98 protein-coding genes and 4 pseudogenes (1 of these 102 cut by a window edge) are annotated in these 105,744 nt (G+C 45.4%); 50 read left to right on the forward strand and 52 right to left on the reverse strand.

The genetic code is table 11. The features are described from left to right. The 4 genes from acnD to ACTRWF_RS11985 form a co-directional block, all read right to left on the reverse strand. Positions 1 to 141 carry the start of a Fe/S-dependent 2-methylisocitrate dehydratase AcnD gene (gene acnD / locus ACTRWF_RS11970; RefSeq protein ID WP_012519566.1) on the reverse strand. The gene continues 2,451 nt to the left of window position 1, outside the view, so the window shows 141 of its 2,592 coding nt (coding positions 1–141); the start codon lies at positions 139 to 141; its stop codon lies beyond the left edge, outside the window. Positions 142 to 156: 15 nt separating this feature from the next. Beyond that, positions 157 to 1,278, reverse strand: a complete 1,122-nt coding sequence (prpC, locus tag ACTRWF_RS11975; RefSeq protein WP_020744175.1) for a bifunctional 2-methylcitrate synthase/citrate synthase — start codon at positions 1,276 to 1,278, stop codon at positions 157 to 159. Between the two features lie 296 nt (positions 1,279 to 1,574). Further along, a complete protein-coding gene (prpB, locus tag ACTRWF_RS11980; RefSeq protein WP_020744174.1) occupies positions 1,575 to 2,450 on the reverse strand; it encodes a methylisocitrate lyase in 876 nt (291 codons plus the stop codon). A 65-nt stretch (positions 2,451 to 2,515) separates the two neighbouring features. Further along, the gene (locus ACTRWF_RS11985) at positions 2,516 to 3,178 is read right to left on the reverse strand and encodes a GntR family transcriptional regulator (RefSeq protein ID WP_020744173.1); all 663 of its coding nucleotides are present in this window, start codon (positions 3,176 to 3,178) and stop codon (positions 2,516 to 2,518) included. Positions 3,179 to 3,975: 797 nt separating this feature from the next. Here ACTRWF_RS11985 and ACTRWF_RS11990 point away from each other — a divergent pair. The 3 genes from ACTRWF_RS11990 to ACTRWF_RS12000 all read left to right on the forward strand — a co-directional run bounded on the left by ACTRWF_RS11990 (position 3,976) and on the right by ACTRWF_RS12000 (position 7,020). Next, complete coding sequence (locus ACTRWF_RS11990) at positions 3,976 to 6,240, forward strand: TonB-dependent receptor domain-containing protein (RefSeq protein WP_462835612.1); 2,265 nt, start codon at positions 3,976 to 3,978, stop codon at positions 6,238 to 6,240. A gap of 126 nt (positions 6,241 to 6,366) precedes the next feature. Further along, positions 6,367 to 6,642 carry a hypothetical protein gene (locus ACTRWF_RS11995; protein WP_462835613.1) on the forward strand — a complete coding sequence of 92 codons (276 nt, stop codon included), beginning with the start codon at positions 6,367 to 6,369 and terminating at the stop codon, positions 6,640 to 6,642. A 45-nt stretch (positions 6,643 to 6,687) separates the two neighbouring features. Continuing rightward, complete coding sequence (locus ACTRWF_RS12000; protein ID WP_015067883.1) at positions 6,688 to 7,020, forward strand: hypothetical protein; 333 nt, start codon at positions 6,688 to 6,690, stop codon at positions 7,018 to 7,020. Positions 7,021 to 7,041: 21 nt separating this feature from the next. On the opposite strand, the gene ACTRWF_RS12005 is transcribed toward ACTRWF_RS12000, so the two are convergent. The 10 genes from ACTRWF_RS12005 to ACTRWF_RS12050 form a co-directional block, all read right to left on the reverse strand. Next, positions 7,042 to 7,659: a response regulator transcription factor gene (locus ACTRWF_RS12005; RefSeq protein WP_012519558.1), complete on the reverse strand. Its 618-nt coding sequence runs from the start codon at positions 7,657 to 7,659 to the stop codon at positions 7,042 to 7,044. Then, positions 7,656 to 8,894 (reverse strand): histidine kinase, encoded by a 1,239-nt coding sequence (locus ACTRWF_RS12010; RefSeq protein ID WP_462835614.1) that lies wholly within the window; start codon positions 8,892 to 8,894, stop codon positions 7,656 to 7,658. The genes ACTRWF_RS12005 and ACTRWF_RS12010 overlap by 4 nt, the downstream gene beginning before the upstream one ends. Positions 8,895 to 8,910: 16 nt before the next feature. Then, positions 8,911 to 9,240 (reverse strand): DMT family transporter, encoded by a 330-nt coding sequence (locus ACTRWF_RS12015; protein ID WP_012519556.1) that lies wholly within the window; start codon positions 9,238 to 9,240, stop codon positions 8,911 to 8,913. A 57-nt stretch (positions 9,241 to 9,297) separates the two neighbouring features. Next, complete coding sequence (locus ACTRWF_RS12020) at positions 9,298 to 9,921, reverse strand: DUF7010 family protein (RefSeq protein WP_015067880.1); 624 nt, start codon at positions 9,919 to 9,921, stop codon at positions 9,298 to 9,300. Positions 9,922 to 10,110: 189 nt separating this feature from the next. Further along, on the reverse strand, positions 10,111 to 11,475 hold the full coding sequence (locus ACTRWF_RS12025; RefSeq protein ID WP_462835642.1) for an MFS transporter: 1,365 nt from the start codon (positions 11,473 to 11,475) through the stop codon (positions 10,111 to 10,113). 40 nt (positions 11,476 to 11,515) lie between these two features. Next, positions 11,516 to 12,091, reverse strand: a complete 576-nt coding sequence (locus ACTRWF_RS12030; RefSeq protein WP_015067878.1) for a BON domain-containing protein — start codon at positions 12,089 to 12,091, stop codon at positions 11,516 to 11,518. A 23-nt stretch (positions 12,092 to 12,114) separates the two neighbouring features. Further along, entirely contained in the window at positions 12,115 to 12,711 is a 597-nt protein-coding gene (locus tag ACTRWF_RS12035; protein ID WP_015067877.1) for a phosphoheptose isomerase, read from the reverse strand. A 178-nt stretch (positions 12,712 to 12,889) separates the two neighbouring features. Then, positions 12,890 to 13,978, reverse strand: coding sequence for a glycosyltransferase family 4 protein (locus ACTRWF_RS12040; RefSeq protein ID WP_012519551.1), 1,089 nt, complete (start codon positions 13,976 to 13,978; stop codon positions 12,890 to 12,892). A 181-nt stretch (positions 13,979 to 14,159) separates the two neighbouring features. Further along, positions 14,160 to 14,501, reverse strand: a complete 342-nt coding sequence (locus ACTRWF_RS12045; protein WP_012519549.1) for a YraN family protein — start codon at positions 14,499 to 14,501, stop codon at positions 14,160 to 14,162. 4 nt (positions 14,502 to 14,505) lie between these two features. Then, the gene (locus tag ACTRWF_RS12050) at positions 14,506 to 16,506 is read right to left on the reverse strand and encodes a penicillin-binding protein activator (RefSeq protein WP_462835615.1); all 2,001 of its coding nucleotides are present in this window, start codon (positions 16,504 to 16,506) and stop codon (positions 14,506 to 14,508) included. Positions 16,507 to 16,647: 141 nt separating this feature from the next. On the opposite strand from ACTRWF_RS12050, the gene rsmI reads away from it, so the two are divergent. Together rsmI and ACTRWF_RS12060 are read left to right on the forward strand one after the other, a co-directional pair. Next, positions 16,648 to 17,484: a 16S rRNA (cytidine(1402)-2'-O)-methyltransferase gene (gene rsmI, locus ACTRWF_RS12055; protein ID WP_041703509.1), complete on the forward strand. Its 837-nt coding sequence runs from the start codon at positions 16,648 to 16,650 to the stop codon at positions 17,482 to 17,484. 106 nt (positions 17,485 to 17,590) lie between these two features. Next, positions 17,591 to 17,854 carry a hypothetical protein gene (locus ACTRWF_RS12060; protein ID WP_278384446.1) on the forward strand — a complete coding sequence of 88 codons (264 nt, stop codon included), beginning with the start codon at positions 17,591 to 17,593 and terminating at the stop codon, positions 17,852 to 17,854. 58 nt (positions 17,855 to 17,912) lie between these two features. Here the strand turns inward: ACTRWF_RS12060 and nspC are convergent, their stop codons facing one another. From nspC to ACTRWF_RS12080, 4 genes are all read right to left on the reverse strand, one after another. Continuing rightward, complete coding sequence (gene nspC / locus ACTRWF_RS12065) at positions 17,913 to 19,043, reverse strand: carboxynorspermidine decarboxylase (RefSeq protein WP_348680613.1); 1,131 nt, start codon at positions 19,041 to 19,043, stop codon at positions 17,913 to 17,915. A 152-nt stretch (positions 19,044 to 19,195) separates the two neighbouring features. After that, a complete protein-coding gene (locus ACTRWF_RS12070) occupies positions 19,196 to 20,398 on the reverse strand; it encodes a saccharopine dehydrogenase family protein (RefSeq protein ID WP_012519544.1) in 1,203 nt (400 codons plus the stop codon). A gap of 140 nt (positions 20,399 to 20,538) precedes the next feature. Further along, positions 20,539 to 20,949, reverse strand: a complete 411-nt coding sequence (locus tag ACTRWF_RS12075; RefSeq protein ID WP_015067873.1) for a hypothetical protein — start codon at positions 20,947 to 20,949, stop codon at positions 20,539 to 20,541. A gap of 248 nt (positions 20,950 to 21,197) precedes the next feature. Then, complete coding sequence (locus tag ACTRWF_RS12080) at positions 21,198 to 22,214, reverse strand: AraC family transcriptional regulator ligand-binding domain-containing protein (protein ID WP_348680612.1); 1,017 nt, start codon at positions 22,212 to 22,214, stop codon at positions 21,198 to 21,200. Between the two features lie 65 nt (positions 22,215 to 22,279). Between ACTRWF_RS12080 and ACTRWF_RS12085 the strand changes: the two genes are divergently transcribed. From ACTRWF_RS12085 to add, 3 genes are all read left to right on the forward strand, one after another. After that, on the forward strand, positions 22,280 to 22,756 hold the full coding sequence (locus tag ACTRWF_RS12085; protein ID WP_462835616.1) for an SRPBCC family protein: 477 nt from the start codon (positions 22,280 to 22,282) through the stop codon (positions 22,754 to 22,756). Beyond that, positions 22,743 to 23,555, forward strand: coding sequence for a sterol desaturase family protein (locus tag ACTRWF_RS12090; RefSeq protein ID WP_015067871.1), 813 nt, complete (start codon positions 22,743 to 22,745; stop codon positions 23,553 to 23,555). Before ACTRWF_RS12085 ends, ACTRWF_RS12090 begins: the two co-directional genes overlap by 14 nt. Before the next feature lie 287 nt (positions 23,556 to 23,842). Next, positions 23,843 to 24,856 (forward strand): adenosine deaminase, encoded by a 1,014-nt coding sequence (add, locus tag ACTRWF_RS12095; RefSeq protein ID WP_012519538.1) that lies wholly within the window; start codon positions 23,843 to 23,845, stop codon positions 24,854 to 24,856. Between the two features lie 69 nt (positions 24,857 to 24,925). On the opposite strand, the gene ACTRWF_RS12100 is transcribed toward add, so the two are convergent. Beyond that, positions 24,926 to 25,171, reverse strand: coding sequence for a DUF4282 domain-containing protein (locus tag ACTRWF_RS12100; protein WP_012519537.1), 246 nt, complete (start codon positions 25,169 to 25,171; stop codon positions 24,926 to 24,928). Positions 25,172 to 25,344: 173 nt separating this feature from the next. Further along, on the reverse strand, positions 25,345 to 26,268 hold the full coding sequence (locus tag ACTRWF_RS12105) for a 1-aminocyclopropane-1-carboxylate deaminase/D-cysteine desulfhydrase (protein WP_348680610.1): 924 nt from the start codon (positions 26,266 to 26,268) through the stop codon (positions 25,345 to 25,347). Between the two features lie 107 nt (positions 26,269 to 26,375). Here ACTRWF_RS12105 and ACTRWF_RS12110 point away from each other — a divergent pair, with 107 nt between their 5' ends. Next, positions 26,376 to 26,936: a chalcone isomerase family protein gene (locus tag ACTRWF_RS12110; RefSeq protein ID WP_023559871.1), complete on the forward strand. Its 561-nt coding sequence runs from the start codon at positions 26,376 to 26,378 to the stop codon at positions 26,934 to 26,936. A 57-nt stretch (positions 26,937 to 26,993) separates the two neighbouring features. Beyond that, positions 26,994 to 27,551, forward strand: coding sequence for a DUF3833 family protein (locus ACTRWF_RS12115; RefSeq protein ID WP_462835617.1), 558 nt, complete (start codon positions 26,994 to 26,996; stop codon positions 27,549 to 27,551). A 13-nt stretch (positions 27,552 to 27,564) separates the two neighbouring features. Here ACTRWF_RS12115 and ACTRWF_RS12120 read toward each other — a convergent pair whose 3' ends face one another. The 3 genes from ACTRWF_RS12120 to aceK all read right to left on the reverse strand — a co-directional run bounded on the left by ACTRWF_RS12120 (position 27,565) and on the right by aceK (position 31,602). Beyond that, positions 27,565 to 28,971: an ATP-binding protein gene (locus ACTRWF_RS12120; RefSeq protein ID WP_462835618.1), complete on the reverse strand. Its 1,407-nt coding sequence runs from the start codon at positions 28,969 to 28,971 to the stop codon at positions 27,565 to 27,567. Beyond that, positions 28,968 to 29,648 carry a response regulator transcription factor gene (locus ACTRWF_RS12125; protein ID WP_012519531.1) on the reverse strand — a complete coding sequence of 227 codons (681 nt, stop codon included), beginning with the start codon at positions 29,646 to 29,648 and terminating at the stop codon, positions 28,968 to 28,970. Before ACTRWF_RS12125 ends, ACTRWF_RS12120 begins: the two co-directional genes overlap by 4 nt. Before the next feature lie 220 nt (positions 29,649 to 29,868). Beyond that, on the reverse strand, positions 29,869 to 31,602 hold the full coding sequence (aceK, locus tag ACTRWF_RS12130; RefSeq protein ID WP_462835619.1) for a bifunctional isocitrate dehydrogenase kinase/phosphatase: 1,734 nt from the start codon (positions 31,600 to 31,602) through the stop codon (positions 29,869 to 29,871). A 178-nt stretch (positions 31,603 to 31,780) separates the two neighbouring features. Between aceK and ACTRWF_RS12135 the strand changes: the two genes are divergently transcribed. Further along, on the forward strand, positions 31,781 to 32,179 hold the full coding sequence (locus ACTRWF_RS12135; RefSeq protein ID WP_012519529.1) for a response regulator: 399 nt from the start codon (positions 31,781 to 31,783) through the stop codon (positions 32,177 to 32,179). Between the two features lie 146 nt (positions 32,180 to 32,325). On the opposite strand, the gene arsB is transcribed toward ACTRWF_RS12135, so the two are convergent. The 6 genes and pseudogenes from arsB to ACTRWF_RS12165 all read right to left on the reverse strand — a co-directional run bounded on the left by arsB (position 32,326) and on the right by ACTRWF_RS12165 (position 37,260). Then, positions 32,326 to 33,381 (reverse strand): ACR3 family arsenite efflux transporter, encoded by a 1,056-nt coding sequence (gene arsB, locus ACTRWF_RS12140; RefSeq protein WP_012519528.1) that lies wholly within the window; start codon positions 33,379 to 33,381, stop codon positions 32,326 to 32,328. 12 nt (positions 33,382 to 33,393) lie between these two features. Next, positions 33,394 to 34,076: pseudogene (gene arsH / locus ACTRWF_RS12145) on the reverse strand (arsenical resistance protein ArsH). Positions 34,077 to 34,138: 62 nt separating this feature from the next. Continuing rightward, entirely contained in the window at positions 34,139 to 34,606 is a 468-nt protein-coding gene (locus ACTRWF_RS12150; protein ID WP_023559869.1) for an arsenate reductase ArsC, read from the reverse strand. A 115-nt stretch (positions 34,607 to 34,721) separates the two neighbouring features. Continuing rightward, entirely contained in the window at positions 34,722 to 35,054 is a 333-nt protein-coding gene (locus ACTRWF_RS12155) for a metalloregulator ArsR/SmtB family transcription factor (protein WP_012519525.1), read from the reverse strand. Positions 35,055 to 35,192: 138 nt separating this feature from the next. Then, entirely contained in the window at positions 35,193 to 35,879 is a 687-nt protein-coding gene (locus tag ACTRWF_RS12160) for a protein-tyrosine phosphatase family protein (RefSeq protein WP_012519524.1), read from the reverse strand. A 223-nt stretch (positions 35,880 to 36,102) separates the two neighbouring features. Further along, complete coding sequence (locus tag ACTRWF_RS12165) at positions 36,103 to 37,260, reverse strand: S-(hydroxymethyl)glutathione dehydrogenase/class III alcohol dehydrogenase (protein WP_012519523.1); 1,158 nt, start codon at positions 37,258 to 37,260, stop codon at positions 36,103 to 36,105. Between the two features lie 191 nt (positions 37,261 to 37,451). Here ACTRWF_RS12165 and ACTRWF_RS12170 point away from each other — a divergent pair, with 191 nt between their 5' ends. The 6 genes from ACTRWF_RS12170 (at position 37,452) to ung (ending at position 47,017) form a co-directional block, all read left to right on the forward strand. After that, positions 37,452 to 38,330: a LysR substrate-binding domain-containing protein gene (locus ACTRWF_RS12170; RefSeq protein ID WP_015067863.1), complete on the forward strand. Its 879-nt coding sequence runs from the start codon at positions 37,452 to 37,454 to the stop codon at positions 38,328 to 38,330. 121 nt (positions 38,331 to 38,451) lie between these two features. Further along, positions 38,452 to 40,956: an excinuclease ABC subunit UvrA gene (locus tag ACTRWF_RS12175; protein ID WP_462835620.1), complete on the forward strand. Its 2,505-nt coding sequence runs from the start codon at positions 38,452 to 38,454 to the stop codon at positions 40,954 to 40,956. 412 nt (positions 40,957 to 41,368) lie between these two features. Next, positions 41,369 to 43,834: a bifunctional aspartate kinase/homoserine dehydrogenase I gene (gene thrA, locus ACTRWF_RS12180; RefSeq protein ID WP_462835621.1), complete on the forward strand. Its 2,466-nt coding sequence runs from the start codon at positions 41,369 to 41,371 to the stop codon at positions 43,832 to 43,834. A 125-nt stretch (positions 43,835 to 43,959) separates the two neighbouring features. Beyond that, complete coding sequence (gene thrB, locus ACTRWF_RS12185) at positions 43,960 to 44,907, forward strand: homoserine kinase (protein ID WP_462835622.1); 948 nt, start codon at positions 43,960 to 43,962, stop codon at positions 44,905 to 44,907. 161 nt (positions 44,908 to 45,068) lie between these two features. Further along, a complete protein-coding gene (gene thrC / locus ACTRWF_RS12190; RefSeq protein ID WP_012519518.1) occupies positions 45,069 to 46,352 on the forward strand; it encodes a threonine synthase in 1,284 nt (427 codons plus the stop codon). Next, entirely contained in the window at positions 46,352 to 47,017 is a 666-nt protein-coding gene (ung, locus tag ACTRWF_RS12195; RefSeq protein WP_024016805.1) for a uracil-DNA glycosylase, read from the forward strand. Before thrC ends, ung begins: the two co-directional genes overlap by 1 nt. A gap of 254 nt (positions 47,018 to 47,271) precedes the next feature. On the opposite strand, the gene ACTRWF_RS12200 is transcribed toward ung, so the two are convergent. The 3 genes from ACTRWF_RS12200 to tal form a co-directional block, all read right to left on the reverse strand. Then, positions 47,272 to 47,448: a DUF3545 family protein gene (locus tag ACTRWF_RS12200; RefSeq protein WP_012519516.1), complete on the reverse strand. Its 177-nt coding sequence runs from the start codon at positions 47,446 to 47,448 to the stop codon at positions 47,272 to 47,274. Between the two features lie 364 nt (positions 47,449 to 47,812). Further along, a complete protein-coding gene (gene pgi / locus ACTRWF_RS12205) occupies positions 47,813 to 49,462 on the reverse strand; it encodes a glucose-6-phosphate isomerase (RefSeq protein WP_287148428.1) in 1,650 nt (549 codons plus the stop codon). Positions 49,463 to 49,476: 14 nt separating this feature from the next. Further along, positions 49,477 to 50,436 carry a transaldolase gene (tal, locus tag ACTRWF_RS12210; RefSeq protein ID WP_012519514.1) on the reverse strand — a complete coding sequence of 320 codons (960 nt, stop codon included), beginning with the start codon at positions 50,434 to 50,436 and terminating at the stop codon, positions 49,477 to 49,479. A gap of 650 nt (positions 50,437 to 51,086) precedes the next feature. Here tal and yaaA point away from each other — a divergent pair. Together yaaA and ACTRWF_RS12220 are read left to right on the forward strand one after the other, a co-directional pair. Continuing rightward, entirely contained in the window at positions 51,087 to 51,866 is a 780-nt protein-coding gene (gene yaaA / locus ACTRWF_RS12215) for a peroxide stress protein YaaA (protein WP_012519511.1), read from the forward strand. A gap of 283 nt (positions 51,867 to 52,149) precedes the next feature. After that, positions 52,150 to 52,503, forward strand: a complete 354-nt coding sequence (locus ACTRWF_RS12220; protein ID WP_012519510.1) for an RNA recognition motif domain-containing protein — start codon at positions 52,150 to 52,152, stop codon at positions 52,501 to 52,503. 61 nt (positions 52,504 to 52,564) lie between these two features. Here ACTRWF_RS12220 and ACTRWF_RS12225 read toward each other — a convergent pair whose 3' ends face one another. Then, entirely contained in the window at positions 52,565 to 53,824 is a 1,260-nt protein-coding gene (locus tag ACTRWF_RS12225) for an MFS transporter (RefSeq protein WP_462835623.1), read from the reverse strand. A gap of 542 nt (positions 53,825 to 54,366) precedes the next feature. On the opposite strand from ACTRWF_RS12225, the gene ACTRWF_RS12230 reads away from it, so the two are divergent. From ACTRWF_RS12230 to ACTRWF_RS12240, 3 genes are read left to right on the forward strand one after another with little or no spacing between them, the layout of a single operon-like run. Further along, positions 54,367 to 54,894, forward strand: a complete 528-nt coding sequence (locus ACTRWF_RS12230; RefSeq protein ID WP_462835624.1) for a helix-turn-helix domain-containing protein — start codon at positions 54,367 to 54,369, stop codon at positions 54,892 to 54,894. Next, a complete protein-coding gene (locus ACTRWF_RS12235; protein WP_012519507.1) occupies positions 54,891 to 55,613 on the forward strand; it encodes an AzlC family ABC transporter permease in 723 nt (240 codons plus the stop codon). The genes ACTRWF_RS12230 and ACTRWF_RS12235 overlap by 4 nt, the downstream gene beginning before the upstream one ends. Beyond that, positions 55,603 to 55,950 (forward strand): AzlD domain-containing protein, encoded by a 348-nt coding sequence (locus ACTRWF_RS12240; RefSeq protein WP_012519506.1) that lies wholly within the window; start codon positions 55,603 to 55,605, stop codon positions 55,948 to 55,950. Before ACTRWF_RS12235 ends, ACTRWF_RS12240 begins: the two co-directional genes overlap by 11 nt. A 31-nt stretch (positions 55,951 to 55,981) precedes the next feature. Here the strand turns inward: ACTRWF_RS12240 and ACTRWF_RS12245 are convergent, their stop codons facing one another. Further along, the gene (locus tag ACTRWF_RS12245; protein WP_015067851.1) at positions 55,982 to 56,503 is read right to left on the reverse strand and encodes a DUF421 domain-containing protein; all 522 of its coding nucleotides are present in this window, start codon (positions 56,501 to 56,503) and stop codon (positions 55,982 to 55,984) included. 110 nt (positions 56,504 to 56,613) lie between these two features. Continuing rightward, positions 56,614 to 56,928 (reverse strand): annotated as a pseudogene (locus ACTRWF_RS12250) (peptide-methionine (S)-S-oxide reductase); the annotation flags it as partial. Positions 56,929 to 57,381: 453 nt separating this feature from the next. Between ACTRWF_RS12250 and ACTRWF_RS12255 the strand changes: the two are divergent. Beyond that, complete coding sequence (locus ACTRWF_RS12255; RefSeq protein ID WP_462835625.1) at positions 57,382 to 57,816, forward strand: OsmC family peroxiredoxin; 435 nt, start codon at positions 57,382 to 57,384, stop codon at positions 57,814 to 57,816. A gap of 218 nt (positions 57,817 to 58,034) precedes the next feature. Here ACTRWF_RS12255 and sodC read toward each other — a convergent pair whose 3' ends face one another. Beyond that, positions 58,035 to 58,580 carry a superoxide dismutase family protein gene (gene sodC / locus ACTRWF_RS12260; RefSeq protein WP_012519502.1) on the reverse strand — a complete coding sequence of 182 codons (546 nt, stop codon included), beginning with the start codon at positions 58,578 to 58,580 and terminating at the stop codon, positions 58,035 to 58,037. 355 nt (positions 58,581 to 58,935) lie between these two features. Between sodC and ACTRWF_RS12265 the strand changes: the two genes are divergently transcribed. From ACTRWF_RS12265 to ACTRWF_RS12275, 3 genes are all read left to right on the forward strand, one after another. Further along, positions 58,936 to 59,568, forward strand: a complete 633-nt coding sequence (locus ACTRWF_RS12265) for a glutathione S-transferase family protein (RefSeq protein WP_020744141.1) — start codon at positions 58,936 to 58,938, stop codon at positions 59,566 to 59,568. A 77-nt stretch (positions 59,569 to 59,645) separates the two neighbouring features. After that, a complete protein-coding gene (locus ACTRWF_RS12270; RefSeq protein ID WP_015067848.1) occupies positions 59,646 to 61,481 on the forward strand; it encodes a DUF885 domain-containing protein in 1,836 nt (611 codons plus the stop codon). Positions 61,482 to 61,639: 158 nt separating this feature from the next. Beyond that, positions 61,640 to 61,975, forward strand: a complete 336-nt coding sequence (locus ACTRWF_RS12275; RefSeq protein WP_024016798.1) for a VOC family protein — start codon at positions 61,640 to 61,642, stop codon at positions 61,973 to 61,975. Here the strand turns inward: ACTRWF_RS12275 and ACTRWF_RS12280 are convergent. The 5 genes from ACTRWF_RS12280 to ACTRWF_RS12300 all read right to left on the reverse strand — a co-directional run bounded on the left by ACTRWF_RS12280 (position 61,972) and on the right by ACTRWF_RS12300 (position 66,966). Continuing rightward, complete coding sequence (locus tag ACTRWF_RS12280) at positions 61,972 to 64,014, reverse strand: NADPH-dependent 2,4-dienoyl-CoA reductase (protein ID WP_015067846.1); 2,043 nt, start codon at positions 64,012 to 64,014, stop codon at positions 61,972 to 61,974. The genes ACTRWF_RS12275 and ACTRWF_RS12280 overlap by 4 nt on opposite strands. Before the next feature lie 299 nt (positions 64,015 to 64,313). Then, positions 64,314 to 64,754, reverse strand: coding sequence for a DUF4426 domain-containing protein (locus tag ACTRWF_RS12285; RefSeq protein WP_015067845.1), 441 nt, complete (start codon positions 64,752 to 64,754; stop codon positions 64,314 to 64,316). A gap of 83 nt (positions 64,755 to 64,837) precedes the next feature. Beyond that, entirely contained in the window at positions 64,838 to 65,374 is a 537-nt protein-coding gene (locus ACTRWF_RS12290) for a YggT family protein (protein WP_012519496.1), read from the reverse strand. 20 nt (positions 65,375 to 65,394) lie between these two features. Beyond that, complete coding sequence (gene proC / locus ACTRWF_RS12295; RefSeq protein WP_462835626.1) at positions 65,395 to 66,216, reverse strand: pyrroline-5-carboxylate reductase; 822 nt, start codon at positions 66,214 to 66,216, stop codon at positions 65,395 to 65,397. Between the two features lie 51 nt (positions 66,217 to 66,267). Then, positions 66,268 to 66,966 (reverse strand): YggS family pyridoxal phosphate-dependent enzyme, encoded by a 699-nt coding sequence (locus ACTRWF_RS12300; RefSeq protein ID WP_278384226.1) that lies wholly within the window; start codon positions 66,964 to 66,966, stop codon positions 66,268 to 66,270. A 27-nt stretch (positions 66,967 to 66,993) separates the two neighbouring features. On the opposite strand from ACTRWF_RS12300, the gene ACTRWF_RS12305 reads away from it, so the two are divergent. The 3 genes from ACTRWF_RS12305 to ACTRWF_RS12315 are packed head-to-tail and all read left to right on the forward strand — an operon-like array spanning position 66,994 to position 69,510. Further along, positions 66,994 to 68,037: a type IV pilus twitching motility protein PilT gene (locus tag ACTRWF_RS12305; RefSeq protein WP_012519493.1), complete on the forward strand. Its 1,044-nt coding sequence runs from the start codon at positions 66,994 to 66,996 to the stop codon at positions 68,035 to 68,037. An 8-nt stretch (positions 68,038 to 68,045) separates the two neighbouring features. Beyond that, entirely contained in the window at positions 68,046 to 69,158 is a 1,113-nt protein-coding gene (locus ACTRWF_RS12310; RefSeq protein WP_012519492.1) for a PilT/PilU family type 4a pilus ATPase, read from the forward strand. A 25-nt stretch (positions 69,159 to 69,183) separates the two neighbouring features. After that, a complete protein-coding gene (locus tag ACTRWF_RS12315; RefSeq protein ID WP_462835627.1) occupies positions 69,184 to 69,510 on the forward strand; it encodes a putative signal transducing protein in 327 nt (108 codons plus the stop codon). A 90-nt stretch (positions 69,511 to 69,600) separates the two neighbouring features. Here the strand turns inward: ACTRWF_RS12315 and ruvX are convergent, their stop codons facing one another. From ruvX to ACTRWF_RS12335, 4 genes are all read right to left on the reverse strand, one after another. Further along, positions 69,601 to 70,032 carry a Holliday junction resolvase RuvX gene (gene ruvX / locus ACTRWF_RS12320; protein ID WP_012519490.1) on the reverse strand — a complete coding sequence of 144 codons (432 nt, stop codon included), beginning with the start codon at positions 70,030 to 70,032 and terminating at the stop codon, positions 69,601 to 69,603. Beyond that, complete coding sequence (locus ACTRWF_RS12325; protein ID WP_041912945.1) at positions 70,025 to 70,591, reverse strand: YqgE/AlgH family protein; 567 nt, start codon at positions 70,589 to 70,591, stop codon at positions 70,025 to 70,027. Before ACTRWF_RS12325 ends, ruvX begins: the two co-directional genes overlap by 8 nt. A gap of 111 nt (positions 70,592 to 70,702) precedes the next feature. Next, positions 70,703 to 71,653: a glutathione synthase gene (gene gshB / locus ACTRWF_RS12330; RefSeq protein WP_462835628.1), complete on the reverse strand. Its 951-nt coding sequence runs from the start codon at positions 71,651 to 71,653 to the stop codon at positions 70,703 to 70,705. Positions 71,654 to 71,872: 219 nt separating this feature from the next. Next, positions 71,873 to 72,601 (reverse strand): 16S rRNA (uracil(1498)-N(3))-methyltransferase, encoded by a 729-nt coding sequence (locus tag ACTRWF_RS12335; RefSeq protein WP_012519487.1) that lies wholly within the window; start codon positions 72,599 to 72,601, stop codon positions 71,873 to 71,875. Positions 72,602 to 73,384: 783 nt separating this feature from the next. Here ACTRWF_RS12335 and ACTRWF_RS12340 point away from each other — a divergent pair. After that, positions 73,385 to 74,227, forward strand: coding sequence for a mechanosensitive ion channel family protein (locus ACTRWF_RS12340; protein WP_024016794.1), 843 nt, complete (start codon positions 73,385 to 73,387; stop codon positions 74,225 to 74,227). Positions 74,228 to 74,327: 100 nt separating this feature from the next. On the opposite strand, the gene ACTRWF_RS12345 is transcribed toward ACTRWF_RS12340, so the two are convergent. Beyond that, positions 74,328 to 75,125, reverse strand: a complete 798-nt coding sequence (locus ACTRWF_RS12345; protein WP_012519485.1) for a M48 family metallopeptidase — start codon at positions 75,123 to 75,125, stop codon at positions 74,328 to 74,330. A 451-nt stretch (positions 75,126 to 75,576) separates the two neighbouring features. Between ACTRWF_RS12345 and ACTRWF_RS12350 the strand changes: the two genes are divergently transcribed. After that, the gene (locus ACTRWF_RS12350; protein ID WP_462835629.1) at positions 75,577 to 77,379 is read left to right on the forward strand and encodes a choice-of-anchor I family protein; all 1,803 of its coding nucleotides are present in this window, start codon (positions 75,577 to 75,579) and stop codon (positions 77,377 to 77,379) included. A gap of 118 nt (positions 77,380 to 77,497) precedes the next feature. On the opposite strand, the pseudogene ACTRWF_RS12355 reads toward ACTRWF_RS12350, so the two are convergent. Next, a pseudogene (locus ACTRWF_RS12355) lies at positions 77,498 to 77,875 on the reverse strand (TonB-dependent receptor); the annotation flags it as partial. A gap of 646 nt (positions 77,876 to 78,521) precedes the next feature. Here ACTRWF_RS12355 and ACTRWF_RS12360 point away from each other — a divergent pair. The 3 genes from ACTRWF_RS12360 to prsR all read left to right on the forward strand — a co-directional run bounded on the left by ACTRWF_RS12360 (position 78,522) and on the right by prsR (position 83,232). Further along, the gene (locus ACTRWF_RS12360) at positions 78,522 to 79,646 is read left to right on the forward strand and encodes a beta-ketoacyl-ACP synthase III (protein ID WP_024016793.1); all 1,125 of its coding nucleotides are present in this window, start codon (positions 78,522 to 78,524) and stop codon (positions 79,644 to 79,646) included. A 114-nt stretch (positions 79,647 to 79,760) separates the two neighbouring features. After that, positions 79,761 to 81,788, forward strand: coding sequence for an XrtA/PEP-CTERM system histidine kinase PrsK (gene prsK, locus ACTRWF_RS12365; protein ID WP_462835630.1), 2,028 nt, complete (start codon positions 79,761 to 79,763; stop codon positions 81,786 to 81,788). 82 nt (positions 81,789 to 81,870) lie between these two features. Beyond that, positions 81,871 to 83,232: a PEP-CTERM-box response regulator transcription factor gene (gene prsR / locus ACTRWF_RS12370; RefSeq protein WP_012519479.1), complete on the forward strand. Its 1,362-nt coding sequence runs from the start codon at positions 81,871 to 81,873 to the stop codon at positions 83,230 to 83,232. A gap of 67 nt (positions 83,233 to 83,299) precedes the next feature. On the opposite strand, the gene ACTRWF_RS12375 is transcribed toward prsR, so the two are convergent. The 4 genes from ACTRWF_RS12375 to ACTRWF_RS12390 form a co-directional block, all read right to left on the reverse strand. Next, positions 83,300 to 83,617, reverse strand: a complete 318-nt coding sequence (locus ACTRWF_RS12375) for a GFA family protein (protein WP_015067839.1) — start codon at positions 83,615 to 83,617, stop codon at positions 83,300 to 83,302. A 12-nt stretch (positions 83,618 to 83,629) separates the two neighbouring features. Continuing rightward, positions 83,630 to 85,768 carry a diguanylate cyclase gene (locus tag ACTRWF_RS12380; protein ID WP_462835631.1) on the reverse strand — a complete coding sequence of 713 codons (2,139 nt, stop codon included), beginning with the start codon at positions 85,766 to 85,768 and terminating at the stop codon, positions 83,630 to 83,632. Between the two features lie 123 nt (positions 85,769 to 85,891). Beyond that, the gene (locus tag ACTRWF_RS12385; protein WP_012519476.1) at positions 85,892 to 86,221 is read right to left on the reverse strand and encodes a hypothetical protein; all 330 of its coding nucleotides are present in this window, start codon (positions 86,219 to 86,221) and stop codon (positions 85,892 to 85,894) included. Further along, complete coding sequence (locus ACTRWF_RS12390; RefSeq protein WP_012519475.1) at positions 86,181 to 86,876, reverse strand: AAA family ATPase; 696 nt, start codon at positions 86,874 to 86,876, stop codon at positions 86,181 to 86,183. The genes ACTRWF_RS12385 and ACTRWF_RS12390 overlap by 41 nt, the downstream gene beginning before the upstream one ends. Positions 86,877 to 87,112: 236 nt before the next feature. On the opposite strand from ACTRWF_RS12390, the gene ACTRWF_RS12395 reads away from it, so the two are divergent. The 6 genes and pseudogenes from ACTRWF_RS12395 to ACTRWF_RS12420 all read left to right on the forward strand — a co-directional run bounded on the left by ACTRWF_RS12395 (position 87,113) and on the right by ACTRWF_RS12420 (position 93,636). Further along, on the forward strand, positions 87,113 to 87,853 hold the full coding sequence (locus ACTRWF_RS12395) for a glutathione peroxidase (RefSeq protein ID WP_012519474.1): 741 nt from the start codon (positions 87,113 to 87,115) through the stop codon (positions 87,851 to 87,853). Positions 87,854 to 87,936: 83 nt separating this feature from the next. Then, positions 87,937 to 88,977, forward strand: coding sequence for an alpha/beta hydrolase (locus ACTRWF_RS12400; protein WP_015067837.1), 1,041 nt, complete (start codon positions 87,937 to 87,939; stop codon positions 88,975 to 88,977). A 145-nt stretch (positions 88,978 to 89,122) separates the two neighbouring features. Then, positions 89,123 to 89,617 (forward strand): hypothetical protein, encoded by a 495-nt coding sequence (locus tag ACTRWF_RS12405; protein WP_462835632.1) that lies wholly within the window; start codon positions 89,123 to 89,125, stop codon positions 89,615 to 89,617. A 191-nt stretch (positions 89,618 to 89,808) separates the two neighbouring features. Beyond that, positions 89,809 to 90,252: a cation transporter gene (locus ACTRWF_RS12410; RefSeq protein WP_462835633.1), complete on the forward strand. Its 444-nt coding sequence runs from the start codon at positions 89,809 to 89,811 to the stop codon at positions 90,250 to 90,252. Continuing rightward, positions 90,242 to 90,385: a hypothetical protein gene (locus ACTRWF_RS12415; RefSeq protein WP_015067835.1), complete on the forward strand. Its 144-nt coding sequence runs from the start codon at positions 90,242 to 90,244 to the stop codon at positions 90,383 to 90,385. Before ACTRWF_RS12410 ends, ACTRWF_RS12415 begins: the two co-directional genes overlap by 11 nt. Then, positions 90,378 to 93,636 (forward strand): annotated as a pseudogene (locus ACTRWF_RS12420) (efflux RND transporter permease subunit). Before ACTRWF_RS12415 ends, ACTRWF_RS12420 begins: the two are co-directional and overlap by 8 nt. Before the next feature lie 73 nt (positions 93,637 to 93,709). Here ACTRWF_RS12420 and ACTRWF_RS12425 read toward each other — a convergent pair. After that, positions 93,710 to 94,924 carry a membrane dipeptidase gene (locus ACTRWF_RS12425; protein ID WP_462835634.1) on the reverse strand — a complete coding sequence of 405 codons (1,215 nt, stop codon included), beginning with the start codon at positions 94,922 to 94,924 and terminating at the stop codon, positions 93,710 to 93,712. Positions 94,925 to 95,306: 382 nt separating this feature from the next. On the opposite strand from ACTRWF_RS12425, the gene ACTRWF_RS12430 reads away from it, so the two are divergent. The 10 genes from ACTRWF_RS12430 to ACTRWF_RS12475 all read left to right on the forward strand — a co-directional run. Next, positions 95,307 to 96,077, forward strand: a complete 771-nt coding sequence (locus tag ACTRWF_RS12430) for a SapC family protein (RefSeq protein ID WP_015067833.1) — start codon at positions 95,307 to 95,309, stop codon at positions 96,075 to 96,077. A 173-nt stretch (positions 96,078 to 96,250) separates the two neighbouring features. Continuing rightward, a complete protein-coding gene (locus ACTRWF_RS12435; RefSeq protein WP_287150063.1) occupies positions 96,251 to 97,075 on the forward strand; it encodes a hypothetical protein in 825 nt (274 codons plus the stop codon). A gap of 491 nt (positions 97,076 to 97,566) precedes the next feature. After that, positions 97,567 to 98,025: a division/cell wall cluster transcriptional repressor MraZ gene (gene mraZ, locus ACTRWF_RS12440; protein WP_012519465.1), complete on the forward strand. Its 459-nt coding sequence runs from the start codon at positions 97,567 to 97,569 to the stop codon at positions 98,023 to 98,025. Further along, a complete protein-coding gene (gene rsmH / locus ACTRWF_RS12445) occupies positions 98,022 to 98,963 on the forward strand; it encodes a 16S rRNA (cytosine(1402)-N(4))-methyltransferase RsmH (RefSeq protein WP_462835635.1) in 942 nt (313 codons plus the stop codon). Before mraZ ends, rsmH begins: the two co-directional genes overlap by 4 nt. Further along, positions 98,960 to 99,295 carry a cell division protein FtsL gene (ftsL, locus tag ACTRWF_RS12450; protein WP_012519463.1) on the forward strand — a complete coding sequence of 112 codons (336 nt, stop codon included), beginning with the start codon at positions 98,960 to 98,962 and terminating at the stop codon, positions 99,293 to 99,295. The genes rsmH and ftsL overlap by 4 nt, the downstream gene beginning before the upstream one ends. Beyond that, complete coding sequence (locus ACTRWF_RS12455; RefSeq protein ID WP_462835636.1) at positions 99,292 to 101,064, forward strand: penicillin-binding transpeptidase domain-containing protein; 1,773 nt, start codon at positions 99,292 to 99,294, stop codon at positions 101,062 to 101,064. Before ftsL ends, ACTRWF_RS12455 begins: the two co-directional genes overlap by 4 nt. Next, a complete protein-coding gene (locus ACTRWF_RS12460; RefSeq protein WP_462835637.1) occupies positions 101,054 to 102,604 on the forward strand; it encodes a UDP-N-acetylmuramoyl-L-alanyl-D-glutamate--2,6-diaminopimelate ligase in 1,551 nt (516 codons plus the stop codon). Before ACTRWF_RS12455 ends, ACTRWF_RS12460 begins: the two co-directional genes overlap by 11 nt. Continuing rightward, positions 102,601 to 104,010, forward strand: coding sequence for a UDP-N-acetylmuramoyl-tripeptide--D-alanyl-D-alanine ligase (locus tag ACTRWF_RS12465; protein ID WP_462835638.1), 1,410 nt, complete (start codon positions 102,601 to 102,603; stop codon positions 104,008 to 104,010). Before ACTRWF_RS12460 ends, ACTRWF_RS12465 begins: the two co-directional genes overlap by 4 nt. Beyond that, complete coding sequence (mraY, locus tag ACTRWF_RS12470; RefSeq protein WP_462835639.1) at positions 104,004 to 105,086, forward strand: phospho-N-acetylmuramoyl-pentapeptide-transferase; 1,083 nt, start codon at positions 104,004 to 104,006, stop codon at positions 105,084 to 105,086. The genes ACTRWF_RS12465 and mraY overlap by 7 nt, the downstream gene beginning before the upstream one ends. A 21-nt stretch (positions 105,087 to 105,107) precedes the next feature. Then, on the forward strand, positions 105,108 to 105,744 hold a 637-nt coding region (locus tag ACTRWF_RS12475; protein ID WP_462835640.1), incomplete at its 3' end, for a Mur ligase family protein.

Genomic DNA, 105,744 nt, shown 5'->3' on the forward strand with positions numbered 1-105,744 from the left:
ACGTACCAAGTTTTCAGCCAATACACGTGACGTGTAAGGCAGCTTGGCGTATGCACCTGGCTCTATGGCATCAACCGCTTCACGGGTATCGAAAAAATCGATACCCGCATTTGGAAGCGGTTTACGGTAATCAATATTCATAAACCACCTATTCTCTTAGCGTTCGCTGATTGCAGGAACAGGGCGTAATTCTTCGCCTGTGTATTCTGCCGATGGACGAATAATACGGTTATCAGCGCGCTGTTCCATTACATGTGCAGCCCAGCCTGTAAGGCGAGACATAACGAATATTGGGGTAAACAGCGGCGTAGGGATTCCCATGAAGTTATAGGCAGAGGCGTGGAAAAAGTCTGCATTACAGAAAAGCTTCTTCTCGCGCCACATGACTTCTTCACAGCGCACAGATACAGGGTAAAGCACCTCATCGCCTACATCGGTCGCTAGCTTTTTAGACCATTGCTTAATAATTTCGTTACGTGGGTCAGAGTCTGAATAAATCGCGTGACCAAAGCCCATGATTTTCTCTTTGCGCTCTAGCATGCCCATCATTTTTTCTTCTGCGTCATCGGCTGACGTGAAGCCTTCTATCATTTCCATTGCGGCTTCGTTTGCACCGCCGTGAAGGGGCCCGCGAAGAGAGCCAATCGCGCCGGTTACACATGAATGCATATCAGAAAGGGTAGAGGCACATACGCGGGCTGTGAATGTAGACGCATTGAACTCGTGCTCGGCATAAAGAATGAGAGACACATGCATCACTTGTTCGTGAAGCTCACGTGGCTTTTCGCCGTGAAGCATGTGAAGGAAGTGACCGCCAATGGAGTCGTCATCGGTTTCCACATCAATGCGCACACCATCGTGTGAGAAGCGATACCAGTAACAAATAATACTTGGGAAGCACGCTAACATGCGATCCGTCACATCTTGCTGCTCATCAAAGCTAGTTTCCATTTCAAGGTTACCTAGCATTGAACAGCCAGTGCGAAGCACGTCCATAGGGTGGGCGTTTTTAGGAATGCGTTCAAGCACGTCTTTCAGTGCGTCAGGAAGGCCGCGCATACCGCGAAGTTTGGTTTTATAGTCATCAAGCTCAGCTTGATTTGGCAAGTTACCCTTTAAGATAAGATAAGCGACTTCTTCAAACTGACACTTTTCTGCTAAATCTTTCACGTCGTAGCCGCGATAGGTTAAACCTGAACCTGATTTACCTACCGTTGATAAAGCTGTTTTACCTGCAACTTGGCCGCGTAAACCCGCGCCACTTAACTGTTTAGCCATCTTGTTGTCTCCGGTCTTGTATAAAATGTAAGGTACTTATTAAAAATGTTTCTGATTAAAACGGTTAAAACTCAACTTAAATTGGGTGCGAGGCTCCGAAATAGCGGGGGCAGTGCACAGTGGCGCTTGAAGTTGCGGGCACATTGGCTGCAGGAGCAAAGCACAGTTCCCTGCCACGCCGTAAACCCATCCATGGGGGCTCCGCTTCGGCATCCATGCCTTAAGAGGGGCAGGGAACTGTACTTCACCCCTGCATCCTCGTGCTCGCCAACTTCAAGCTGCAATCGTTTATTTATTTAGTTTTTGCCGTCGGCAAATAGCGCATCTAGCTTTTGCTCGTATTCGTGGTAGCCAAGGTAATCGTATAGCTCCATGCGTGTTTGCATGGTGTCGACAACGGCTTTTTGATCGCCATTTTCAAGTATAGATTTGTACACCATTTCTGCTGCTTTATTCATGGCGCGGAACGCACTTAGTGGGTAAAGCACCATATCAGCACCCCATTCACCAAGTTCTTCTTTGTTCCATAGTTCGGTTTTGCCGAACTCAGTGATATTGGCAAGAATCGGTACATCTAAGGCTTCTGCAAATGCGCGATAGTGTTCTTCGGTCTGCACTGCTTCTGCAAAAATACCGTCTGCGCCCGCTTCAACGTAGGCTTTTGCGCGTTCAATGGCTTTTTCTAAGCCTTCTTGCGCGAATGCGTCGGTGCGCGCCATAATGAAAAAGTCAGGGTCGGTTCTGGCATCAACGGCAGCTTTAATGCGATCTACCATTTCCGCTGTACTCACAATTTCTTTATTAGGGCGGTGACCACAGCGCTTTTGTGCGACTTGGTCTTCCATATGTACCGCGGCCGCGCCTGCTTTTTCCATATCGCGAATGGTTTTGGCGATGTTAAAAGCTCCGCCCCAGCCTGTGTCGATATCCACCATAAGCGGTAGGTCACATGCACTGGTGATGCGCTGAACATCAGCAATCACGTCATTGAGCGAGGTCATGCCTAAATCTGGCAAGCCATACGAGGCGTTAGCTACGCCGCCACCTGAAAGATAAATGGCTTGATGGCCTATGGCCTTCGCCATCATGGCCGTGTAGGCATTAATAGTGCCTACGATTTGAAGAGGTTTGTTATTCTCTAACGCGGTTCTGAATTTCTTTCCTGCACTCATGATAGTCACTCGCTTAATTGAAAGTAGGGTAGAGGTGTAATAGGTAAGCAGAAGCCTTATGGGTATTAGTCATTGTTGAGCTTCTTCTCGATATTATTTTTTGAATAAAGAATGTGGCGACGCATGAGCATTTCTGCTAACTCTTCGTCACGATTGGCAATGGCGTTAACAATGTGTCTGTGCTCATCAAACGCCGTGCTTACCCGAGGTCCTGCCATACCAAGCTGTACGCGGTACATACGAACTAAATGGTAGAGCCCATCAATAAGCACGCTGATAAGGTGATCGTTTTTGCTGCCAGTGACAATTCGGTAGTGAAAGTCGACATCACCGGCTTCTTGATAATAACTGTGGCTGTCTTTCACTTTGTCGAAATGGCTATCAAGCAGCGCTTGCATGTCGGCAATTTCATCATCACTCATATAACGAGCGGCTAAGCGCGCTGCCATACCCTCTAGCGCTTCGCGCACTTGATATAGTTGGATAAGCCCTTCAGGCGAAAGCTCTACCACCCGCGCGCCTACATTCGCTTTGCGTTCGACAAGATGGCAGGTGGCTAAGCGATTAATTGCCTCGCGAATAACTGCACGGCTGACTTCGTACTTTGTCGACAATTCCATTTCACTCAGCTTACTGCCTGCTGGAATGATGCCCTCAACGATATCCTTCCTTAATTGAAAGAAGGTACGGTCGGCATTGGTGATGGCTTGTTCGCTTTTTACTAACACTGTATAGAATCTTTAAATGACTAATGTCGACAATATATGCCCATTTTGGCGTTTTTTCAACCTTAAAAAGGTTTGGATTGTCGACAACGAGAGTAAGATATTAGTCTGATAGTCTTGTTTAGCGGCCTGTGTTGACAGTTGTGCAATGGTTTAATGGCATACGCAAACAGAGCCATGTGTCAGCTTACGTCTATTAGGCGAACCTTGCGCAACCATATTGATAGCTACTGCCCGGACGGAGGAGGGAATTTGGTAACGAAAGTTACATACAGAGGTTCTGAGCTAACGAATGATTCAAGTTAGTGGTAATTTGTTTGAAGTTTGTCCATCTGGTCTAGGTCTTCTTTACTTTATTCGCTTAAGTGTTGTGAAGAGATAGAGTAAATTATCTTTATGATATCTATTTGTTTTTATGAAATTTATACATACTTTGTGTTTGATGCTTAACCTAACCAATTAGTCTAATTTTGAAGTCTTATTTTAGTAAAAGTGTAATATTTTACTTTGCAAGATCGTAATCTAACGGTAACATATCGTTCCAGTCTTCAAGCCTAAATTCTTCTACTGAATTTTAGAGGGCTGGAAAAGTAAGTTCTACTTTTAAAGCAGAGTTTCATTGAAAGTAAGTTTGTAATGTTTTATTGCGACTTACTTTTTTATTGCCTGTAATCCAGTATAAGCACAAGGTTATGTGCGCCTCTCAAATTAGTGAGTTTAGTCTTTCAAAGTTCCAAAGAAGAACTTGAAGCGGCCTAAAAATATTATTACACCTAACACTCACGCAAAGGGGTTACACCATGAAAACCAATACTGACGTGTCTAAGACACTCGCCAGTAAGCTTTCACCTGTCGCACTAGCAGTAGCGATGACCGTTCCAGCTCTTTCAAACATTGCGGTTGCTCAAGAAGCCGAAGCAACAGAAGAACAACAGTTTGAAGCCATTACCGTTACCGCAACAAAACGCCCTCAAGTTATTTATGAAGTTCCTATCGCTATCAGTGCTTTTGATGGTGACAAGCTAGCTGCCCAAGGTATTACAGACCTAACCGACGTTGGTAAGTTCGTTCCAAACCTTAACGTTACGGGTTTCTCTGCGGGCCACACGTCTTCTGTAAACCCTTTCATTCGTGGTATCGGTCTTCAAGATCACCTTATCACTACCGACCCTGGTGTTAGTGTTTACGTTGATGGCGTTTACCTAGGCCGTCAAGTAGGTCAAAACTGGAGCTTAAACAATATTGAGCGTATTGAGGTACTTCGTGGTCCTCAAGGTACCCTTTATGGTCGTAACTCAATTGGTGGTGCAATTAACATCATTACTAAAGAGCCAGATCAAGGTGATGTAACTAAAGTAAACACCGAGTTCGGCACGCGCGGCCGTGTTAAAGCAGATATTTTTGTTAACCATGGTCTATCTGAAACTGTTGCGTTTAACATGAATCTAGCGTTCAACAAACGCGACGGCCTTGGTGAGTTCATTAACGTACCAAATGCTGAATACGATGTAGGTGAGACCGAAGATATTTCTGGTCGTGTATCACTTAAGTGGGAGCCTTCAAACGATTTCCGCATGGTGCTAACCGCAGATGCTAACAACGGTGACGGTGGTTTACGTCCTTACACTGTGCTTATTGATGAAGTGGGTTCTGCGCGCTATTTTGGTGGTGGTAACGGCTTAGATGTTGAGTTGCGTAATACTGACGTAACGCCTGAAGGTGCAGACATTTATGATAACGCAACAGGTACTGAAGCAGTCACTGGCGTGTCTAATGAAGCGCGCGGCCTTTCACTAACGACTGAGTGGGATATCAATGACGACTATACGGCGAAGGTTGTTGCTAGCCAGCGTACATCTAAATATAAAGCAGGCCTTGATGATGACGGTACAGTATTCTCACTAGACCAGTTCCCGGAGCGTGGCGAAGCAGACCAAACGTCAATCGAACTTCAGCTTAATGGTTATATTAACGAATATACTGACTTCGTAACGGGCCTTTACTACTTCAATGAAGAAGGGAGCAACCGCCAAGGCGATGATTCTAACTTCGACGGCGGCCCAAACTTACTTGAGCTAGACCAAGAAACCACGTCGAAAGCGGTATACGTGAACGTGCGTCATGACTTAACTGATGAGCTAAGTGTGTCAGGTGGTATTCGTTACACCGAAGACGAGAAAGAAGCCTCTGCGAACGTATTCTCAGCACTTGGAACAATCTTCGACTCAAACGAATGGGATGAAGTAACCTGGGAGCTTGCTACTAACTATACTTTTGATAATGGCATGACAGGATATGCGACTATTCAGTCGGGCTACCAGTCTGGTCAGTTCCCAGCGCGTCCTTACTGTCTAATCGGCCAGTTTTTCGGTGCGGGTGGCTTCGATGATATCGAAGGCGCACAAGCAGCCGTTCGCGCAAATAACTGCTTTACGGCATCTGACAACATTACCGCTACTAACTATGAAGTAGGTATTAAAGGTCGCGTTAACGATTACTTCGATATCAGTGTTGCCGTATTTAACACAGAGTTTGAAGATTTGCCTTACCAAGTAAGTACTGTGAGTGAAGGCGGTTTTGACACAGCAAACCTTGTTGTTGAACAAACTTCTCGTGGTATTGAAGCAGATGCAACGTTTAGCTATGGCAACTTTAGCATGATGACCAGCATTGGTTATATGGATGTTGATGTGGAAGAGCAAAACGGGATTAGCCCAGTAGCGCCACTTACGCCTGATCTCACGTTAGCGATTGGCCCACAGTATACCTTTGAACTAGATGGTGGCGATTCAATTCGCGTACGTGCCGATTACTCGTACCGCGCAGAAATGTATGGCGAGCCAACTTCAGCTCCTGAACGCATGACGAAGCTAGACAGCCGTGAGCTGGTAAACTTCGACATTGCTTACACACCGGCTAATGATGCTTACACCGTAGCACTTTACGGTCGCAACATTTTCGATGAGCGTTACGACAACGCGCGCTTGAATACAGGTGACTACATCCTGCAAATTCTAAGCAACGATGCGAGTGAGTTTGGTGTTAGATTCTCAACTGAATTTTAATATCAACAACGAGTTATAATAATAAAGCCAGTCTTGTGACTGGCTTTTTTTTGCTTATTTTTTCTTGTTTTATCTTCATTATTAGCTTAGCTTTAAGGCTGTTCTAAAAATGCACAATAAGTAATTATGAGTTTAAAAGTACTTTCCCGCATCGGCGTAATGCTAGCGACATCGCTTCTTTTTAGCTGCACTTACACTGTGTATTTACCTGACGATGAAGAGGATAACACCACTAGGGATAAAAAAGTCGCGACTGCTAAACCAGAGTTTGGTAATCAATGTCGCTATAGTGGTGATGGCGAATACGGCGTATGCCCTACGTCAAATGGTGAAATGGTAGGAACCTCGTGTTCGTGCCCCACACCGTCAGGGCAAATTATGGGAACGGTGTCGAAATACTAAAGGCGCTTATAGTCGTGAGACCTATCAATCATACGGAGTTGAAGCGTGGGGTTGTTTACTAATTTTAAAAAATCGCGGTTAGAAAAAAAGTTTAAGAAAAATGAATGGGTGGTTATTCAGCCTATTCCGTTCGCTCAATTTGAACAACTTATTGTCGACCATGTTGACAGTGGCTGGGAAATTAAAGACGACTATGAAAGGCTGGCAGAAAATACGTCAAAGTGGCAATGCGAATTACGCAAAGGAACCAGTATTCTCACCTGCATTTGGACAGCTAACCACCAAGGTATTGTATATGGGCCTGAACGGGTGCTTACAGGACTATCTGAAAAGCTAAAAGTCTCTACATCTAAAACTATCACGACACCTTGGTTTTAAACTAGCATTTTTGGCCATCGATTAGAGCCAGCCTTTTTGTTTCGCTATGCGGGCAGCGTCTACTCGGTTTGTGGCGTCTAGTTTAGATATTGCTTCTGACAAGTAGTTTCTTACGGTTCCTTCAGATAAAAACAGCGACCGGGCTATATCTTGAGTTTTCAGCCCTTCTGATGCCAGCTTAAGAGCCGACATTTCTTTTTTTGACAGCGGGTTGTTGTCATCTAATGCCATGATCGCAAGCTCGGTGGAAATTACCTTTTTCCCGGCAGATACATCGTGAATTGCCTTTATTAGATAGTCGCTATCCGATTCTTTTAAAATAAACCCTTTAACCCCTAAACTTAACGCCCGCTTGATATAACCTGGTTTTGAAAACGTGGTCATAAGGACCATCTTGGTACTGAGGCTTCCATTGGCGATATGAGCCGCTAAATCTAGTCCAGATACCAGCGGCATTTCTATATCGCTTAAAATGATATCGGGCGCAGGGTGTTCATTTAAGTAATTAATCGCTTCTTGTCCATTGCTGTACTTATCGACAACAGTTAGGTCGTCTTCTAATGACAAAAGCATGGCTATGGCATCGCGAACCAAAGACTGATCTTCAACAATCAAAATAGTAGTGACTTTTGAATTCATAGCGCAGCCTTCCTCGACGAAATTTGATCAACATTGAGTTGGAGAATCACAATAGGGTGGGGAGCAAAGGAAATGTCCACATTGGCATGGATAGATGAGGCGCGCTCTCTAATTCCCATTAGGCCGTTCCCTTCTTTTATCGACCCATTGCTCTCAATAATGCCATGGTCTTTATAAGTCACTTTCACTGTCTGCTCGTTAACTTCAACATTGAGTGACACCGTATTTCCTGTTGAGTAGCGCAGTGTATTTGTCGTCAGTTCCTTGATAATAAGAGAGAGCTGACTTTCTTGTTTTGCACTTAAACGTGCGTCTACTTTGTCTTCAATATTGGTAATAACGGTAAAGCCATTTTCTTCTAAAAGCGCCTTATCTTTGGCTATTTCATCGCAAAGCGAAAGCTGCTTAATATCTGATACTGCTTGGCGAATATCGCTTAACAAAGACTGCGAAAGCTGGGCTAATGCTCTCACTTCACGATGAGCCTCTTCAATTTTGTCTTTACTTATCAGTTTATCGGCCAACTGTGCCTTCAAGGAAATGGAGCTGAGAGCGTGTCCTGCTACATCATGTAAATCTCGACCTATACGCTCACGCTCGGCTATCGCTGATAGAACCCGAAGGGCTTCCGCCTGCTGACTTTCTTTTAAGCCGTGAAGCGTTTCTTTTCGCTCCATAACGCCAAAGCCAAATAGAACGATGCTGTTCAACAAGGAGGCAAGAAGGAGGAAACCAGCACCGTCAAATACGGAAAAGTTTAACGATGTAAGTAGTACCATCATGGTGCTGATGGTAAGTATGCCCGTTCTCAGCGAGTTATAGTACCCGACGATGAAAGCAATAAAACCTACAATTGTTGCAGCTCCTGGATTTTGGAAGCTGCAAGCCACTGATAATAAAAACATCAGAAGCAAATAGCTCGGCAGTGTTTTAGCGGGTTGTTTTATAGCTTTAATGTAAAGAGTAACGAAGCAAATATATCCTGCTGATTGAAATATCCATGTTTCAACAGGTAGTGGGCGTGAAATAATTAGTGGGACAAAGAAAAACAGCGAAAAAAACAAACTGCCGTGCGACCAGCGTTTTTTGCGTCCACTTCCCAAAAGCGGCATGACCGGCGCCATTTCGTTCTTGTCTACATGGCTTATAGATTCACCCATTTTCGCAGTGCCTTCACCTACATGAGCGGTAGGCACTGCGCTGGTGTTATTTATTATGTGGTTTTGGCTGCGCATTGCGAGTATTTCGTCCTTACTGAAATACAACGGCTGACTTGCTAGTGATAAGCAAGGTGCCCGAGATAATTAACATAATACCTAGCACGGCATAAATGTCGAAAGTTTGTTTCCAAAATACCACTGATGCAGCGGTGATTAGCGCGATACCCATACCTGACCAAATCGCATAGGCAACGCCAATTCCCATATTCTTTAGTACCATCGCAAAGAGCATCCCTGAGACGGTGTAGAAAAAGATAGCGCCGTAGCCGAACGCCCACTTTTCCCAGCCATTAGACATTTTAAGTAGCAGGGTAGCGGTAACTTCCGTAACGATAGCAATGGCTAATAATAAGTAAGTCATGATGAATTCCTTTTGGTTGTTTTGTTGTAGAGCGTATTCTATTGCGGTAAATCGTGCTTAAATTGATATCTGAGCATTTGCTCTTTTCTTCTCACTGCAGGTTTGAAAGCGACGTTCGAGTGCAATTAAAGAGACGATATAAACTGAAACTATGACCGCAGATATGGCTTCGACACGAGCATCCGGGAACAGATACCAAGCGCCAACAATGCCAAAGGTTCTTGCGATAGTGTGGAAATAACCTACCCAGTGTTCAATAGCCCAAGATAATGGCATCCACATCAGTCCAGCTAAAATTCCTATGCTAAGAGAAACCGTTGTATGGTCTATCGCCGCAACCGGAAGTGCGATGGCAAACACCAAAAGGCTCATTAGCATGCCAACGAAAAAAAGGCGATCGAAGCTATTTGATGTGGCCTTTTTAGCAAAAAATTGCTCGCCAGTGAGGTATGAAAGACCAGCACCTAAGTAAAAAATAGCGCCAGTACCGATATACAGCATCCACGTGATTGTTAATTCTGATACAAAGGGAGCGCTCGCGCCTAATATTGCCCAAACAATAGTACCGGCCAGCGGCATTGCGATGAACCTGTTCTGTTTGAAGCTTTCGCGTTGCTGTTCAAGTGTTGGCTGAGTTCTTTTTAAGCTGACAGCTGTGCGAGATGACGATACCTGTTCCATTTCTTTCTTACCTTTCTTGGTTATTTCGATAGGGCAAGTATGCGTGAGTGTCGTGCTTTGGGTTAGTCACAAAAATCATCAATAGTATGTGACATTTGTCACCAAATGCGCAGAACAGGCTAATTGAAAAAGGTCGAATGGCGAGAATAAATAATTGCTTAGTTTAAGTTACTGCAAGTACTTTAAAGATTATTGCGTTTGCTGCTTTTTCTTTGCTTTGCGTTTATTTAACACAGACACACCGTCTTCTTTTGACAATAATAGGCTGTCATAAATACTGACAAGGGCTATCGCTCCCATAAACATCATGGCAATAGAGAATGTCTGCAAGTTAGGTGTATCAGGGCTTTGTTCCAAAATAAGCGCTGCAACAGCGATGGCAAGGGCTGAAAGCGTGATGCCTAAGCCGCGATTCATTTGCATTAGAATAGCGCCTAGCGTATTCGCATCTCGCATTTTATTAGGCGGTACGTCGGCAAAAGCAATAGTGTTTATTAACGTTAAGTGCATTGAGCGAGTCACGCCGTTAGCAAACAAAATAGCGGCAATAGTAAACGACGACGTAGTGTGATTTATCATAGCTAGCGCGACAAAGCCAAGAGCAATCAGTACGCCGTTTACTACAAGTACGCGTTTGAATCCGAAGGTATTCATGATCCACGTTGTCGCTGGCTTTATTGCTAGGTTTCCAGCAAAAAGCCACAGTAACAAAGAGCCAGCCTCTACAGGCGAGTAGCCTAGCCCTAGCTGTAGCATTAGCGGTACAAGAAACGGGGCGCTGCCAAGTGCTACACGCACAATAGAACCACCGTAAACAGAAAGCCTGAACGTTTTGTGCTGCATGGCATCAAATGAAAATAGCGGGTTTTTGGCTTTTTTGACATGCCGTATTGCAAATACCATGAGCACTAGGCCAATGGCGATGATGCCTAGCGATTGAAGAAGTTTATCGCTGGTGCTGGCAAGAAATTCAATACCTGCCATAAACAGCGCGAAGCCGACGCCGGTAAGTAGAAAACCTTTAACGTCGAATTTACCCACATCGCCTTTGGTATTTCTAAGCAGATAGAGAGACGCGATGATGGCAATGATACCCAGTGGAATATTCATATAAAAAATCCACTGCCAGCTAAAGTGAGTCGCTATATAGCCGCCTAACACGGGGCCTAATAGCGGTGCACTCAAGGCGGGCCATGTGATAATGGCTACGGTTTTTACTAGTTTTTCTTTGGGCAAATCCCGCAGAACCACTAACCTGCCCACGGGGACCATCATGGCGCCGCCTAAGCCCTGCAGAATTCGAGATAGGGTAAATTCGAATAAGGTTGTGCTTAAGCCACACAGCACCGACGCCAAAGTAAAAATGGCTATCGCCGCTATAAATATTGTGCGAGCACCAAATTTGTCAGCAGCGTAGCCGCTTAAAGGAATGAAGAGCGTAACGGCCACTAAATAGGCCGACACGCCAATAGAAAGGTGGGCTGCCGGCACATTAAAGTCAGCAGCAATAACAGGGAGCGCCGTTGTAATTACCGTGGCGTCCAGAATTTCCATAAAGAGTGCCCCTGCAACCAGAAGGGCAGTGGCTAACTCTCTATTGAACAATTTCAAAGGCTCTAACGACGCGAGCTACACCCGTGATATTGCGAGCAATATCTACAGCGGCAGTGGCTTCAAGATTAGTTAAACGACCCATTAAAAAGACTTCTGAATCTTGCACAACCACTTTAATTTGAAGAGCAGGAACGCGCTCATCTGCCACAATTTTAGTACGCACCTTTGATGCAAGCCAAATATCGTTAGCTTGTGTTCCCGCGCCGATGGGGTCGCCTATGCGAATTTGATTGTGTATCTTCTTAATATAACTTACTTCCTGAGCGCGCCTAACGGCTTCATCGATGAGACTTTGACTTGGCGCTTGCCCAGTTAACAGCGCTACGCCGTTATATAAGTCCACTTGAAGATTGGCTTGCTCTTTCAGTGCGTCGCTTTTAGACCATTGATAGGATACCGCTGCATCGGCGTTTTGATCGTCAAGCTGCGTACCCACAGTACGTCTGTCATTAGCCACTTTTGCAGCCATGGCACCGGCAGCGCCTACGGCCACAACGCACCCTTGTAATGTAAGAATCAGGGCTAATAAAGAACCCAGTAGTCCTAATTTTTTCACATGCTTCCTCATAGTCTACTTATTTACTCATCGCCGTGATCGGCAGGGAATAAACTGTCATCAATACATTCACATAAGTTGTGAATGACCAACAAATGCACTTCTTGTATACGCGCGGTACGGTTAGAAGGAACGCGAATTTCCACATCGTGTTCGCTTAAAAAGCCCGCCATTTCACCGCCGTCTTTACCGGTAAGCGCAACAATTGTCATATCACGGGAAAGGGCAGCTTCCATTGCCGCAATAACGTTACGCGAATTACCGCTAGTTGAGATAGCTAGAAGGATATCGCCAGGCTGACCAAGCGCGCGAACTTGCTTAGCAAAAATCTCGTCGTAGCTGTAATCGTTGGCGATAGATGTAATTGTCGAAGTATCTGTGCTTAACGCAATGGCCGGTAGGCTCGGTCGGTCGCGCTCGTAGCGGTTCAACATTTCAGAAGAGAAGTGCTGTGCGTCGCCTGCAGAGCCGCCATTACCACAGCTCAATACTTTATTCCCTCTAATTAAGGCTTCAACGATCATGTACGCCGCTTTCTCAATATGCTCTGGCAATATTTCCGATGCCGCTATTTTGGTTTGTATGCTCTCGGTAAAATTCGCTTTTATCTGTTCAATCATGTGTCATCTCTTTGTTTTCACCAAACGGCAGACCATTTAGTGAAATTTTTTGCGCTGCATTACAGCGTCTTGATTTTTGTAATGGCCAGTATCTGAAAGTCAGAGGTTTAAACTGTGGCCTCAGCGCGAGAGAGAAACGGCCTAACGTTTATCACTCGCGATAATCAACCCGCATTTACTATTGAAGCGTGCGAAAAAACTCAACCAGGTTTCTTGCTTCATCTTCAACTTTAAAATTTTTCACAACGTGTTCGCGTCCGGCTTTGCCCATTTCTGCAAGTTTGTCCATATCTGAAAGCAGTAAATCCATCTTTTCTGTGACAGCTTGCTGATCTTTGGTCGGTACAATATACCCATCAACGCCTGGCCTAATGATGTCTTCCCATGCGCCCGCCTGAGTAGCTAATACCGCAGCTCCAGCACTCATGGCTTCAGGTACAGTTAATCCAAACCCTTCGTTATAGCTAAGTGCACTTACTAATGACAGTGCACTGAAGATTTTAGGAATTTGCTCAAACGGCAACTCACCGGTGAAAACAATTCGGTCAGTTAACCCGGCTTTAGAAATTTTTTCTTTAAGCTCGTTTACAAATTCTTGGTTACTCGAGGATATGGCACCTACAACTACCGCGTTCACGTCAGGGTATTTGGGCAATACTTTGATACACGCGTCAACAAATAGGTGAACGCCTTTTTGCTCTCTAACTCTGCCCAGAATACCAATGCCGTACTTGCCGCCGTACCCTAATGCTTGCCATGCTTCTTGCTTGTTTTCTGCTGGCGTGTAGTTGTCTATTTGCACACCGTGGAGATTTATCTTGGCGGGGGGCTTATTTAGATATTTTGCAGAGCGATTACTCATTGCAATAACCGCATCCATTTTATTGCTTAACCACACCGTAGAAGCCGAACGCTTTCGCTGAGCGGCAGAGCTAAATACAAGCTTTATCTTGGCGCGAAACACGTATTTGAGGATCACACCCTGAATCATCTCGTCAACGCGACGCGCATGAAAAATTCGCCACTTACCATTACTAAGCGGGCGTCGACACATCTTGGCGACCTCCCAAAAAGTAATAGTCATTGATGGGTCTGGAACAAAATGCTTGCCCATTATTCGCAAATTAATCATGTGTTTTTGAAGCGATGTCACTTGCAGCATGGTAGACGTTACACCAGAAAAGTTGGCGCTGGAGTTGCCGACTATCAATTCAATTTCTTGGTTATCAACGCTGCTTAGCGAAGTCTTGTTATTGGGATGACTCATTATTTGTGGGAACCTAAGACACTTTCATCAAACAGACAAAAGGGTGCAAATCATAAGATAAAAAAACGAAATATTACTAGCATAAAGACGTTTTCATTGATTCTCGAACGCGATTACCTTTGGCATACGCATTCAGTTCGCTTTCGGCAACGTCAGCCATAGTGCTTTATGTTGTCAGTCTTTAGCCTACGCTCTTCAGCCATTCGAGGTTGTCTCCGTCTATGGCAATAACGTCTATCCTTAAGGGGGTAGACGCTGGATTTAGACCATTATCTAACAAATAGAAACCAAACGCAGCCTGAATTCGCTGAAGTTTTTTGGCCGTGACAAATTCCACTGCACTGCCAAAGCGATTTTGCTTTCGATATTTCACTTCAATACACACTATGGTATTCCCGTCTTGCATTACAATATCGAGTTCACCACGCCTTGTATGGTAGTTGCGACAACGAAGAGTGAGGCCTTGTTGAAGTAAATATTCACAGGCCTTGTCTTCTGCTGCATTCCCTTGCAGTTTAGACATTTCTTTACTCCGAAAGCATGTGCACTTTTTCGTTACGAATAATGGCTTGAGGTTGTTTGCGTATCACTTCGCCTTTCTGGTTGAGTGAAAGTGTTCCTGTCAGCCCGTCGTGGGATAAATAATTCAGCGTGTTAAGCATGCCTAGCTGTGGAAGGAGTTTGTAGGCATCAAAGCCGAACGCAAACAAACGCTTTTGCATAGTATTTTGATTATCCCACGCTTGCTCAACTTCTTTTTGCAACGGCTGCCACTTATGTGAAGGCATTAACCATGGCATATCAATAAAGTGAACGTTTTGCAGATCCCGCCACTGGTTTTTACCACTATCGTAATCCATTGAGCGAGAAGTAGCATAAACAGGCACTTGTTTACCGTCGTAGGGGTTTAGGCTTGCTTCAATAATTGGGTTGAGCAGTTCGGTGTCTTGCGGTGAAGCAAAAGCAACGATAGCGTCGATGTCACGGCGACTACGAGGCATGTTATACACTTCGTCGTTGGTCATGTACTCAATTTGATTAATGCGTTCGTTACTTTGCGCAACGTCTAGCGCTTGGGTAATACCCTCTCGAAGTGAATTACTGTCGTTAAACGTAACAGAGGTAATATTCGTACGCTGCTTGTTCTCTGCGCTATTTAAGGTTTTCCAGTGTTTCTTGAACGTATCATCCATTCGCTGGTACAAGCTACTTTGCGCAGCAATAACGATGGGGGCTCTATACCCCTTATTAAAGATGAATTCGGCAAGCTGCTTCGCTTCATCCTCGGGCGCAAGCCCGTAGTAGTTCAAAGAGGTGGGTAAACCTAATTCACTGAATTCACTTTGCATGCTTGGCTGTTTAAGCGCGGTGGCTTCGGCTTTATTATCTGAACGTAATACCTGTGTTGCTGAAGCATCCAGTGGGCTTTTTAACTCACCATGTACTGGTAAGTCATCGGGGCGATTCAAAGCCAGTACATTGACGCCAATGGGTAAATTAGGCACTAAATGCTCGATAGTATCTTTTAAAAGCGGGCCAATGACGAACTTGGTGGAACCAATCTCGTCGACGAGCTGTTGGCTATCTGCCCCGTGAGTGTCAATAAATCGCAATCTAGGTAGAAGCTTTTCATCTTGGCGTTTTTCTACATCGGTATAATATGCGGCCATAATGCCGTTTTTCACCACTTGGCCGGTGCGAGCTAACCTTCCTGAAAGAGGAAGAAGCACTGCAATGTCATTCGCGCCAGCTTCGGTAAGCTGGGTTGCTTCAAGAACGTTTTCTGGTAACGATGTCGCTAGCACGTGGCCACGATATACTTGTTGGAATTGCTGTAGGTTTCGCGCTAACTCAGCGGGTGATGCGGCATTTTCTTCGGTCAGTTTGCGCAGTGTTATAAAGGGCGAAAGTGCCGGGTACGTTTCTCCTACCTGCGCTAAAGACTTTTTGGATATTGCCGTTATCCATTGCCACACTTGCTCTACTTTTTGCGCATCAGGGAGATTGGTTTTTAGTACACTATTTGCTGCCGCAGCCAAATTACCCTGCTGTGAATAAAGCTGTGCTTGCAACTGTGCTTTTTCGTAACCAGTTTCGCCAGTGCTATCCACACTGTCTAACATCGCAAGTAATGCATCAGGTGACGCATCAGGCATGCCAGCATATGTTCTCGTTACCAGTAAGGAATAGTAAGCGTTGTTCGCATTTGAAACCCCGTCTTCTTTCACTTCATAAAGCACTTGTTGTGCTAAAACAGGCTGATTATTTTGAATGTATAAATCCGCCGCTTGAAGTAAAAGTGCATCGCGCTTATTTTTGTCGCGAGTGCGCTCCCAAGCTCTTTTGGCTTCAAGAAGCTTGTGCTCTGGCGTGACGTTTTCTTCAACCTTTGTGGTTTCAATAGGCGTAGGATTTACCGCCACAGGTTTAGATTGCGGCTTTGGGGTGCTGCCACAGCCCGATAATACCAACACAGAAGCAACGGCTGATAGCGTAAAAATTTTTCCAGCTTGTCCGAGATGACGCACAGTTTCATTCCTTTTACATCGTTATAGGCCAAGTTTATCTTAACCACTGTGAAAATCTACGCTTGCCAGCATAATCTGGACTAATGGCGTGTTACACTTGTGGCATTATCTTCATATTTAACGAAAGACTACACCACTGCTATGACAGACACCGCCACCTTATATATTGTTCCTACGCCAATCGGCAATTTAGACGACATGAGCGCACGAGCAATTCGTGTACTTAGTGAAGTTAACTGGATTGCTGCTGAAGACACTCGCCATAGCGCTCGTCTGTTACAACATTTTAGTATTGGAACCAAAACCCTTTCGCTTCATGAACACAACGAAGATAAGCGAACGGCCATGCTTTGTGAGCGGTTGAAGGGCGGCGAGTCTGTGGCGCTTATTAGTGATGCAGGTACCCCGTTAATTAGCGATCCCGGCTTTATTTTGGTGCGTAAGTGCAGAGAACTGGGTATCTCAGTGAGTGCGCTTCCCGGCCCGTGTGCGGCAATCACGGCGTTAAGTGCTTCGGGCCTACCCACAGATAAATTTATATTTGAAGGCTTCTTACCGGTTAAAACCCAGGCGCGAGAAGGCGCATTGTCAGCGCTTTTAGACAGACCTTTTACCACGGTTTTCTACGAAGCCCCTCGCCGTATTCTCGATACGGTTACCGATATTCAGCGGGTATTAGGAGAGCGCAATATAGTAGTCGCTAAAGAGCTTACTAAGACATTTGAAACCTACGCTAGTGGTAGTGCGCAAGATGTCATCGACTATCTAACCGCAGAACCTGCGCACCAAAAGGGAGAGTTCGTGGTGATGATTGCGCCGGCTCAAATAAATGAACAGGCAATTCCAAGCGAAGCAATGTCGCTATTAAACACGTTATGTGAACATATGCCGCTTAAAAAAGCGGCAGCCGTGGTAGCCAGCCATTACGATTTAAAAAAGAATGCGCTGTATCAAGCAGGGCTCGATGCAAAAGCATAAGCCCTGTTAAGCAAGATTGATCTTAAGTGCCTTTGGCAAAATACAAAGTAGTACGTTCTACGTTAGCCCTCGGTAAATGAAAGGCTAAGTGCTAAAGGAGATGCAGATGATAAAGACACTTAAAATTACTATGCCTGACGGTAAATGGCTGGTAGATATATTTTCTCAAGCCAACGACTCTGGCGTTTACGATTTAATTCATCCAAACGGTGTTACGGACGTTTCATTAAACGAAGGTGAGATGTACGGATTTCGCTATAGCCTGCAAGGCAAGCCAGGTACATCTTTCAAAATCGAGCTAGATAATGAAGTGTTAGCTGAAGGCGAGATTGATAACTCTGAAACCGCGTCGGGAAGCGGCGTGGTTTAGTCGTAAAGCTTAGACAAACAAAACCCGCCAACTGGCGGGTTTTGTGTTTGTAACGTGTTTACGACAAACGTCCTTTAAAGTCTTCGTAGCTGAATTCGCGAACCAGTTCAAAGTCGCCATGAGCTCGTAAAATACCAATAGCAGGGTGCTCTACACCGTTAAAGAACGTGGTTTTTACCATGGTGTAGTGCATCATATCTTCAAACTGCAAGCGGTCACCGGCTTTTAGCGGCTCGTCGAAGGAGTAGGTATCAAAAACATCGCCTGCAAGGCACGAATTACCACCAAGCTTCACGTTATACGCTTTTTCATCGGGCATTCCGGCGCCCAGAATTGTAGGGCGGTAGGGCATTTCCAGTACGTCTGGCATGTGTGCTGTCGCTGAAATGTCCAAAATAGCGATATCCCCGTCGTTTTCCACCATATCCACGACCTCACAAATAAGCGGGCCTGTTTGCCACGCGACGGCAGACCCTGGCTCTAAAATCACATCTAAATGAGGGTAGCGCGTTTTGAAATCTTTCAAAGTAGATATAAGGTGGTCAACATCGTAACCTTCGCTCGTCATTAAGTGTCCGCCACCTAGGTTCAACCATTTCAATTGACCGAGCCATTTGCCAAAGCGCTTTTCGATAGCTTCAAGGGTGCGTGCCGTGGCAAAAGAATCACACTCGCAAAGATTGTGGCAGTGAAAGCCCTCTATACCCGTCAGATCCACATCTTCTAGCTCGCTAGCGCGTATGCCTAAGCGCGAACCTGGCGCCGCTGGGTCGTATAAGGGTGTATCGGCTTCTTGATGCTCTGGATTGATGCGAAGACCTAGTGAAACATTAGCTAAGGCTTCTTTATGCGTGTTCCATTGACTAAGGCTATTGAACGATAAGTGATTAACTAAGCCTGCTAGTTCTTTTGCGTCGTTTGCTTTATACGCTGGAGAGTAAGCATGCACCTCTTTCCCCATTTCAGCGGCAAGTTTAGCTTCCCATACCGAACTCGCCGTCGCACCGTGTAAATACTGTTTAATAATGTCAAAGCATGACCACATCGAAAAGCCTTTCAGCGCTAAAATAATGCGGGCACCAGACTCCTCTTGGACTCGCTTCATAAGCTCAAGGTTTCGAATTAGCTTAGCTTCCTCTAACACGTAGCAAGGAGAAGGGATATCAGTGCGTTGGGTTAAATCGGTCAATGGGGTAAAGCTCCAAAAATAAAACTGCTTTTAACATTTAAGAAGCACTACTGTATTACACCTTTTCTCATAGCTCAAAGTGACAATGAGTGAGATTTATATCTGAGGCTTCAATTAAAAAGGGCGCTTAATAAAGCGCCCTTATGTCTTACTTATTTGGTGAAAGGGCTGCTTTCACACTCAAGTACGTGCCATGGTAGGCCGTGCTCGTTAAGCATATCCATGAATGGGTCTGGATCGAATTGCTCCATGTTCCAAACACCGGCTTCTTTCCAAGTACCGTTAAGCATAAGTGCTGCGCCAATCATGGCCGGTACGCCCGTGGTGTAAGACACCGCTTGTGCGCCTACTTCTTCGTTGCACTTAGCATGCTCACAGTTGTTATAAATAAAGATGGTCTTTTCTTTGCCATCTTTAATACCCGTAATGTAGGTGCCAATGCACGTCATGCCGCTATAGCCTTCAGCAAGTGAACCTGGGTTAGGAAGTACCGCTTTTAAGAACTCTAACGGCACAATCTGTTGACCTTGGAATTCCACGGGCTCAATGCTCGTCATACCAATGCCTTCAAGTACACGCAGGTGGTTTAAGTAAGCATCGCCAAATGTCATCCAGAAGCGTGCACGCTTAAGGGTAGGGAAGTGCTTAACAATAGATTCCAGCTCTTCGTGGAACATTAGGTAAGACGCGCGAACACCAATGTTCTGATAATCCAGATCTTCACGAACGCTTAGCGGATCGGTTTCTTTCCACTCGCCATTTTCCCAGAAACGACCGCGCTGGGTAATTTCACGAATGTTGATCTCTGGATTGAAGTTAGTCGCAAAAGCCTGACCGTGGTCGCCGCCATTACAGTCTACGATATCAAGGTAGTGGATCTCGTCGAAGTAGTGCTTTGCTGCATATGCCGTGTAAACGTTAGTTACGCCTGGATCAAAGCCGCTGCCTAGCAGCGCCATAATACCTGCATCTTTGAATTTGTCTTGGTAAGCCCACTGCCACGAATATTCGAATTTCGCTACGTCTTTAGGCTCGTAGTTAGCAGTATCAAGGTAATGCGTATTGGTCGCAAGACACGCGTCCATAATAGGAAGGTCTTGGTAAGGCAACGCAAGGTTGATTACTAGGTCTGGTTTTACTTCGTTGATCAGTGCTTCAACTTCTTTTGCATTGTCGGCATCAACAGCGAAAACGCCTTTTACGCGGTCGGCACCCACTTCTTGTTGAAGTGCTTCACACTTAGATACTGTGCGACTGGCTAAGTAAATTTCGTCGAAATGCTGCGGTAAACGTGCACATTTTTTCACAGTTACCGACGCAACGCCGCCAGCACCAATAATTAAAACGCGAGACATAATAACTAATCCCTAATTTGGCTAATGAAATTTGGGCTGAATGCTAGCAGACCAAGGGGATTTGGCAAGCAAAGACAGCCCAAAAAATTTTAATCGTAACAACGAATGTAAAAGGTAGTACACACCCTGCTGTGTAAACGTTAACGCGTTACTGTGTCAATGGGGGGTGAGATAACTATCTTATCATCTACTCTATAGTAAGGGTAAAGGATAAGGCGTTCCTCGTGATTAGGGGTAGCTGTTGCGATAGCAATGGCGTCTAAGGTTTTGCTGTCCTGTGTATTCACTGTTGCAGCGTATACCAACACACCGTAACTATTTGTATCAGTGGTAGTATCAATAATGCGCCATTGCAGTTGCTCTATAAGCTGAGACTCTCGCTTTTTTTTGCCGGTTTCATCGGCAAAAATACAGCCAATCCGACCATTCTCGTAAATAGCGGCAAAGGGGTAAAACACATCACATACGGGTAGCATGAGCTCACATAACTCTAGTGACTTAGTCACCAGTGTATTTAAAGGCGTTGGCAATGTAACTGGACGGTCGATCATAGCGTATCTCCTTTGAGTTAGCGTTGCTTGACACTTACCAATTCCTACGCTTCCACTGACACATTAGTTTAATAATCGCTTAAGCGATAGTGAAATCAGTCTTATTTTTGGTCGGCAACCCGTGTTTTTTGCCCTGTTCTGTGACTTTTGGGAATATTTGATTAGAGTTTTTAATATGTGCGCAACCAAAACAATGCAACGCAACGTTAAAGCACAGTACTCCTGACACGCAGGTTTCGTGTTAGCGCTTATTTCACTAATTGCTTTTGATACCGCAAAGGAGTAGTTGAATACCACTTTTTAAATGCGTGAGTAAACGAGGACTGCTCCTTAAATCCAAGTAAATCTGCGGTGTCAGCAATGGAGTGGTGCTTTAGCAGTTCGTCTAAGCGACATTTTCTTTCATCGTTAAGCAACTGTTGAAAACTAGTTCCGCTTAGCTTTAGTTTTCGTTGTAAGGTGCGAGGGCTAATGAAAAGTGCGCTAGCAATACGCTGTTGGTTGCACTCTTTTAACGTCGGCTGGGCTTTTAATAGTGCCTCAACGCTAACTCTAATGTGTTCAAATACATCAGTTTCACCCGGTGAATTACCCTGCTGATAGCAGCGACGAAGTTCTGTCTCTGTTACTGCTATAAGCGCGCTAAACATTGCCCTATTTTCGCTAGTAAAGGGTATATGTAGTAGCGACTGGGGGAAAATAATGGCATTGGTATCAGCTTCGCTCATCACATCGCAGTTGAACCACGCTTCCAGCGTGCCCCGTTCACGAACACTGAGCGCAAAGGTAAACGTGATAGCATGTATTTGGCACGCCTGCCCCAATATTTTGTAGACGGTGGCAACCCAAGCGGTTGTATTGCGCAACACCATTTGTTTGCAATCGTCACTTTTTGGTTTCCAATTGATATGCACGTTGGTCGATTCATTAACGACGGTGGTGTTACCTATGTTTGCCACTAATGCGTCGAAGCGAGTTAATGCTTGAATGGCCTGAGCTAAATTTTCACAACTTTCCACCAAGTAGCCGAGTACGCCGTAGTCTTTCGCTTGAATATGTTTACCTAGCTCAAAGCCGAACAGGGAATTATTGGTAAGTAATGCGCCTTTGTTTAATAGCGAAACATAGTCCTGCATAGAAACCCGAGAGGAAGAAGGGGAAACTGCTGGCGCGCTGACTTGGGTTGTAATTTCTATTTCATTAAACCCTAAACTTACAAGATAGTTCACTATACTCTGGGCATAAGGCGGTGAAACTGATGGCATAGGTTTGTCGCAAAATAACAAAAACACTGACGCATTAGCGCAAGATAAATAGTGAATGTCAAATTATGCTTGATAGCGTTGGAGTCACAATAAGAAAAGAAGATAAGTGTCAAATGGTCAATGTTTATTACCAGAAGAAAATAGCAGCGAAACCCCAAGCGCTGCGTGATATTTTGCTAGACCACCACAACTTGAGTGATTTTTTCAACGCCTCTTTTAGTGTGTTACGGCAAGAAAATACAAATGAAATAAGCGGGGGGAAAGGCTGCGTTCGAGAAGTATCAATACTAGGCGTTCGGTTTAAAGAGGAAATGGTTCACGCTGATGATAAGCGTATTGAATATCGTGTTGTCGATGATTTTCCCGTACAAGCGCATACAGGGTCTATCGAGTTTGTGCCTCAAGAGAATGCTACTTTGGTTTCTTATCGCATAAGGTGTCGTGCGCCTTGGTATATACCACGCTGGCTGCTTCAACGCCTTTTACAAAACGATATTGAGCAATGTTTGAATAGATTAGGAGCCCGTTTTGATTCCCGTTGAGCTTATTTTACTTGGCTTAAGCCCGGTTTTTTTACTTTGTGTTTTTGTGGAGTTCAAAAAAGCACGGCAGTTTTATAACGTAAAAGACAGTGTGAACAATGCCTTACTTGCACTGCTTCATCAGGGCTCTGATGCTTTGGTATTACTACTATTAATGCCTTTGTTTCTATGGTTACACCAGTTTTCGTTATTTAACATAGAGCTTACGGCATTATCACTTTTTGCAGGTTTCATCCTGCAAGACTTTTTGTATTATTGGTTTCACCGAGCTTCACACAACATACACTGGTTTTGGCTGGCTCATGTGGTGCATCACAGCTCAACAAAAATGAATTTCACCACGGCGTTTAGGCAAAGCATTTTGTACCCATTTGTGGGAATGTGGCTCTTTTGGGTGCCAATGATTTTAATTGGGTTCACGCCAAGCTTAGTTTTTGCCATTGTGGCTATAAATTTGGCCTATCAGTTTTTTGTTCACACGCAAACAATTGGACATTTAGGCTGGGTTGAACATATTTTCAATACGCCTACGCATCATCGCATTCACCACGCGACGAACGCTCCCTATATTGATAAAAATTACGGTGGCGTGCTTATCATTTGGGACAAGTTATTTGGCACCTTTGTTCGTGAAGACAAAACGATAACGATAAAGTACGGCATTGTTGGGAAGATGCCGAAGGATAACCCACTTAGCGCCAATCTCAGTCAGCTTGGCGTACTTGTTGACCAGCTTCAGCAGGATAAAGGATTAAAAGCCAAGCTCAAAAGGCTGTTTGGTTACCCTGTTGAAAATTGATGAAATAACTTTAGTGCATTAAAGTTATAGCACAGCCAAAACTTTCAATTTGCACGATTTAGAGTTCAATAACGCACCGAATTAAAGCAATAAAGCAGCGCTAGATACGACGAAGCGGAAATAAAACTTTCTTCAAGCCCTAACTAAAATACTGAGGAAAGGTGAAGAGCCAAAGCTGGTTCTTATACGGGCACATTTTTTGCCTTTCATTTCTTTCTGGGTGACAAAATTATGCTCGCCAAGTTTTTACATTAATTAAGAAGGCGCTCAGTAGTAGGGGAGTTACAATGAAAGAGTTTATAGAAAAAATGCCAAAAGCTGAGCTTCACGTTCATATCGAAGGCACGTTAGAACCGGAACTAAGTTTTGCTTTGGCACAGAAAAACAAGGTTGCACTGAAAGCAAAGTCGCCTGAAGAAATGATAAATGCGTATGATTTTTACGATTTACCTTCTTTTCTCGATATTTACTATGCGGGTATGAGCGTTCTTATAGAAGAGGACGACTTCTACCAACTCACTATGGCATACCTTAAGAGAGCCGCAGCGCAAAACATAGTTTATGTAGAACTCTTCTTTGATCCACAGGCTCATACAATACGAGGCGTGCATTTCGATACCGTTATTAGTGGAATACACGCAGCGCAGAAGGATGCGCATTCTGAATTAGGCATAGAAAGCCAGCTTATCTTATGTTTTTTGCGAGACATGTCCGCAGAATCAGCAATGGAGCACCTAAATATGGCTGAGCCTCATCTTGACAAACTAATAGGAGTAGGCCTTGATTCCGATGAGAAGAATAACCCACCATTGAAGTTTGCCGAGGTGTTTTCAAAGGCACGAATGTGGGGCCTTAAATTGACGATGCACTGCGATGTTAATCAAAATAATACGCTAGAGCATATTCGGCAGGTTATCGAGGATATTAAAGTAGACAGGATCGACCATGGTGTAAATATCCTAGAATCTGACGCGTTATGTGAGCTTGCAAAATCGAAAGGTTTGGGATTGACCGTGTGTCCGGTTTCGAACAAGTTTGTAGTTCAATCACTTACCTCTAAAGAATTGAAAAAGATGCTGCAACAAGGGTTGCTGCCAAGTATCAATTCGGATGACCCTTCTTATTTTAGAGCTTACTTAAATGAAAACCTGATAGCGTTACAAGAAGAAGGGCAATTTAGTAAAGAGGACTTGGTTACGCTCGTTGCGAACAGTTTTAAAACCAGTTGGCTTTCTGAAAGTCGTAAACTGGAATACTTGGATACGCTAACACGTTATTCGGAGACTGTTGCCGTAGCGTGATTTTTGCTTCAGGTATTTCGTTTTGATTAAAGGTGCTGCGTAGAGCTGCACCCTTAATCAGAAGTAAAGTTACTCTTTATTGGCAATTTTTTGAAGGTTACTGTGAATTTTGAAAAGAACGATAAGTAGTTCACACCAAATTCTTGCACCAATACACCCTGATACAACGATAAATAGCCCGTATACGAAACTCGCATCGTATCCAACAAACATTGTAGATACGCCACTGACTACAGAGCCCAATAATAGCAGCCAATAGACAAAAGTAATTATTTTAGGGGTTAGCATTGAGTCGAAAAAGAAAATATCTTTCATAATCATTCCTTGATGAAGTTTGCAGGTAGCAAGCTTTAGTTTTTATACCGCATCCTGCGACAAACTTCTTTTTGTTATTGTTGGTTTATAATTTACGAGTAATGTGAGCAAGCCCACGTACTTAGTTGTATCACTCAAACATAGTTAAAACAATGCTTTGTAATAACAATACGTTACCTTGCACCTTGCAAACCGCCCGTGTGCAATACAACAATGCGAGAACGGTCTTCGAACTTACCTTTAGCCAACATATCTTTAACTGCCCAGAAGGCTTTGCCTGAGTAAACTGGCTCTATTTTAAATTCCATGTTGTCATTGAAGTCGTTGCAAAAGGTTTGAAGCTCATTTGGCGCTTTGGCGTAGCCACCAAAATGATAGTTATGATCAATATGCCAACTTGTCTGGTGTTTAGATATCGGAAGAAATTTCTGAACCAACCCCTCTAAATAGCCTTCACCTTTTAGTACGCCTATGCCAATGACTTTATGAAGAGAACGAAAGTCAGTAGCCGTTGTACGATTACGTTTATTTAATGCGTTTATAATTCCCGCCAAGGTTGCGCCGCTTGCGACTGGCGCGACGATAAAATCAAAGTCTACCTCGATTTCATCGACCATATCTTTTATCCCTTGAAGCGCTTGGGCTTGGCTTCCGCCCTCTGGGATGATAATCGCATCGGGAAACTGCAGCTTTAGTTCATTTAAATAAGCGCTATCGCTACGTTTTTTGTAGGTTATACGGTCCACATATTCAATGTGAGTTTGCCACTGTATCAAGTCTTTAATCATCGGTGAGGGGGTAGCCGAATAGTCACCTCGAATAATCGCGGTGAAAGGGATACCCAACTTAAAGCAGATAAAGCCTAGGGCGTGGAGGTGATTAGAGAAACCGCCCCCGAAACTCACTATTGCCTTGGGTAGAGAAGGGGGAAGAGCGTTACTTAACTTGCGCCATTTGTTCCCCGACATAATAGGGTGTATGGCGTCGTCTCGCTTAACGAAGAGCGATACCTTCTCAGCCCCTTTCCATTTTGGAAAAAACGGTTCTACAGGCGAAGGAAGTGTGAGTGAAGTTTTGAAATCTTCAAGGGATAGCACGGTAAGCGCCTATCTGTTATTGATCAAATGCATGGTGGAAAGAGTATAACCAGATAGCGAGTTAAGAAAAGAACCTAACTATTATTACACCTAATTCGAGCAAATTTATGGCTATAAAATCGACGTTGATATTTTCTATAGCGCTCATTGCGGGGGCGATGTTCATGGAAGATAACGCTTTTGCGGCAGCAGCGAGCTCAAAAAAAGTACAGTCTGAGCCTATTTCGCAGTATGTGCCTAATGCCAAATTAGTGGGCAAAGGAATGTTTTCTTACTACTTTTGGGATGTTTATACCGGAGAGTTAATCGCGCCTAACGGTACGTACAACAACGAACCGCCCTTTGCGTTGCGTTTAACTTATCAGCGTGACCTTGAAGGGAAGAAAATAGCCAAGCGCTCCATTGATGAAATGAAAAAGCAAGGCGATGTATCTTCGGACAATGCCGAGCGATGGCTGGCGTTGATGGAAGATATTTTTCCTGATGTTACAGAAGGCGATGTCATTACCGGTATTGCGACAAAAGGCGGTAACAGTGTGTTTTACGTCAATGGGGAAATGTCAGATGAAATTCAAGACGCGACATTCACCCAGCGCTTTTTCGATATTTGGCTGAGCGAGAAAACGTCAGAGCCTAAGTTTAGGAAAAAGTTACTCGGGGAAGGATAAGAGAATCATCTCCCTTTTAAAATATTGCGGATCTTTTGGTATGTCAGGAATATAACAATGATAAAAAATGCGATGAAAGTAGTGCTGGGTTTAAGCATAGCTAGTTTAAGTGTACTAGGCCTTTCGGGCTGCTCTGTGTCAGTTGAAGGGGAAGATTATCAGTCGATAGCCCCTACGTTTAATATTGAACAGTTCTTCGATGGAAATGTGAAGGCATGGGGTATTGTTCAAAATCGCTCAGGCGAGGTGGTACAGAGGTTTGTAGTTGATATTGACGGTTCAGTTAACGGCAATACACTCACGCTAGACGAAACGTTTGATTACGGTGTAGGCGAGGGGCCGGCTTCGCGCACTTGGAAAATTGTGAAACAGAGTGATAATACCTATGTAGGGCGGGCTGGTGACATCGACGGACCGGCCAAAGGCACAAGCTACGGCAATGCGTTCAACTTTCACTACGAAATGGATTTACCGGTGGATGACACAACCTATTCGGTGACCTTTGACGATTGGTTTTGGGCATTTGATGACAGCACCATGATGAACCGCTCGTACATTCGTAAGTTTGGTATTGTCATGGCCGAAGTGACCATATTTATGCAAAAGCAGCCTTAAGGCTGCTTCTACGTTAACGTTTGAATGTAAACACGACGCCCAGGCCATGCCCTTTCATTAAAGGGTCGTGAACGAACCATGTTTTCCCTTCATGAAGCCTTACAATAGCCGATACAAGAGATAAGCCCAGCCCATTTCCTTTGCTGGTTCTGCTGCCATCTGCGCGATAAAAGCGGCGCTCTAAATTGATAATTTCGTTTTCACCTACGCCCACCCCTTCATCAAAAACAGATATAACGAAATGGTGAGGTGTTTGACATAGTTCAACGGTTACTTCGCTATCGTCGTGAGAGTATTTGATGGCGTTATCAAGTACGTTAGCCACTGCTTGAAAAAGCAAATTAGGGTCCACCGTCATGGTGACCGGTGCAAGGCTGCTTGATAAATGAATATTACGCTCTTCTGCCAGTGGATGATAAAGGTCGACAACGTCCTCGACAATGGCACGGACATCGGTAGTGCAAAACCCTTCTTTCTTGTTTGTTGTCTCGAGTCCACTAATACGCAGCAAGCTGTTGAACATGTTAAGTAAGTTGTCGGCTTCTTGCGTGGTGTCGGTGCGAAGTTCGTCGTCTTCAATTTTTTCTAGGGTGTTGCGAAGTCTTGAAAGCGGGGTACGCAAGTCATGTGCGATGCTATCGGTTACCGACTTGATGTTGTTTACCGAGCTTTCGATAGTATCGAGCATTTGATTGAATACAATGGAAAGGCTGCTTAAATCATCCCAGTTGCTGTCAATTTGAAGTCGCTCCTGCAGGCTACCGGTTTTAATGATTTTATCTGCAGTTTGAGACATACGATTTATTCGATTCACCACGTAAACCGCAATAGCAAAACTAAGAATACTCAAGGTGCATAAAAGGACAACAATAATCCAGCTGAAGGTTTTTCCAAACCACTGGGCGCTGTACAAATCATCAATGCCACGTCCAACATAAAGCGTATAGTCGCCAAGGGCTTCTTCTCTCATTAGGGCTTGATGGAGTGTTTTGCGAGCCGCGTTACCAGGGCGGGTAATTACTATTTCTGCGGTATCGAAGCTTGCCCCAGTATGGCGTTCTAACACCAATGGAATGGATGATAAATTACCCGCTACAATCTGGTTATCTTTGCTAAGTACTACGAAAGAGCGTGTATTATCAGAGGGTTGACCATGAGCGATATCCGAGGCAGTAACGCCAGATGTGAGGCTATTAGAGGCAATAGCCGTTCTCACTGCCTCAATGCCAAGGCTTTCGTACAGGGTGACAAGCGCATTTGTTTTGGCGTTAACGGCAGCATTAGATTCGGAAATAAATAAATCGCTACTCGTTAATCGCCAAAAATAAACAATTAGAACAATGGCTATGCAAGCTAGGGTTGTGAGCAATACGCCTACGCGAAAACTGGAGCTACGCGTAAAGTCGCGTATCGCTATCATGCAAGCCCATCCGCTATGCGATAACCGGTACCGCGAACGGTTTCAATAAGCGGAACATTAAACGCTTTATCAACTTTTTGTCGCAAGCGGCTAATATGCACGTCGATAACATTGGTTTGCGGATCGAAATGATAATTCCAAACTTGCTCTAGCAGCATGCTCCGGGTAACAACCTTACCCTTGTGACGAAGCAAACACTCTAAAAGCTGAAACTCTTTCGATTGAAGATCAATTTCTTGATCGCCTCGCAACACTTTGCGATTTACTAAATCGAGGGTGAGATCGCCGACTTTGATGAGGGTTTTATCTTCGCCGTCTTTGTTGCGGCCAGCTAAACCTTCAACACGCGCCAACAATTCCTCGAAGGCGAAAGGTTTGGTCAGGTAGTCGTTTGCGCCTGTGCGTAGACCTTTTACCTTGTCTTCAACTTGGCTCTTGGCACTTAATAGCAGAACGGGTGTGGTGTTACCTTCCTCTCGTAGTTTTTCCAAGACAGAAAAACCGTCAAGTTCCGGCAGCATTACGTCTAAAATTACCGCATCTAACTCATTACTTGAGGCTTCGTTGAAGCCTGATGCGCCGTCACCAACGGTAATACATTCATGCCCTTCACCCAATAGTCCATTTGCAATGTGCGAGGCAACTTTAGGATCATCTTCTACAAGTAGCACTTTCATTATTACGCTTCTTTTGTTTATCTACATTCACACGCTTGATTGGCATTGCTGCTACCCTAAAAAGGAGATTGTTTTACAGCAAGCGAACTCAAACAGTCGCAAAGCATTAACGCTTTCTTATGCTTTTACGAGTGTTAAGTAATGAAACGATCACTTTTAAGCCTTGGTATGTAGCTCGGAATTAGTCGTGTTTACCAAGGCTTAGACTTATGGCTAAGCCTTACTCGTCTCGGTCAAATCGCCTGTTTGCCCGGTATGGCGTAAAATGTTGAACATCGCCCCGGGCGCACTTTTTTTGTACTTCATGCCAGTACTCGGGGGTCATAAGGTCACCATGTAGCGACTTTAGAATATCTTTAAACTTGCGCTTCCCTACAATGAAGTGTTCGAATTGTTCGGGAAATACGTCGTTTGGGGCCACGGAAAGGGTATCAATAGCATACGGGTCATCCGACTTTGGCAATGCCCTAAAGTTACGCTCGTTCATTAAACATATTTCATCATAGTCGTAAAATATCACACGGCCATGACGGGTGATGCCAAAGTTTTTGTGTAGCATGTCTCCCGGAAATATATTGGCCATTGCTATTTGTTTTATGCAAAGCCCCAACTCGTCTAACGCTCGTGTTACCTTTTCTTCGTCTGTTTCTTGCTGTAGATATAAGTTAAGCGGCGTCATTTTCCGCTCAATGTACATATGTTTAATGATGAGTTCAGATTCAGTGAATTCTAAGCTCGAGGCGCACGTCTCTTTTAGTTCTTCGATTAATTCAGGCTCAATTCTATCTAGCGGAAATCTAAAGTTTACGTATTCGTGGGTGTCAGCCATTCGGCCCACGCGGTCTGACATTTTTACCAGCTTGTAGCATTCTTTAACGTGCTGGCGCGTGATCTTTTTACTTTCAGCGAATTCGTCTTTGATGATTTTAAACACCACACCATAAGAGGGTAGGTGGAATACCATCATAACAAGGCCGCGTATTCCCGGGGCCGCTTCAAATTTATCGGTTGACTCACTCAAGTGCTGCAAAAAGTTACGGTAGAAAACCGTTTTGCCGTGTTTGTAGTGGCCCATCGACATATAAAGCTCAAAGTGCTTTTTGTTGGGAAGTAGTTCTTGAAGAAAGGCAGCCACTTCTGCAGGGTTTTGAGTATCAGCCATAAAGTAGCTGCGGGCAAACCCGAATATAACGCTTAAATCTTTGCGGTCGGTAAGCAGTGCATCAACGAACATGTTGGGGTCATTGTATCGTCGCATGGCGATAACAAAAGGCAGGGTTTCATCTGGCATGCAAATACGCCCAATGAGGTAAGCTGCTTTACCTCTGAAAAACGTAGGTTTAAGAATTTCTACTGCCTGAACACTTGCTAGTTGCGCTTTGTCAAGGCGTGCGCGAAGAGCTTCTTCTAAGTGCTGAAGGTCGCGCTCAAAATTCTCGAATGGAATATTGTAGCGGTAAATTTTGAAAATAGACTCGTACATCTCACGCACGGTTGTTGTTGTATCGAAGCTATTAACTACCTTGTCCCTGTCTTGCCCTGGTAAAAAGCAACGGCTGGGCAATACGAACATCATGTCATTGTCAATTTTGCGATGCTTGAAAAGTCTGCCGATAACAGAATTATAAAAGGTTTCTGCCAACTCGAACTGCGGGTGGCCCTCTAGCTGTAAGGCGAACACTTTTTTAAGCTGTTGCCAGAAAGCGTCGTCTTTTTGATGGACCTGCGTTAACTGATAAATTTCAGCAACGGCATCAGATAAACTTTGCTCGTATATGGTGATGCGTTCTTTTGAGGCGAGTTGGGTTTCTTTCCAATTGCCCTTTTCAAACCGCTCTTGAGCGCCACGGGTGATGCGGGTGAACCACCGATAACTCTTGTCGAAATGGGATAAAATTTGATAGGCCACCTTTCGCACCAAATTCTTATCTTGGCTTGCAGCTAACTCTTGCATGGGCATGTATTCCTTTTTTCACTCCACGTTATATCTACCACAAAACCGGCCCTTAAGTGAGGGGAGTTTGCTGAACATAGCGCGTAAGTAGCCATAAATCAGGTACTTTTTGTTTTATTATACTTTCGTTTAAGGTATTCTGATGACGGATTAATAACCAATTATACGATTGAAGCTGATGGGTTTTAATATATTAATTTGTGATGACTCAGCGCTCGCACGAAAAATGGCAAGAAGCAATTTACCTACGGGCTTTGCTGAAACCATTTATGAAGTGTCTAACGGTATGGACGCTTTAGAAGTACTAGCGCATCACACCATAGATTTGGTATTGCTCGACCTCACCATGCCTATCTTAGGTGGTATTAGTGTTCTAAGTGAAATTAAACACCGTCAGTTAGAAACCTTTGTCATCGTGGTTTCCGGCGACATTCAGCCAATGATGCAAGAAAAGGTAATGTCGTTAGGTGCATTGGGCTTTATAGAAAAGCCCATTAAGCAAGACGAGTTAAAAGCCTTGTTACACCGCTTCGGTTTTATTCTTCCTGATACCTATCAAACTGCTATTGCTGTGTAGCTGCAAAACCGCGTAACTGGTTAAAAAAGAAGGGCGAACCCATGGTTCGCCCTTCTTTGTTATCTCTTCGTTAAAGCGCTGCTTTTACAATCGCGCTGGTATCCACAATGTTACACCAGCGCAGTGTTTACTGGTCTGAAACGATATCAGTTCGCCCCATCGAACCAGTGACGCGTTCTGTTAGCAAACCACACAAGCGACAACATTACTGGTACTTCAACCAGAACGCCCACTACGGTCGCTAACGCGGCACCGCTGTGTAGCCCGAACAGGGAAATTGCTACGGCTACGGCCAGTTCAAAAAAGTTAGACGTACCAATCATGCATGCAGGGGCTGCAATGTTGTGAGGCAGCTTCAGGCGTTTTGCGGCAAAATAGGCGATAGCAAAAATACCGTAGGTTTGAATAAGCAAAGGTATTGCTATTAGCACAATATCCTGTGGCTGCGAGAGAATAGTTTCTGCCTGCAGGCCAAACAGAATCACAATGGTCAAGAGCAAGCCAATAACTGAAAACGGCTTAAACTTATTTACCAGTGCATCGATAGCGCCTGTGTCTGTGCCAGCATTTTGGCCTGACGTAGTCGCCTTCTTCTTTTCTAAACTACGACGGGTTATATAGCCAGCTACAAGGGGAAGTACCACGTAAAGGGCCACCGAAAGAAGCAGCGTATCCCAGGGTACCGTAATATCTGTTACGCCCAGCAGCATGGCGGTAAGTGGCGCAAACGCAATAACCATAATAAGGTCGTTAATCGACACCTGAACCAGTGTGTAGTTAGCATCACCTTTGGTTAAATGACTCCATACAAATACCATGGCTGTGCAAGGTGCTACACCAAGTAAGATCATACCGGCGATATATTCAGTGGCCGTTTGCGGGTCTACCCAGTCGGCAAAAATGCCTTTAAAAAATAGCCAGCCTAAAAGGGCCATGGTAAAGGGTTTGATTAGCCAATTCACAACAAGGGTAAGCACTAAGCCTTTTGGCTTTTTACCCACGTCTTTGATAGAGCCAAAGTCAATCTGCACCATCATCGGGTAAATCATTAGCCAAATAAGTACGGCAACCACTAAGTTAACATGCGCGTATTCTAACGCCGCAATCGACTCGAATAGGCCCGGAACAGCATAGCCTAAGCCAACCCCGGCTATAATACAAAGGCCGACCCATACCGATAAATAACGTTCAAAAAATCCCATTTTATAACTCTCTTATATCGATTTTTGGTTAACGCGTTTGCTGACTTCATCGGCGCTTTCGACGCGCTCAGAGTAGCGATCAACCAAGAACGCTTTGTTGTCGCGGGTAAGCAAGGTGAATTTAACTAACTCCTCCACCACGTCTACTATGCGGTTGTAGTAGGGAGAAGGTTTCATTCGGCCATCTTCTTCAAACTTGAGAAACGCTTTTGCTACCGAAGACTGATTAGGAATAGTTAACATACGCATCCAACGACCTAAAATACGCATTTGGTTTACCGCGTTAAACGATTGAGACCCCCCTGAGACCTGCATAATTGCCAAGGTTTTACCTTGCGTAGGGCGCACGCCGCCAAGGCTGAGCGGCACCCAATCTATAATGCTTTTCATGATCCCAGTAATGCTGCCGTGACGCTCTGGTGAGCACCATATTTGCCCTTCAGACCACATCATCAATTCCCGTAGCTCTTTAACCTTCGGGTGTGAATCATCTTCGGTGTCGGGTTGGGTAAACCGCGAGGATCAAAGATTTTGGCTTCTGCACCAAAGTATTCAAGCAAACGCGCGGATTCTTCAATGACCAAGCGGCTGTATGAGCGTTCGCGAAGTGAGCCATAAAGCAATAAAATACGGGGTTTATGCTGTGAGAGCGTTGAAGCAAAGTTTGCCATTATGGGCTTGTGCATGTGTTCCATTACCGCATTATCAGACGGTGATTGCACAGAAGGTGTGCTGTTGTTTGATACCTCCTTGCTCATTAATTCGCTCCTAAATTTGATAGCGCCTCTTTAAGCGCGGCTTTATCTAGATTTTTGTCAGCAAGCTCAGCTAACGCGGCAACACGCTTTTCGATAATATCGATGGTGGTATTGAACGCCTTCGCTTTTTCTTCCTCTGTGCCTTTTAGTTTCGAAGGGTCTTCCAAGCCCCAGTGAACTTTAAGTGATTTACCAAAATACACGGGGCACGATTCGCCTGCTGCCGAGTCACATACCGTCACCACAAGGTCGGCATTATAGTCTTCAAACTCATCCCAAGATTGGCTTCTAAGGCCCTGGGTATCAATCCCACGCTCGGCCAAATATTTAAGGGAGAGCGGGTGTACTTCACCTACGGGCTGGCTTCCCGCACTGCGTGCTTCCACATTACCTTTAGATGCATTGGTGATAGCTTCGCACAGGATGCTGCGACAACGGTTATGCGTACAAATATATAGAATCTTCATGAAGCACCTTTTAATAGTCTTGTGTTACCGAAGTAACCTTTGTAGATATGAAACGGTTGATGGTGAACACCGGTCTTAAACTAACGTTTTATGGTTAATGTTGTGGGTAGAAATATTAACAGTCAGCGCACGTTAACTTGGCCAATGGGCCGTTGATGTACTCACCGTTGTGTGCGGCTGTATTGGTTATAACCTCTAATGCCCAAGACGGTAATTCAGGGTGAAGTTTGTAGTACACCCATTTACCTTTACGCGTATCAAGCACTAAGCCGCACTTGCGAAGGTCTGCAAGATGTCGAGAAATTTTTGGCTGGCTTAATTGCAGGGCGTCGGTAAGGTCACACACACACAATTCACCTTTCACGCTAAGCATAAGAAGCGTTTTTAGGCGGGTGTCTTCTGACAGGCACTTAAAAAATGTTAAGGGCGAAAGTAAGCACGTAGACATAAGTTCCATCACATATGAAATTTCGTATGTGATGTATCGTATATGAAATTTCATATGTGTCAATAAGGTATCTGAAATTTCATATATGTGTAATAGGAATGAAGTGGTTTAAAAAACTAATTAAGGAAGCGCTGAAATTTATTGGCTTTCAGAGGCGGCCTCAAACGACATCGCTACTTGTTTACCGTTTACCCCATTGTAGTGGGTGATAACTTCATTCATAAAGGCATACCACGTAGGGTTAGGGTGCCAAATAGCCATAAGATCTTTCTTGGCAGTTTGTTCATTTTCTCCAAGTACGTTAATTCTGTATAGGTAGGTAAAAGCGGCACCCCGCCAATTCAGTTTACAGTGAGTGAGTACCTTATCTTTATTGACATCTACGTTTTGCATAAACGCTGCGTAATTTAAAAAGTTAGCGAGCGTAGGGCCTTCCCAATCAACGGGTACATTAAAGTAATCGAGCCCTAATTCTGAGGTAGTTAAAATCTCACTCGCTCGATCTCCCGGGATCAAATCTATAACGTGAGTTAGCCCTTTCTCCTTTAGCAAAGAAAGATGAGAGGCATCAGGCAAGCCAGAAGAATACATAAAGGGCGCGTTTTGTTGGTAGTTGGTGAGTGTTGTAAGGGGCGGTGCGGTACTCATCGGCGTTTCGTCACCTGCTTGCTGTGTTGAACTGTCTTCATGATAAGCGTTTGCGCATAAACTCAATCCTAGCCCTACGCTAATACACGCAATAGTAACAACGCGACCTAATTTAGACTTTTGAAGCGATGGTGTATTTTTCATTTTTGCAAGTACTGCAAGTTGGGTCTTTTTCATAATGGAAAGCTCAATGCTGACACGGCTAAATAGTGACGTTGTTAATACCTTCTTACGTTACACATTTGCTTACTTATTGTCCAAGGTATAAAAGCCATTGTTAAGTATTTACTATCGGCTTTAGCATTAAGTACCATGGGGCGTTAGAGCAGGGCGTGATTTGAAGAGAATAAAAAAAGGAGAGGCCTAACCTCTCCTTTGCGTTCTTACAAGTAGCTAACGCTTACTTATCCATATGCACAACAGAGCGAATACTTTCGCCTTTGTGCATTAAGTCAAAGGCGTCATTGATTTCATCAAGGCCCATGGTGTGAGTAATGAACTCTTGAAGACCAAAGTCACCATTAAGGTATTGTTCAACAATGCCAGGAAGCTCTGAACGACCTTTTACACCACCAAAGGCAGAGCCGCGCCATACACGACCTGTCACTAGCTGAAATGGACGAGTTGAAATTTCTTGGCCCGCACCGGCTACACCGATAATTACTGACTCGCCCCAGCCTTTGTGGCAGCACTCAAGGGCAGAGCGCATTACGTTCACATTACCGATACACTCAAACGAGTAGTCAACGCCACCGTCGGTCATTTCAACAATGACTTCCTGAATAGGCTTGTCGAAATTCTTAGGGTTTACTACATCAGTTGCGCCAAGCTGTTTGGCTAGGTCGAATTTACTTTCGTTGATATCAATACCAATAATGCGACCCGCGCCTGCCATACGTGCGCCGATAATGGCTGATAAACCGATGCCGCCTAAACCAAAGATAGCAACCGTGTCACCTTCTTGAACCTTAGCCGTTTTAAGTACTGCACCCATACCTGTAGTTACACCACAACCCAATAGGCAAACTTCGTCCAGCGGGGCATTTTTGTTTACTTTCGCTAGCGATATTTCAGGTAGAACTGTGTACTCAGAAAACGTTGAACAGCCCATATAGTGATAAATTGGCTCGCCATCTTTAGAGAAACGGCTTGTGCCGTCTGGCATTAGGCCTTTACCTTGGGTTTCGCGTACCGCTTGGCAAAGGTTAGTTTTGCCTGATTTACAGAACTTACACTCGCCACACTCAGCGGTATAAAGTGGAATAACATGATCGCCAACGTTTACACTAGTAACACCTTCACCGACCATTTCAACGATACCGCCACCCTCGTGACCCAGAATTGAAGGGAATACGCCTTCTGGATCGTCACCCGAAAGGGTAAACGCGTCAGTGTGGCATACGCCAGTAGCAACGATCCGAACGAGAACTTCACCTTTTTTAGGCAGCTCTACGTCAACTTCCTCCATTTTTAACGGCTCACCCGCGGCCCAGGCTACGGCGGCTTTAGACTTAATGTGGGTTTGACCTTCTTGCAATGAATCTTTGAACGATGCCATGTTATGACTCCTTTATATCAATTATTTGATAACGCTTTATAAGCCAAAGTATAGGAGACAGATTACTATTGATAAATACAGTTTTAGTAAATCACTTTTGCATATTTGTAATAATTTCGACGAATGAATAATATTAGGGGAGTGGAGCGCGACGTGCGTGTTAATGGCTGACGAATTTACGGGTAGCATTGATGAAATATTTAGAGGGCATAGCGGAGTTTTGCGCCGTTGCCGAGGTAGGTAATTTTACCGGTGCTGCCAATAAGCTGGATACGTCGGTGGCACAAATAAGCCGAAAAGTGGCGTCTTTAGAAAAGCAGCTTGGCGTAAAATTACTGCATCGTACTACGCGAAGCGTTTCACTCACCGAAGCCGGTACTTTATATTGTGAACAAGCACTGCCAGCATTAAAAGCGCTCGAAGATGCCCAGCTATCAGTTAGCGCTTTGCAAAACTCACCGCAGGGTTTAATTAAACTCACAGCGCCTGTAGCATTTGGCGAAGCATTTATAGCACCGCTACTCAATGCATTTATGCAGAAGTATTCAGGTATTAGCGTGCAGTGCATTTTCTCGAATGAAAAGCTCGATATCGTGGATATGGGCCTCGATTTAGCCATTCGCATTGGAAAGTTGGAAGACTCGACGCTGGTGGCTAAAAAGCTTGCCACACGTCATTTATACGTGTGCGCAAGCGAGCAATACTTTAAGGAAAATGGTCGTCCAAAGACCTTAGAAGACTTAAAAAAACACACACTATTGGTGGGGTCGCAGCCCTATTGGCGTTTTCTAGTTGATAAAACCATACGTGCGATACCGGTACAGGGGCGCGTTAGATACAACAGTGGAAATGCGCTGTGCAGTGCAGCTATTGCAGGTTTAGGGCTCGCCCAGCTGCCTGGCTTTTATGTGCGAGAGGCGTTGGCTTCGGGTAAGTTAATTGAAGTATTTCCCCAATACAAAGATAAGCAAGAAGCGATATGGGCGGTGTTCCCTTCAAACCGTAATGTCGCGCCTAAAATTAGATTATTAGTGGATTTTTTGGCTCAACATATCGTCTCAGATAGTTAGCAAGCTGCCTGATTTACTGATCGAAAAAAAGCCAAAATCTCTACACACTATAACGTCTGTCGGTCTTTACATTGTTAAAAAGGGCCGCAGTTTCAGTGCAAATAACGATATAGGTGAATAGGTGCATAAGGATGAAGGGCGAATTCAGATACGCGGTGCTCGCGTACATAACTTAAAGAATATCAACGTTGATATACCTCGAGATTGCGTTGTCGTTTTTACCGGCGTATCTGGCTCAGGCAAGTCCTCGTTGGCGTTTGGTACGCTGTACGCCGAGGCGCAGCATCGTTATTTAGATTCCATATCGCCCTACGCCCGGCGTCTAATAGAACAAGTCGAAAAGCCAGAAGTTGATGCCTTGGAGGGATTACCGCCAGCCGTTGGCTTACATCAGCGTCGCCAAGCGCCGTCAGTGCGTTCATCTATAGGCAGTATAACTACCCTTTCTAACAGCCTGCGTATGCTTTATTCCCGAGCAGGGGATTACCCAGAAGGCCAAGCTATTATTTATGCAGACGGCTTTTCACCCAACACGCCTCAAGGCGCATGCGAGCGGTGCGACGGTATCGGTAAAGTGTTTGATACTCAAGCTCAGCTTTTAGTGCCTGACGATACCCTAACCATTCGAGAAGGGGCTGTGGCGGCTTGGCCCGGTGCGTGGCAAGGTAAAAATCTTGTCCGGGTGCTGCTGTCTCTTGATATTGACGTGGATGTGCCGTGGCGTGAATTGCCGAAAGCGACGCGCGATTGGATCTTATATACAGACGAGGCGCCACAGATGCCTGTCTATCGAAATTACAACCTAGAACAAACGCGCAAAGCGCTAGCAGAGGGCGAACCTGCTAGCTATAAGGGAAAGTTTATAAGCGCTAGACGTCACGTTTTAGATACCTTTAAAACCTCACAGAAAGAAAAAATTAAGCAGCGTATTTCTCGTTTCCTCTCCGTTACACCGTGCCCCCGTTGTCATGGTAAAAAGCTTAAGAAAAAAGCCCTTAACGTTACGGTAGAGGGCGTCGATATTATTGACTTTTCAAGGCTACCGCTGCGCGACGTTAATGAAAAAATGAATAAGCTGCGGGGTTCAGTAGCAGGTGATACTTCAGAAAGGGCACAAGTCATAAGAAACATAGCGGACGATGTCATCGATAGAATTAAACCTATTATCGCGCTAGGTCTGCATTACCTTTCATTAGATAGAAGCACTACTACTATTTCGGTTGGCGAGTTACAGCGACTGCGCCTCGCTACTCAGCTAAAATCCAATTTATTTGGCGTGGTTTATGTTATGGATGAACCTTCGGCTGGGTTGCATCCTCGCGATGTCGAGTCCTTAGTTAATGCGCTTCATGATATTACTAAAGCGGGTAATTCTCTGTTGGTTGTTGAGCATAACCCCTATGTGATTAAAGGGGCTAACTGGGTAGTAGATATTGGCCCTAGTGCCGGTAAAGAGGGTGGTGATCTGATATTCAGTGGTCCAGTTGATGAACTCGCGAAGGTAGAGACTTCGTCAACCGCAGAATTTGTTTTCAATGACAAACCCCTCGTATCAAGAGAAAAATGTAACTCATCATTGACGCTAAGTCTTAAAAACGTGAGCAGAAACAATGTAAACAACATTGATATTGATATTCCCCTTGGCGTTATGACAACGGTTACTGGCGTTTCAGGCTCTGGAAAGTCGAGTCTTATTAGCCAAGCATTGGTGGAGCTAGTAAAAGAGGGATTGGGTAGCGTTAAAGATAAAACTGACGGTGAAGTTAATGAGGTCGCGTTACTTTCATCCGAAGATAAGGTTACCCAAGAGGGCTTTATCGCCAGCGGGTCAGATAATATAAGTCGCTTAGTGGTTGTAGATCAGTCTCCTATAGGCAGAACACCACGCTCGACGCTCGCAACCTACACGGGCATGTTCGACCAAATCAGACGCTTATTTGCTACCACTGACGACGCGAAAAGCCGTGAGTATGATGCCGGTCATTTTTCTTTTAACGTGACCAAAGGCCGATGTCCCAACTGTGAAGGACTAGGTGTAGTGTCGGTAGAATTACTATTTATGCCCAGTGTGTATTCACCTTGTTCGGTCTGTAATGGTTCACGGTTTAAGGATGAGGTTTTAGATGTTCACTATAAAAAACACTCTATTGCCGATATTTTATCTCTTACAGTCAACGAGGCGCAGGATGTCTTTGAGGATAACAGCGCAGTTTTGCGAGGGCTTAAAACACTAATTAACGTTGGCCTTGGTTATCTTACACTGGGGCAAAGTGCCACCGAGCTATCGGGAGGGGAGGCCCAGCGTATTAAGTTGGCCTCTGAACTTAAGCGTGCGCAAAACAATAACACCCTTTATGTGCTGGACGAACCAACCACAGGTTTGCACCTTTCAGATACTGCACTGCTTTTGGAGCACTTAAGTACGCTCGTGGATAGCGGTAATACCGTGGTGATGGTTGAGCATAATATGCAAGTGGCCGCCGCTAGTGACCACGTTATTGATATGGGGCCGGGAGCTGGCGAAGACGGTGGACAAATCGTGGCGTGGGGCACACCAAAAGACGTTGCGAAAAATAAGAAAAGCGCAACTGCGCCCTTTTTAAAGCAAGCTTGCAAAATAAATTAATCGGCAAAGGCCGCCGGTCGCTCATTTGTTTACTCATTTCGCATGCCGTATCTTTGTCATAGCAGCAACCACTGTGCAATAGGGCTTGGAGAAGCCAATATGCAGTATCACACTTAAACGCCGTAGTGAGGTAAAACGGGTTTGTACCTTAAAAAGAAATGTTTTTGAAAGAGTGTTTCACTTTTTGCAATACAGTGTGGTGAAAACTGCGGTTGACTTATAGACGTCTATACGGCAAATTGCTTGTATGAAAATGATTCTACTTACTCGCACCACCATGATGTCGATTACCACCTTAAAAAGGGCGGTCGCTGGCTAGTGCAAGTAAGCAAAAGACAACGAAAGCCCGCCTAACACAGAGCGGGCTTTTTTTTACACACGTTTTAGCATGCGTAACCTTAAGGAGCAGCATATGAAAGTCTTAAAGTTTGGGGGTTCTTCTCTAGCCGATGCACCGCGATACATGCGCGTTATGGAAATTAGCACGGCAACCCACCAAACCGACGGTGCTGCGGTTGTACTCTCTGCCCCTAAGGGGGTAACGAACGCGCTTTCACTATTGTGTGAACAAGCAGCCGCGGGTGAAGATTTCCAACCGTTATTCACTAAACTGAACGACACGGTTACCGGCATTGCCAACAACCTTAACGAAGAACTCGACGGCTTTGCCCACGCAAGCGTGGTAGATTTCATCAACAGTCATCTCAGTGTATTAAAGCAGCACCTTGAAGGCATAAAGTTGCTTGGCGTAGCGCCAGATAATGTTTCAGCGGGTATCCTAAGCATTGGTGAATATATTTCGGTTACGCTTTTCAGCGCCATGCTTTCAGCGAAGGGCATCGCTAACCGCGTTATCGACCCGGTAAAATATGTGCTTGCCGATGGCGAATACCTAGACAGCATTGCCGATGTGTCGCTAAGTAAGGCGCGTTTTTCAGACGTACCAAACGATGGCAGTGAGTTCTTAATAATGCCGGGTTTCGTCGCCGCTAATGAAGCGGGCGAAAAAGTGACGTTAGGCCGCAACGGTTCAGATTATTCCGCAGCAATTTTAGCGGCGTGTATCGATGCAAGCTGTTGCGAGATTTGGACAGACGTAGATGGTGTTTACAATGCTGACCCGAACCAAGTAGAAGGTGCGGTACTGCTTGATAAATTGACTTATCAAGAAGCCATGGAACTGTCTTATTTTGGCGCTAAAGTACTTCACCCGAAAACCATTGGCCCTATCGCTCAACATCACATCCCGTGTTTAATCCGCAATACGCTTAATCCAGCGGCGCCGGGTACGCTTATCAGCAACGAAAAAAGTGAAGTATGGACGTCGGTTAAAGGTATTTCACAGCTTGATAACGTTACTATGTTTAACGTTGCAGGCCCTGGTCTTAAAGGCATGGTAGGCATGGCAAGTCGCGTGTTTGAAGTCATGTCGAATGCGAATATCTCTATCAGTTTAATTACTCAGTCTTCCTCTGAGTACTCAATCAGTTTTTGTATTCAAAGCAAAGACGCCCAGCGTGCGTTAACCTTGCTTGAAGATGCGTTTGCACTAGAGTTACAAAATCAGCTGCTTGATCCAATCGAAGTGCGTCATGATCTTGCCATTGTTACCTTAGTGGGTGACGGTATGCGTCAAACCAAAGGCTTGGCGGCCCGTTTCTTTAACTCGCTAGCGCAAGCGAGAGTTAACAACGTAGCCATCGCGCAGGGCTCTTCTGAGCGCTCAATCTCTACGGTTATTGAAAGCAAGCGTGCGAAAAAAGCGGTAAAAGTCATTCATCAGAATTTTTTCTCTGACCGTCATACCATAGACGTATTCCTAGTAGGGTGTGGCAACGTGGGGACTGAACTGCTAGGGCAGATTGAAAAGCAGCAGCCGGCACTGTTAAAGCGCAATATTCAGCTGCGTGTTTACGGTATTGCCAATAGCCGTAAGCTGCTGTTAAACAGCCAAGGTATAGATTTAAGCGGTGACTGGAGCGCAGCACTTGATTCAGCGAGCGAAGGGTTGAGCGTTGAGCGCTTACACCAGTTTGCTAATGACAACAGCTTAGTGAACCCAGTTATTGTTGACTGCACCAGCCATGAAGCTATTGCCAATCAGTACGTTGATATGATGGAAAGTGGTTTCCACGTAGTGACGCCGAACAAAAAGGCGAATACCAGCGCCATGGCTTATTACCGTAAGCTGCGCAAAACGGCACTTTCTACTAACCGTCAATACCTTTATGAGACGACAGTGGGCGCAGGCCTTCCGGTTATTGATAACCTGCAAAAGCTGTTTAGCGCCGGTGACGTTCTGCATCGCTTTGAAGGTATTTTATCAGGCAGCTTGTCTTACGTGTTCGGCAAGCTTGACGAGGGCATGAGCCTGTCGCAAGCGACGCAAACAGCAAAAGACAATGGCTTTACCGAGCCAGATCCTCGCGATGATTTAAGCGGTATGGACGTAGCGCGTAAGCTGCTTATTATGGCCCGCGAAGCCGACCTAGAACTTGAGCTTTCCGATATAGAGATTGAGTCAGTATTGCCAGCAGGCTTTGCTGAAGATTGTTCCATTGACGAATTTATGCAGCAGCTACCTGAATTAGATGCTGCGATAAATGAAAAAGTGGAAGCAGCCAAAGCAGAAGGCAAAGTACTTCGCTATATCGGCAGCATTGAAGACGGTAAGTGCAAAGTAAGCATTCAGGCTGTGCCGGCAAGCAACCCGCTTTCACAAGTAAAAGACGGTGAAAATGCGCTGGCTATCAACAGTGACTACTATAGCCCAATTCCTTATGTGATAAGAGGCTACGGCGCTGGTGGTACGGTGACCGCAGCGGGGGTGTTTGCAGATATTTTGCGTACCATGCCGTGGAAGCAAATGGTGCACTAAAGGCTAACTGAAGCCTTGTAAAAGCGAAACGTAAATAATAAGCGGTTTAAGTAAGTCATTCGATTAGGCGAGCTAAGCAAAGCATGTGGCAGATGCTTAGTCGCCAGCGAAGTAAGAGAAATAATATGAAAGCATTAAAGGCCTTCGCGCCGGCATCAATAGGAAATGTAAGCTTAGGCTTTGACGTACTTGGCGCGGCCCTTGCGCCTGTTGACGGCACTAAGCTAGGTGACGAGGTTGAAATAACATCCGCTGAATCATTTTCGTTAGAAACAGTAGGGCGCTTTGCCCATAAGCTTCCAGGTGATACAGATAGCAATATTGTCACTAAGTGCTATCACTATTTTTGTGAGCAAATGGAAAAAGCAGGTAAGCCAACATCGCCGGTTGCTCTGACACTTCACAAGAACTTGCCTATCGGCAGTGGCCTAGGATCAAGCGCCAGTTCAATAGTGGCGGCTTTCGCAGCGCTAAATGCTTACTTCGATACGCCGTTTGACCAAGATACGTTACTTATCATGATGGGCGAATTAGAAGGGCAAATTAGCGGTAGCGTTCACTATGACAACGTAGCACCGTGTTATTTGGGCGGCATGACGCTAATGACGGGGAGCGAGGCGCCTGTCACACTGTCATTACCTCTGAACGACGACTGGTACTACGCCATTTGTTATTCGGGCATTAGCGTGTCGACAGCGGCTGCACGAGATATATTGCCTAAGCAAGTAGACATGGCAACAGCACTTACGTTTGGCCGCCAGCTTGGCGTATTTGTACACGCGTTACATGCAGACAACTTTGACTTAGCTGCGTCGGTCATGAAAGATGTTATCGCCGAGCCCTACAGAAAGTCGCTACTGCCAGGCTTCGATGAAGCCCGCGCGTTTAGCGAAGAAACCGGCGCGCTGGCGTTCGGTATTTCCGGCTCAGGCCCAACGGTGTTTGCGGTTTGCTCATCGAAAGCGCAGGCAGAAAAGGTCGCAGCCTATTTAACTGAGAACTACATTCAGAACGAAGACGGTTTTAGTCATGTGTGCCAAATCCCTAGCCAGGGCACGCTAATTTCTGAATAATTGACGCAATAACTAAATCTGCCTAATTTCACTACATAGAAAACTGGGCAGCGCAACGCTCGCAAGCCAACGCGAATAATGCAGGCCATGCGAGTAAGCAAAGAAACAAATTAAAAGTTTGAAAGGGCGGAGAATTCGCCCAATAAAAAAGGTAACAGCAAGTGGAATTGGTAAATTTAAAAGATTCATCGGACACAGCGAGCTTTGCTGAAGCGGTAAAGCGTGGTTTAGGTAAGAACCAAGGGCTTTATTTTCCAGAGCATATTCCTACCTTAGACAATATTGACGAATTGCTGGAAAAGCCATTTGTAGAGCGCAGCATTGATGTGCTTCGTGCGCTTATTGGAGACGAGCTTAATAACGGCGAGCTTGAAGAAATTGTCAAAACAGCTTTCGCATTTGGTGCGCCGGTTGAACAGGTTAACGATAACGTTTATAGCCTAGAGCTTTTCCACGGCCCAACCCTTGCGTTTAAAGACTTTGGTGGCCGTTTTATGGCACAAACCCTCTCGCGTATAAGCGAAGGTAAGCCTGTGACTATCCTAACCGCCACGTCAGGCGATACAGGTGCAGCTGTTGCTCATGCGTTCCACGGTATCGACAATATCAACGTGGTTATCTTGTTCCCTAAGGGCAAGATCAGCGCGTTGCAAGAAAAGCTTTTCACTACGTTGGGCGGTAATATTCACACTGTAGCAATCGAATCAGATTTTGATGCATGCCAGTCCCTTGTGAAAACTGCGTTTGACGACCCAGATGTGCGTGAAGGTCTTCACCTCAACTCTGCGAACTCCATTAATATAAGTCGTTTATTGGCACAGGTATGTTACTACTTTGAAGCGGTTAGCCAACTGCCCAAAGAGAAGCGCGACCAGCTTGTTATTTCGGTACCTAGCGGTAACTTCGGTAATCTTACGGCAGGCATGATCGCTAAATCGTTAGGCCTACCGATTAAACGCTTCATTGCCGCAACTAACTTAAACGATACCGTGCCTCGTTACTTAAAAACGGGTGAGTGGGACCCGAAAGCGACGGTTGCCACTATGTCGAACGCAATGGATGTTAGCCAGCCGAACAACTGGCCGCGTATTGAAGCGTTAATTGAGCGTGGTTACATCGACAAAGCGTGCCTTAAGGGTGAAATGGTTGATGAAGAATATACTCAGCTTGCCATGCGCCAGCTAGCGCAGCAAGGCTACACCAGTGAGCCACACGCTGCTATTGCCTATCGCGCGGTAAGCCACGACCTGCAAGACGGTGAAATTGGCCTGTTTTTAGGTACTGCTCACCCAGCTAAGTTCAGAGAAACGGTAGAAAACGTATTGGGTAACCCAATAAGCTTGCCAAAGCCGTTAGCGGACGTAGCGGGCGAAGACAGCCTAGCGGTAGACTTACCTGCGTCCTATGATGCGCTTAAGCAGCACATGATGAACTTGCTTAAGTAATGACATCACTAACATGGCAAAGCGCGCTAGGTAACGAGAAACAAAAAGAGTACTTTGTTGAGTTACTTGAGCGCGTAAAGCAAGCGCGTGAAGCGGGTAGTGTTATTTACCCGCCTCAGCCTGATGTATTCAATGCGCTAAAATACACGCCGCTCGATAAAGTTAATGTGGTGATACTAGGGCAAGATCCTTATCACGGTCCTAATCAAGCCCACGGCCTTTGTTTTTCTGTTCAAGCAGGTGTGAAAACGCCGCCGTCGCTTAAAAACATGTACAAGGAGCTATTGACCGATATCGACGGCTTTGTCGAGCCTAATCACGGTACGCTCACGTCATGGGCAGAGCAAGGTGTGTTGTTACTTAATACCGTACTTACCGTAGAGCAGGGCAAGGCACACAGCCATGCGAAGTGGGGGTGGGAAACCTTCACCGACAAAGTTATCGATGTAGTAAATGCGAACTGCGAGAACGTGGTATTTCTTTTGTGGGGCAGTCATGCGCAAAAGAAGGGTAAGCATATAGACCGCGAAAAACACAAAGTGTTACACGCACCGCACCCTTCGCCGCTTTCAGCCCATAGAGGCTTTCTAGGGTGTAAGCATTTTAGCCAAACCAACGAATACCTTGTTGAGAAAGGCAAAACCCCAATCAACTGGCAGGTGTAAATCTAGTTAGCATCGTGCTCTATTTAGAAGAATATGTAGCAACGCAACTAACACCTTGGGTAGCAGAACATCTACACATTGCGGTATAGCATGCAGCGCTAAATATGAGCTTATATAAGTACCTGCATGCGTACTTACATGAGTGATAGGTAGCACTATTCAAAGCACAGCTATGCCTAGCACACATGACTGCAGCACGCTTTCACAAAGCCAGAAAGTAAAAAGGCCGCCTGTTTTATCAGGCGGCCTTCAGTTTATCTTTCCAGTGTTTCTAGCTCGTACTCGAAACCACAATCGAGTTCAGCCAGTTCTTTTTCTAATTTGTAGCGATCTTGTAGCGCTTCGATTTCTCTCCACTTACGTTTTTTACTTTTGGTTTTTGCTGGGCTTGCTTCGATGTCTAACATGGCAAATAGATCTGATTTATCCACTGGGATCTCCTTTTTATACCACTACAACTAATACAGAGTTTTATGTTTTTAATTCCCTCTGTACGATTTTGTATCACAGCCGTCACTAAAATAAAATAGTTTAATTTACCTTTTATTAACAAATTGTGACGATATGATGACAACGGTAAGAAAATGTCCAGTGTGTTTAAAGCGTAAACAAATGCTGTATGTATATGATCCTATTTGTTTTATTAGTGACCAAATACACAGTGTTACGGATGTCAAAAAGTGTCTGTCGTATAGCCGATGAATACCGCAACAAAAAACGGCCAGCTTCCGAAAAAGCTGGCCGTTCAGTTTGTTATTTGCACCAAGTGGGTGATTTTACATCACCTCTCATTCCTTATTTTGGTGCATTCGCTGCTCTGAATTTGGCAATCAATTGTTGTGTTGAAGCATCGAAATTGTCTTTGTCTGCTTCGCCTTGAATGCCAGCAAGTACTTGGTTTCCTAATACTTTACCTAACTCTACGCCCCATTGGTCGAATGAGTTAAGGTTCCAGATAACACCCTGAACGAATACCTTATGCTCATACATTGCAACCAACGCGCCAAGTGTTTGAGGCGTGAGTGAATCAAACAAGAAGGTGTTGCTTGGCTTGTTACCCGGCATGGTTTTGTGAGCCGCTAAACGCTTACGTTCTGCGTCGTCTAGGCCCTTGCCATCTAAGTCCGCATAACACTCTTCAAAGGATTTACCCTGCATCAGTGCCTGAGTTTGTCCGAAGCAGTTAGACGCGAGCATGGCGTGGTGCGTATCATCTTGGTTTGGTACGTTAAGCGGCAGCATGAAATCAGCTGGAATAACGCCTGAACCTTGGTGAATAAGCTGGTGGAAGCTATGCTGACCGTTAGTCCCTTCACTACCCCAAATAATTGGGCCAGTAGGGTAGTCTACGCTTTCCCCTTCTTGAGTCACTTCTTTACCGTTACTTTCCATATCTAACTGCTGTACGTAGGCAGGTAGACCGCGCAGGTAATGGTAATAAGGCAGTAATACATGAGACTGTGCATCGAAAAAGTTTCTGTACCAAATACCTAATAGGCCAAGCAATACGGGCATGTTTTCTTCTAAAGGCGCGGTAGTGAAATGGGTATCCATTTCAAACGCGCCTTCAAGTAAGCCCTTAAAGTTTTCAAAACCCAATGCTAATGAAATAGGCAGGCCAATAGCAGACCAGAGTGAATAGCGCCCGCCTACCCAGTCCCACATTGGGAAGATGTTGTCTGCGCTAATACCGAAGTCGGTAGCTGCTTTAACGTTTGAAGACACTGCTACAAAGTGTTTTGCGATATCTTCCTGAGTACCGCCAGACTTTAAGAACCAGTCTTTAGCTGTAAGTGTATTTTGAAGCGTCTCTTGAGTAGAGAAAGACTTCGATGACATCACCACCAAGGTCTCTTCAAAATCAATGCTAGATAGCACGTCGTGAATATGACAGCCGTCAACGTTGGCAACGAAGTGTACTTTCACTGCGTCAACCGTATGGGGTTTTAACGCCTCGGTCATTATTTTAGGCCCAAGGAACGAGCCTCCAATACCAATTGCCACAATGTGCTTAATAGGCTTGCCGGTGTACCCTTTATGCTCGCCGCTGTGAATAGACGCGGTAAACGCTTCAATTTTTTCAAGCGTTGCATGTACTTCAGGCATTACGTCTTCGCCGTCTACCAACACTTTGCGGTCAGAGAAGTTACGAAGCGCGGTGTGAAGCACTGCGCGACCTTCGGTTGAGTTGATTTGCTCACCAGAAAACATCGCGTCGCGAAGGGTTTCTAACTTACAGGCACGAGCAAGATCAAATAGGCCTTTTAACGCGTCTTCGTTTACGCGGTTTTTCGAGTAGTCTAGAAAAATACCGCAAGCTTCTAGCTGCATCTTATCCGCGCGGCTTGTGTCTTGTGCAAACCAGTCGCGCATATGCGCACTTTTCACTGATGCAGCAATATCAGATAAGTTTTTCCATTCAGGAAGAGAAGTTAAAACACTCATTGTTTCAATAGCCCTTATGCGCTTAGTTTTTCGCGAAGCGTAGCTTCAAGTTTTTCTTGGTCGGCAGCAAAGTTGCGAATGCCTTCAGATAGCTTTTCAGTTGCCATCGCATCTTCGTTCATTGCCCAGCGGAATTCGCTTTCAGTTAAACGCTCACCTGGTGTTTTGGTTGCGTCGTTGTCTTTAAGTTTCACTTCCAAGTCGCCTGGCTCGTTTGCCAATTCTTCAAGTAGTGCAGGGCTTATCGTTAAGCGGTCGCAGCCCGCTAGCGCCTGAATTTCGCCAATGTTACGGAAGCTTGCGCCCATCACTACCGTCTTGTAGCCATGTTCTTTGTAGTAGTTGTAAATTTTCGTTACAGATACTACACCTGGGTCTTCATCTGGTGCGTAAGATTCGGTACCGGTTGCTTTCTTGTACCAGTCTAAAATACGGCCTACGAAAGGCGAAATAAGGTATACGCCCGCTTCGGCACACGCTTGAGCTTGGGCAAAGCTAAATAGCAAAGTAAGGTTGCATTGAATACCTTTTTTCTCTAGTGCTTCTGCCGCTTGAATACCTTCCCACGTTGATGCAATTTTAATTAAGATACGTGACTTATCGATGCCAGCGTCTTCATAAAGCTGAACTAAGCGCTCTGCTTTTTCGATGGTTGCTGCGGTATCAAACGATAGGCGAGCATCAACTTCGGTAGAAATTCGGCCCGGGATAGTGCCAGAAATTTCTTTACCAATAGCCACGGCAAGCTTGTCAGACGCGTCTGTTAGTTGCTGTTCTGCATCGTTAGACTGCAGCTTTGCCCATGCTACAGCGTCATCAATTAGGCTTGCATATTGAGGAAGACCAGCCGCTTTCAAAAGTAGCGACGGGTTGGTAGTGGCATCAACCGGCTGATATTTTTTAATGGCATCGATGTCGCCCGTGTCGGCAACTACGGTGGTGATATCACGTAATGAAGCTAACTGATTGCTCATAATTCTCTCTGTTCTTTATCAATAATAAGTTTGGACAACTCGCTGGAAAAGCCAGTTGAATAAAACGGTTCGCTTGCGCGTGTGTAGGGTTTTGCGCTTGCGTTTTCTTTCTGCTCTCTTTTGTATCCCATGGGGAAAAGGGCAAATGCGAATATAGCGCTTTGATCTTCAAGACACACAACCAGAGGTGTATCTGAATTATTGTTTGAATAATTATTTGTAATGCTATTTATATCAAACCCGTGTGACAATTCATACATAAGATAATGACAAAATGGCTAATCGGATTTCTCTGTTAAGCCAATTTGCGTCTTTCTTATGCCATTTTGCTTCTCAGCGCGTATGAAGTGGTACAATATGGGGGTAATACCATTCCGCATAGATCATTACCCACTCAGCGAGAGTTAAAATGTTCGTAATCGCGGCGTGTCACCGCAGGTATAGTGGTCCTACATCAAGGTGGCACAACAAAGAGTACGGGCATTTTAAACTCGCCCTTCGGGAAGGTCTGGCAAGCTTCCTAGCTTCATTCTGGGAATTTGAAAGGGAACAGCCATTCCTGCATTCCCACGCTTTGCTAGGAAACTTGCCAGCGCCTTCTGAGTCGGCAATGATCTATGCGGATTGGTATAAGAATTTAAGGAGTCGAAATGTTAGTTGTAGTATCCCCAGCGAAAAATCTAGATTTTGAAAGCGACATTCCAGTAAAACAGTTTACTCAGCCTGCCATGCTCGAAGACACGGAAAAGCTGATGGAAGTCTGTCGCACGTTATCGCCTGCCGATTTATCATCGTTAATGAAAATCAGCGACAAGTTAGCCACCTTAAATGCTAACCGCTTCGCCGAGTTTACTACGCCATTTACTCCTGACAACGCGCGTCAAGCTATGTATGCGTTTAACGGCGACGTGTATACCGGGCTGGACGCATACTCGCTAGATAGCGACACAGTTGCGTACGCACAGAAACATTTACGCATTTTGTCAGGCCTCTATGGCTTATTACGCCCCCTTGATTTGATGCAGGCTTATCGCTTGGAAATGGGCACTAAATTAGCGAACCCTGAAGGCAAAGACTTATATGCGTTCTGGGATGATCGTATTACCTATGTGTTGAATAAAGCATTAGAAGCACAGGGCGATAATGTACTTATTAACCTTGCCTCTAACGAGTACTTCAAAGCCGTGAAGAAAAAGTCTCTAGACGGCATGATCATTACGCCAACCTTCAAAGATTGCAAAAATGGCCAGTATAAAATTATCAGCTTCTTTGCAAAGAAAGCGCGGGGTCTTATGGCGCGTTACATCCTTGAAAATCGTGTTGAAGATGTAGAAGGCTTGAAAAACTTCGATGTAGACGGCTATGTGTTTAGCGAAGAACAAAGCTCATCGACGGAACTGGTGTATCTTCGCAATCAAGAAAGCGAATAACGCGTTTCAGCGGATAGTGATAAATCAATCAAATTGGCGCTAACACGCAAAGTTAGCGCGAGTTCGAACCACTATGCTCCTAAAACATTGCCATCGCACTTCTGCGGTGGTGATGTAAATGTTCAGATTCAATCTGAAGCCCAATTTGATACCAGCTATGCCTTCCCGCTTCTTTGTCAGAACGAATCCTCATCTACTCACAGACAATAAGATTAGCAAACAAACACACTGCTGCATGCTACACTATGTTCACTACCAATCACCCACCAAGTAGGGCATAACCTTGAGCATATTAGTTCGCAATTTACCTAAATCATTCACTCAGGAAAATCTTGAGGATCTGTTTTTTGAGTTTGGCACCATAGCATCGTGCGATCTGGTAATGGATGAGGCTACAAACCTATCTAAAGGCTTCGGTTTCGTTGAAATGAGCACACAAGAAGAAACCGATAAAGCGATTGAAAAGCTTAACGCCAAGGTTATCGACGGTAAGAAAATTCGTGTTAAGTGGTCAAATCAAGAGAAAAAGCAAGCTGCAGCGATAGATGATGCGCCTGCGCCTAAAAGAGATATTCCTGACAATGTGTGGGGAACGGCTTCTAGTAACAGTTCTGAGAGTGAAAAGGACGCGGAATAGCTCTGAGAGTAATTGAGTTAGTTAGTGCTGACAACTGAGGTTGTCAGCACTAACTGGTAGCTCAACCAGATACGGTTGCTGTCTGTACTTGGGTATTGCGTGCAGTCATAACAATGGCTAGCCATACCAACACGCCACCACCGGCCAGCGCTAAACCTACCCAACCTGTTGAAGCATAACCATAGCCGGCTGACAACGTCATACCCGCCAGCCAAGGGCCCAAGGCGTTTGCCGTATTGAAAGCGGCATGGTTCATGGCTCCTGCTAAGGTTTGCGCTTCGCCCGCCACATCCATTAAACGGGTTTGTAGTGGCACTACCATACCGCCGCCGATGCCGATGAAAAACAATGAGGCTGCCATTAGATATGGCTGGCCCATAGACGCGGCGTACGCGGCTGCAGATAAACCAAGTAGAACCTGAAAAACGATGGCTGAAGTTAGCAGTCGGCCTTCAGAATAGCGCCCAGCGATAATGTTGCCCAGGGTCACGCCAATGCCATAGATAAGCAAGGTTGCAGAAATTCCCCATTCGGGTGCCGAGGTCGTGTTTAAGTACGAGGCACTAAAATAGGAGTACACCGAGAACATGCCCCCAAAGCCAATAGCGCCCATGAGCAATACCAGCAGTACGTCTTTATTTTTTAGCGCTTTGAGTTCAGTTAGAGGCTTGGCATCTGGGTTTGGACCGCGGTAAGGTGCAGTTTTCCAGACCATTAAAGCGGTCACTAGTGCAAAGGCAGAAATCATGAAAAAGCCGGTTCTCCAGCCAAACATTTGTCCGATACCGCTAATTGACGGCACCCCAATAATATTAGCAATAGCTAATCCCATGATGACGTTACTCACCGCCTGAGCCCGTTTATTTTTACCCGCAATGTCCGCTGCAAAAAGCATGGCAATACCGAAATAGGCACCGTGAGGCAGGCCAGCAATAAAGCGCGCTATATTCATTGTCCATTCTGACCATGCTAGTGCTGTTAGCAGATTCCCACCGGCATAAAATATCATCATTGAAATAAGCATGGTGCGTCTGGCAAGGCGAGAAAAGAAGATAGTAATAAGCGGTGCGCCTACTACAACGCCAATGGCATAGGCACTAATCGCATGACCTGCAACGTTTTCAGTAATACCAAAATCTTCAGCGAAGTAGGGCAGTAACCCCATAGCAGCAAATTCGCTGCAACCTATTACAAAAGTACCGAAAGCTAGCCAGAATGTAATAGTCGCCAGTGAATATTCTCCCGTCGCTGAGCTTTCTTCCGAAAAGACCCGATCAGAAGCTGTGTGAGTAGAAGTGATATCGTCAGTTTGATTCGTCATAAGCTAGCTTTGTTCCTTCATTTCTTACCATTGTGTCGCCTGCTAGCTGCTTGAGCACGGCGCACTGGCACAAGATTAAAATACAAAAACCGGCAAATGGTATGTTTGCCGGTTTTCTATGTTTGAAAGCCATTGCTTTGGCTATTCAGAAAGGCCAAAAGCCCCAAGCTTGTGCTTTATTTGTTCATCTATTACATAAGATCCTAGCAGTGAATGAACGTTAAGTAACGGTAGATGATAAGATTTCTTAATCATTTCAACGATTTAAATGTAGTGTATTTGTTAATGACTTGAGTCGCGTTATTTGCTTAGCGATGCGCATGGATTTTCTATCAACACTAAAGTAATTGTTTTCTGTGCGTAAATGTTTGTGATTGAAAAAGCTGGCATTTAGTCGCTTATTAACATTTTCAGTCGGGTTAACCGCTATATTCGTGTTTATGTTTTCAAGCCATAATCACATTAAAAAACAAACTTCTTGACTTTAAATTGTTCTATATATAGAACGTTCCATAAATAGAACAAATATAAGTTGGCGCCGTGTGAATCAAGCCACCCTTAATATTCTAGGTAGGCAACTTAAGAAACTTAGGCAAGATAAAGGTGTCTCGCTGTCGCAATTAGCGGCAGGGGCAGGTATTGCCAAGTCAAATCTTTCTAGGCTAGAGCAGGGTAACGGTAATCCTACGTTAGATACTATTTGGCGATTAGCTAAGCAATTAGACGTGCCATTTGGTCAACTTGTGCAGCCCCTTAGCACAAGCGTGGGAGAGAACGGAGTAGAAGTGCGTCTCATTGAGCAAGGGCAGGGAGTACCCAATGTCGATGCTTACTGGATGTCTGTTGCACCTAATACGCGGCGAGAAGCCGAGGCTCACGCGACTGGAACACAAGAAACCATTACCGTGATAAGCGGTACGTTAGAAGCAGGGAATATTGGCAGTACCCAACTACTGCTACCCGGTCAAAGTATTGCTTTCAGCGCCGATTTACCTCACGTCTACAAAACTCAAGATGAGTGGGTAACGTGCCTTATCACTATCGTTTATCACAAAGAGGCAATAAAATGAGCCAGGTTTCATCAAAAAGTGGGCTAAAGCAGGGGATCATAGATGGGTTACCCTTGCTCGGAGGGTATATCCCGGTAGCCATTTCATTCGGCGTTATTGCCATTCAAGCTGGCTTTTCAACATTAGAGGCTACGCTAATTTCTGTGTTCATTTACGCAGGTGCGTCGCAATTTCTTTTAGTTGCCATGGTGGCATCAGGTGCTCCCCTTTGGCTAGCCGTGTGTATGACACTATTGGTCAACGTACGCCATGTGGTTTACGCGCCCAACTTAGTGCCTTATTTACCGCAAAGCAAAGCGTGGCCCTATTTAATGCATGGCCTTACTGATCAAATTTTTGCGCTAGCCCATACACGTTTACCTTCTATGGAAGACACCAAGAAAGTAGATTGGTTTAAAGGTGTATCAATGGTGGCGTGGTTTAGTTGGATTCTGGGTACAGCACTTGGAGGTATAGCGGGAGACTCGCTTACACAGAAATGGCCAATTCTTGATAGCGTGATGCCCTTTGCCTTACCGGCGTTGTTTGTTGTGTTATTAGCGCCAAAATTTTCTAATAAACTGTGGAGCGTTACCTTGCTGGTAACGATATCCATAGCGCTTTTTGTTGCGCTTAGTAGTTTTAAAAATGCAGCTATTCCGCTGGCGGCGCTATGCGGTGCGCTCACGTTCTATTTGCTTACTTCCCATGTTGAAAGGACGCAGTCTCATGCAAACTGATATTTGGATAGCAATTATCGTGGCGGCGATAGGCACCTACGTGTTGCGCGTAGCGCCGTTATTATGGACACAGCGTCACTTCAACAAACACAAGGCCAACAATACCCAAGCGCGCTTGCCTACTTGGTTAAGTGTGCTAGGTCCATTGATGATTGCAGCTATGTTGGGCGCTTCGCTTATTCCTAAAGCCCCGTCTGCGGCCAGTTGGATAGCTACAGGCGTTGCAACTGTGATAACAATACTCGTTTGGCGTAAGACCAAAGCTTTGGGCCTGCCTGTATTCTTCGGCGTCGCCGTTTTTGGCGTAATATACTGGTGCGCTTTGCATTTCTTATAGTTATTACGCAGGCTAAACGGGAGATAAATAGTTAGCTTTTTATGCTTTTCGTACCTTTTAGCAAGGCTTCTGAACAGTGCTCGCCATGGAGCACCGAGATGTCGCCAGTAGTTTCAAGGACTACTGCTCTCACTTCATTTAAGTCTAATACGTTAGCTTCCCGAAGCTTAGCGAGCAAATCGCTGCGTGCCACCCGAGTTTCTTCAAGCGCGCCGTCAATAATTTCGCCGTTTCTCATTAAAATAACCGGCGTGTTTTGCATTATTGCTTCAATTTTATCAGACCGTCTGCGTAGTCTGGCGCTAACCGATTGCACAATAAATAGGGCGGCCATAGCAACCATGGCTTGCAAAAACGCTTCCCACGTGGTCGTTTGAGAAGCACTGGCGAGCAATGAGCCTACCGCTACCGTCATTACGAAGTCGAAGTTTGTCATTTTCGAAAAAGAACGTAAGCCGTTAATACGAACCAGCAATACTACCCATACCATTACCATCGTGGTAAGAAAAAGGCCTCGACATATCAAGTCGAGCGTTGGGCTAGCGCTAAACATACACATCTCCTCATATTGCTATAGCATCAATATCCATTTGCTTACATAGAGTATTAGCAATACGTTGAGTCGAAGCGTTGAGATTTATGCTTAGACAAACTCGCTGTACACTATTTTATTTTTCCCATGGCTTTGTCGCCCCAGATTTCTTTTAAGCGCTGATCGCGACCACAGTTCCAACGTTAGAATTTATACCGAACAGGACTGTTCTTATAGAAATCTTGGTGGCCTATTTCATCACCTTTAATTGGATAAAAAGTAGAAGCATCAAGTATTGGTGTTACCACGTCTTTATTCGGAAACAGGGTGATTACGTTAGCTTTTGTTTTTTCGGCGATAGCACGTTCTTTATCGTTCGCAACAAAAATAGCGCTTAGGTAGCTGGGACCTTTGTCGCAAAACTGCCCTCTGTCATCAAAAGGGTTAAAGAACGGTTTAGGCTGCAATTAATATCATCGCAGTTTGTAGCATCTCTTTTTCCTCGCTTATAAAAGAAAAAGCGTAGCTAGCGATTAACAGTATCGCACTAGAATCAAAAACAATTAATGCCAAAAGAGGGTAAGTAAAATTTTCATCAGACTCTGTAGCCTGCGTTCACTGGTAGCAAAGTGAACGTCATCTTTTTTCGCCCGACTGCTCTGTAGCCCTGCCATGACAAGGACTGTAGTAAGAGCCTTTCGATCGGCAGAGCATTTGCATCTCAGCAATTACGTGTGAGTCAAAATACGCGACAACGTGTGATTTCACTCTGTGAGGTAGGTCAGTTTTGCTTAACGCTAATCAAGCGTTGCTTTACTTCGTGCAGCCGGTTGTCGTTTGTTCAGGTCTCTAAAAGAGCTTGGCTCAGATTTAATTAAGTAGAAAGTAAGGAAGATAATATGTCGATAGTCAAATCAGGTAGTGCAGCATACAAACCGCTGGGTAAAGAAGGAAAGGGCAGTATTTCCACGGAAACGGGCGCCTTATCTAATCAGTCCTATGGTTTTAATACACGTTTTGAAGATGGAAAAGGGACTAACCCCGAAGAATTGATTGGTGCCGCCCATGCGAGTTGTTTCACCATGGCGCTTTCTTTTGCATTATCCGATGCAGGGTATGATGACGGCGAATTAAATACCACAGCCAAAATAAGCCTAGACAAAAGCGATGACGGTTTTGAAATTACCAAGTCGGCGTTAACATTAGACGCTGAAGTTGAAGGTATCACAGAAGACGAGTTTGAGAAGATTGCTCAGGAAGCGAAAGAAAACTGCCCTGTGTCTCAATTACTTAATGCCAACATTACGTTGGAATATAAGCTAAATAATAGCTGAGGTGTTAGCACTGAGGGTTACTGGCCGTTGAGGTAAACGCGCTAGGCGCTAGAAAACAGTAAACACATTTTAAAAAGCTCGCTTCTGTTAGCGAGCTTTATTTATATCCGCTTAAAAATTTAGATGTAAAAAGCCCCCAGTAATTGAGATGTTTGATTACCGGGGGCTTTTAGTTTAAACGCTTCTGTTAGGGTAGCTAGCGGTTAACTGCCATTACCCTATTTACCGATTAGGCCACAAGCAACGCGTTCGCCGCCACCACCTAGTTTTTTAGGGGAGTCTGAGTAGTTGTCGCCGCCTGCGTGAATCATAAGTGCACGTCCTTCAATATCTTCAAGCTCTAGCTCTGGGGCGAAAATAGGCTGCGTGGCTTTTCCGTTTTCATCAACATACAGCACGGGAAGATCGCCTTCGTGCCCTTTCTCAGACCATGGAGCTCTGTGTTTATTGGTATCTTCTGGGTCGAAGTGTCCGCCGGCAGCGCCACCAAGTATTTTTTTACCGTCTTTCATAGCCGTTGAGCAATCACCATTTTGATGAACGTGAAACCCGTGTATACCCGGCGTTAAACCGGAAAGGTTAGGCGTAAAAACCACACCATCATCGTCGTAACTGCTTACCTTTACAGTACCCATGCTCTGGTTGGTTTTAAGGTTATTCATCACCACCTCTTTTCCTTCGTGTTGGTGATGACCTGCTAAGCTGCCTGCACTTAGAATCAGTGAGATAGACCCTGCTAGGGTAGATAATAAACGTTTTTTCATCGTGTTCTCCTTCACTAGATTAATGACGTATTTTTGAAAACTACAAACCTTAACGAGCATAAAGTAAACCAGTTGCGCGAACTCTACAGCAAAGCTGTTAAGGCCTTTACCAATGTAGACTCTAAGGAAGCCAGCGTTTAGCTAAACAAAATTAACCGCAGCGCATAATGAAAGGGTTATACCCTGTGTATGAAAAAGTTACTGTATGCTTTACCTTGGACGTTTCATTTCTTTGAAGACGTACAGATGGAAGATTCATGTTACGGCGGTAAAACTCAGTAACAATATCTAAGTAGCACTTTTATCCTATTAGCCTTACAGTTAGCGCATATAAATTCACATTAGAGGCAAGGGCATGTATACACTTTACGGTTACCCTAAAACCCGCTCGGTTCGTGTAGCGTGGGCGCTGGAAGAAATTGGTTTACCTTACGAATACAAACTAATCGACTTGAAACAAGGTCAGCATTTGTCTGATGAATATAAAGCAGTAAGCCCATCGGCGAAAATACCGGTATTGGCAACCCCCGAGGGCACACTGTCTGAGTCAGCTGCCATTGTCACTTACTTGGCTGAGCGCCACGGTATGCAAGAATTTATTCCCGAGCCTGGCAGTTTCTCGCGGGCTAAGTACGAAGAGATGATGCTATTTCTCACCAGTGAGCTAGAACAGCCGGTTTGGAATTTAGCCAAGCACACGTTTGCTTTACCCGAATCGCAAAGATTGGAGGAAATGCACGGCGTTAGTGCGTGGGAGTTTCAGCGTGCGCTCAGGGTGTTTGCTTCTATGCTTGGCGGTAACGAATTTGTTTGCGGTAACATGTTTACTATGGCCGACGTTATTGCAGGGCATATTTTAGCGTGGGCTAAGGGCAGTAAGTTAGCAATCGACTTTCAAAATATAAGTGACTACGCACAACGTGTACTGTCACGAGAAGCCTATGAGCGTGCGTGGCGCGGCGAAATGTCGCACTTACCCGCTCAATAAGATAGGTTTTATTGTGTAGCCTATATAGTGCCAATAATAATTACGACAGAGCAAAAGCTCCTATCCAAGGAAATATCATGAAATTATTCAAAACGTTGCTAGTTAGCAGTGCAGTTGCAATTGCGTTAAGTTCACCGCTTGCGGTTACCTATGCGCACAATCATCAGGGTGATAATGAAATGGTCGCCAAAGCGGCGCACACTGAGCATGAGAAGCTCTTCGCCTTGTTTGCTGCCGCTGATCAGCGAAATATAGAGCTTAATCCGATTATGGCGATTTTCCGTGGTGATATGCGCTATGCCGACAGAATGGGTGACTTCTTGACAGACTCCCACGCATTAGCGGGAAAAACGGCTACACAGCTTAATTTGTCAGAACTTAAACAAATTGACCGCAGCAAGTTAAGCGATACTGATAAGCTTGCCTACGATGTATTTAAATACAACCAAGAGCGCTCGCTAAAAATGTCGTCAGACGAAATTGAAGCGCTTACAGAAGTACGTCCAGTGAACCACTTCAGTGGATTCCATACCTTTTACCCTACGTTTGCGAGCGGAAAGGGCGCTGCACCATTTAAAACGGTAGAAGATTACGAGAACAATTTATCTCGCCATAAGGATTACATCGCGATTTCTGACCGTGCTATTGGTAAGTTTCGCGAAGGGATGGAAAGTGGGGTGCTTGAAACTAAGCTAACTATCGACCGTGTGATAAAACAGTTTGATACTCAGCTGGCTATCCCTATCAAAGAGTCGCAGTTCTGGGGACCAATCACCATGTTTCCAGAGAGCTTTTCCGACGAGGAAAAAGCGCGTTTAAGCGCTGACTACGAAGAAGCGACGCAAGACATTTACGATGCAACCACGCGTATGCGCGACTTTCTTCGGGATGAGTATTTGCCTGTTGCCCGTGAAAGCATTGGCCTTAGCGATATGAAAGGCGGCGCCAAGCTTTACCAACTGATGGTTGAAGGCTCTACTACCTTGCCAATGACACCAGATGAGCTTCATAAGCTGGGCTTAAAAGAAGTGAAGCGTATCAAAAATGACATGCTTGAAATTAAAGACGAAGTAAAGTTTGAAGGCACGTTAAACGAGTTCTTCGACTATGTGCGCACCGACCCCAAGTTTAAGCCTGAAAGTCGTGAGGCGCTAACCCAGAGCTATTATGATATTGGTCGTGAAGTGGACGAAAAAATTGACCAATACTTTTCATTGCTGCCCAAGTCTGAGTTAGAAATAAAGCCCTACGACCCTGCTATTGAGCAATTTAGCGCGGGTGGCTCTTATCAGCCGGGCACCCCAGATGGTTCTCGCCCGGGAACCTTCTACTTTAACGCGTACGACTTGCCAAGCCGCTTAACAACGGGCAACGTTACCTTATACCTACACGAAGGCGCGCCAGGTCATCATTTCCAAGTGAGTCTTGCGCAAGAAAATGAAGCGCTACCGTCGTTCATGCGCTTTAGTTTCCTACCTGCGTTTGGCGAGGGATGGGCGCTGTATTCTGAAACGCTAGGCTATGAAATGGGCTTCTTTGAAGACCCGTGGAACCGTTACGGCACGCTTCAAGACGAACAACTTCGCGCAATGCGTTTGGTAGTAGATACCGGTATTCATGCTAAAGGTTGGACCCGTGAACAAGCCATCGACTTCATGCTTGATAACTCAGGTATGACGCGTACGGAAGTGGTAGCAGAAGTAGAGCGTTATATCGCTATTCCTTCGCAAGCGCTGTCTTATAAAGTTGGCGCACTTAAGATTCAAGAGCTGCGCGCTCGCGCTGAAAAAGCCCTTGGCGATGATTTCGATATTCGTGAATTCCACGCACAAGTGCTCAACACAGGCGGTATTCCACTGGCTATTTTAGAGCAAAAAATTGACCGATGGATCGCGAGTCAAAAAAGCGCGTAAATAACGAGAAAATAAGTAAATCTTAAAACATCTTAAAGCCAGTAAGTATAGACCTTACTGGCTTTTTAGTTTTTGCGACCAATGGCAGTGATCTTGTTGCATCCCTTCACTAGAGTAATAAGTAGACAGTTTTTTACTAAAAGTAATGGAGAGAAAACGTGGAATTAGGGCTTTTTTCGTTGAGTTTAGCCGTTAAGGATATCAGTAAATCGAAAACATTTTATGAAGCACTGGGTTTCGAAGCCATGCCCTCCTGTGGATCTATTGAAGATAAATGGTTAATGATGAAAAACGGGTCTACCATGATTGGCTTGTTTGAGGGGATGTTTGAAGACAACATCATGACTTTTAATCCCAATGACGTGAGAGCCCTTCAAGCTAACTTAGTGGAGCAGGGGGTAGCCCTAGAAGTTCCTGTAAAAGGTGATAGCGGCCCTGGGCATTTAATTGTCAAAGACCCAGACGGCAACGCTATCATGTTCGATCAGTTCTAGATTCGGGCTGCTAGCTCAGCGCCTTGGCGAATAGCCCGTTTAGCGTCGAGTTCAGCCGCTACGTCGGCACCGCCAATAATGTGAACACTTACGCCAGCCTCTTCAAGCGGTTGCTGTAGTGGCTTAAAGGGCTCTTGCCCTGCACACACGATAATATTGTCTACAGGCAACACCTTCGGCGCGTCGTTAATAAGGACGTGTAGACCTTCATCGTCCACCTTTTCGTAGCTCACGCCATTTATCATTTGAACATTGTGATGTTTCAATGACTGACGATGGATCCAGCCCGTTGTTTTGCCAAGTCCTTTTCCGACTTTTGAGGTCTTACGTTGTAGTAAATACACTTCACGCTCAGAGGGCCCTATGGCTTTTTCTTTTAGCGCGCCAGGCGCTGAATAACCTTTATCGATTCCCCAATGGTCCAGCCATTTTTCCTTGTCTTGTGCCAAGTGCTCATGTTCAACTAAGAACTCGGCCACATCAAAGCCTATGCCGCCCGCACCAATAATTGCGACTTTTTTTCCAACCGGTTTATGGTCGCGAAGCACATCCAAGTAACTCATTACTTTTCGGTGATCGTGCCCTTCAATTGTCAGCTTGCGTGGGTTTATACCTGTTGCCAACACAACTTCATCAAAGCCCATATTTAAAAGGCTTTCAGCATTAACCTCGTGGTTAAGATGAATCGTCACGCCAACGCGAGCTAGCTGGTTATCGAAATAGCGTAGAGTTTCGTAAAACTCTTCTTTGCCAGGTACTTGTTTTGCGTAATTAAACTGGCCGCCAATTTCACTCGCTTTATCAAATAGGTGTACCTCGTGCCCACGGTCGGCGGCATACATAGAAAACGCCAACCCAGCAGGGCCAGCTCCTACAACCGCTAGCTTTTTCTTGGCTTGGGTAGGCGTAAAGGTCAGTTCGGTTTCATAGCAGGCCTGAGGGTTTACCAGGCAACTAGCACGTTTTTGTTCAAATGCATGGTCTAGGCACGCCTGATTACATGCAATACACGTGTTGATAAGCTTAGATTCATTGCGCATGGCCTTGGCAACGAAATGTGCATCGGCAAGAAATGGTCGTGCCATCGACACCATGTCAGCATGGCCTTCAGCCAACACCGACTCTGCTACCTCTGGAGTATTAATTCGGTTAGTGGTAACAAGGGGAATAGACACTTCCTTTTTCATACGCTGGGTGATCCAGGTAAACGCTGCGCGCGGTACGGAAGTCGAAATTGTTGGCACTCGCGCTTCATGCCAGCCAATGCCGGTATTAATAAGCGTTGCCCCTGCCTTTTCAATTTCTTTGGCTAAGTAGACCACCTCATCCCACTTTGCCCCGCCTTCAACCAAATCCAGCATGGACAAGCGATAGATTATAATGAAGTTAGTGCCCACTTTTTCACGAACGCCTTTTACTATCTCTAGGGCTAAACGCGCACGATTTTCTAAACTGCCGCCCCACTCATCGTTTCTGTGGTTGGTGCGCTCACAAAAAAACTGGTTAATGAGGTAGCCTTCAGAACCCATGATCTCAACGCCATCGTACCCCGCCTTTTGCGCAAGGCTTGCGCACTTAATGTAATCTTTAATGGTGCCTCTTACGCCGCGAGAGGAAAGCTCACGAGGTTTAAATGGCGTGATAGGCGATTTCATAGGCGAAGCAGAAACCGCTAAAGGGTGATAGCCGTAGCGACCTGAATGCAGTATTTGCATACAGATTTTACCGTCTTCTTGGTGCACGGCATCGGTAATTACGCGGTGCTTTTTAGCATGACGAGAACGGGTCATTCTGCCGGCAAAAGGGGCTACCCAGCCTGAAATGTTAGGGCTTATCCCACCGGTTACGATAAGACCTGCGCCTCCTTTAGCTCGCTCGGCGTAAAACGCCGCAAGCTTGTCAAACCCGCCTTTTTCTTCTTCCAGACCCAAGTGCATAGAGCCCATTAGCGTGCGGTTTTTCAGTGTCGTGAAGCCCAAGTCTAGCGGGGCTAATAAGTTAGGGTAAAAAGATGAAGGCTGCGGTGAGGGCGTGCTCATAATTATTCTCTGTTGTTATTGGTTATGAGGGCAGTTGGCGCACAACGTATTATTATGGCGCGTGAGTAGGTGAACTTGCCCGACCAGTTGTTTTGATTATTTACTACTGTAACGAATTGGTAAAGCAAAGCAGGCAAGTTTTTAACATAATAAAAAAGCGAGATACCTACTTAACGGTTATCTCGCTTATCTATTTTAGTTTGGTTTTACTTGTCAACGCGCCAAATCCTTGCGCCAAATCCTTGCGCTAAACGTTGCGACTTGTGTTGCTATGTTAGTAACACAAGGCCAATAAAGGGCTACTCATCAACGTACATTTTTTGTTGGAATTTTAAGGTTTGTTTACTCGAGCCTTTTTGAACATCAATTTCAAACCTGAAGGTTTCCTGGTCGCGAAACGGCAATACAGCTAAATAGTAAATAGCATCGCCTTCCTCTACCTTTTTAAAGGTGAGCTTACGGGCGTTACCAATTAAGTTTTTCGCCGTACCCGTCACGTCAGCGCGCTGGGCCGCTCCTGAAACTTTGTCTAGCACAGAAATGTTAACCAGTGCGTTAAACTTACTTCTTACAATGCCGTAGTTTGCTGCCACTTCCGGTGTTAAAAAGGGCGTACTTACCACCATGTAGTGCACGTCCCACTCTCCAAGCGTTTGCTTTTGTTCAGCGAACGCAGAGGCGCTTAGGGCAGATAATATACCCGCTAGCAGCGCAACCAAGCCTAATTTCAACTTACTCATAATAAAACCTATTGTACGTTTACCGTTATTCAAGCGTAAATTTTACCGCTTAATGTACTGTCGAATATAACCTTTGCCATTAGTTACATGGGGAAGGTGTCTTGGATCAGAAGCTGTAAAAACTGTAATGCGATAATGGCAATGAGCACTGATAAATCTAACCCGCCAAGAGGTGGGATGATTTTTCGAATAGGTGCTAAAAAAGGCTCAGTAAGTTGATAAAGCACATAGTCCACAGGCGACTGGCCTTGTGAAACCCAGCTTAAAATGGCGCGTAATAGCAAAACCCAAAACATCAGAGACAAGGTTTCTTTCACTACGCCAATGACCGACAAAATAGCAATGCCGATGGGGTTAAGACTACCACCAAACATAAGCCCGAGCGTAACTAATTTTAACGCGCAAACAGCTACGGCAAGCACAAAGGTGGCAGTGTCAAACCTGCCAATTGAAGGAATGATGCGGCGCAACGGCCCCACAATAGGGTGGGTTGCTTTAACAACAAATTGACTCAGCGGGTTATAAAAATCTGCCTGTACCATTTGTAACCAAAGGCGCAGAATAACCACCATCAAATAAAGGTTGAATAAGGTATCAACCAAAAATACCGTTGCGTTCATGTTAAGTTGTTCCTAAAACGTTATAGCTGTTTTGCCATTTCGTCAGCACGTGCAACTGCTGCGCGCATTGACTTGCTGACAATGTCTTTTAACCCTTCATTAATGAAAGTGTTGACGGCTTCTGCTGTCGTGCCGCCCTTTGACGTAACTTGGGCGCGAAGCTCGCTTAATTCAAGGTCTGGGTTGTTACAAACCATTTCGGCTGCACCGAGCATCGCTTGCTGCACCATTAAGCGCGATTGCTCTTTGTCAAAGCCCATGTTCATGGCTTCTTCTTGCATGTTTTGTAAGAACAAGAAGAAATACGCTGGGCTACTGCCCGCTGCGGCAATCACACCATTAATGCCCGCTTCTTCATTTACCCAAACGGTTTCGCCAACGCTGTTCATTACATCGTCAACATATTGTCTGTCTGCTTCAGAAACCGTGCTATCGGCATACATACCCGACATGCCTTTACCTAGCAAACTTGGTGTATTTGGCATAATGCGAACAACAGGGTATTCACCGCCCAGCATTTCTTGCAATCGTGCAACGGGTAGACCGGCTGCAATGCTTAAGAATAACTTACCCGATAGAGCGTTATTCTTTTGCAGTTCGCCGCACATATCACCCATAATTTGTGGTTTTACCGCAAGCACAATGGCATCAGCGAATTGGCAGGCTTCATCGTTTGACTGTGTGGTGTGAATACCAAACTCGGCTTTTAAGCCATCGAGCTTGGGTGTTGACGGGTTGGCAGCAAGAATATTTTCCTTTGCATATCCAGATTTGATAAGACCACTGATGATGCTGCGGCTCATATTGCCCGCGCCAATAAATGCTAATTTTTTCTGTTGCATGTAAATCCTATTTGTTGGTTGCGTTTTAGTTTGTGTAGTGACGAGTTTACGCTACCGGTTTGGGTAATCTCGCTTACCAAAAATAGCCGTCCCAACTCTTACCATAGTCGACCCATGGAGGATGGCCTCTACCATATCACTACTCATTCCTACGGATAGGGTATCAAAATTGCTCAGTGATGTATGGTAGTGGTCAAATAATTCTTTGAGCTTAGATAGGGTTTGACGCTGTTGCTCATCGTCAGGGTTTGCCTTTGGAATAGCCATCAACCCTCGCAGACAAAGGCGCTCTTGCGATGAAACAAACTCAACTAGCGAAGCTAATTCACTAAGCGAAACACCCGACTTACTGTCTTCGTCATCGACATTAACCTGTATGCACACGTTTAAGGGCGGCAGTGATTCTGGGCGCTGTTCATTTAATCTTCGCGCAATCTTTTCTCTGTCTACCGATTGTACCCAATCGAAATGTTCGGCTACTACTTTAGTTTTATTCGACTGAATAGGGCCAATCATATGCCACTCGATATTGTCGAGGTTGGAAAGTTCCTGAACCTTTTCAACACCTTCCTGCACGTAGTTTTCACCAAACATTCGTTGTCCCGCTTCATACGCTTCAATGATATCTGATACGGGTTTTGTTTTGCTAACCGCTAGCAATTTAACGGAATTTGGTGGACGATGTGCACTATTAGCGGCTTGGTCTATTCCTTTTCGTGCGGAATTTAGTCTTTCTGCTATTGTTTGCATTATTCACCTTGTTTTGGAGAAGTGGTTGTGGATATTACCGAACTTTTGGCTTTCAGTGTTAAGAATAACGCCTCAGATTTACACTTATCAGCGGGCCTACCACCAATTATTCGTGTAGATGGCGAGATGCGTAAACTGAACGTGCCTGCCCTCGATCACAAGCAAGTACATAGTCTCGTTTACGAGATTATGAACGACATGCAGCGCAAAGAATACGAAGAAAACTTAGAAACCGATTTTTCTTTTGAAGTGAATGGGTTATCTCGTTTTCGTGTCAATGCCTTTGTTCAGAACCGCGGTGCCGCCGCTGTTCTGCGTACTATCCCCAGCAAAGTATTAACGTTAGACGACCTTGGTGCCCCGGAAATATTTAAAGAGATCATCAATCAGCCTACAGGTATTGTGCTGGTAACCGGTGCCACAGGTTCGGGTAAAAGTACTACCTTGGCGGCCATGGTCGACCATATTAATACGCACAAACGCGAACATATTCTGACCATTGAAGACCCCATCGAATTCGTGCACGACAATAAGCTCAGTTTGGTAAACCAGCGTGAAGTGCATCGCGATACCCACTCTTTTAACAATGCATTGCGTTCCGCGTTACGTGAAGACCCAGACGTTATTCTTGTCGGTGAGCTGCGTGACCTCGAAACCATTCGCCTTGCTATCTCGGCCGCGGAAACAGGTCACTTAGTATTTGGTACGCTACATACTAACTCAGCGCCTAAAACTATTGACCGGATTATTGACGTTTTTCCTGCAGAAGAAAAAGCCATGGTGCGCTCTATGTTATCTGAGTCTTTACGCGCGGTTATTTCTCAAACACTGCTAAAGAAAGTAGGGGGAGGCCGAGTGGCGGCTCACGAAATCATGGTAGGTATCCCAGCTATTCGTAACCTCATTCGCGAAGATAAAGTGCCTCAGATGTATTCGGTTATCCAAACCGGTCAGGCCCACGGTATGCAAACCATGGATCAGTGCTTACAGCGCCTGGTCGCCATGGGAGTTATAAGTAAAGAAGACGCGGCTGCAAAGTCAGTGGATAAACAGTCGATGAACAATTTCTAGAGGCCGTTATGCTAGATTCACTACTTCAAAAAATGGTTGATACCAACGCGTCAGATTTATTTGTCACTGCGGGCTTTCCGGTTAGCGCTAAAATAAATGGTAAACTTACCCCTGTCACTGATAGCGCAACGTCAGAAGAGGCATCACTCGCGCTGGTTCATGAAGCCATGACCGATAAGCAGCGTGACGAGTTTCATACGTCGAAGGAATGCAACTTTGCTATCGTGCGTGATGGCATTGGTCGTTTTCGTTGTTCTGCATTTTGGCAAAGAGACCAAGCGGGTATGGTTATCCGTCGTATTGTGACGCAAATACCGAAAGCCGATGACTTGGGGCTGCCCCGAGTATTGAAAGAAATTATCATGTCTAAGCGCGGTCTTGTTCTATTTGTAGGTGGGACAGGTACGGGTAAATCAACCTCGCTAGCTGCACTTATTGGGCATAGGAATGAAAACTCTCATGGGCATATACTGACCATTGAGGACCCTATTGAATTTGTGCACGAGCATAAAAACTGTGTGATTACACAGCGTGAGGTGGGTATTGATACCCAGTCATTCGACGATGCGCTTAAGAGCTCGTTGCGACAAGCGCCAGACGTTATTCTAATTGGTGAGATTCGGTCTATGGAAACCATGGAATATGCCATGTCGTTCGCCGATACGGGCCACTTGTGTGTGGCAACGCTGCACGCGAACAATGCGAACCAAGCCATAGAGCGTATTATGCACTTAGCGCCAAAAGATCAGCACGACAAGCTGCGCTTTGACTTAAGCTTGAACATTCGTGCTATTGTTGCCCAGCAACTGGTACCGACGCCAGACGGTAAAGGGCGTGTGGCTGCCATCGAGATACTGCTTAATTCACCATTAGTGCGTGACCTTATTCAGCGCAATGAAATAGGCGCGTTGAAAGAAGCCATGAAAAAAGGCAAAGAGCAGGGCATGCAAAGTTTTGATATGGCGCTTTACGACCTTTACAAGGCCGGCCGAATTGACATGGATCAGGCGCTGCATCATGCTGACTCACCGAATGATTTACGCTTAATGATTAAGCTGGATACCAGCGATGGCTCAAGCCTAGGTACGCTGTCTAATGTGTCGATTGATATGGACGATTAATGGTTGTAGAGCGTGGGTATAGCCTTTGAAAAAACTGTTCTCTTCGCAAGATGCTTTTGAATTACAAGCTGTTCGCAGTGAATTAGATGCGTTGTCTATTCCTTATATGGTAAAAAATGAGTTTGCCAGTGGGGCAATAGGCGAATTACCTTGGCAGGACTCGCAACAAGAGGTATGGCTTGTTGACGATACTTGGTATGCGAGAGCATCAAAAGTAGTAGAGGCATTGATAGGGCGAACGAGCGACAAAGCGGATATGCAATCGGACTGGCGCTGCCAACAGTGCGGTGAGGAAAATGGCGGCGCGTTTGAGCTCTGCTGGCAATGCAATGCGGGAACGCGGCCTGAATAGTTCTGGCCTAATTCGTTATAGGGTTTATACCCCGGTGAGCCTACAAGGCTAAAAGGGAAATGCCGCAGTGAAACTTTGCTGCGTTAAACGCTACTCGTATTGGCTTTCATTCCAACTGGCGAAAATAACGCAGGCCGACACGCTATCGACTTTGTCTTTTGTCAGTTTTTTGTACCCACCTAACTCAAATAGCATAGATTTGGCGTCAGTTGTGGTGAGGCGCTCATCACACGTTTCTACTGCAACGCGAAAACGCCCGTGAAGGCGGTTAGCGAACTTTCGCGCACGCTGCGTCATTTCCTGTTCGGTGCCGTCCATGTTAAGGGGTAAGCCTACCACTACCACGTGAGGCTGCCACTCTTCGTAAAGCTTTTCAATTACATTCCAGTCTGGAATACCGTCACGAGCTTTTAACGCGGGAAGAGGTGAGGCTGTACCGGTAATTTCTTGGCCAACTGCCACACCAATACTCTTAGTGCCAAAGTCGAACGCTAATACAGTACGACTGCCTAACTCAGGCATGACCGGCTCCTGGTGCTAGTTGCCAAACATCCACACCGAGTTTATTCACAGTGGCCTGCCATTTTTTGTGCATAGGCGTATTAAAAAGGATTTCTTCATCGGCCTCGATGGTAAGCCATGCGTTCTCCTGCATTTCCTTTTCTAGCTGACCGGCTGTCCACCCTGCGTACCCAAGGGCAATTAAAACATCATCTGGGCCTTCGTCATTGGCAATAGCGGTAAGTATGTCCTTCGACGTAGTCACCATGACCCCTGGCGCAAGCTTAAGGCTAGATGCCCATTCTTTTTGGGATGAATGAAGCACAAACCCTCGCTCTTGGTTTACCGGGCCGCCGGCTAACACTATTTGCTCAGCTTTATCATCAGATACCATAAGCGCTTTGTCTGTTTGCTCTAAAAGCTGCTTAACGTTCATCGTAGAAGGTTGGTTTACCACTATGCCCATTGCGCCTTCTGCGTTGTGCTCGCATACATAAATAAGTGAACGAGAAAAGTACGGATCGTCCAAACTGGGCATCGCGACTAAAAAGTGGTTTTGTAAGCTTTTCAATTCCGTCATAAATCTTCTTTCATTTGTCTTTCGCTGCCAATTAATAGCGGCTGCATTTTGTACACTCATGTTTGGTTATGCGTTATACGCAGTGACAACTGGGCGCTAGTTTTATATCTATTACTTAGCTAAGCGCTTTTCAATGGCGTCAAATAATGCACCCATAATATTAACGTCGTAGGCTGCTTCTATTTCTCTTACGCACGTTGGGCTGGTTATGTTTATTTCGGTAATCTTATTGCCAATAACATCAAGCCCCACAAAAAGAATGTTGTTTTCTTTCAAGGTGGGCGCAATCGCTTCTGCTAACGCTTTATCCGAGTCTGAAATTGGCTGTGGACGTCCCGTACCCCCTGCGGCCAAGTTTCCTCGGGTTTCCCCTTTGGTGGGCAGGCGTGCTAGGCAGTAGGGCATCACTTCGCCATCGACAATTAGCACGCGCTTGTCGCCATCTTTAATTTCTGGCAAGTATTCCTGCACCATCATATATCGCGTGCCCAACTGAGTTAGCGTCTCAATAATAACACCTAGGTTATTGCCATCAGGCTTCACGCGAAAGATAGAGGCGCCGCCCATGCCATCTAGCGGTTTACAAATAATATCTTGGTGCTTAGCGTGGAACTCGCGAATTAACGCTTGATTGTTCGACACCATGGTATGGGGGATATGCTCTGGAAAATACGAAGTAAACAACTTCTCGTTGTAATCGCGAAGAGCCTGCGGATTATTCACCACCAGCGCACCTGCATCTTGCGCTAATGAGAGTACCTGAGTGGCATATAAAAATTCACTGTCAAACGGCGGATCCTTGCGCATAAGCAGCACATCAATGTCGCCCAAATGAATGGTAGACTCATCTTCAATGGTGTAGAAGTCGGTTGCTTGGTCTTTCACCAATACGGTTTTAGCCAGACCCATCGGCTTACCATTGTCTAAATACAAGTCTTTCAATTCAAAATAAACAACCTTTGCACCGCGGCGCTGTGCTTCAAGCATCATCGCGAAGCTCGTATCTTTATGTGGCTTAATGTTCGCAATGGGGTCCATGATTACGCCAACGGTATATTGCATAATGTTTTCACCTTGAATGTTTATAAAGTGCCTGCACACAGGGCTTATCTGATAGATTGTTAATATTGGGACGTAGCTGAATTCTTCAAGATACGTGACGCCTAAAGGTTAGGGCGCTTTGTACCTTAGCAACAAATATCAAGTTGTTGAAAATAGCACTCTTTATAACACGGAGTAAGCCCTATTTTACTTGATAGGGCACCAGCCTAATAGTGGGAACTAAAAATCGCCGTGTTGAGCTTGAAGTATGCTTAAACTTGTTATGGCTGCGGTTTCAGTTCGCAAAATACGCGGTCCCAAACTAACAGATTGGTACCCATTTTCGTTGGCTTGATGTATTTCCGTGTCTGATAACCCGCCTTCTGGACCAATTAATAAACGAAACCCCTGTGCGTTGTATGGCTGTCTTGCTAGCGGCTGTTCAGCGCCTGGTGCAAGCACCAGTCTTGTGGTATTGGTTGAAGATGATAGCCAAGTGTTTAGGCTCACCGGCGCGTTTAGCTTAGGGATAATATTACGCCCACTTTGCTCACAGGCTCCGATAACAATCTTCTGCCATTGCTGGATTTTCTTTTCCCAGCGAGACTCATCGAGCTTCACGGTGCAGCGTTCGGTAATCACTGGTGTTATCTCTGACACACCAAGCTCAACGCTTTTTTGAAGAACCGTATCCATCCTGTCGCCTTTAGATACACCTTGGCCGAGATGTAGGTGAAGAGGAGATTCTTTAGCTAGGGAAAGGCAAGCATCGGCTTCTACGATTACTTTCTTTCTTTGAACACTGATAACTTGTGCGCTGTATTCATTGCCGTCGCCGTTAAAAAGTACAATGGGACGATTGGGCTTTATGCGCAGTACGGTAGCAATGTGATGCCCTGCATCTTCGGTTAACTCGAATTCTTGCTCTAACGGAATAGGATTGGGGTAATAAACTCTAGGTATACGCATAGTAAATTAGGTGTTTGCTTTTACTGCGTATAATACGTGTGTAAATACAGGTTGCAATGCTACCGACGACATCATGTAAATAATTACTTCAGAATTTACATAAACGGCAGCACGCTGCCTATTTTAGAATCACTTGACTCGTGTGGTTGCTCTAAGCCGCATAAGGCGAAGAGTTGTCCGAAGTTGATTTCAACACTGAGGTTGATGACTTCGACTTTGGTGCTGGGCGGTAGTCCGCTCTTGCATACTTGGTATGTTTTCCTTTATCAGTGCGCAGTGAGTACAAAAATAAACACAAAACAACTGAAAAGAGTGTTATGAGAAGCAACATGCGTTAATCCTTTAATTGACATAGTTTGCTAAAGCTCGTTCATACCGTCGATCGTCGCCAGTAGAAAAAGGGAATAGATCGACGCGTTGAATGAGACTTTAGTCTAAAGCTTTACGGCTAAAAAATCATCAAAAAAATTATCTTAAAACTCGGTAACTTCCAGCAATCTGAAAAGTAAAAAGCGCATTTAGGCTTCATAGACAAGTTTGCTTTGACTGCGTGACAAAGGTGTGACAATTATTCAAAAGTATACTCAAACTTTAGTCTAAGGAGAGTGCGCGAACGGAGGTTTACATCACTACTTTCGGATAATACTAACACTTTCAAAGGGCTATGAAGCTTAGACTTTAGAGCAAATTTAAGCTGTTTGGGCCTATATTGTATTGGTGTTCATACGAATTGCTGCTAACGTTATTGCGCATTTAACAACTAACCATGACAAGGACCATATTATGGAAGAGAAACTTTCGCTTTTTTCTGCAAGCGATGTTGAAAGGTACATAAACGATTACGCTATCCCGTGGGGTATTAACATTGCGATGGCGATTGCGATTTATGTAATAGGTAGGATTGTAGTTGGATTCCTTCTTTCTATATTTAGACGTGTGATGTCAAAGTCTAAATATGACGCCATGCTAGTAGATTTCCTAGAAGCTATTCTAAGCGCTATTTTGATGCTCTTTGTTATTGTGGCATCACTTGATCAGCTAGGTGTGGATACCACATCGTTGGTTGCTATTCTCGGTGCTGCTGGTTTAGCGATTGGTCTATCGTTGCAGGATTCTTTGAAGAACTTCGCCGCTGGCGTAATGCTACTGGTATTTAAGCCGTTTAAAGCGGGCGACTTCGTTGAAGCTGCAGGTACTGCTGGTTCAATCAAGAAGATTGGCATTTTCACAACCACAATGAATACGCCAGACAACAAAGAAATTATCGTTCCAAACGGAAATATCTACAGCGGTAATATCACTAACTACTCGGCTAAAGATACTCGCCGTGTAGATATGGTTGTAGGCATTGGTTACGACGCTGACTTGCTAAAAGCTAAGCAAGTGCTGCAAGAAATGATTGCAGCGGACGATCGAATTCTTGCTGAGCCTGCGCCAACCGTAGCGGTTTCTGAATTGGCCGATAGTAGCGTTAACTTTGTCGTACGTCCTTGGGTAAATGCTGCAGACTTCTGGGCTGTGAAGTTCGACTTTACAGAACAAGTTAAGCTGCGCTTCGACAAAGAAGGTATTTCAATTCCATTCCCACAAATGGATGTGCACCTTCACAAAGAAGACAGCGAATAATCGCTTGTTTCTATCACGAAAAAAACGCTGCTAATTGGCAGCGTTTTTTTTGCGTGTAAAAAGCGAATTGAAGAGTCAATATCGCGTAAGTGTATTCAACCTATCGGCAGTTTGGTCTATACGCCGTTGCTTGATAATCGGCGTACGCGTCAGGCATATTTGCTTGCAAGTTATCTATACGGGTTTGTGGCGCGGGGTGAGTGGATAAGAGTTCCATAGGGCGGTCGCCGCTACTCGCTGCATCCATATTCTGCCACAAGTTAACAGATTGTCTTGGGTCAAACCCCGATTTTGCCATGAGTTGTAAACCGATAACGTCTGCTTCCGATTCATGAGTCCGGCTAAAAGGAAGTTGAACACCAACTTGAACACCTAAGCCTATCGCCGCCATTATCGGGCCAGATTGGGGGACTTCGTTCGCCGCAAGCACTTGGCCAACAGCTTGGCTGCCCACGTTTATTAGGGTAGATTGAGACATACGTTCGTTACCGTGCTCAGCGATAACGTGGCCTACTTCGTGACCAATAACCGCGGCAAGTTGATGCTGATTCTCAGCGACTTTCAACAACCCGGTGTACACGCCAATTTTACCGCCAGGCAGTGCGAACGCGTTCACTTGTTCATCATCAAAAACAACGACTTCCCATTGCCCGTTAAAAACACTCGCCGGAACTTGCGCGGTAATCGCGTTTGCAACGCATTCTACGTAAGAGTTTTGCACGGCCTTATTTGAAATTTTTAACTCTTCTTTCATACCTGTGAAAGCTTGATCGCCCATTTGCGCCAATTGGCTTTCAGAATAAAGTAGTACTTGGTTTCTTCCCGTCGGTGAGGTTGCGCAAGCTGTTAACGTGAGCGCTGCTGCCATCACTGCCGAGGCTGTGAATTTCAATTTCATGGTTAATCCTTTTAATAGCCAAACTTAATAGTACACGCAGTAAACACTGCAAAAAAACGCTATGTTGTTTAGGTGGTACGTTTATATGGCGATATTAGTATCAGATAGTGCTTATAAATAAAACTATACCTTTGCGGTAGGCGTCTTACTTTCTTCCTTTAGGTTTAAGACAGTAGAGCGCTAAAACGATTATTTGAAATGTGTGGTTACAATTAAGCGAGTATGGCGTAAATACTTGCTCGTGTTATAGAAAAATTACCCACTTTTGCCTATTTAATATTTGTGTCATAAACTGATTCTAATTTATACATAGAAGTTACATAAATTTTCTGGTGTACTAGTTCATGAAATCACCGTTTTCCCTAATACTTTTCTCAGGAAGAAATGGAAAACTCTGAGATTTCTGAAACCTCTTAACGTACGACAAAAATACAAATAAAAAGGAAATCAAATGGCAGTGCGTAATAAGTTTAAATATGGATTACTCGCATTTTTAGTTTCAGCGGCACTTACGGGTTGTGGCCTTGACGGCGACGATGGGGCGCAAGGGGAAACTGGTGCACAAGGGCCACAGGGTGAGCAGGGTGAACCTGGTACAGACGGGAGCGATGGTACCGATGCATCAATCGGTATTGCTATGGACATTGTTGGTCGCGCATTTTTAGGTAATCAAACGGCTGCTGAAATTGTTCAGTATCATGCTGAAACCAGCACGATTTACGCAACCAATGGTGAAACCAATACCATAGCTATCATCGACGCGTCTGGTGTGAGTTCAGCCACTATGGCAGACCCAATTAACACCACTTCGCTTACGCCTACCACTATTGCACCGCCAGCAGATATCAATGGTGTAGCGCTTGGTAGCCTTACCAGTATTGCCATAAGTGGTGACCTTATGGCGGTGGCGGTACCCGCAGCCGTTAAAACAGATAATGGTTTTGTACTGTTTTACAACGGGCTAGACAGTTCAGCACCTGCCTTCCTAGATTCGGTAGAAGTTGGTGCATTACCTGATATGGTTACCTTCACGCCAGACGGCGGAAAGGTATTGGTTGCAAACGAAGGTGAGCCGTCTGACGATTACACCGTCGACCCTGAAGGTTCAGTTTCTGTTATTAATATTCTTGCAAGCGGTGAGCCTGAAGAAACTGGCACTACCGTGGGCTTTAGTGCGCTAAACGGCAGCGAAGCCGACTTGATGGCTCAGGGCATGATGTTCCCTAACCCAGCAGGGCGCACAATCAATGGCACTGCTATTACCTCATCTGTCGCTAAAGACCTTGAGCCTGAGTACATTACAGCAACCAACGATGTGGCTTATATCAGCCTTCAGGAAAACAACGGCCTTGCTATTTTAGATTTAGAAGAGCTAACGATAGATGTTGTAGGGTTGGGCACGAAGTCGTGGGCTGGCCTTAATATCGACATACAAGAAGACGGTTCGGTTAGTTTTGGTCAATACACTGGGCTTTACGGTGTATATCAACCGGATACCATCGCTAACTTCACGTGGAAAGATGCTACGTTTATTGTGACGGCTAATGAAGGTGACGCACGAGAGTATTTCTTTGACGCGGCAGACGAAGCAGCCTGCACGGCAGCGGGTGGCGTAGACTTCGATGAAGATGATGGCTGTTTAGCTTACACCGACGAAGTCAAAGTAGAAGACCTGACGGCTGCTGCAAATTCTGAGTTAGCTATGCTTCAAGCTACTGGCGAAGCAGATGATTTACGCGTTACTTCAGCCATGGGTGATGCGGATGGCAATGGCGAGTATGACGCCGCGTACGCATACGGTGCCCGTTCATTTACCATTTGGGAGCAAAACGGTTTAGTTGTTTATGATTCAGGTGATGACTTCGAGCGTATTACGGCTTCTGTGCATGGTGCGCAGTTTAATAACGGTGATGATGAAAACGAAGGCGATTCTCGCTCTGAGAATAAAGGACCAGAGCCAGAAGCACTCACCGTGGGCCAAGTTGGCGATCGCACTTATGCGTTCATCGGTACAGAGCGCATGGGCGGTATTTTCGTCTATGACGTTACCAACCCCTACGACGTTCAGTTTGCAGAGTATGTGATTAATCGTGACCTTACAGAAGGCCTAACTGCTGATGACGTGATTGGCGACCTTGCTCCTGAGAGCCTGGTATTTGTCAGCGCAGAAGACAGCCCTAGTGGTGTGCCGCTGTTAGTGGTAGGTAATGAAGTAAGCGGTACAGTAACCGTTTGGCAAATCAACCAACTATAACTTGTCGCTTAAACGAGATAAGAAAACCCGCTTCATGAAGCGGGTTTTTTATTGGCTTTTCACAAACGCCTCAGCATTGCCGAGGCATTGTTTGTACGTTTTATTAGTACTTAGCGGTAACGCCTACAATTAAGTCTGAGATAGTGGTAGGGGCAACCTCGTCATCAGTTTGGAATGTGCGGCTGTAACCCAAGTCTGACGGGTCTGCGCGTGACATACCGCGATAAATACCCGCACGCAATAAAATGTCATCACTGTAATCCATAACAAAGTTTGCGCTTGGTAGGACTTCAGTGTAGCTGCCACCGCCTTCAATACGCTCTACAATCGAATCGTCTTCAACTAGCGTTAACGTACCAAGCTCACCTTCAATAACTTCAAAAGCGCTTCTAAAACCAATAGACGTAACCTCAGTATTTACAACGCGTACGCCAAAGTTACCACGAATAAACTTGCCCTACATTTCTGTATTGTAGTTCGCCATTGCCCATAAGGCCAAGCCCGATGAAACCAATAGCTGGTTTAGACATTATCTTTTCCTCTTCTTTAAATTTCTAAAGGTTCGATACAACCTTGTCACCATTGGTATCAGCTAGTCGTTTATTTACAAGCTGCTAAAAGCTCATGATTATTGTTATTACCAATTTTGCAATTTAACCCTATTTCTATCTTGCCAATTTGTCAACCAATAACAGGGAAAAGGTCATTTTTTTGTAAATATTTTGTTGAGGAAGGGAGGTGAAAGATAATGTATTTTCTGCCTATTTATTGTGTGCCAATCTAAATAAGTATTAATTTTCATGTTCTTAGGTTTTTAGCGTAGCGGATTTTGAACTGATTTTGAAATAGAGTGCGGGGGTAGAATCGATGGAAACAGATTTTAAACTGAATAATCCCATTTTGGTGTTTTATTGGTCAGGTCAATTTTGTTGAGGTACTGATATGCCGCTGAAAGTGGGTTTGGGTACGTTAGCTATGGTTACACTGAAAGAGGATTGAGGTAAGCTATAGGTCATAAAACGCCGTCGCTACCCCTGTGGAGGTAAGAGAGCGGTAAATTGCGCGAGTAGTAGTGCGTTCAGGACACACAGTAACGCAATGCTCAATACACGTGTGGTATTAACTAATAGTAGAGAATGCTTATGTCTCAGCAAGTTGTGATTAGCGGTGTTGGTGTATGGCACCCTAAAGACAGTGTTACGAACGAAGAATTAGTAGATAGTTATAACGCTTACGTTGATGCGTTTAACGAAGACAATAAAGCCCAGATAGACGCAGGTGAAATCGCCGCGATGCCTTACTCGAGTGCCGAGTTTATTGAAAAGGCATCAGGTATCAAAAGCCGCTACATTTATCAAAAAGAGGGCGCGCTTGATATTAAGCGAATGAAGCCGAAAATCTCCCCCCGTGGGGATGATGAGCTTTCGCATCAAGCTGAAATTGCCGTTGAAGCCGCTAAGCTAGCATTAGCATCGGCTAATCTAGAAGCAGCGGATATAGACGCGGTAATTGTATCGTGTGCTTACACGCAACGCGCTTATCCTGCTATTGCCATTGAGGTTCAAGAGGCGTTAAACATTGAAGGTTTTGGCTTTGATATGTTGGTAGCCTGTTCAGCGGCCACGTTCGGTATGCACCGGGCCTACGAGATGCTGTGTGCGAAAAATGCGTCGCGGGTATTGGTCATCAACCCTGAGCTAGTTTCCCCTCAAATCAATTATACAGATCGCGACAGCCACTTCATTTTTGGCGACGTCGCAACGGCTACCGTATTGGAGCTAGCTGAAACCGCTAAAAGCGAGCACGTTTACGATGTGCTAAGCACCAAAGCGCTGACCAAGTTTTCCAACAACATCCGGTCAAATTTTGGGTACATGACCCGCGCAGAAGATGTTGACCCCTACGGACCTGATAAGCTGTTCCACCAAGCAGGGCGAAAGGTGTTTAAAGAAGTATGCCCAATGGCTGCAGCACATATAGAAGCGCATTTGGCAAGTCACGATATTACCCCTGAGGGGGTGAAGCGCTGGTGGCTACACCAAGCGAATATTAATATGAACACCTTAATCTGCAAAAGGTTGTTAGGTCGAGACGCAGACCGTACTGAAGCACCTATCGTGTTAGATGAATATGCCAATACCGCGTCTGCAGGTTCTGTTATTGCTTTTGGCTTAAATCACGAAGATTTGGTTAGCGGCGATGTGGGTGTGCTTTGTTCGTTCGGTGCTGGCTACTCAATTGGCTCGTTGGTTATTCGTAAAAGGTAATCAAATAACGTACAGGGAAGTTCTGCGCGTTATCGGGTGTAATGAATACAGAGACGGTGCGCGCCGCTGCTGTTGTAGTTCTCATAACAATGATAATAAGGGTGAGATAAAAGGATGATTTCAGATATAGGCTATGGGTTAAATAGTCTGGCGCACTTAGCCCTTTTATTATTGTTATTTACGGTACGAAAGCCTGGCGTGGCCAAGCATCTTTTGGTGCTGGCCACGGCCGCTACAACGTTGTGGTCCACCAGCCTGATAACCTCTCTTTTCGGGCCCATCTTGCTTAGTTGGTTGTTAAGTGCAGATGTGCTTAAACAGCTAGTATGGCTATTGTTTTTAGCGGGCTGTTTGCAAAGTAGCTTTAATCGCTTTTTCGATGTATTAAAACGCCCGGTTACGTTAATTATTGTAGCGCCGGCCCTTCTTGCGCTTCTTACTCCTTACTTGTTAGCGGTAAACCCGGCCTGGAGCTTTCTAGTACTTATTGTACTTTCCTTAGAAGTACTGGTGCTGCTAGAAGTGGTCTACCGGCAAGCTGGCAGAGAGAAGTGGGCGTTTAAGCCTCTCATTATTTATCTTGGCGCTACCAACTTATTCGAGTTTGTTACCTACGCCAATGCAACTATGGTTAATCAGGTAGAAATTGGCTATATCGCTGCGCGAGGTTATATCTATTTTTTATTGATGCCGCTATTGGTGATTTCTATCAGACGTATCCACCATTGGGGAATCGATATATTTATCTCCCGAGACGTTGTTCTACACAGCTCACTTTTATTAGTGGCAGGCGGCTACTTGTTTGTGATGGCGGTGGTGGGATACGCGATTAACTATTTAGGGGGGAACTGGGGCGCGACGGTTCAAATTATACTGGTGGTGATGTCTTTTGCCCTATTGGCAACGGTGTTTTTGTCGAATGCCTTTCGAACAAAAATTAAAGTATTTATTACTAAACATTTTTTCGCCAACCAATTTGATTACCGCGTTGAATGGGTGAAGCTCACTCAGTGGCTTACTCGCGCTGGAGATACGTCGCCGCAGGTGTATCACGCGGGTCTAACTGGCGTGCTGAATGCCATTCAATACGAGTCGGGGTTGCTGTTTAAAGTGACTCAAAACGGTTACGAATGTGTGGCTGAAGCGTCACCTGTTGCAAATAATGGCAATATACACACGACACTTGATGTGCTGGCCCACTACAGCGACAAGAATGGTTGGATAATTGACACAGACGCTTATCTTGTAAAGCCCTTTGACTATGAGGGGCTCAATCTAGACCGCGAGGCGTTAAAAAAATGGGGCTATCAACTTTTTGTCCCTTTTTTGAAAGACGGTGGGTTATGGGGCTTCGCCGTACTTGCATCGGGAGATAAAGAAAAGATTAGTCTAAATTGGGAAGTTAAAGACTACTTAACGGCGGTATCGGAGCAGGTGGGTACGTATATGCAGCACCACGAGGCTGCACAGGTGGTAGCCGAGAACGCTCAATTCGCTGCATTCAACCGTATGTCTGCATTCGTCTTGCACGACTTAAAGAACGTGCTGGCCCAGGTTGATTTAATTTTAGCCAATGCTCAACAACACAAACACAACCCAGAATTTATCGACGATACGTTCGAAACCTTGGAGCACACCAAGGCGAGAATGGAGAAAATGCTCAAACAGCTGACAGATAAAAAAGCGGTAGAAGAGGGCGTGAATTCAGAGTTTTTACTTTCCGATATTGCCAATGATGTTGTAGAAAACCGCTGTATGGGGTTAAGCCCAACTCCTTCTGTACATATTGTCAGAGAGCGCGCTGTGATGGTGGATAGGGAAAAGGTAGCAAACGTGCTTTATCACCTTATCAGTAACGCTCAGCAGGCTACTGCAGATGACGGTGAAGTTGATGTAGTTATTACAAGTAATTCCGATGATAATACGCAGCTCGTCATGATAGAAGACAATGGAATAGGCATGGATAACGAGTTTGTTGAAACGCGTTTGTTTAAACCGTTTGATACCACCAAAGGCAATGCTGGCATGGGAATTGGCGCCTATGACGCGAAAACCTACATAGAATCAATTGGTGGTAAACTGACTGTGCAAAGTGAACCTGGTCGCGGTAGCTGTTTTACGCTGTATTTTCCGATAGGATAGAGGTTATCAGTGACAAGGCCGAAGTAGACACGGGCCTGTCCCCGTGCCCTTAATGGATGAAGTATAATAATAGGATGATAAAATGACCGATACCATTTTGGTAGTAGACGATGATTTAGGTATTCAAAAGCAGCTTAAATGGAGCCTTACCGATTACAATGTTGTTTTTGCTGATGATCATACGTCTGCCATAGCTCAGCTACGTCGTTTTGAACCTAAAGTTGTCACTCTGGATTTGGGGTTGCCACCAGACCCGGCAAACGCGTCTGAAGGGTTGAGAATTCTTCACGACATCATTTCATTAGCGCCGCGTACCAAAGTTATTGTTGTAACGGGCAATAACGACAAACAGCATGCGCTTAAAGCGATAGATTTTGGTGCCTATGACTTTTACCAAAAGCCCATAGATTCTGACACTATAAAGCTGTTAGTTCACCGCGCGCTTAATCTAGCTACGTTAGAGCATGAAAATAGTATTCTTGCTCGCACCCGCTCGGGAATGTCTCGCATAGTCGGTAACAGCGAAGCCATTCAAAAAGTCGTACGTCGCGCAGAGAAAATTGCTAACACTGACATTAGCACCCTTTTACTTGGCGAAAGTGGCACAGGTAAAGAGGTATTCGCGCGCAGTATTCATGAACATAGCCCAAGAAGAGACAAGCCATTTGTAGCTATTAACTGTGCATCTATCCCTGAAAACCTTTTGGAAAGTGAACTGTTTGGTTATGAAAAAGGCGCCTTTACGGGGGCTAATAAAACCACGCTCGGTAAAATAGAAACAGCGCAGGGCGGCACCCTGTTTTTAGACGAAATTGGGGATATGCCCATTGGCCTTCAGGCTAAAATGCTTCGCTTTTTACAAGAGCGGGTTATAGAACGGGTTGGGGGGCGTAACGAAATACCCGTGGATATTCGGGTAATCTGTGCTACTCACCGGGACTTACAAAAAATGGTGGCAGAGGAAACCTTCAGGGAAGATTTATATTATCGGGTAGGAGAAATGCCGATCCTGATCCCGCCGCTTCGTGAACGTGACCAAGATATTATTCTCTTAGCTCGAACCTTTCTCAATATTTACAGAGAAGAGTTTAAAGCAAAGGCAAAGAGCTTCTCTGAGTCTGCAGTGAACGCTATGCTGGGACACAAATGGCCTGGCAATATTCGCGAGATGCAAAACAAATTAAAATCAGCGGTAATTATGGCTGAAGGAACCGTTATTCAGCCTGACGACTTAGGCTTAATGCCGGTTGATGCTCAAAATGAGCCTGAAACTCTTAATCTGCGTGAAGTTAGAGAGATTGCCGAAAGTCGCGCTATTCGCAAAGCCTATCAAAAAGCGGAAAAAAACATGTCGAAAACCGCCGAATTACTTGGTGTAACCCGGCCAACACTTTATTCGCTGATCGACAAATACCACATGGAAGACATTAAAAGCAGCGACTAGCAAGCCGCTTGTAGTACCGGTGAGAGGAGCTTCCACCGGTACTAAAAACAAACATCTAGCCTTGTCGCTAGATAACAAATTGGCAGTGAGGTTCAGATAAAATGTCATGGCCGCTGTAAGTAACTTCAACCACCACACTATGCGGGCTACGCTCAACATAAATGACGCTGCCACACAGGTTACAGACGTGGTGGGTTTCACCATTTGCTTCGTGTAAAGTGGCTAACGCTGACGGTGCGCAATCTATCAGTAGTTGCTCTTTTGAAACCGTTACACGAAGCGTACGTGTATCTGCGAGAGACAAGGTTTCATTGTCGGCATCACGTTCATCAATGTGGTCAACTTCATATTGAATAGCTTGGCAATTACAACTTCCTCTATACATAATGCTAGACCTCTACTGCTTATTATCGAGGGTATCAGGCCACTGAATGCTTGCGATGTTGTTAAATGATGTCGCAATTCTGGAGCCAGTAAAATTAAATTTTTCATCTATTGGCGTGCGGTTCTTAAAGTCTGTATCAAGGGTCTCAATAACACCTACCCAACCGTTTCTTCCTGAGAGTTTTGATGCATACAGCGCGTAGTCAATAACGGCGAACGTGCGTTCCCATGCCACATCGGAGTTGTCTTTCTTATCAGGAGAAAGTAGCGAGAACCCTATGCTGCAGGTAATTTTTATGGGCTTGTCTAAGCCGATATCAAACGGCGTACTTGCCACCATTTCCCGGCAACGCTCGGCGAGTTCGGGAAGCTCTTCTCGATTAGACTGTCTGCATACCACTAAAAACTCTTCTCCGCCCCAACGGATAATGAGATCGGTTTGTCTAAACACATTTTTTAAAACCTGAGCAAAAGACGACAGCACTTTATCACCAGCAATATGGCCATAATCGTCGTTAACACGTTTAAAATGATCAATGTCTATCAGGAGGCAAAGTAAATCTTGCTTTGCCTTATCGGTAGTAGGGCTTTGGCGTGCAGAAAATTGACTGCGCCTAATTTCTCCAGGTAGCTGAGACTCGAGGTAGTGTCTGTTGTACAAACCGGTTAATGGGTCTCGCAAGCTAACTTCTTCAAGGGTTTTGTAGGCGGCTTGGAGCTCCTCATTCTTTTTGTGAAGATCAAGGGTTTGTTGACGAACTTCGCGGCGTAAAATGATGGTTTGTCGTCGCTGCTTGTATCTACTCCACACTAAAAAGGTCAACAGCATTACCGCTAGCGACACGCTCCAGACAAGTGTGGTTTGCAACTTCTCCCTTTCTGCTTGGGCAAGTGCTAGCTGTTTTGACTCCTCTAGCTTTTCTAGCGTACGCGATTGCCTGATAAGCTCTATTTCAGCCTGAAGCCCTTCGATAGCCGACTTATTTTCAGAATCGAGTAAGACTTCACGTAACTGCTGGATTACAGATTGAATATCTAGGGCTTTTTTAAACTCGCCTAAGGATACGAAAGCACTAAGTTGCAACGATAAAAAGCTGAGCTGGCCGCGTAAATCCCGGCTTTTCCTTGCGTCAATAGTCCCGGACTTGGCTTCTGCTAACGCACGCTCAAAATCCTGTTCTTTCATGTAAGCCTGAGCCAGCGCCAAGCGACCATCAATCATGAGTTTGGCTTGCCCTGAAGAGCTTGCAAAGCGCATGGCTTCCATTAACAGCTCGCGTCCTTTAGCCGTCTCACCGTTTTCTACTAGGGCGCGGCCCATCAGCATTTTCGCTTCAGCGATAGCGCCCACATCGTTTGTCACCTGTAGAAGCTCAAGCCCCTCTTTGATAGCAACTGTTGCTTGCGCACTGGCGCCAGTTTTAAGTAAAAGGGCGCCGATACGGGTTTTAATAGTGCCAAGAAGACGCGGGTCAGTAGACCCTTCGATACTGTCGAAAGCATCCTGGTAATAGGTATGCGCAAGAGAGGCTTGGTTAAGAAGGCTGTAGATATCACCAATGCGCAGTAGCGAAAGACTCATTTCATTGGACATGCGATTTTCTCTGAAGAAATCGAGTGCTTGCTTTAAAGGTTCAAGGGCGACTTCAATCTGGTTTTGTTGCTGGCGGATAATGCCAAGCTCTAAATTCAGTTTGGCTTTTAGCAGGTCGTTGCGCTCAATGTGCGCGATAGACATAGCGCGACGTACATAGGTAAGGGCGGTGTTGTAGTTTGAAAGGTGTCGTTCCGAAGTCGCAAGCTGCAACAGCGTTGACGCCATCTTTTCCAGCTCACCTTCTGTGGTGTATCGCTCTAATGCTGCGTTGAATATCGCTTTGGATACTTCAAAGCGCGAAGCATTTTGAAGCAGTTCACCTAGGCTTGAGAACATATCTGCAGGCATGTGCTGCTGCTGAAGGGCTTGCTCTAGAAGGAGAAGTGCCTTGGTGTCTGCGTTGGCATATTGTTTTGCGTGTAACAGCGATTCAACGTCGGCGAACTCCTTATCAAAAATCGTTAACGCTTTTACCGGGTTAACATGAGCAAAGTGCACAGCTACGAGTAGGGCACACATGAGCACGCGCAATGTGCTAAATCCTTCATGGCCCATTTGGCTCTATCTCCTATACAGTGACTAAGTTTGCTGTTGCAGAATATTCCAGCAGGCTGTTTCCGTAGCAATACTATAATAATGGAGGATAAAACGAAAAAAATACGTACATGGATCTATACTTTAGTCTAATTTTTGGTGCTGTTCGTTAATCCACTCCCGAATCAATGCAGACTTTGCTTTTCCTGTCCTAGCGGCTAACTCGGCAAGCATATCAATACATTGTGGTGTCAAAGTAAAGGTAGCGTGACGCATACCTTGTACTTTGTCTGGCTTTTTAAGCGGCACAACACAATTTGCTGCCGTGGCTTTACTGTTTTCTTCCGTTGACTGCTTGCTAGCGAAATCCACTTTACCCTGTGCGTAAAGTAAGGCGTCATCGATAAAGTCTTCAACCGTACGAAGGTTGGGCTTAGCTAATGGCTTCGACTTTTTTAGGTTGAGCAAACTCATAAGCATCCTCCATTTTGCCAGCCAATAGCTCTTCAAATAATGTTCTGATTTCGGTTGCTGCTTTGCCTTCAGGTTCGCTCTCTATCACCGACTGTCCCGATTCTTCAGAATCGTCGTACATGTTGCGGCTAAACGTTACCGCGTTTAATACCGGAATGCCAAATGAGCGGCAGACTTCTTTTGCCTCCAAAATGCGGCTAGCTAGACTTGGTAAAGAGGGGCACTGGGTGATCACAAACGCCGCGTTCATTTTAGGGTTTACCATTTTACAGGTAGATAATATGTCTTCCATGTGCGGTACCGTTTTCAAGTCCCGTCTTTTCGGCCTTAAGGGGATGAGGATATGGTCAGCAACAGCCATCGACGAGCGCAGGGCCAAGTTATCTTGCCCACCACAGTCGATGACTACGTAATCATAGTGCTGACGCAGACTTAGTAATTCGTTGCGAATTTTTCCATAAAGTTGGACACAGTTAATTTCTGCAAGGCGAGGGTTGGCTTTGCGCTCCTGAATCCAGTCTGAGGTGGTCCGTTGAGGATCGCAGTCCACCATTAATACCTTGGCACCTTTTTCGGTGCGAAGATATACTGCAATGTTTTGTGCCAAGCAACTTTTACCGCTGCCGCCTTTTTCTCCACCAACTAGAATAATCATGGTGATAACCCTCGAATGTCGCTTTACATTAAAAATTTGCGCTACCAATAGTCCGTAATTACGCTTGCAAACGTACTTACCTTCGAATCGAAGCATAGGCAGGGAAGGCGTTAACTTCAGCATCAAAATCGATATTAACGAATGTAGGGCGATACCTATTGATTTGTGCTCTAACTCATTCTAGGCTTCTAAGCCTATAGAAAGTTTACAATTACTATTTCTAACGAGAGGTTGTTATGTCAGAGAGTCGCTTTACTTCAAAAGAAGGCCAAAAAATCCCGAGTGTTTCATTTCAGTGTCGAGAAGGCGATGCGTGGGTAACGAAAACGACAGAAGCGCTATTTTCTGGCAAAAATGTTGTAGTGTTCTCACTTCCTGGCGCGTTTACGCCAACCTGTTCTTCTACGCATTTACCTCGCTACAACGCGCTGGCGAAAAAGTTTGCCAAACACGGTATTGATGACATCGTGTGTATGTCGGTAAACGATACGTTTGTAATGAATGCGTGGGCTGCTGATCAAGAGGCTGATAACATTACGGTTATCCCCGATGGTAATGGCGAGTTTACTGACGGTATGGGAATGCTGGTGGATAAGGCCGATTTAGGCTTTGGAAAACGAAGCTGGCGTTATTCTATGCTGGTGAAAGACGGTGTGGTAGACAAAATGTTTATCGAACCAGACGTTGCTGGCGACCCCTTTGAAGTGTCGGATGCCGATACTATGTTGGCTTATATCGCCCCAGAAGAGCAAAACAATCCACCGGTTTCAATTTTAACTAAACCCAGTTGCCCGTTCTGCGCAAAAGCCAAAGCCTTGCTTGATGAAAAAGGCTATGAGTACGAAGAAATTGTGCTGGGTAAAGGTGCGTCACTCACAAGCCTAACGGCTATTAGTGGCCGTGAAACCGTGCCTCAGGTATTTATTGGTGGGAAGCATATTGGTGGCTCTGACGACCTAGAGGCTTACTTTAGCTAACCCAACTTGTGTTTTAATCGTCACAAAAACGGGAGCATGTTAATATGCTCCCGTTTTTTATTGAAATTCCATAGCGGAGAAAAATGGTGTCGTTGAAGTCTTTTGTAAAAATGCTTGCGTGTTGTATTGCGCTAGCTAGTGCCAATAATGCGCTGGCCCAAAATAGTAAAATAAAAGAGTCGCAGGCGCAGTTTAAAGCTTTTTACGAAAAAGAGTGGGGGCAAACCCAGCCTTGTAGGGAAACCGCGCTTAACCGTTTTTCTGTGTGTAGCAATGTGTTGCGCAATGAAGGCAACGGGCCTTTTATGCTTACCAACAGCGCAAGTGACAAGGTCGCTGTGTTAATTCACGGGCTAAGCGACTCTCCCTTTTTCATGCGTGAAATAGCAAATATCTTATTCGAACAAGGTTTTACCGTTGTGGTGCCGTTACTACCCGGCCACGGCAAGCGTGACGCGGATGACGACATGTCTGACTGGGATTTGGCTGAACGTTGGCAGAGTCATGTTGATGAAATCATAACATTAGCTGACAGCATGGGTGACACACTCATTGTAGGAGGGTTCTCTACGGGTGGCGCGCTTGCAGTAGAACACTATTTGGACGGGGCCGATAACATAGACGGCTTAATGTTGTTTTCAGGGGCTCTTGCACTATCCGATAACGCTGAAGGCATGTCGCGTATTTGGGGTATTAAGCTATTAGCTAAAATGATAGACGGAAGCTACGTGACACATGGGCCAAACCCTTACAAATATCCTAACGTAGCAGGGTTCGCCGGGCTAGAGCTAATGGATTTAATTAATACAATTCGCGAAAAGATAGAAGAAGGTAACAATATTGAGGTGCCCTTATTTGCAGCCCATTCTCAAGCCGATGTCACTACGCCTATTGCGGGTGTTGAAGGGTTGATGGATGCTAGCAAAGGGCCGAATACGTTTTTCGTTATTGATGAGTCTTATTCACTGTGCCATGCTGACTTAGTCGTTAATTCCACTTTACTGAACGACATGAATTTCAATGCTAACATGGTTAACCAGCAAGAAGAATGCGCGGTGCCTAAAGCAAACCCATTGTTTTCTACTATGCGCTTTATGCTAACCGATTACTTGAATCAGTTTTAAAATAAGACGAACGGGCCCTGCGCACAGAGTTTACCGGGGCCTTTTAACGCGCTATTATTTAAGCTGCAAATAGCAACTATAGCCACCCTCTTGTAAAGTGGTATTACTGAAAGCAGGTAAACCTAAAAAGGTACAGCACAGTTTTATGCCCATAAAACCTAGGCAACAAGGTCAAAAACGCGTGAGTTTGGCCGCTTTTATGCTCTTTTTAATGATGTCCCTTGTGTCGTCAGGGAATGCTGTATCTTTTGAAACGTCATCTCATTTGCATAATCAAAACTTTTCAATGTCAGAAATGGCAATGAAGCCTGTACCTTCGGACCTTTCTCAACACGAGGCCGATGCACCGCATTGTCAGCATCAGGGTATGCTAATGCGCGAAATAGCAAAGGAGCAGAAATTGGATGCCTCGTTGGAAGAAGCAACCATGGCACAAAATGCTGATATGTCTTGTTGTAATGACGAGTGTCAGTGTCCCACTGATCACTGTTACAACTTTAGCGCTACAGCACTGTTACAGCCGCTCATGGAAGCTGAAGTAACGGTCAACAGAACGGCTGCCTTGTCGTTTGTTTCGCAGCAATACAAAACTCTTCATTTCGGGCAGTTTCGCCCACCTAAAACCCTTTTCGCAGCATAGATCTATCTCGCGTTTGCGACCCTTGCCCGAAACACTAGTGAAGTGACATGGGTGAAAGGCCTTCGCAAACACTGTTTGTCTATGTAATGCGCTTTTAGTGTCTTGGCCCTTCGCTATTAAAGAAGCTTATATTTATAACGCTTAAAAGTTGGCTTTCACAACGCGCATTGCACCTGAAAAGTAATATTCACATGAGTAATTTATTGGTAACCCCAAAAGTCCATCTGGTTTTTGGCACATGTTCTCAACTACGGGGCCTGTACGCTCAATATACGCTGCTTTTGTCGCTATTAGTGTGTCTGTGTTCGATAGGGTTTTCTAAGATAGCCACGGCCGATACCTTTAGTTTAGAGCAAGCGGTTCAGTTGGCCATTCCACACGACCCCTTGCTAAAAGGGAATGCCTATCGTGAGCAAGGGTTTAAAGCAGACGCAGATGCAGCGTCTTATTGGTCTAACCCGCAAATGTCTGTATCGATGCAAAACTTACCTACAGATGGGTTTGCAATTGACCAAGAGCCCATGAGTCAAATTAAAGTAGGGTTTAAACAACAGCTTCCCCGCGGTGATGAAAACCACTATAGCCAAAAAAAATATCAGGTGATGGCGAGCAAAGTCGGCAGCTATGCCAAGTGAAACCATACCCCATGAAATGCGTCACGGTGAGCATGACGCAACAAGCGGCCATAACAGTGAAAGTGGCCCACAACGCGAGGGCAATAGCGACACCAAGGCAATGAATCACAAAGAGCACATGCACCATGATTGAGTCAGTCATTCGCTGGTCGGTAAATAACCGCATTATGGTGCTGCTAAGCGCGATTGTGCTGAGCATTGCTGGGGTATGGGCAGTAAAAAACACCCCGGTCGATGCCATACCTGATCTGTCAGATGTTCAAGTTATTGTTAAGGTAAGCTACCCGGGGCAGTCGCCACAGGTAGTGGAAGATCAAGTGACATTTCCGCTTACGTCTGCGCTCATGTCCGTACCCGGCGTTCAGACAGTTCGTGGTTATTCTTTTTTTGGTGATGCTTACGTTTACGTCATTTTCGATGACGATACGGACATGTACTGGGCGAGAAGTCGCGTTTTAGAGTACTTAAGCCAAGCGTCATCTCAACTTCCGCCGGGTGTAACGCCGCAGCTAGGGCCTGATGCGACGGGCGTAGGTTGGGTGTATATCTATGCCTTAGAAAATGACACTAGTCAGCCTAACGCACTGGATGCCGGGGAGTTAAGAGCACTGCAAGACTGGTTCTTAAAGTTTGAACTGCAGTCTGTACAAGGTGTGTCAGAAGTTGCCTCGGTGGGCGGCATGGTGAAGCAATACCAGGTTATTGTCGACCCGGAAAAATTGCGCGCTTATAACATTATGCCTTCTATGATTGAACTTGCGCTAGCGCGAGGCAATCGCGCGACGGGCGCGTCGGTCGTTGAAATGGCCGAAGCGGAATACATGGTTACTGCGCAAAGTTATATTCAAAGCATAAACGATATTAAACGGCTGCCTACTGGGGTTATCAAAGATGGTGTGAGTATAACCATTAACGATGTTGCCCACGTGGTCGAAAGCCCTTTAATGCGAAGGGGGGGGGCGGAACTTAATGGTCGGGGCGAAACTGTGGGCGGTATTATCGTTATGCGTTATGGCGAAAACGCGAAAGCCACTATCGACGCCATAAAAACGAAGCTCGAGGCATTAAAGGCAGGCTTGCCAGAGGGCGTTAATATTGTCCCTGTGTACGACCGCTCCACGCTTATCGATAAATCGGTAGAAACGCTCTCGAATAAGCTAATGGAGGAGCTGCTGGTAGTTGGCGCGGTTTGTGCCCTCTTTTTATTCCATTTGCGCTCGTCTGTTGTAGCGCTAATAAGCTTACCTATTGGCATACTCGCCGCGTTTATCGTAATGAAACTACAGGGGCTTAACGCCAACATTATGTCGCTGGGGGGAATTGCTATTGCGATAGGCGCTATGGTGGATGGGGCCATCGTAGTCGTTGAAAACCTGCATAAACATATTCATCAACACGCAATTTCAAGTAAACAAAAGTCGCTAAAGCCAATGCCGCTTAGCGCAGCGAAACGGTGGGAGTTAGTCATAAAGTCAACATCAGAAGTTGGGCCTGCGCTGTTCTTTTCGCTGCTTATTATTACGGTGTCGTTTATTCCTGTCTTTGCGTTAGAAGCACAAGAAGGGCGACTATTTGCCCCCCCTTGCATTCACCAAGACTTATGCCATGGCAGCGGCGGCAGCGCTAGCAGTAACGCTAGTGCCCGTACTGGCGGGTTACTTTGTCCGGGGTAAGATACGTTCAGAAGCGGAAAATCCGGTCAATCGTACGTTAAGCAACCTCTATAAGCCGGTGTTAATGCGCCTGCTTCATTATCCGCTAGCTACTGTTGCGGGCGCTATATGCCTGCTGGTTTCAATGTATTGGCCACTAAGTCATTTAGGGAGTGAATTTATGCCTGAATTAGATGAAGGTGACCTGATGTACATGCCCACCACGTACCCGGGAATTTCGGTGGGTAAAGCCAGAGAAGTTTTACAGCAAACAGACAAGCTCATAGCAACGTTACCCGAAGTGGAAAGCGTATTTGGAAAGGTAGGGCGAGCGGATACCGCTACTGACCCAGCGCCACTCACTATGATTGAGACCTTTATTCAGTTAAAGCCGAAAGCTGAATGGAGAGACGGCATGACAACAGAGAAACTTAAAGAAGCGCTTAATGCACTGGTACAGTTCCCCGGGCTCACTAATGCATGGGTCATGCCTATCAAAACCCGAATCGATATGTTGGCGACAGGAATTAAAACCCCGGTGGGGATTAAAATCGCCGGGCCTGATTTGGCGGGAATTGAAGCCATAGGTAAAGATATTGAAATGCAGCTAAAGGACGTACCTAACACCGCTTCGGTATACGCAGAGCGGGTGGTGGGCGGTCGCTACGTTAATATTGATATCGACCGCCAATTAGCGGCGCGCTATGGTCTTAGCATTGATGATGTCCACAGTATTCTGGCCAGCGCTGTAGGTACAAAAGTGGTAACTCAGTCTGTAGAAGGGCGCGAGCGCTTTCCCGTTAGCATGCGATTTTTGCAGCACTATCGCGATACACCTGAATCCTTGTCGTCAATGCCCTTTGTAACACCGAGTGGCGCTCATATTACGTTAGGGGATATTGCCAAGGTTCGAATAGCAGATGGCCCTGCCGCAATTAAAAGCGAGAATGCGCGTCTAAACGGGTGGGTTTATATTGATATTGCTTCTGACTCAGCCACAGGTATAGATTTAGGGGGGTATGTTGAGCAGGCTAAAGCGCATTTGCAGAAACACCTTAAATTGCCGCCGGGCTACTCCATTTCCTGGGCGGGCCAGTTTGCTTATTTAGAACGGGCGAAAGCCAAGTTATCACTGGTTATTCCAGCAACGCTAGCCATTATTTGCTTGCTATTATACTTAGCCTTTAAACGTTTGCGCGACGTGGCACTCATATTAGCAACCCTCCCTCTAGCCCTTGTGGGTAGCGTCTGGCTGCTGTACTTCCTTGATTTTAATCTGTCGGTAGCCGTGGGCGTTGGATTTATTGCGCTAGCAGGCGTTGCGGTAGAGATTGGGGTAATTATGTTGGTCTATTTAAAACAATATGTTGAAGATGCCCTCGCTAAGCATGAGGAAGGCATTATGTCGAATAGTCGAAATGACGCTAACGGCGATACTGAAACTGGTCGCGATAATGATAGAGCAATCGATGCATCCCTAGCGCATAGAGACTGCGTGGTCAGAAGTGCAATCGTACACGCTGCGTCGGCAAGACTTCGTCCTGTCATGATGACGTCTTTGTCTATTATTGCGGGTCTGTTACCGGTTGTTTACGCATCGGGCACCGGTAGTGAAGTAATGCAGCGTATTGCAGCGCCAATGGTGGGCGGTATGGCAAGTGCGTTGGTGTTAACGCTTTTGGTATTACCATGCGTGTTTTACTTAAGCATAACCCGCGGTAGAAAGCGCTAAATAAATGCAAAGGGAAGCGCTTATGGCTTCCCTTTGGTTAAATTGCTATTTATAGCAGGGGGCTGAAAAGGTGTTAGTGCGCTGCCGCATAGTCTTCCACCTGCTGCCATACGCGCAGAAGGTTTCCGCTTAATATTTTTTCAATATCAGTACGGCTGTAGCCTCTATCCAGCAACCCTTGAACTAAGTTTGGAAAGCTCGCCACGTCTTTAAGCCCAATTGGCAGCGAGTCGCCCACGCCGTCGTAGTCAGACCCAATGCCCACGTGCTCAACACCTATTAGCTTTACAACGTGGTCAATGTGGCCAAGCACTTCATCTAACGTGGAGTAAGGATAAGGTACTTCCTTACGGTAGGCTTTTTCAAAGTTCTCAAGTTTAGGGCTATCTTCCCCTTCTTTTTCAATCAACGCTTTACGGGCAGCTGATAGGCCTCTTCGCCATTCACCGGCCTCTTTTGATACAAAGCTAGAGCCAAAGTTAATCATGATAACGCCGCCATTCTCACCTAGCTTTTTAATCATGTCGTCGTTCATATTGCGCTCGAAACCCGGGGTAAAACGGCGAAGCGATGAATGCGACGCAATAACCGGCGCTTTTGTTAGCTCAATGACTTGGTAAAAGGCATCGTCAGACACATGAGAAATATCTAACATAATGCCGATGTTATTCATTTCTCCCACTAGCGCTTTGCCAAATGGGCTCAGTCCTTTCCACTTTCTACGCAGGTCATAAGAGGAATCTGAAATGTGATTAGCCTGGCTGTGAGCAAGAGTAATGTAGCGTATGCCGCGCTCGTAAAAGGCATTTAAGTTTGCTAAATCACCTTGAATAGGTGAGCCGTTCTCCATGCCCATTGGCAACGAAATGAGGCCTTTTTCAAACTGCGCTTTTACGTCAGAAGGGCTTTTGGCAATGGCAAATTTATCAGGCGCTCGCGCAACAATCGCTTCTACTGAGTCGATAAGTTCATGAGCGAGCTGTGTAGACTCTGGAGAGTTATCTAAGCTTGCTGGTACGTAGATACTCATAAAAGGGGCGTTTAAACCGCCCGCAACGGCACGCGGGTAGTCAAAATCGCCGTCTTCAGTTGCGTTGGTTACATCCACCCATTTTTCTTTAACGCGGTAAGGTACGTCAATATGACCATCTACGATAATGGTTTCCTTCGCGATATTTACCGCTCGTTCAGAGGCAGAGTAGGTCGGTGTTTCTGCCAGTGCGGTGTGTGAAGCAAAAAGCGCAGAGATAACTAATGCGCAAGATGAAAGTGGGAAGCGCCCCTTCATAGAAAATCCTTATTTTGTTTTTAATCGCTTAGGCCATCAGCCCCTAAAATGAATAGCAACTAGAGACTAAAGGATAATTCATACCGCGACAATAGGCTTTCCTTTCCCCTTCATTGCTCGCGTAATTCTTCAAATTCGTCGGAATTGCTCGTTTTTAGAGCGCTTGGGCTCATTCACTTAAAGTTTACATTGCAATAAAAATTTAAAACTTGTTATGGTGAAGACTGCGTGACTTCATTGCGCGAATACGGGATACTCCCAAGCGCTCCGCCAACTATCGATGGATAATATACATCAGCGCGGCCGACGTAATTTTTTAGTGGCACCCGCTCTTCTCACATAATTAAGCCGGGGCCACAGCTAACAAGTATGAGAAATAAATATGGCTATTAACTTTGTACCGCTAGATAAAGAAAAGCATAAAGACCTAAAGGTTGCGGTAAACACTTCTTTCAGTTTTGCTAAAAATACACACCTTGCAGCAGCAACAATCCGTGAGTTCGCACAACTAGCAGCAACTATGCCGCTTGTTTTCATTGAAGACACGAATGCTAAGCGCCACCACGTAGTTACTATGCTTGGTATGGAACAGGGTCAAAACCTTTTCCTAACTGGCGACAGCTGGAAAGGTCCTCACGTTCCAATGAACATCCTTCGCTACCCGTTCGACGTACGTCCTGACGGTGACAAGCTTGGTGTTTACATCGACGAAAACTCTGATCTTATTTCTGATGAAGGCCAAGCGCTATTTACAGAAGCTGGCGAAGCAAGTGAATTCCTAGATAACCGTCAGAAATTCCTAGCAGACCTTGCAAACAGCGAAATGCTAACTCAGCGTTTTGTTGCGAAAGTCGTTGAACTGGACCTTCTTGATCCAATTCAAATTCGCCTTACTTACCAAGACGGTAAGCAGCGCAATGTTACCGGCATGATGAGCATCAACGAGAAGAAACTTCTTGAGCTACCTGAAGAGCAAGTACTTGAGCTACATAAACAAGGCTTCCTAGGTGCTATTTATGCAGTAATGATGTCTGTTGGTCAGCTAAACCGCCTTGTTGAGCTTTCTAACGATACAGATAATCCAATTCGCAACATGCAGCTTTCAGCGGTTAAAGCAGAAGAAGCAGCACCTGAAGCGGCGCCAAACGCGTAATCGCTCCCTCATTTTGAAGTTCAAAAGCCCGCAAAGTTGCGGGTTTTTTTGTACCTAAAATTCACGTTCAGACTTCGTCACGTTTCGTTCAGAATCCGTTAAGTTTTAATGTCTTATCTTATGCGTAGTGTTATTACACGTTGTTCCCAACACATTTTTTAAGGACAAAAGACATGAACATCAAATCTAATAAACTTTCAACAACGCTAACCGCACTATCAATTATTACGGCTTCGGTATTTACAGTTTCAGCAGCACATGCAGCTACGCAAAACGAAGTACAGGTTACCGCTGTCGATCCTGAAGGATTCGATGACAACCTCTACGGTGCAAGGTATGTGCGCTACCTGGAAGAAGTTAGCGGAAACAGCGGCGCTTACCTTATAAACCCTTATCTTCAGCGTGTATCGAGTTTATCTGGTGGTTACGCCAATTTAGATGGTGCCGACTTTTTTAATCTTGGAGCGACGTTTTACATCGATGAAAACTTAATGTTAGCAATCGAAGGGGTTCATAGGAAATGGAACAATGGCTATGGCGAATCTGATAGCACCGACATAAATGCTAAGCTGGGTTACAACTTATCACGTGAGTGGCAAGTTGGCGCAGGTTTGACTTATCAGCACTTCAGCACTGAATATGTCTTCGAAGATGACGTGTTTGAAGCTAGCGGTAACGAATCTTCTGCATTAATTTTTACTCGTTACACAACTGTTGGAAAGGGTGGTAAAGGCTGGGACTTTATGGCCGAGTATATAGCTGAAAGTAATGACGTTTTTTATGGCTCAGCTCGTTACTTCTTCAATAAAGGTTTCAGTGTTGCTGGCTTGTTCACCTATTCAGATGCGCCAGACGGCTTTGTAAATGAGAAGGCTGTTGGAGTAGCACTCGATTATTGGGTTAATGAACAGTTTTCAATATCAGCAAGCTATGAAACGGATATTGATGGGGAAGAAAGCAGTGACGTTGCTTCACTTTCAGCATCATACCGTTTCTAAGTTAGGACACCTTTATCATCGCTATGCGTTAGCACGCGTTGATGTAAATGCAGTGAGTTAGCACTAGTCGTGTTAACTCACTCGTTTTTTAACGTGCTGATGTGGCGCAGCTGTTTGAATTACGACTCAGCATACGTGCGATACCGCTGAAAACAGCGTTAAACATAATCGTGAGATCTCGCCGCTTATTTACAGTCAAAAACAGCAGTTCATCGATTAATGACACCTTTATTTTTGCTCACCTGAATATTTTTTAATCTTTTTTACGCGCCTAATCATACACTTCCTTAAACTGCTGTATATAAAGCCAGTTTAAACCCAGTGTTTATGCGGCTTTCACGCCTTTTTTCTACTTGACAGTGGGGATCATTGGTACCTAAACTGTATCTCAGTGGGTAAATGTGGCGAATTGTGGATCAAATCATCATCACTTTGCAGATTAGTACTCAAAAAACAAGAAAACCAAGAGCAAATAATAAAAGGCTAGGGGAATGTTCCGCGGCGCTAACGCAATCAATCTGGATACAAAAGGCAGACTGGCTATACCGACGAAGTATCGTCAGTCGCTGCTGGATGATTGTCAGGGACAACTAGTCTGCACAGTCGATACACAACAAAGTTGTTTGCTACTTTACCCACTTCCCGAATGGGAAGAGATTGAGCTTAAACTCTCTAAGCTTTCTAGCATGATCCCAGCCGAGCGTCGCTTACAGCGATTGCTACTAGGTTATGCTTCAGAAGGTGAGATGGATAAAAGCGGGCGTATTCTTGTTCCTACTCCACTGCGAAGTTTCGCAAAACTCTCAAAAGAAGTCATGTTAGTTGGTCAGTTAAACAAATTCGAAATTTGGGATGCCGATATTTGGGCACAACAAGTTGAAGCTGATATAGACACCGAACGCAAAGGCGAATTTGAACTTACCGAACGATTACAGGACTTTTCTCTATGACGCAGCCTAGCGAATTTAAACACATTTCAGTATTGCTAGACGAGTGCATTGACGCGCTGGCGATTAAACCAGACGGCATTTATATCGATGCTACGTTTGGACGTGGCGGGCATTCAGCGCATATTTTAGAGGCGCTAGGTGAAAACGGACGACTCATTGCCTTTGACCGTGACCCACAGGCTATCAAGGCCGCTGAACGCTTTGCCGATGACAAGCGCTTTAGCATTATCCACTCACCATTTGGTGATATGGCTGAAGAAATCGAAGCGCTGGGTCTTACCGGCAATATTGACGGTGTGTTAATGGACCTAGGTGTGTCTTCGCCTCAACTTGATGATGCAGAGCGCGGTTTTAGCTTCTTACGAGACGGCCCACTTGATATGCGTATGGACACCTCGCGTGGTCAAAGTGCGGCAGACTGGCTAGCTAACGCAGAAGAACAAGACATTACACAGGTCATTAAAGAGTTTGGCGAAGAGAAGTTCGGCAAGCGCATCGCCCATGCCATTGTAAATACTCGCCAAGAAACGCCCATTACACGTACTGCACAGCTTGCAAAAATCATTGATGAAGCCGTACCGGTGAAAGATAAGTTTAAGCACCCGGCGACGCGTGCATTCCAAGGTATCCGTATTTATATCAATGCAGAATTAGAGCAATTGCGCGTCGGGCTAAAAGCGGCTACACAGGTATTGGCGAAAGAAGGGCGTCTTGCGGTTATCTCATTTCACTCGCTTGAAGACCGCTTAGTAAAACGTTTTATAAAGGATCAAAGCAAAGGGAAAGTCGTACCCCACAACCTACCGATTACACAGGCAGAAATTGACGCCGATAAAGTGTTAAAAGCCCTGGGTAAAGCAATAAAACCATCTGAACAGGAGATTGCGAATAATGTTCGCTCCCGCAGTTCGGTATTGCGTGTGGCAGAGAAGTTATGACCAAAGTCACGCCAGACAAGGGCAGCACTAATTTCAAATTATTGCTCATTATTGTTTCAGATTTAACCCGCAACAAGTTGCGGGTTTTGTTGTATTTAATGGTTATCACAAGTGCCATGGCCGTAACGCTTAGTAGTCACCACAATCGCCAGCAGGTCATAGCCCTTGAAGACTTAATGCAAGAGAAGGACGAGTTGGACGTTGAGTGGCGCAACCTAGTGTTAGAGCAGCGTGCGTTAACCGAACATAACCGCATTGAAAACCTTGTTGAAAAACAGTTAGAAATGTACCGACCCACCGCCGACGATGAAGTAGTGGTGAAATTGAAATGAATTCATCAAGCCCACGCCAGCGCAAGAAAACCGGAGCAAAGCAAAATGTAACGCCAAGCCTAGTGCACTGGCGCTTTGTGGTTGTGCTTGTGGTTATTATGTTCGTCTTTGGCGTACTTGCAGCCCGCGCTGCTTACATTCAAGTTATCGAGCCAGATGAGCTTATTCAGCAAGGCGACAACCGCACGCTAAGAACCCGCGATATGCCGACCTACCGCGGTCTTATAACCGATAGAAACGGTGTAGAACTAGCAGTAAGTGTTCCTGTTCGCGCCATTTACGCAGACCCCAAAATTATTCACGAAAATGAAGGCTTTAAAGAAGAACGCCGCTGGGAAGCACTGGCGGATGTACTGCGCCAAGATGTAAATGAACTAAAAGAAAAAGTGGCAAACCCCAAACGCCGCTTTGTTTATTTACAGCGTCAGGTGTCTCCAGCAATGGCAGAGTACGTTGATAAGCTAGATATCCCTGGTATTTACCTTCGTCGTGAAAGCCGCCGTTATTACCCAACAGGCGAGGTTTCAGCCCAGCTTATTGGTGTTACTGATGTTGATGATACGGGCGTTGAAGGCTTAGAGCGCATGTACGACGAGTGGTTAACGGGTACGCCGGGCTCTCGCAAAATTCGTCGTGATGCCAAAGGACGCCAAGTAGAAATTCTAGAAACCACGTCGGGCGAAAAAGCGGGCGATTTGCAGCTTACTATCGACCAGCGTATTCAGGCGTTAGCCTACAAAGAAATTAAAGAAGCCATGATTTATTACCAATCAAGCTCGGCTTCTGCCATTGTCATTGACGTTAAAAGCGGCGATGTATTGGCCATGGTCAACGCGCCGTCATTTAATCCGAACGACAGAAGTAATATCAGCCCCCATCGCATGCGTAATCGAGTGATTACCGACGCTTTTGAACCCGGTTCATCGCTTAAGCCGCTTGCGGTATTAACCGCGCTTGAGTTTGGTGAAGTAGAACCTGAGGATTCAGTTGATACTAATCCAGGCTGGATGCGGTTAGGCGGCAGTCTAGTAAAAGACTCCCGTAATTATGGCGAGCTAACGCTAGAAGAAATTATTCAACACTCCTCGAATATGGGAACGTCAAAGCTAGCGTTGTCGGTACCAAAGCACTTCTTGCTTGATAATTATTACAACATGGGGCTGATGAGTGATACCGGGCTTAACATGGCAGGCGAGAGCAGCGGTATCTTCCACGAGCGCAGCCGCTGGTCTGAATTTGAATTAGCCACACTTTCATTTGGCTACGGCATTTCAGTAACTACCGCACAGTTAGGTCGTCTTTATGCAACCCTCGCGAACGGCGGTATAAAAACGCCACTTAATATTATTAAGTCGCCGGAACAACCGTCTTGGCAGGCCCAGTCTGAACGCGTTATTAGTGAAGAAAACGCAAACGCCATTGTTCAAATGATGGAAAGCGTTACCCAGCGTGGCGGGACTGCGACAAAAGCAGCGGTACCCGGTTATCGTGTTGCCGGCAAAACCGGAACTAGCCGTAAAGCCGTGGCCGGGGGATACGGTGAAGAGTACGTCAATATTTTTGCGGGGATCGCACCGGTTTCAAACCCTCGATTAGTTACCATAGTGCTTATCAATGAACCGGGTGGCGACTTGTATCATGCGGGTGACACTGCTGCACCTGTATTTTCGTCAATCATGGGCGGCGCATTACACATGTTAAATGTCACACCTGACGATAAGCAAGTTACCTCAAGCCGCTTATTGAAAGGAGGTCAAAGTGGTAGTTAGTGCCTTTATTCAAAGTACCAAAGCATTGCTGGCCAAGTTTGGTGTAGACGCACCGGATATACGTTTTGAAGGCCTTACTTTAGATAGCCGCGAAGTGAACACACGGTTAGCTTTTTTAGCCATTAAAGGGCATGAGCGCGACGGTCGTGATTTTATCCCTCAGGCAATAAGTTTAGGGGCCCGTGTAATTCTGGCGCAAACTGACGACAGTGAAGCTCATGGTCAAATGGAAATGCGCGACCACAGCGTTATCATTTCTCTTTATGAGCTACCCCAAATGCTCTCTGCATTAGCTGCAGCCTTTTATGACTATCCCGCACAAAAGATGACAACGGTAGCGGTTACTGGAACAAATGGGAAAACCTCTACAGTTCAATTGCTTACGCAGCTTAAAGACGCGTTAGGTACGCGTAGTGCAAGCATAGGTACCCTAGGCAGCAGTGTGTTTGAAGGCGATGCGACGCAATGGTCGAACACGCCTGCGGCCAACACCACACCAGATGCCATACGTATGCAGTACTTGTTGGCAGACTTTGTGCAAAGCGAAGTGCGCCATACCGCCTTTGAGGCTAGTTCTCACGCGTTGGTTCAGGGGCGACTTGGTACGGTTAAAACCGATATAGCTGTTTTCACCAACCTTACGCGGGATCATCTCGATTATCACGGCACGATGGAGGAATACGGTAAGGCTAAGCGCTTACTGCTTTGTCAGCCTGGGTTAAAAGCGGTGGTGTTAAACGCTAACGATGATGAAAGTAATAAATGGGACAATGTTGCTGACAATGCTATTACCCGCATTTGGACGGGTATTGATGAAAGTGCTGATGGTGCGTTATTTCGCGCCCACAACACTCCTCAAAGTCGCCATTGTTTCGCCACAAATGCTTCTTATCATTCCGGTGGATGTAGCTTTGAACTGGTGAGCCCGTGGGGAAGTGCCGCCATTTCCCTACCGCTTTTCGGTAAATTCAATATTAGTAATGTGCTAAGCGCAATAGGAACACTTTTGGCAGAAGGTGAGCGTTTTGACGCGGTGGTAAAAGCGGTTAATGCGATCACCCCTGTGCCAGGGCGAATGGAAGTGTTTCCAGTACCCGGTGCTGCCAATTTGGTGGTGGACTACGCCCACACCCCTGACGCACTGGAAAAGGTGCTGCTAAGCGCCAAGTTTCATACCGCTGGAAAAGTGTGGTGTGTATTTGGTTGTGGCGGTGATAGAGACACAGGAAAGCGCCCATTAATGGGGCAGGCTGCTGAAGCTGGCGCTGATGCCATTGTTATCACCACTGATAACAGCCGTAGCGAAGACCCTGAATCTATCGCGCAGGACATTATTACCGGTTTAAAAGACAGTAGCCTTGCGGTGTCAATTCCTGACAGAGAGCAAGCTATTCGTCATTGCCTAGCGCATGCTGATAAAAGCGACATCATCATTGTGGCCGGAAAAGGCCATGAAGATTACCAAATTATCGGTGACAAAAAGACTAACTATAACGAACGTGCGGTTGTGGCGCGACTGCAACAGGAGTACAGCAAATGATAACAACAACGCTGTCATGGATAGCCGACAAGGTTAACGGAAAATTAGTAAATGGTAATGCTGACACGCAAGTGTTGGCCGTCAGTACTGACACGCGCACCATTGAAAGTGGCGCCGTGTATTTGGCGCTGAAAGGGCCGAATTTTAACGGCCACGACTTTATTGAAGCAGCCGAAAATGCAGGTGCAAGCGCAGTTATTGCCAGCGAAAACGTAACGACTTCGTTACCTGTGATATCAGTTGAAGATACCAAAGAGGCCTTGGGGTTATTAGGCGCTGCGGTTAAACAACATATAGCCCCAAAGACGATTGCCATTACCGGCAGTAGCGGTAAAACCACAGTAAAAGAGATGTGCGCTGCTATTTTAGCGCGCAGAGGCAATGTGCTTGCCACTAACGGTAACTTTAATAACGATATTGGTGTACCGCTTACTCTTCTTCGCCTAGAGCCACACCATGAATATGCCGTGATGGAATTAGGCGCCAATCACTTAGGCGAAATCGCTTACACCACAAATCTAGTGAAGCCGGATGTTGCAACCATTGTGAACGCCGCAGCATCGCACTTAGAAGGCTTTGGCAGCTTGCTTGGCGTAGCGCGCGCCAAAAGTGAAATTTTTAAAGGGTTAGACAAAGACGGTGTCGCTATTGTCAATGTCGACAGCCAGTTTGCAGAATTTTGGCAAGGCAAACTTAAACAAACTAAAACGCTAACATTTTCCCCGCAGCAGAAAAACGACGCAGATTTTCAAGCCGAAGATATCACCATTGGTCTAGATGGCTGTGCGTCATTCCACCTAGTATGCCCGCAAGGCGAAATCGCTATTCAGCTTACTATTCCTGGCGTTCACAACGTTGGTAATGCCCTAGTGGCTGCAGCATTAACGCTTCAAGTAGGCGCAAACCTTGAAAACGTGCGCGACGGATTGATTGCCATGCAGCAAGTCAGCGGGCGTTTAAATGTAAAACAGCTTACCGACCAAGTTCGGCTATTAGATGATACTTACAACGCCAATGTAGCGTCAGTTAATGCAGCAATTGATACGTTAAGTAGTTTTTCAGGCATCCGCGTTCTTGTGCTAGGCGATATGAAAGAGTTAGGGGAAAAGGCGCGTTTTTACCACGAGCAGGTGGGGGAATACGCTAAACAAAAAGGAATTAACTACCTGTATACCATGGGTGTTTTGAGTCAATCAGCCAGTGCTGTGTTTAATGAAAATGGCGGTCATTTCAGCGATGTTGAAAGTTTGTTGGCCGCAATGGAGAGTGATTTGTTAGTGCAGCAGCGCGATATTTCAATTTTAGTTAAGGGTTCACGCAGTTCCAAAATGGAACGCGTGGTAGAGGCGGTCGAGGCCTCTGCGCTGGGAAAGCACGATAGCCGTCGGGAGCGAATAGCATGTTAATTTGGCTAGCCGACTGGCTGACACAATTTGATTCAGGGTTTAACGTATTTTCATACCTTACCCTTCGCGCAATTTTAAGTACGCTCACCGCGTTGCTTATTGCCATTCTTATTGGCCCTAAGATGATTCGTTATTTGCAGCGTATGCAAATAGGGCAAACGGTACGTGACGATGGCCCTCAAAGTCATTTGTCAAAATCTGGCACGCCTACTATGGGTGGGTTGTTGATCCTTGCGGCAATCGTAGTAAGTGGTCTGCTGTGGGCCGACCTAACTAACCGATACGTTTTGGTTACCCTTACTGTAGTGGTGGCCTACGGTATTATCGGATTTGTTGACGACTACAGAAAAGTCATTCGCAAAGACTCTAAAGGGCTCATCGCCCGCTGGAAGTATTTCTGGCAATCGGTGGTGGCGTTAGGCGTGGCCTTTTATCTGTATAGCAGCGCAACCATGGGTGCTGAAACCTCGCTATTGGTGCCCTTTTTCAAGGAAGTGTTCCCGCAGTTAGGGATCTTCTTCATCATTATCACTTACTTTGCCATTGTGGGGACCAGCAATGCGGTAAACCTTACCGATGGATTAGACGGCTTAGCGATTGTCCCTACCATCTTGGTGGCAGGTGCGTTTGCTATTTTTGCCTATGTAACAGGTAATGCCAACTTTGCTGAATACCTCAACATTCCACATATTCCGCTTACCAGTGAACTGGTGATTGTGTGCACCGCCATGGTTGGAGCAGGCTTAGGTTTTTTATGGTTTAACACATACCCGGCACAAGTCTTTATGGGTGATGTTGGTTCATTAGCGCTAGGCGGTACCTTAGGGGTGCTCGCCGTATTAGTGCGCCAAGAGCTGGTGTTAATCATTATGGGCGGTGTTTTTGTAATGGAAACCTTGTCGGTCATTCTTCAGGTGGGCTCTTACAAATTGCGTGGCCAGCGCATTTTCCGTATGGCACCTATTCATCACCACTATGAATTAAAGGGCTGGCCAGAACCGCGCGTTATCGTGCGCTTTTGGATCATTTCTATCATTTTGGTATTGGTTGGTCTTGCGACCCTCAAACTTAGATAAGCGCTAAAGAGACACACATTAATGTCGTATAACGTACGTGAGCATAGTTATGTAGTCGGTGGCCTAGGTGTCACAGGTCAGGCTTGCGTGCGCTTCTTGTTGCAACACAAGACAACCGTGAAAGCGTTCGATACGCGGCCTACCTTTAGTGCACCTGAAAACCTTGATACAAGCATGCAAGCATTCCTGGCTGAAAAGGTAACTTGTCGCGCTCTTAGCGCCGATTACTTTGACGGCGTTGATACCTTGGTGTTAAGCCCGGGTTTGGCGCTAGATATCGAGCAGGTGGAATTAGCGAAACAGTGCGGCGTTGAAGTGATTGGTGACGTTGAGCTGTTTGCTCGTTTGAATACATCATTTAAGAGCGACACACCGGCGAAACGCGTTGTCGGTATAACGGGGTCTAACGGTAAAACCACGGTCACGTTGTTGGTAAACCACCTACTTAACGCATGCGGCGTAAAGAGCATTGAGGCAGGCAACGTTGGGCGAGCTGTACTTGAAGCCCTTGAAAGCGACGCAGATGTAGTGGTGATGGAGCTATCGAGCTTTCAACTTGAAACAACCTCAAGCCTAGTTCTAGAGGCTGCCACTGTGCTTAATATTTCCGATGATCACTTAGACCGCCACGGCACCCTTGAGCATTATGTTGATGCAA

This window comes from Alteromonas sp. G5_S2_22_S1 (genome assembly GCF_054968525.1).

What these genes read in the sequence shown, in the direction of transcription:
- prpC (WP_020744175.1), bottom strand. Translation starts at nt 1,278, where the DNA reads ATGGCTAAACAGTTAAGTGGCGCGGGTTTACGCGGCCAAGTTGCAGGT.
- prpB (WP_020744174.1), bottom strand. Translation starts at nt 2,450, where the DNA reads ATGAGTGCAGGAAAGAAATTCAGAACCGCGTTAGAGAATAACAAACCT.
- ACTRWF_RS11990 (WP_462835612.1), top strand. Translation starts at nt 3,976, where the DNA reads ATGAAAACCAATACTGACGTGTCTAAGACACTCGCCAGTAAGCTTTCA.
- ACTRWF_RS11995 (WP_462835613.1), top strand. Translation starts at nt 6,367, where the DNA reads ATGAGTTTAAAAGTACTTTCCCGCATCGGCGTAATGCTAGCGACATCG.
- ACTRWF_RS12005 (WP_012519558.1), bottom strand. Translation starts at nt 7,659, where the DNA reads ATGAATTCAAAAGTCACTACTATTTTGATTGTTGAAGATCAGTCTTTG.
- ACTRWF_RS12010 (WP_462835614.1), bottom strand. Translation starts at nt 8,894, where the DNA reads ATGCGCAGCCAAAACCACATAATAAATAACACCAGCGCAGTGCCTACC.
- ACTRWF_RS12015 (WP_012519556.1), bottom strand. Translation starts at nt 9,240, where the DNA reads ATGACTTACTTATTATTAGCCATTGCTATCGTTACGGAAGTTACCGCT.
- ACTRWF_RS12020 (WP_015067880.1), bottom strand. Translation starts at nt 9,921, where the DNA reads ATGGAACAGGTATCGTCATCTCGCACAGCTGTCAGCTTAAAAAGAACT.
- ACTRWF_RS12025 (WP_462835642.1), bottom strand. Translation starts at nt 11,475, where the DNA reads ATGGAAATTCTGGACGCCACGGTAATTACAACGGCGCTCCCTGTTATT.
- ACTRWF_RS12035 (WP_015067877.1), bottom strand. Translation starts at nt 12,711, where the DNA reads ATGATTGAACAGATAAAAGCGAATTTTACCGAGAGCATACAAACCAAA.
- ACTRWF_RS12040 (WP_012519551.1), bottom strand. Translation starts at nt 13,978, where the DNA reads ATGAGTCATCCCAATAACAAGACTTCGCTAAGCAGCGTTGATAACCAA.
- ACTRWF_RS12045 (WP_012519549.1), bottom strand. Translation starts at nt 14,501, where the DNA reads ATGTCTAAACTGCAAGGGAATGCAGCAGAAGACAAGGCCTGTGAATAT.
- rsmI (WP_041703509.1), top strand. Translation starts at nt 16,648, where the DNA reads ATGACAGACACCGCCACCTTATATATTGTTCCTACGCCAATCGGCAAT.
- ACTRWF_RS12060 (WP_278384446.1), top strand. Translation starts at nt 17,591, where the DNA reads ATGATAAAGACACTTAAAATTACTATGCCTGACGGTAAATGGCTGGTA.
- ACTRWF_RS12070 (WP_012519544.1), bottom strand. Translation starts at nt 20,398, where the DNA reads ATGTCTCGCGTTTTAATTATTGGTGCTGGCGGCGTTGCGTCGGTAACT.
- ACTRWF_RS12075 (WP_015067873.1), bottom strand. Translation starts at nt 20,949, where the DNA reads ATGATCGACCGTCCAGTTACATTGCCAACGCCTTTAAATACACTGGTG.
- ACTRWF_RS12080 (WP_348680612.1), bottom strand. Translation starts at nt 22,214, where the DNA reads ATGCCATCAGTTTCACCGCCTTATGCCCAGAGTATAGTGAACTATCTT.
- ACTRWF_RS12085 (WP_462835616.1), top strand. Translation starts at nt 22,280, where the DNA reads ATGCTTGATAGCGTTGGAGTCACAATAAGAAAAGAAGATAAGTGTCAA.
- add (WP_012519538.1), top strand. Translation starts at nt 23,843, where the DNA reads ATGAAAGAGTTTATAGAAAAAATGCCAAAAGCTGAGCTTCACGTTCAT.
- ACTRWF_RS12100 (WP_012519537.1), bottom strand. Translation starts at nt 25,171, where the DNA reads ATGAAAGATATTTTCTTTTTCGACTCAATGCTAACCCCTAAAATAATT.
- ACTRWF_RS12110 (WP_023559871.1), top strand. Translation starts at nt 26,376, where the DNA reads ATGGCTATAAAATCGACGTTGATATTTTCTATAGCGCTCATTGCGGGG.
- ACTRWF_RS12115 (WP_462835617.1), top strand. Translation starts at nt 26,994, where the DNA reads ATGATAAAAAATGCGATGAAAGTAGTGCTGGGTTTAAGCATAGCTAGT.
- ACTRWF_RS12120 (WP_462835618.1), bottom strand. Translation starts at nt 28,971, where the DNA reads ATGATAGCGATACGCGACTTTACGCGTAGCTCCAGTTTTCGCGTAGGC.
- ACTRWF_RS12125 (WP_012519531.1), bottom strand. Translation starts at nt 29,648, where the DNA reads ATGAAAGTGCTACTTGTAGAAGATGATCCTAAAGTTGCCTCGCACATT.
- aceK (WP_462835619.1), bottom strand. Translation starts at nt 31,602, where the DNA reads ATGCAAGAGTTAGCTGCAAGCCAAGATAAGAATTTGGTGCGAAAGGTG.
- ACTRWF_RS12135 (WP_012519529.1), top strand. Translation starts at nt 31,781, where the DNA reads ATGGGTTTTAATATATTAATTTGTGATGACTCAGCGCTCGCACGAAAA.
- arsB (WP_012519528.1), bottom strand. Translation starts at nt 33,381, where the DNA reads ATGGGATTTTTTGAACGTTATTTATCGGTATGGGTCGGCCTTTGTATT.
- ACTRWF_RS12150 (WP_023559869.1), bottom strand. Translation starts at nt 34,606, where the DNA reads ATGAAGATTCTATATATTTGTACGCATAACCGTTGTCGCAGCATCCTG.
- ACTRWF_RS12155 (WP_012519525.1), bottom strand. Translation starts at nt 35,054, where the DNA reads ATGTCTACGTGCTTACTTTCGCCCTTAACATTTTTTAAGTGCCTGTCA.
- ACTRWF_RS12160 (WP_012519524.1), bottom strand. Translation starts at nt 35,879, where the DNA reads ATGAAAAAGACCCAACTTGCAGTACTTGCAAAAATGAAAAATACACCA.
- ACTRWF_RS12165 (WP_012519523.1), bottom strand. Translation starts at nt 37,260, where the DNA reads ATGGCATCGTTCAAAGATTCATTGCAAGAAGGTCAAACCCACATTAAG.
- ACTRWF_RS12170 (WP_015067863.1), top strand. Translation starts at nt 37,452, where the DNA reads ATGAAATATTTAGAGGGCATAGCGGAGTTTTGCGCCGTTGCCGAGGTA.
- thrA (WP_462835621.1), top strand. Translation starts at nt 41,369, where the DNA reads ATGAAAGTCTTAAAGTTTGGGGGTTCTTCTCTAGCCGATGCACCGCGA.
- thrB (WP_462835622.1), top strand. Translation starts at nt 43,960, where the DNA reads ATGAAAGCATTAAAGGCCTTCGCGCCGGCATCAATAGGAAATGTAAGC.
- ung (WP_024016805.1), top strand. Translation starts at nt 46,352, where the DNA reads ATGACATCACTAACATGGCAAAGCGCGCTAGGTAACGAGAAACAAAAA.
- pgi (WP_287148428.1), bottom strand. Translation starts at nt 49,462, where the DNA reads ATGAGTGTTTTAACTTCTCTTCCTGAATGGAAAAACTTATCTGATATT.
- tal (WP_012519514.1), bottom strand. Translation starts at nt 50,436, where the DNA reads ATGAGCAATCAGTTAGCTTCATTACGTGATATCACCACCGTAGTTGCC.
- yaaA (WP_012519511.1), top strand. Translation starts at nt 51,087, where the DNA reads ATGTTAGTTGTAGTATCCCCAGCGAAAAATCTAGATTTTGAAAGCGAC.
- ACTRWF_RS12225 (WP_462835623.1), bottom strand. Translation starts at nt 53,824, where the DNA reads ATGACGAATCAAACTGACGATATCACTTCTACTCACACAGCTTCTGAT.
- ACTRWF_RS12235 (WP_012519507.1), top strand. Translation starts at nt 54,891, where the DNA reads ATGAGCCAGGTTTCATCAAAAAGTGGGCTAAAGCAGGGGATCATAGAT.
- ACTRWF_RS12240 (WP_012519506.1), top strand. Translation starts at nt 55,603, where the DNA reads ATGCAAACTGATATTTGGATAGCAATTATCGTGGCGGCGATAGGCACC.
- ACTRWF_RS12245 (WP_015067851.1), bottom strand. Translation starts at nt 56,503, where the DNA reads ATGTTTAGCGCTAGCCCAACGCTCGACTTGATATGTCGAGGCCTTTTT.
- ACTRWF_RS12255 (WP_462835625.1), top strand. Translation starts at nt 57,382, where the DNA reads ATGTCGATAGTCAAATCAGGTAGTGCAGCATACAAACCGCTGGGTAAA.
- sodC (WP_012519502.1), bottom strand. Translation starts at nt 58,580, where the DNA reads ATGAAAAAACGTTTATTATCTACCCTAGCAGGGTCTATCTCACTGATT.
- ACTRWF_RS12265 (WP_020744141.1), top strand. Translation starts at nt 58,936, where the DNA reads ATGTATACACTTTACGGTTACCCTAAAACCCGCTCGGTTCGTGTAGCG.
- ACTRWF_RS12270 (WP_015067848.1), top strand. Translation starts at nt 59,646, where the DNA reads ATGAAATTATTCAAAACGTTGCTAGTTAGCAGTGCAGTTGCAATTGCG.
- ACTRWF_RS12280 (WP_015067846.1), bottom strand. Translation starts at nt 64,014, where the DNA reads ATGAGCACGCCCTCACCGCAGCCTTCATCTTTTTACCCTAACTTATTA.
- ACTRWF_RS12285 (WP_015067845.1), bottom strand. Translation starts at nt 64,754, where the DNA reads ATGAGTAAGTTGAAATTAGGCTTGGTTGCGCTGCTAGCGGGTATATTA.
- ACTRWF_RS12290 (WP_012519496.1), bottom strand. Translation starts at nt 65,374, where the DNA reads ATGAACGCAACGGTATTTTTGGTTGATACCTTATTCAACCTTTATTTG.
- proC (WP_462835626.1), bottom strand. Translation starts at nt 66,216, where the DNA reads ATGCAACAGAAAAAATTAGCATTTATTGGCGCGGGCAATATGAGCCGC.
- ACTRWF_RS12300 (WP_278384226.1), bottom strand. Translation starts at nt 66,966, where the DNA reads ATGCAAACAATAGCAGAAAGACTAAATTCCGCACGAAAAGGAATAGAC.
- ACTRWF_RS12310 (WP_012519492.1), top strand. Translation starts at nt 68,046, where the DNA reads ATGCTAGATTCACTACTTCAAAAAATGGTTGATACCAACGCGTCAGAT.
- ruvX (WP_012519490.1), bottom strand. Translation starts at nt 70,032, where the DNA reads ATGCCTGAGTTAGGCAGTCGTACTGTATTAGCGTTCGACTTTGGCACT.
- ACTRWF_RS12325 (WP_041912945.1), bottom strand. Translation starts at nt 70,591, where the DNA reads ATGACGGAATTGAAAAGCTTACAAAACCACTTTTTAGTCGCGATGCCC.
- gshB (WP_462835628.1), bottom strand. Translation starts at nt 71,653, where the DNA reads ATGCAATATACCGTTGGCGTAATCATGGACCCCATTGCGAACATTAAG.
- ACTRWF_RS12335 (WP_012519487.1), bottom strand. Translation starts at nt 72,601, where the DNA reads ATGCGTATACCTAGAGTTTATTACCCCAATCCTATTCCGTTAGAGCAA.
- ACTRWF_RS12340 (WP_024016794.1), top strand. Translation starts at nt 73,385, where the DNA reads ATGGAAGAGAAACTTTCGCTTTTTTCTGCAAGCGATGTTGAAAGGTAC.
- ACTRWF_RS12345 (WP_012519485.1), bottom strand. Translation starts at nt 75,125, where the DNA reads ATGAAATTGAAATTCACAGCCTCGGCAGTGATGGCAGCAGCGCTCACG.
- ACTRWF_RS12350 (WP_462835629.1), top strand. Translation starts at nt 75,577, where the DNA reads ATGGCAGTGCGTAATAAGTTTAAATATGGATTACTCGCATTTTTAGTT.
- ACTRWF_RS12360 (WP_024016793.1), top strand. Translation starts at nt 78,522, where the DNA reads ATGTCTCAGCAAGTTGTGATTAGCGGTGTTGGTGTATGGCACCCTAAA.
- prsK (WP_462835630.1), top strand. Translation starts at nt 79,761, where the DNA reads ATGATTTCAGATATAGGCTATGGGTTAAATAGTCTGGCGCACTTAGCC.
- prsR (WP_012519479.1), top strand. Translation starts at nt 81,871, where the DNA reads ATGACCGATACCATTTTGGTAGTAGACGATGATTTAGGTATTCAAAAG.
- ACTRWF_RS12375 (WP_015067839.1), bottom strand. Translation starts at nt 83,617, where the DNA reads ATGTATAGAGGAAGTTGTAATTGCCAAGCTATTCAATATGAAGTTGAC.
- ACTRWF_RS12380 (WP_462835631.1), bottom strand. Translation starts at nt 85,768, where the DNA reads ATGGGCCATGAAGGATTTAGCACATTGCGCGTGCTCATGTGTGCCCTA.
- ACTRWF_RS12385 (WP_012519476.1), bottom strand. Translation starts at nt 86,221, where the DNA reads ATGAGTTTGCTCAACCTAAAAAAGTCGAAGCCATTAGCTAAGCCCAAC.
- ACTRWF_RS12390 (WP_012519475.1), bottom strand. Translation starts at nt 86,876, where the DNA reads ATGATTATTCTAGTTGGTGGAGAAAAAGGCGGCAGCGGTAAAAGTTGC.
- ACTRWF_RS12395 (WP_012519474.1), top strand. Translation starts at nt 87,113, where the DNA reads ATGTCAGAGAGTCGCTTTACTTCAAAAGAAGGCCAAAAAATCCCGAGT.
- ACTRWF_RS12400 (WP_015067837.1), top strand. Translation starts at nt 87,937, where the DNA reads ATGGTGTCGTTGAAGTCTTTTGTAAAAATGCTTGCGTGTTGTATTGCG.
- ACTRWF_RS12405 (WP_462835632.1), top strand. Translation starts at nt 89,123, where the DNA reads ATGCCCATAAAACCTAGGCAACAAGGTCAAAAACGCGTGAGTTTGGCC.
- ACTRWF_RS12410 (WP_462835633.1), top strand. Translation starts at nt 89,809, where the DNA reads ATGAGTAATTTATTGGTAACCCCAAAAGTCCATCTGGTTTTTGGCACA.
- ACTRWF_RS12415 (WP_015067835.1), top strand. Translation starts at nt 90,242, where the DNA reads ATGCCAAGTGAAACCATACCCCATGAAATGCGTCACGGTGAGCATGAC.
- ACTRWF_RS12425 (WP_462835634.1), bottom strand. Translation starts at nt 94,924, where the DNA reads ATGAAGGGGCGCTTCCCACTTTCATCTTGCGCATTAGTTATCTCTGCG.
- ACTRWF_RS12430 (WP_015067833.1), top strand. Translation starts at nt 95,307, where the DNA reads ATGGCTATTAACTTTGTACCGCTAGATAAAGAAAAGCATAAAGACCTA.
- ACTRWF_RS12435 (WP_287150063.1), top strand. Translation starts at nt 96,251, where the DNA reads ATGAACATCAAATCTAATAAACTTTCAACAACGCTAACCGCACTATCA.
- mraZ (WP_012519465.1), top strand. Translation starts at nt 97,567, where the DNA reads ATGTTCCGCGGCGCTAACGCAATCAATCTGGATACAAAAGGCAGACTG.
- rsmH (WP_462835635.1), top strand. Translation starts at nt 98,022, where the DNA reads ATGACGCAGCCTAGCGAATTTAAACACATTTCAGTATTGCTAGACGAG.
- ftsL (WP_012519463.1), top strand. Translation starts at nt 98,960, where the DNA reads ATGACCAAAGTCACGCCAGACAAGGGCAGCACTAATTTCAAATTATTG.
- ACTRWF_RS12455 (WP_462835636.1), top strand. Translation starts at nt 99,292, where the DNA reads ATGAATTCATCAAGCCCACGCCAGCGCAAGAAAACCGGAGCAAAGCAA.
- ACTRWF_RS12465 (WP_462835638.1), top strand. Translation starts at nt 102,601, where the DNA reads ATGATAACAACAACGCTGTCATGGATAGCCGACAAGGTTAACGGAAAA.
- mraY (WP_462835639.1), top strand. Translation starts at nt 104,004, where the DNA reads ATGTTAATTTGGCTAGCCGACTGGCTGACACAATTTGATTCAGGGTTT.